Origin of the sequence: Cellulosimicrobium funkei, from assembly GCF_900155925.1 — a bacterium.
GTDB classification, from domain to species: Bacteria; Actinomycetota; Actinomycetes; order Actinomycetales; family Cellulomonadaceae; genus Cellulosimicrobium; species Cellulosimicrobium funkei.
Map to the genome: position 1 here is coordinate 516,935 of NZ_FTMI01000002.1, position 112,181 is coordinate 629,115.

Here is a 112,181-nt window from a genome sequence, read left to right on the forward strand (position 1 = left end):
GCCTTTCGGTTCCCGCCTGGTCTGCTGGCCGCTCGGATCGCCGGACTTCACCCGCGGCACTGTCGGATCCTGGCTCTCGAACTGGCGGACAGCGGTGAGTGCACCGCCTCCGCACCCTGTCCATGGCCGCGTCGAACGGTGCTCGCGCGGCTACGATCGGAGCCCCAGAGGAGGTGATGTTCGGTGTCCGTCTCGGTCCGCGTGCCGGTAGCGCCCGCGCTCCTGCGCTGGGCCGCCAGCCGCTCGGGCCGCGAGCCTGGAGACATCGAGAACCGCTTCTCCCGATGGGACCGGTGGGTCTCGGGTGCCGAGAAGCCGACCCTGCGGCAGCTGGAGAACGTCGCGAGGTACACGCACGTGCCGTTCGGGGTGTTCTTCCTCGACGAGCCGCCCGCCGTCGAGCTGCCCATCCCGGACTTCCGCCGTACCGGTGACCGCGACGAACGCACCCCGAGCCAGGACTTGCTCGCCGTGATCCAGGCGAGCCAGCGGCGTCAGGACTGGTTCCGCGACTACGCGCTCGCGCTCGGCCTGGACCCGAGCCCGGCCGTCGGTGCGGCGCGGGGGCTCGACGTCCCGCCGGCGGCGGCGCTCGCGACGGAGCTGCTCCGGTTCGACGTCGCCCAGCGCCCGAAGCGCAGGGAGGACGTGCGCCACCACCTGCGCCACGTCTTCGAAGAGCTTGGCGGGCTCGCCGTGTTCTCGTCGATGGTCGGCAACGACACCCATCGTCTGCTCGATCGCGACGAGTTCCGTGGGTTCACGCTCGCGGACCCGCTCGCACCGCTCGTGTTCGTCAATGCCCGCGACACGCTCTCCGGGCAGACGTTCACGTTCCTCCACGAGTTCGCGCACGTGCTGCGTGCCGAGTCGGGCGTGAGCGACGAGGACCCGGCGCGCCCGGCGCCGGGCGACGCCGAGCGGTGGTGCAACGCCGTCGCGGCCGAGGTGCTCGTGCCGCGGGCCGACCTCGCGCGGCAGGTCGAGGCGCACCCGCTCGACGGCTCGGAAGCGCTCGACGTCAGCCTCGACCGCCTGGCAGGTCGCTACCAGGCGAGCACGCTCGTCGTCCTCCTTCGGCTGCGCGAGGTGGGCGCGGTCCGTTCGGAGGGGTTCGCGGACTTGTTCGACATCGAGCGAGCCCGGGTCGAGCGGCTGGCCTCGGCGCGCCAGGACACCAGCGGAGGCGGGGACTTCTACAACAACCAGCCGTTCCGCGTGGGCGAGCGCCTCGCGCGCGCCGTGATCTCGGACACCTACGAGGGCCGCACGTCGTACACGGACGCCCTCGCGCTCCTCGGCTTCTCCTCGGTGAGCCAGATCGACACGTTCGCGACGCGGCTGGGGATGCGCTGATGCACCTGCTCGACGCGAACGTCCTCATCGAGGCCGCGCGGACGTACTACCCGCTCGACGTCGCGCCCGGGTACTGGGAGTGGGTCGAGGCGTCCCACGCCCGGGGAATGGTCGCCTCGGTGGCGGCGGTGCGTGAGGAGATCATTCACGGAGACGACGCGCTCGCCGAGTGGGCGCGCATCGTGCCGACGTCGTTCTGGATCCCCGAGTCCGACGCGACGGTCGCGGCGATCGGGGTGCTCGCCACCTGGGTGGAGCGACCCGAGAGCCCGTTCACCCGGGCGGCGCGGGACGAGTTCCTCGACTCCGCAGACCTGCTGCTCATCGCCGAGGGGATGGCGCACCGCCACGTCGTCGTGACGCGTGAGCTCTCGCACCCCGAGTCGAAGAAGAGGGTTCTCATCCCTGATGCGTGCCTGCCCCACGGGGTCCGATGGGAGAACCCGTTCGACGTGTACCGCGCGCTCGGGCTGCGACTCGAGCGCCCCGTGCCTTGAGGGTCAACTGAGCCGCGCCCGACGAGAGGGTCCGAAGACTGCCTCGAGCGCGGAGGCGGCGCACTCCTCGACAAGTGCCCAATGAGTTGGGCAGACCTCGGGAGCGCTGCTCGGCAGCGTGATTCCTTGTGTCTGAGCAGGGAACGAGCGCCGTCGAGATCGACTGGGCCACGTACGCGGAAGAGTTGGGGCGGCGCCTCGCCGCGGTCCGACGGGCGCAGGGGATCACGCAGATCGACCTCGCCCACGCGGACGGCGTGGATCGCAACCAGGTCCAGAACATCGAGAACTCCCGGACGTCTGCCAAGGGAAAGCCCGGGAACACGACGCTCCGAACCCTGTTCCTCCTTGCCGCCGCTCTCGGCGTCCCGCCCGCGCTGCTGATCCCGAGCCTGAACGCGGTGCCGGGGGCCCGGCGTCGCGAACGCTTCGATCTCTCCTGGCCGACGGCTGAGATCGAGCTGCTCGAAGCCGTGAAGGCGTTTCCCGTCCCCGAGGGAACGCGGCAGAGCAAGCGGGTCTCCTGACGTGCGTGCCTACGTCGGTCTGACCGACTGGACGTGGTACGAGACCCTCCGGGCGACGGGCGCCACCGAGGCGAACTTCTGGCGTCCGCGCGACCTGAGACGGTTCGGCGCGACCGTCCCGCAGGGAGCCCCGTTCCTCTTCAAGGCGCACAAGGACCGTGGGGATCGCATCCTCGGCGGAGGTTTCTTCGACGGCTGGGTCACGCTGACCATCGAACGAGCGTGGGAGTTCTTCGGGACGGGCAACGGTGCGCTGTCGGTGACCGAGCTCCTCGCCGCGATCTCGGCGATCCGTGGCGAGCAGGTGACCGCCCAGACGGAGATCGGCTGCATCCTGCTCAGCCAGATCCGTTTCTTCCCGTCGAGCGACCTGCCGTCGGCCCCGCCGAGCTGGTCGGGCAACCTCGTGCAGGGAAGGTCGTACGAGCTGGGAACGCCTGAGGGTTCCTACGTCGAGGAGGTCTTCGCGCAGCTCCTCGCGCGCGACCTCGGCGACGACGCGACCACGGGCGTCGTCGACGGACCCGTCTTCGGCCCGCACCGCCTGATGGCGCAGAGGCTCGGGCAGGCGCCGTTCAAGGCGCTGGTCCAGGAGGCCTACGGACGACGCTGCGCGATCACCGGCGAACGGATCGTTCCGGTGCTCGAGGCCGCGCACATCCGCCCCGTCGCGAGCTCAGGGGAGAACCGGGTCGACAACTGGCTGCTGCTGCGCTCGGACGTCCACACGCTCTTCGACCGCGGTTATCTCGGGGTGCATCCCGAGAGGCGGACGCTGCTCGTCAGCCCGCGTCTCCGCGGCGACTTCGGCAACGGTGAGGAGTTCTACACCATGCAGTCCAGCGGTCACATGATCGCGCCGCCGCGGCGGCGTGCGGACCGTCCGAACCGCGAGTTCCTCGAGTGGCACGCGGACGAGGTGTTCCTCTCGGCGTAGCTCTTCCTCAGAGTGGCCCCTGCCCGCAGGCCCACGTCTTCTTCCAGCTCATGACGAGCGCCGTCTGGGCGTAGGAGTCGAGCTCGGTCCGGGCGAACGGGTCGAGGACGTAGCGCACCTCGTCCGTCCCCGCCGGCTTCTCGTGGTCTACGCTCACGAGCGCCAGCCGATAGTGCGGGGCAGTGTTCTTCGCGTGCAGCACCTCGTTGAGCGTCACGATGAAGTCCTCGGCGCCCACGACCCGCCCCTTCACCTCGAGGAAGACCGTGGTCCCGTCGGGGCCGACGGACCGGATGTCGTAGCCCGGGTTGTTGTGCGGCATCTCCTCCGGGTCCCTTCCGAGCGCCCGCTCAGCCGCCAGCACGGCGTCCACCGCCCGACGCTCGGTCACTGTCGTGTCCGCGGCCAGCGCACCGTGCGTGAGGACGGGGGCATCGACCCGCGTGACGCCGGGAGCGGTCCGCGTGTCGTGACCGCGCGCGGCGTCGACGAGGCCCTGGGGGACGACCAGCGCGGCACTGGCGATCTGCGGTGGTCGGACCACGAACTGCTCCTCCAGGTCCAGCGCGGTCAGCCGTGCGTCGAGGCGGGACTCGAGCTCGCGTGCCCGTTCGTGAGCGGTCGACGGGGACAGGCGGACCCGACGGCCCGCGGTCTGCTCCTCCGCGAGCCGGGCCGACTCTGCGTCCCAGTAGTTGATCTGCGACCGAAGCCGCTGCCGGACGAGGGCTCGGGTGTGCTCGACGAGCGGGACCACGCGCGCTGCGACCTCGTGGCGGTGAGCGGGGAGCCCGTGGGTCACTGACCATCCTGTCGCGTGCTGCTCGACGTTCCGGCCCGACCATCGCTCGAGCGGCGCCTCCGCGACCGACGCGGGGACGTCGTCGGGCAGGGGGATGAGGTCGAGGTATGGAGCAGGGCCGGCGAGCTGTGCCTGTCCGTCCCGGTCGAGCACGACGAAGGAGAACCGCTTGCTCACCACGGTCCCTGCGCCGTCGGCGATCTCCTCCGTGAGAGCGACGACAAGTCGCTCGGGCGCCGTCGGATCGGTCGCGGTGGGGTCCACGAGTACCGCTCCCCGGGTGAGGAGCGGGCCGTCCGAGGCGAGCACGGCGTCGATCAGCGCATCCATGAGGGGATGCCCCGGCGCGACGAGCTCGGCCGAGGGACTCCCCGCGACGTGCGTGAGCGCGGGCTCGAACGTCACACGCGCGTAGCGGGGCGCCACCGCTCGTAGGGACCGACGTGGACCGCTCGCGCCGACGCTGCGATGTCGGTCCCGGACGGTGGCCGGGACGTGCGTGATCTCGTAGCGTCCTCGCTCACGGGCCGCAGCGCGGCCACCCAGCAGTCTCAGCGACTCCAGGGCAAAGAGCTGGACGTAGTGGGGCTGGAGTCGTCGAGCACGCGCCTCGTCCATCTGGCGGCGGAGCTCGGCAAGGTCGCGCAGTGTGATCTCGGGCGTGGCGAGCGCTCGCTCCTTGAGAAGCTGGTCGAGCCCGGTCGCGACGGACGAGTCGACGACTCGATCGAGATGCGCGCGCACGTCCTCGCGCTCGCCGTACCGGATCGCCTCGACGAGGAGTTCCCGAAGCGGGGTCTGCCCGAAGGCCGCGTCACCCAGGACGTCGAACGCCTTGCCGCCGTAGGCGCGGCGCTGCTCCTCGACCTTCTGCAGCAGCCGCTGGAACACCTGTCCCTCGCGGGTCTCCGAAGCCACGAGGTTCCACAACCGGCACACCTCGCGCTGCCCGATGCGATGGATGCGCCCGAATCGTTGCTCGATCCGGTTCGGGTTCCACGGGAGGTCGTAGTTGACCATGAGGTGAGCACACTGCAGGTTGAGGCCTTCGCCGGCGGCATCGGTTGCGACGAGAACCTGACAGCGAGGGTCGTTCGCGAACTGCTCACGTACCCGGTGGCGGTCCTGGCGCCGCGTCCCGCCATGGATCGTCACGACCGACTCGGGGTCGCCGGTGAACTGGACGATGCGCTCGCGCAGATACTCCAGGGTGTCGCGATGCTCGGTGAAGACGATGAGCTTGCGGGGGTTCGTGAGCGCCGAGCCACCGTCGCGTGCCTCCTGGATCAGCGCGCGCAGCTCGATCCACTTGCGGTCGACACCGCTGGCCCGCACCTGCGCCGCGAGACGCTCCAGGTCCGCCAGCACGGCGATCTCGACCTCGAGCTCTGCCGCCGTACGGGCGGCCGTTGCGGCGTCGATCACCTCTTCTTCGAGATCCTCCAGCTCACCCGCATCGAGCTCGTCCTCGTCGAAGGCCTCGTCCAGCTCTGTGTCCACCGCTGCGGGGGCGAGGTGCGTCGCGTGGCGACCGGCGTCGTCGTCCACGGCCTCCGCCCACCCCTGTGCGAGGCTCCGCTCCGCGGGAGAACCCAGCGCCACCATCTCGTCGCGGCGACGCTGCAGGCGGGCCGAGCGGCGCTGGAGACTGCGGTAGATCGCCTCGGGGCTCGAGGCCAGCCGCCGCTGGAGGACGGTGAGCGCGAACCCCACCGTTCGTGCGCGGCCGCTCCGGCCTTCGGCCTCGATCGTCTCCGCGCGGTTCATCTCCGTGCGGACGTACTCCGTGACCTGCTCGTACAGCGCCATCTCCAGGCCCGAGAGCGTGTACGACACCGTCTCGGCGACGCGCTCCGGAAAGAGCGGCTTGCCCTCGAAGGTCAGGAGGTCTTCCTTGATCATGCGACGCATGAGACCTGACGTGTCGGTCGAGTGGGCGCCGGCACGGTAGCGGCCCTCGAACCGATCCGGGTCCAGCAGCGCGAGGAACAGCTGGAAGTCCTCCTCCTTCCCGGCGTGCGGCGTCGCGGTCATGAGCAGGTAGTGCCGCGTGATCGTGCCGAGGAGCTGGCCGAGCTCGTAGCGGCGTGTGCGCGTGAGCTCGTTGCCGTAGAAGTGGGCGGACATCCGGTGAGCCTCGTCGACGATGGCGAGGTCCCACTGTGTCTCGGCGAGCAGCCCCATCCACTCCTCGTCGCGTGAGAGCTGGTCCATCCGCGCGATGAGGAACGGGCTGCTTGCGAACGGGTCGCCGTGGAGGTCTGCCTCGGCGAGGGACCGGGAGAGAATCTCGAACTCCAGCCCGAACTTGCTCGCCAGCTCGTCCTGCCACTGCTCCACGAGCCCACCGGGCGCGACGATGAGTGCCCTCGCGACATCGCCTCGCAGGATCAGTTCCTTGAGGTAGAGCCCGGCCATGATCGTCTTGCCGGCGCCGGGATCGTCCGCCAGGAGGAAGCGGAGCGGTCCTGGCTTAGGGAGCATCTCGCCATACACCGCGCGGATCTGATGGGGAAGGGGGTCGATCGCGCTCGACGTCACCGCGAGCATTGGGTCGAACAGACCCGCCATGCGCATCCGCGTCGCCTCGGCAGCAAGCTTGAACCGCGCGCCGTCCGCGTCGAACGACCACCGCAGCGACTCGTCAGCCGCGCGCAGCGATGCCTCGTCCGCACGGTAGACGATCTGCTCGGCAAGCACACCGCTGCTGGATCGATAGACGACGGACAGTGCATCGGTGCCGTGCCACTCGACCCCGACGACCAGAACCGGCAGCGCGTCGAGGCCGTCGATGCGGGTGCCAGGTGCGATGTCCTCCAGGCGCATGCGAGTCCTCTCGCCTCTCGTGATGGCACGGTGCGAGCACCGCTCTGCCGAAGCCGCAGGCGGAGCGCCCAACACGTTGTGCTGACGGTAGCGCGATGGGGCGATGACGGCAGTTCCCTGCGAAGTCAGCCCGGATGGGAGCTGTCCGCGTCAAGTTGCTCGAGTGCAGCCAACAAGACGTGCCGCCACATGTGCGGCGGTGCGGTCTCCTCCAGGAGCTCGAGGACGTTCACCGCATGGAACTGCGCCGTCTTCCGCTGAACGGAGGTGAGGCCGGCAAGCGCGCTGCTGTGAGGAGCACCGGCCGCCTCGGGCCTATCTGAAGGCCCCGGGGCACCGCCTGGTTCGAGTGCAGGCGTGCTGGTCGTCGGCGGAACGAGGACGGTCGGAGTCTCGGCGACCTCCTGCGTCGTCGGCGCGACATGCTCTCGCGGCGGGCTGGTCCGGTCCGGCTCGGGCGAGAGCGCCGGGGGGAGCGTGCCCACGGGGTACACGATGTCCAGGTACTTCGTCGTGCGGGTGAGCGCGATGTAGAGCATGCGCTCGCCGTGGGGCCCCGCGCCGACGATCTCGGCGGGGTCCACGACGACGACAGCATCGAACTCGAGGCCCTTCGCGGCGACCGGGCTGACGAGGTTGATCGACGCGCCGAGCGCGCCGTTGTCCGCGTCGTCCCAGTTGATGTCCTCGCCACGCAGTGCGGCGATGAGCTCTTCTCGTCGGGCATCCGGGCAGACGACACCGAGGAACCTTCCCTTGCCGGAGTGCTCCTGGATCACCTCGAGCACCGCGCGAGCAACCGACGCCGGCTCTTCCTCGCGGAGCTGGGGGTCGCGTGGTGCGTCGCGGACGACGAGAGGTGCTGTGACACCAGGTGCCGCCGTCGGCAGCAGCTTCGCGGCGAGATCCATGACCTGCCGCGGGACGCGGTACCCGTACTTCAGCTCGACGGACTCGTGCGGGAGCGGCGAGCGGAGAAGTGCGACGACATCGTCCCAGCTGTCGCGCGCCCAGAGGCCGGTCGACTGGGCGATGTCGCCGACGACGGTGAACGCGCCGTTCGCCGAGCGGCGTCGGATGGCCAACCACTGCATCGGGGAGAGGTCCTGGGCCTCGTCGACGACGATGTGCCGATAGGACTCGTTCTCGCCGCCCATCTCCGCTGCCGCGTGGTCCAGCAGGACGACATCCTCACGTGACCAGGACTGCTCCGACATCCGCTGGGCCGACGCGCGGCGCAGCAGCTGGAGCTCGCCGACGGTCAGTGACGTTCCCTGCGCTGCGGACACCAGCCGCTCCAGCGACCCGAAGAGGTCGCGCACGTACGACTGCGGTGACAGCTGAGGCCAGATGCGCTCCACGGCGTTGTCGATCTCGGTGGCGTCGAGAAGATCGCGAACGTCCCCCGAGAGTCGGTCGCCGTCGTCCTTGGCACGCCGACGAGCCTTGACCGCGATCTCGGAAGCGAGGCGCTCACGGAAGGTGCCTCGGCCGACGGAGTAGGGCTTGTCGCTCTCGTCGTCGATCAGGGTCGCCAGCTCGATCGGTTCGAGGCGCACGCGCCACGAGACGCCGCGCACGGTGAACGGCTGGTCCTCCGTCGGGAAGCGCAGCCGGTCGCGCAGGCCCTTCGCCAGGACGTCGACCATGCGGTCGTCGCCCTTGAGCCGTGCTGCTGCCGGATCTTCCTTGACGTTGACCGTGACCGGCTTTCCGAGCAGCCCGGTGACGTCGGTCTGGCGTACGTGCTCGTCGCCAAGCTCGGGGAGCACCTTGCTGATGTACCGGGTAAATGTCGGGTTCGGGCCGATGACCAGGACCTCGTCAGGTGCGACGTCACCCTCGTAGAGAAGCGAGGACACGCGGTGGAGCGCGACCGCGGTCTTCCCCGTGCCGGGCCCGCCCTGGACGACGAGCAGCTGCTCGGCGTCGGCGCTGATGAGTGCCGCCTGCGCCGCCTGGATCGTCTCGACGATCTGGCGCATCTCCGGCTTGCGCTCCTGCTCGAGCGCATCGACCAGCAACGAGTCCTCGCCCATCACGTAGGCGACGGGATCCTGTCGGGGGTCGAGGTCCTCCAACTCTGCGATGCGCCGGGCGAGCTCGGCGAAGACCGTGTCGCTCGTCTCCGTGATCGTGTTGACCGGCTGGACGTGGTAGCGCCGCTGACGGAGGACGTCGCCCGGGTTGTGTGCGGTCGCCGAAGCGAGCCCCTGGACGAAGCGGGCCTTCCACGAGTAGACGAGGACGTCACCGGCGTCGTCCCGCACCCCAGCGCGCCCGACGTAGAACGTCTCGTCCTCCGTGTCGATCCGGAGGTACGCGGCGGCGTCCGAAGGATCTCCCAACGTGTCGTCGGCCTCGGCGTTCGCCTTGAGCCTGCTCGCGGCCTTGTTGTCCCCCGCAGCCGAAGGCGCCGCGCTGCGCGCGGCGCGCTTCGCTTCCCGGACGTCGCGGGCATGGGTGAAGTAGGCCTGCTCGTCAGCGAGCGACGCGGCGACCGGCGGAGTGTTCACACGTCTCCTTCGATGTGGTTGCGCGAACCCTAACCCGTCCCGCCGACACGGTGGTGAAACCATCTCGCGGGTTCACCCGCGTCGTGAAGCGAGTGACCTTCGTGAGCGCGCTACAGGCGCCCAAAGCGCTCGAAGCGCCAGGCAAGAAGTTCTCGGTCGGGTCTGTCGGCACGACGGCGCGGAAGCGCGAGGCGGCGCCCGTGCATCTCCTGGAGGCCGTGCTTGAGCATGGGTCCGTCGACCTCTTGGAGGAGGTCGAGCGCGATCCGCACCTCGCCGTCAGGCGTCACGCCCAGCATGTTCTGGTCATAGGCGGCGTGATGGATCTTGCAGAGGGCGAGTCCGTTGTTCACGGTCGGCAGTCCATGTTTCTCGCTGTCCGGGACGATGTGCGCGGCGTCGAGCAGCGCTCCGTGCTTGAGCTCGCAGATCGCGCACCGGGTCTCGTAGGCGACGAGGACGCGAGTGCGGAACGCCGGCTGGTGCAGTCGCTGCTTGGCGAGCCGGAGCGCATACTCGCGCTGTGGCGCCGTGAGGTGAGCCGGGTCCGGGATGAACCGGAAGGCCTCGTCGAGGGCGATGAGGAACTGGCTGTTCTCCGGCTCGTCGTCCACGACGTACACGGGGGCGACCGGGGTGTAGACGTTCGGGACTTCCTTGCGGAACAGGATGAGCGGCATCCCGCTCGTCATCGCCTCGCGCAGCTTGCGGTTGTCGCCGCTCCACGGGTCGCCGGCGCGGTACGCGTAGTGGAGGAGGCCGTCCTCGGACTCGGTGTCGTCGTACGGTCCGCTCGCCGAGCTGACGATCGACAGCGTCGAGGAGAAGCTCTGCGGGTTGCGGATGCCGCGCGAGTAGTCGATGACCGGGAGCTTGCGGCCGTCGATGTGGAAGTCGAGCAGCTCGTCCCGGTAGAGGAACCCGCCGTTCGCCTCGGCCCGCTCGTGCACCCACTGGATGATGCGTGTGCGCAGCGCGGCTTCGACGGCAGAGTCCATGCCGGCAGCTCACCAGGCGCTCCGCGAACGGGCAAGTGTCCGTCGGGTGAAGTTCGCCGAGAGTGCCCGTTTCGTCTGACCGGTTCGAAAGTTCTCGCCAGCGGCTACGCGCTGTTCCCTGCGGACTGCGACACCAGCACGGCGAGCTGCACCCGGTTCGTGACCCCGAGCTTCGCGCTCGCCGCGGAGAGATGGGTCTTCACCGTCGCTTCGCTGACGTACAGCCGCTGCGCGATCTCGGGGTTGGACAGGCCCTGCGCGACGAGCCGCGCGACGTCGAGCTCGCGCTCGGTGAGGGTCGCGACCTGCTGGGCCGCCTCCCTGCGCCCCGCCGCACCGGGTGCGGCGATGACCTGCGCCATGACGACGCGTGCCGCGCGGGGCGACAGCGCGCCGTCGCCGGCTGCGACGGCGCGGACGGCGGAGACGATCTCGTCGGGGGACGCGTCCTTGGCGAGGAACCCGGACGCCCCGGCGTGGACGGCGTCGAGGATGCTGGACTCGGTGTCGAACGAGGTCATGGCGATGACGCCGGGCGGGTCGGGGAGCGCCCGCACGGCGCGTGTCGCCGTCACGCCGTCGACGCGGGGCATGCGCAGGTCCAGGAGCACGACGTCGGGGTGGTGCGCCTGGACGGCCGGCACGACCTCGTCGCCGTCGGCGGCCTCCGCGACGACCTCGATGTCGTCGGGCCGCAGGATGGTCCGCAGCAGCCGTCGCACCATCGGGTCGTCGTCGACCACGAGCACCTTGATCACGACCCGACCCTAGCGGCGCGCGCCCACGGCGCGACCGCCGTCAGGCCGGCGCACCGTCCTGGTGGCGCACCCACGTCTCGCGGACCTCGGTGAGGTGGTCGAGCATCGCGGCGCGGGCGCCGTCGGCGCGGTGCGCGTCGAGGTTGTCGACGATCGCGCGGTGCGCGCGCGTGACGACGTCGATGCGGCGCGGGTCGTAGGAGAACGTCGCGACGCGCGTCTCCATGAGCCCTTCGCCGAGCACGTCGTAGAGCATGACGAAGAAGTCGTTGCCGGTCGCGACGGCGAGCCCGCGGTGGAAGGCGTAGTCGTTCTTGGACGCGGCGACGATGTCGTCGGCGTGCCCGGGGAGCTGGTCGACGAGGTCGGCGAGGCCGGTGAGCGCGGCGTCGTCGATGCGTTCGGCGGCGATTCCCGCGACGGCGACCTCGAGCGTCGCGCGGACCTCGTGGAGCTGGAGGTAGGGCACGTTGGGGCCGTGGTGGAGGAACATCTGGAGCATCTGGCCGACGTCGTCGATGCTGGTGCGCCCGACGCTCAGGCCGGAGCCGGGCGTGGCGGTGACGATGCCCTTGGCGGTGAGGGCGCGGACGGCCTCGCGCACGACGGTGCGGGAGACGCCGTAGGACTCGCAGAGCTCGCGCTCGGAGGGCAGCCGGTCGCCGGGCTGGAGCTCGCGCGCGAGGATGTCGTCGCGGATCGCGTCGGCGACCTGGTCGGACAGTCGGCGCTGTCGCACGATGCCGCTCGTCGGCAGCGTCGCATCGGGCTCGGGCACCGTTCCTCCTCGGGGTGACGACCGCGCCATTCTGCCTCACGGGGGCCGCGACCTGCCCGGACGCGGTCCCTGCTCGCGGTCGTGAGACGGGGTTGGCTCAACTGGTATGACAGGATACAGTCACTCAACCTGCTGAGCCGAGCGTCCGACGTCGGGCACCCGTGCCGGCAGGTCTCCCCTCACCCGCACGCAGAGCAACGCGGCTTCCCAGTCGCGGGGAAAGAGCTGTTCCACGATGCGCGCCATCAGATTCGAGACGTCCGGGACCGCCCACGTGGTGGACATCCCGCGCCCGGTCCCCGGCCCCGGCGAGGTCCTCCTCGCCGTCACCTCCACGGGGGTCTGCGGCTCCGACCTGGCCGCCCTCCGCGGCACCCACCCGTTCCGCGTCCCGCCGCTGATCTCCGGCCACGAGGCCGGTGGCCGCGTCGCCGAGGTCGGCCCGGACGTCGCCGACGTGGCCGTCGGCGACCGCGTCGTCGTCGACCCGCAGCGCCCGTGCGGCACGTGCGACCTGTGCACGACGGGCGGCTACCACCTGTGCGCGAGCAAGCAGATGCTCGGCGTCGCCGAGTGGGACGGCTCGTTCGCCGAGCACGTCGTCGTGCCCGCGTACACGCTGGTCCCCGCGCCCGACGGCGTCGCGGACGAGCACCTCGCGCTCGCCGAGCCGGTCGCGGTCGCGGCCCACGCCGTCGCGCAGCTGGGGGAGCGGCGCCGCGAGCGCGCGCTCGTGCTCGGCGGCGGCACGATCGGCGCGCTCGTCGCGCGCGTCCTCGCCGACGGCGGCAGCACCGTGGTCGACGTCGTCGAGCCGCGCGAGCACGTCCACGAGGTGCTGCGCGCGGTCGGCGCGACGGGCGTCCACCGGCCCGACGCCGCGCTCGAGCCCGGCTCGTACGACGCCGTCTTCGTCGCCGCGGGCGTGCCCGCGCTCGTCGAGCGCGCGTTCGAGGCCGTCGCGCCCGGCGGCGCGATCGTCCAGGTGGCGGTGTTCAACCAGCCCGTGCCGGTCCCGGTGGGGCAGCTCCAGGTGCGCGAGATCGCCCTGCTCGGCACGGCCATGTACACGAAGGACGACTTCCGCACCGCGCTCGACGTCCTCGCGCGCCACCCCGGGCTCGCCGACGTGCTCGTGTCCCGCACGACCTCCCTGGAGGAGGGCGCTGCCATCACGACGACCATGGCCGCCGAGGGGCCGGGCGACATCGTCAAGCTGGTGATGGTCCCGTGAGCGCGGCCCGCGCCGTCCGCGGCGTCCTGTCCGGCGCCGAGCGCGCGCTGTTCGTGGTCTCGGGCGTCGCGATCACGCTCGTGAGCGCCGTCCTCGTGCTCCAGGTCTTCATGCGGTACGTGCTCAACAGCCCGACCGTGTGGTCCGAGGAGTTCGCGACGCTCGCGTTCGTCTGGTGCGTCATGACGGCGATCCCCGTCGCGGTGCGCCGCAGCGAGCACATCGCGGTGACGCTGCTCCTCGACCGCCTGCGCGGGAAGGTTCGCCGCGCGTTCGTCGCGCTCGGCTACGCGCTCTCCGCGGGCCTGTTCGGCCTCGTCGCGGTCTACGCCGCGATGATGCTCCCGACGGGCGCGCGCCAGCTCATGACCGGCCTGACCATCGCGACGGGCACGGACATCACGCTGCTCGCCATGTACGTCGTCGTGCCGATCGGCATGGGCTTCTCCTGCGTCTACGCGGTCGAGAAGCTCGTCGAGGCGCTCCGCGGCGACTTCGACACCCCCGACGACGCCGTGGAGGCGAACATCGCCGAGGCGGAGCAGCTCGTCGCGCCCACCTCCCAGGACAAGGACGTCTGACCCATGCCCCTCATCCTCGGAGGGCTCCTCCTCCTCATCCTCGTCATCGGCGCCCCGGTGGGCGTCGCCGTCGGCCTCGCCTCGTTCGCGAGCCTCGCCGCCGAGGGCGTGCCGCCCGAGGTCGGCGCCCAGCGGTTCGTCGCCGGGATGCGCTCCTTCCCGCTCCTCGCGATCCCGCTCTTCGTGCTCGCCGGGTCGCTCATGAACGCGGGCGGCGTGACCCAGCGCCTCATCGACTTCGCCTACGCGATCGTCGGCCGCATCCGCGGCGGGCTCTCGGCCGTCAACGTGCTCACCAACATCACGTTCGGCGGCATGTCCGGCTCGGCGGTCGCGGACGCGTCGTCGGTCGGCCGCCTCCTCATCCCGCAGATGCTGCGCCGCGGCTACGCGCCCGGCGACGCGGCGTCGGTCACCGCGACGGCGTCGATCGTCGCGCTCGTGCTCCCGCCGAGCATCACGATGATCATCTACGGCGTCGCCGCCGAGGTCTCGATCAGCGCGCTGTTCTTCCACGGCCTCTACATCGGCCTCGGGTTCGGCCTCGTCTACCTGGTCACGGGCTGGCTCGTCGCCCGCAAGAAGGGCTACCCGGCCGAGCGCGGCGTGGGCGCGCGCGAGCTCGTGCGCACCGCCGCCAAGGCGCTCCCGGCCCTGCTCATCCCGGTCGTCGTGCTGGGCGGCATCCGGCTCGGCGTCTTCACCGCGACGGAGGGCGGCGCGGTCGCGGTCCTCATCGCCGTGATCCTCGGCGTCGTCGTCTACCGCGAGCTGTCCTGGCAGCGCGTCGTCAAGGCGATGCGCGAGACGACGATGCTCGTCGCCGCGATCATGCTCATCATCGCGATGGCGCAGGCCTACTCGTGGGCGCTCGTGACCGGCGGCACGCCGCAGATCGTCGCCGACGCCGTGCTCGGGCTCACGGACAACGTGCTGCTCATCCTCTTCGTCGCCAACGTGATCCTGCTGCTCATCGGCACGGTCGTCGAGGGCAACGCGGCGATCATCATCTTCACGCCGATCCTCCTGCCGATCGTCACGGCCGCGGGCGTCGACCCGGTCCACTTCGGGCTGATCGTGGTCATCAACCTCGCGATCGGGCTCATCACGCCGCCCGTCGGGATCAACCTGCTCATCACGAGCCGGATCGCCGGGATCTCGGCGGAACGGGCGCTGCGCGACATGCTCCCGTGGCTCGGCGTCTCGGTCGCCCTGCTGTTCCTCGTCACGTACGTCCCCGTCCTCACCGGCATGTACTAGCCGGCGCGACGGTCGACACCCGCCACCGGCACCAGCACCCCGGCGGGCGAGGGCGTCCCGCGCCCTCGCCCGCCCCGCACACGAAGGAGCTTCCCGTGGGGAAGAGAACCACCGCGCCGCACCGTCGCGTCGCCGCCCTGGTCGTCGCGAGCGCGCTCGCCCTCGGCGGCTGCACGGCCACGACGACGGACACCGAGCCCGACCTGCTGCTCCGCCTCGGCCACTCGTACGGCGCCGGAAGCCTGCAGGACCGCGCCGCGAACCGGCTGTCCGAGCAGGTCGCCAACGCCTCCGACGGCCGCGTGACGATCGAGGTCTACCCCGCCTCCCAGCTCGGGAGCTGGGAGGACATGCAGGAGGGCCTGGAGTTCGGGGCGGTGGACATCGTCGTCGAGTCCGTCGGCTCGCTCGAGCGCTACACCGACCTCGCCGCGATCGAGGGCGTGCCGTTCCTCTACGAGGACGAGGACCAGTTCCTCGAGGTCTGGGACGGCCCGCTCGGCGACGAGATCATCGACGCCATCCGGGAGGACTCCGGGTTCCTGCTGCTCGGCCAGATGTACCGCGGCGGGCGCGTGCTCAACACGCAGCGTCCCGTCACCGAGCTCGCCGACGCGCGCGGCCTCAAGCTGCGCGTCCCGACCCAGCAGACCTACCTCGACACGTGGCACGCGCTCGGCGCGAGCCCCATGCCGCTCGCGCTCAGCGAGGTCTTCCCCGCGATCGAGCAGGGCGCGGTCGAGGGCCAGGAGAACCCGATCGACGTCGTGCGGTTCAACTCGTTCTACGAGGTCGCGCCGCACGTCACGCTCACCGAGCACGTGTTCGGCAACTTCCACTTCCAGGTCTGGGCCGACGCCTACGAGGGCTGGCCCGACGACCTCCGCGCGATCGTCGACGCCGAGATCGACGACGTCTCCTCCTGGTACCGCGAGACGTCGATCGCCGAGCGGCAGGAGAACGTCGACTTCCTGGTCGAGCGCGGCGTCGAGCTGCACGAGATCGACCGCGCCGAATGGGCGGAGGCGTCGTCCGAGGTGCTCGACCACATCGACCCCCAGGTCGTGGAGTGGGCCGAGCGCATCCGCTCGGGCGACGCGTGACGCCGTACCGCGGCCCCGAGCCGCGGCGGCGCGTCGACCGCGCCGCCCGCGACGCCCGACGACCCGACCGACGACCCGACCGACCAGAGGAGACACCGATGCGCGGCGCGATCGCCGACGACTTCACCGGGGCCACCGACCTCGCCGGCAACTGGAGAGCCCGTGGTCTGCGGACCGCCGTCGTGCTGGGCGTCCCGGGCCCGGACGACCTCGCGGACCTGGCCGACCACGACGCCGTCGTGGTCGCGCTGAAGATCCGCTCCGTGCCCGCCCCCCAGGCCGTGGAGCAGGCGCGCGCGGCCTACCGCGCGCTCGTCGCGCTCGGCGTCACGCAGGTCTACGACAAGTACTGCTCGACGTTCGACTCCACGCCCGAGGGCAACATCGGGCCCGTCGCGGACGCGCTGCTGGAGGAGACCGGCGCGCGCAGCGCCGTCGTCGTCCCGGGCTTCCCGGACGCGGGCCGCACCGTCTTCCGCGGCCACCTGTTCGTGGGGAACGAGCCGCTCGACCGCAGCCCCATGAAGGACCACCCGCTCAACCCCATGTGGGACTCGCGCGTCGCGAACCTCCTCGCCGCGCAGACGGCGCACCCGGTCGCCGAGGTGCCGGTCGGCGTCGTGCGGGCCGGCGAGCAGGCGCTGCGAGGCGCGATCGTCGCGGCCGAGGCGGGCGGCGCGCGGTACGTCGTCGTCGACAGCATCGACAACGACGACCTCGCCGTCGTCGCCCGCGCGACGTCCGACGCGCCGCTCGTCACGGGCGGCTCCGGGCTCGCGCTCGGCCTCGACCCGACGGGCGCGACGCTCGGCGACATCGCCGCCGTCCCGGGCCGACGCGCGGTGCTCGCCGGCAGCGCGTCGCGCGCCACCCAGGCGCAGGTCCGGGCGGCCCTGCCGCACCTGCCGCACCAGAAGGTCGACGTCGCGGCGGCGCTCGCGGACCCGGGCGCGGAGGTCGAGCGGCTCCTCGCGTGGGGGCGCGAGCGCTGGGCGGAGCAGCCCGACCGGCCGGTGCTCGTGTACTCCGTGGGTGAGCCGGACGACGTCGCGCGCGGCCGTGCGGTGACCGCCGACGCTCCTGCCGTGGTCGAGCGGCTGTTCTCCGCGCTCGCGCCGCGGCTCGCGGAGGCGGGAGCGACGCAGCTCGTCGTGGCGGGCGGCGAGACGTCGGGCAGCGTCGTCCAGGGGCTCGGGGTGCACGTGCTCGAGGTCGGGCAGCTCCTGAGCCCAGGCGTGTCCTGGCTGCGCGGTCGCCGCCGCGGGGCCGACGACGTCAACCTCGTCCTCAAGTCCGGCAACTTCGGCACCGAGGACCTCTTCGTCACCACGTGGGAGGAGCTCGCATGAGCGACCTGGTCGAGGAGCTGCTCGCCGCCGGGCGCGGTCTCGCCGCGAGCGGGATGTCGCCCGGGACGTCGGGCAACGTGTCCGTGCGCGTCGGCGACGAGGTGCACCTGAGCGCGAGCGGCACGTCCCTCGCGACCCTCACCGCCGAGCAGATGGCCCGCACGACGCTCGACGGTACCCCCGTCACCGAGGGCGACGGCCCGACGCCGCGGCCCACCAAGGAGTGGCCGCTGCACCTCGCGATGTACGCGCGCGACCCGGAGTACCGCTGCGTCGTGCACCTCCACTCGCCGAGCGCCGTCGCGGCGTCGTGCCTCGCTCCGTGGCGCGAGCACACGGCGTTCGCGCCGGTCACGCCGTACGTCGTCATGCGCGTGGGCAACGTGCCCCTCGTGCGGTATGCCGCGCCGGGCGACCCGGCGCAGGCCGAGCGCGTCCGGGGCAGCGCGCTGCGCTTCCACGGCGCCCTGCTCCAGAACCACGGGTCCATCGCTGCCGGGCGCACGGTCGCGGAGGCCGTCGACCGCGCGGTCGAGATCGAGGAGGCGGCGCGCGTCCGGCTGCTGCTCGGGGACCGGCTCGACGCGCGGCTCCTCACCGACGACGAGGTGCGCGAGCTCGTCGAGGCGTACGGGCAGCCCTGGGGCTGACGTCCGGCGAGGATGGTCCGGTGCCGACCGACCCGCCGTACGCGCGCCCGACCGCCGACGACCTCGCCGCCGCGCGCGGCCGTGAGATCGAGGACTGGCTGTGGCCTGACCTCGACGTGCTGTTCTGCGGGATCAACCCCGGGCTGTACTCGGCGGCGGTCGGGCTGCCCTTCGCGAACCCGGGCACGCGGTTCTGGAAGGCGATGCACGAGGCGGGCTTCACCGACCGCGTGCTGGGACCGTGGGAGCGCGACGCGTTCCTCGACGCCGGGCTGGGGATGACGAACGTCGTGCGCCGGGCGACCGCGCGGGCGGACGAGCTGACGCCGGAGGAGATCGTCGCGGGCGGACGCCGCCTCGTCGAGACGACGGAGACGTACCGGCCGCGGTGGGTCGCGGTGCTCGGCCTGGGCGCGTACCGCACGGCCTTCGCGGACCGTCGCGCCGCGACCGGCCCGCTGGAGCGGCGCGTCGGCCCCGCGCGGGCGTGGCTGCTCCCGAACCCGAGCGGCCTCAACGCGCACCACACGGTCGCGACGCTCGGCGCGGCGTACGCGGAGCTGCGCGTCGCCGCGGGGCTGCCGGACCGCCGTCGGGCGTGAGCGCCGCGCGGGGCGAGCCGGGCTGTCGCCGCCTGCGCGTGCCCTGGCCGCGACTTCTTGCTTGTTGACTCTTGCGAGAAGTTGTTGACTTGTGTGAATCGGCCCGGGAGACTCGAGATCCCGAGGTCGACGCCGTCCCGGGTTCTTGCCCCCTCACCGTCGAGGAGACACCCCATGAAGCTCTCCCTGTCCCGGGCGCGCACGCGTGCCACCGCTGTCACGGGTGCGCTCGTCGCGCTCGGGCTGGTGGTCTCGGGCGCCGCCGTCGCGACCGCCGTCCCGTCGGCGGCACCCGCTGCACCCGCTGCACCCGCCGCAGCCTCTGCCGCCGTCGCCCCGACGATCGCCCCGGTCGTCGACGCCAACTTCCCCGACCCGGACATCCTGCTCGTCGACGGCGTCTACCACGCCTACGCGACGAACGACCAGGGCCGGAACGTGCAGCACCGCACCTCGACGGACCTCGTCACGTGGAGCGCCCCGACCGACGTCGCGCCCGACCTCGGCGCGTGGGTCAGCGAGGCGTGCACGTTCTCGCCGGGCGGCGCGACGGACCGCTGCGTCTGGGCGCCCGAGGTCGCCGCGGTCGAGGGCGGGTACGCCCTCTACTACACGGCGCGCGACGCGACGTCGCCGCGCCAGTGCATCGGCCTCTCGCTCTCCGACTCGCCCGAGGGTCCGTTCGAGCCCGTCGGCGACGACCCGTTCGTCTGCCCCAACGGCGAGGACGGCACCGAGGACCTCGGAGGCGCGATCGACGCCGGGACGTTCGTGGACGGCGACCAGCTCTACCTGCTGTGGAAGGCCGACGGGAACTGCTGCACCGGCAAGACGGCGATCATCTTCGCCCAGCCGCTGTCGCCCGACGGCACCACGCTGACCGGTCCGGCCACCGAGCTGATCCGCGTCGACACGGCGTACGAGGGCCGCGTCGTCGAGGCGCCGACCGTCGTCGAGCGCGACGGCACCTACTACCTCTTCTACTCCGCGAACGACTTCTACGGCGGCGCCTACCGCACGTCGTACGCGACGGCGCCGAGCCTGGCCGGCCCGTGGACCAAGGCGACGACGGAGCTCATGACGAGCGACCGCTTCCAGGGTGACGTGCGCGGCCCGGGCGGGCAGGACGTCGTCACCGCACCCGACGGGTCGGACGCGATCGTCTTCCACGGCTGGAACGTGGCGTTCACGTACCGCGCCATGTACGTCGCGGACCTCGAGTGGTCGGCCGACGGCGTCCCGTCCGTCCCGCAGGCGTCCGACCGCTACCAGGCCGAGGACGGCGTCGTGACGAACGCGCGCGTCGTGGCCGACGGCGGAGCGTCGGGCGGGGCGAAGGTCGGCGGCCTGGACTTCGCGGACTCGTCCGTGACGGTCGAGGTGCACGCCGACGCGGCCGGGCCGGCGCTGCTCGGCATCCGGTTCGCGAACGGCTCGCAGGACGGCTCGACGCGCGTCCCGTCCACCGGGACGCTGGCCGTGAACGGCACGGTGACGGAGACCGTCGTCTTCCCGCACACCACGTGGGGCAACTGGCAGACGTCCGAGCACCTCGTCGACCTCGTCGCCGGGACCAACACGATCACGCTGACGCGCGCGACGTTCTACACCGAGCTCGACGCGTTCGACGTCTACCCCGCGACGCGCGACCCGCGCCCGTCGGCGCCGCCCGTCATCCCGTCGGACGCGACGCGGTACGAGTTCGAGGACGGCGTCATCACGCGCGGCTCCGTCGGGAGCGCCGCCGGGGCGTCGGGCGGGCAGAAGGTCGGCGGGCTCGACTTCCTCGACAGCTCCGTCGCCCTCCAGGTCCACGCCGACGAGGCCGGGCCGTACACGCTCGGCGTGCGGTTCGCGAACGGCTCCGAGCGCGGCGGGTACACGCTGCCGTCGTCGAGCGCCGTCACGGTGAACGGCGCCGACGCCGGGGTCGTCACCTTCCCGCACACCACGTGGGGCAACTGGCAGTCCGTCACGCACCAGGTCGAGCTCCAGCAGGGGTGGAACACCGTCACCCTGACCAAGCTCACCTGGTACACCGAGCTCGACGCGCTCGACGTCTTCCCGGCCGAGGTGCCGCCCGTCGACCCGCAGGTCACCGTCACTGCGCAGCCCCGCTGCCTCGGCGGCACGCCCTATCTCGCCGTCCGCGCGACGAACGACGGCGACGAGACCGTCGCCGTCGCCCTCACCACCCCGCACGGCGAGCGGGCGTTCGCCCAGGTGGACCCGGGCAAGAGCGCGTACCAGTCGTTCAAGGTGCGCGGCGGGGCGCTCGAGGCGGGCGAGGCGCTCGTCGCGGTCACCGACGTCGCCGGCACGACGACGGAGGTGACGGCCGCGTACGACGCGCTCACCTGCGCGTAGTCGCCTCCTGACCAGCAGACCGCGGTGCCGCCCGGCCGATGGGCGGCACCGCGGTCGTGCGTCCGGGCCGGAGCGACAGGTCCGTGCGCCCGGGCTGCGCCACAGGTCGAGGCGGGGGATCGTGCGGCGGTCAGGCGCGGGGACGGTCCCACGGCAGGTGGGCCCGGACGACGAACCGGCCGTCCTCGACTCCCGCCGAGAACGTCCCGGCGAGCGCCTCGCAGCGCTCGCGCATCCCGACGATCCCGGCGCCGCTGCCGGGGACGCCCAGGGCGTCCGCGGTGAGCGCGTTGCGGACCGTGAGGTCGACGCCGTCGCCGGGCCGGGCGCGCACGTCGACGTCCGCGCGGGCGCCCGGGGCGTGCTTCATCACGTTCGTCAGCGCTTCTTGCACCACCCGGTACACCGCGCGCGTGAGCGCCGGCGGCGCGGAGTCCGCGTCCGTGACGAACACCGTCGCGGCGAGGTCGACGCCCGACGAGCGCGCCTCGTCGAGCAGCGCGGCGAGGTCGCCGAGCGCCGGGGCGGAGCCCGTGTACTGCTCCGCGCCGTCGCGCAGCGACGTGATGAGCGCCCGCATCTCCTCGAGCGCGCGGTGGGCGGACGAGCGCATGGTCCGGGCGGCGTCGGCCACCTCCGGGTCCTCGGTCGTCACCTCGAGCGCCGACGCCTGCAACGACATGACCGACAGGTTGTGCGCGACGGTGTCGTGCATCTCGCGCGCGATGAGCTCGCGCTCGTCCTGCCGCGACAGCTCGGTGCGCAGGTGGTCGGTCTGGCTGCGCAGGTCCTCCGCGTGCGTGCGCAACGTCTCGGCGCGACGGGTCTCCACGGCGGCGGTCTGCTGGGCGACGTGCGCCTGCCCGGCGTAGCGTCGCACCAGCCCCGCGCCGAGCGACGCCGCCATCGCCAGGACGCCGATGACCACGTAGCCGACCGCCCCGAGGTATGACCTGCTGCCGTCCTCGAGCGACGTCGCAGCGAAGATCACGGCGTCGCCGTCGCGGGCAGCGTCCCGCCACAGCGACGCCGTGACGGCGAGGACGGTCGCGGCCACGCACCCGGCGACGACCCGACGCCGGTGCTCGCGGGCGAGCACGAACGGCAGCGCGAGCAGAGGCGCGAGAGCACCGACGGGCGTCAGGATCCCGGCCGCCGCCGTGGCGAGGCAGACGACGACCGGGTAGCGCGCACGCCAGACCACCGCTGCGCACACCCCGGAGAGCACGAACAGACAGAGGAAGTAGAAGGCGAGCTGTGCCCCGGTGATGGCGTCGCCGTGCCGCATCGAGGAGAAGGTGGCGCTGATCATCCCGACGCCGAAGGTCGCGGCGACCGCGCCCACGGTCCCGGCGACCGACCAGAACCGCCGGGCCCGCCCGGGGGCGGGGGCCGCCGTCGGGCGCGCGCCGCCGACGGGGTGCGGCGGAAGGTGGCCGATGTGGGCACCTGCGGCGGCCGGGCCGGTCGGCGCAGCCGGCCGGGTGGGCCCGGGATACCCGGGTGGCGGGGCGCCCGGGTGGCCGGGCGCCGGGTAGCCCGGTGGAGGCGCGGCGCCCGGCGGCACCGCGGGGCCGCCCGGCTGCTGCGGCGGGGGGTACATGCGGCGAGCATACGCACGGGCGCCGACGCCCGGCCTCCGCCGACCGGCTCGCGCGACCGGCCCGGATCTCCTCCGGTCGGACGGCCCGGACGAGCCGGTCGGGCGAACCGCCGGACGGTGCCGCGCGGCCACGATCGTCCTCGAACGCAGCGACCACGACGCACCGAGGAGACCACGATGTCCGCACCGCACGAGGGCCAGCGCCCCGACCAGCCGGGCGCGTACCCGGCCCAGCCCGGCCCGACGCCGCCCCCGGGCCAGCCTTACACCTCGCCCCTGGGGCCGGGCGCTCCCGGAGCAGCCGGCCCGACGCCGCACGCCGCCCACCCCGGTCAGGCGGGCTGGGCCGGTCAGCCGGGTCAGCCGGGTCAGGAGGGCTGGGCCGGTCAGCCGGGCATCCCGGGCCAGCCGGGCTTTCCGGGACAGCCGAGTCAGCCGGGTGCGGCCGCGTTCGCGGGGCAGGCGCCGGGTGTCCCGCCGCGCAAGAGCTGGTTCGCGCGGCACAAGATCCTCACGGGCCTCGGGGTGGTCGTGATCCTCGCCGTGATCGCGGCCGCGCTCGGCGGCGGGGGAGGGGACGAGCCCGATGCACCGGCACCGGTCGCGGGGTCGAGCGCTCCCCAGGATCCCGCCGAGCCCGCCCCCGAGGCGCCGGACGAGCCTGCCGAGGAGCCCGCTCCGGAACCCGCGGCGGCCGTGGTCGGCACGCCGGTGCGCGACGGCAAGTTCGAGTTCACCGTGACGTCCGTGGAGACGGGGGTCCCCACCGTCGGGGACGAGTTCCTCAACGCGCAGGCGCAGGGCCAGTTCGTGCTCGTGCACGTGACGGTGACGAACGTCGGCGACCAGGCGCAGATGTTCGACGGCAGCAGCCAGAAGCTCGTCGACACCGCCGGGCGCGAGCACTCCGCGGACACCAGCGCGGCGATCTACCTCGGCGACGCGAACTCGTTCCTCACCGACATCAACCCGGGCAACAGCGTCGAGGGCACCGTGGTGTTCGACGTCCCCGCCGACGCCGTCCCCGCGAGCGTCACGCTGCACGACTCCTTCTTCTCCGGTGGGGTCGAGGTGTCGCTCGGCTGATCGCCGGGGCGGGCCTTCCCGGGCCGTCTCGACGGCCCGGAGCCGCGGACGGACACGGTCCCGCGCTCGCTGCACCGCCGCGCACCCCGCACCCGGACGCCGGGGGCAGGGGCGCGCGGCGGTGCGCATCAACCGCCCGGGAGGTCGTCGGTGACCAGGCGTGACCTGGCCTCGTAGACCTGGAGCGGGTCGGCTGCGCTCGTCGTGGTCGCGGTGCCCGTGACGTCGGTCCAGCTCGGCGTGCCGGTGATCCGGAACTGCCCGGACCACGTCGTGGTCAGCGTGATCGTCACCCGGTCCGCCGGCTGCCCGTACGTGTGCGCGACGGTGTGGTGCGGGTACGCGGCGCCCGGGTCGGTCGTCGTCACCGGACCGCTCCCGTCGCCGTAGTCCCAGGTGAACGACAGGGGGGTCGCCCGGATCTGGACCGGGATGCCGAGCAGCGTCGTGTCGAGCACCTGCTCCTCGGGCTCCGTGTAGGTGATCGTCGGCACGTTGACCACGGTCCAGCCGTCCGGCGGCTGCACGACGACGGGCGATGGCGCGATGGTGAGCTGGCGGAAGGCCGCTTCCGCCTCCGCGGTGAGGTCCGCCGCGCCGACGCACGACCCGTCGTCGACGAACTCCCAGCCCGACACCGCGGTGCGTGACCCGTCCGGGGCGTTCGTCCACGTCTGGCGGAAGAGCGGGTCCATCGCGAACTCCTCCGGCGCGCACGCCTGGGTGTGGTCGACCGGGGTTTGTCCGCCCGGGCATGCCTGTACCAGCCCCGGAAACGTCGTCGCGGTGTCGCCGTCGAAGCAGCGGTAGGCCGGACCTCGCCGAAACGCCTCTGTAGACGGGCTGTCGTCAGCGGAGCCAGGGGCTCGCTCTCCACTGTCTAGCGTGACATCGCGGCGCCCGTCCACCAGCACGTTGTTCTTCTGCGCATTACCGCGGAGCGTTGTTTCGCTTTCTTCGACCGCGCTTGCCGCCGCCGTGGCCGCGAACTGAGCGACTCCGAGGACGGCCAAGGTGGCGAGGATGCGCCTAGACCCTCTCGCGCCCACCTTCAGTCCTCAACCGTCAGTGACAGGACCCGCCAACCTGCACCGTCATGCAGCATGTCGATTTGTAGTCGGCCGTCGCTCGGACCACTCTTCTCGACGATCGTTCCGGCACTATCGGTCCGGACGAGCGCGTCTTGCTTGAACTCGGCCGTGACCGGGTATCCGCCGATCAGTGTGTCGAGTTCGCCGACGTTGATGTTGCTGAGCGCGATTGCTGATCCTGCGTAGTCGTCTCCAGACGACGCGATCTCTGCTGCGTCAGCAGAGACGTTTGTGCAGAACTCGCATGTCTCGGTCCAGGACATCGAATCCCATTCGGTGGTGTCGCCAGTCGTCAAGACGTCGTCGTAGAGCTCGAGGAAGTACTCCGCCGCCGCAGCAGCGCCCTCGGCGTCGTCGCGCTCCATGGCCGCGGGTCGTTCGGGCTTCGGCGGCCCGGTCGTGGTCGGCTCGGGTCCGGGTGTCTCCGTCTCAGACGCCTCAGCCGACGTCTCGACCGGAGGTGACGGTGCGGGTTCACCCCCGCCGGTGCACCCGGCGACCAGGCACCCGGCCGTCACGACGACGCCCAGGCCGAGCGCTCGCCGTCGGGCGCTGCTCCTCGACCGGAGCGCTCGGGCGCTCTCCGTTCCTGCCGGTCGTTCCTCGACCGGCGCATGACGCGTACGACTCACCAGACCCCCTGCCCGCGAACCGGGCGGCGCGGCCCGGACCGGGCGGCACCGCGCGAACGCCACGAACCTAGCGAAACGCCGCGCGAGGCGGAACCGTCCGTCCCGCCCTGTGGACGACGCTTCACGAGGTGTCCACCACGTGACCGCTCCACAGGTGCGGGTGGCGCGGCGGGCACGGCTCGGTGAACGTTGCCCGACGCGCGTCCCCGCACCGCCCCAATCCCGGACAAAACCGGCGCCCGCGGTTCCTATGCTCCGAGTGGCCGCCCACCCGCAGGACGGGTGCCGCGCCGGCCGTGACCTGCACCCTCGGACGAGCGGACCTGTGCTGTGACCACCGTTCTCACCCCGGAGTCTCCGGGCTCCCCGGGCGCGCCCCGCGGCGCCGCGCCGGGCCCCGCCTCCCCGGCCACCGGCCCGGGCGCGACCCGCCCGGGCGCGACCCGTCCCGGCGCGCCGGGATCGCCTGCCGGCCCGACGTCGTCGGGCACCGACCGCGAGGTCCAGACGCTGCACCGCAGCCGCCTGGGCGCGCGCCGCCGTCGGCGGAACCTGCTGTGGGCGCTCCTGCTCGCGGGCCCGAACGTCCTGCTGCTGCTGGTGTTCGTCTACCGGCCGCTGCTCCAGAGCTTCTACCTCTCGACGCTCCAGTGGAACCTCGGGTCGCCGGTCGCGCGGCCGGTCGGGCTGGGCAACTACGTCGAGTGGATCACCGCCCCGACGACGGGCCGCATCGTCACGACGACGCTCGTCTTCACGCTCGCGACCGTCGGCGGCGCGATGGTCCTCGGCCTGGGCCTGGCGCTGCTGCTCAACCGCCGCCTCAGGGGCCGCGGCGTCGCCCGGACCGTCGCGTTCGCGCCCTACGTGCTGTCCGGCTTCGCGGTCGGGATCCTGTGGCTGTTCATGTTCGACCCGCGCTACGGGCTGGTCCAGGAGCTGCTCGGCTGGGTCGGCGTCGCGTCGCCGCAGTGGTACACGCAGCGCCCGTGGCCTCTCGTGATGATCGTCGTGGTCTACCTGTGGAAGAACCTCGGGTACGTCGCCCTCATCTACCTGGCGGGCCTCCAGTCGGTGCCGCAGGACCTCAAGGACGCTGCCGCGCTCGACGGCGCGTCGTCGGCCCGGACGCTGCGCTCGATCGTCCTGCCGCTCCTCACCCCGACGACGTTCTTCCTCGTCGTGACGATGCTCCTCGCGTCGCTCCAGTCCTTCGACATCATCAAGGCGATGACGCAGGGCGGCCCGCTCGGCTCGACGACGACCCTCATGTACTCGATCTACGAGGAGAGCTTCGTCAACGGGCGCGCCGGGTACGCGTCGGCGGTCGCCACGGTCCTGTTCCTCGTGCTGCTCGCGGTGACCGCGGTGCAGATGCGGTTCGTCCAGCGGAAGGTCCACTACGCATGAGCGCCGTCGCGCCCGCCCGTCCCGAGACGGCGCCCGCCACGCCGGCCGTCCTCGCGCCCCGCCCGTCGGGCGCACCCCGTGCCCGACGCCGGGCCCTCCAGCCGGGCGGGTACCTCGCCCTGGTCCTCGCGACCGTCGTGCTCGGCGCGCCGCTGGTGTGGATGGTGCTCGCGAGCATGAAGACGCCCGCCGAGCTGTACACCGTCCCGCTGCAGTGGCTCCCGGGCAGCGTGAACCTCGACAACTACGCGCAGGCCGCGGACTCGATCCCGCTCGGGCGCCTGCTGCTCAACAGCGTCGGGATCACGGTCGTGGGCGCGGGCCTCAAGGTCGCACTGGGCCTCACGTGCGCGTACGCGCTGGTGTTCCTCGACTTCCCGTTCAAGAAGGTCGTGTTCGGGCTCGTCATCGCGACGCTCATGATCCCGCCGCAGATCACGATCATCCCCAACTACACGCTCGTCGCGAGCCTCGGGTGGCTCAACACCTACCAGGGCATCCTCGTGCCGGGCCTGGCGAGCGCGTTCGGGACGTTCCTGTTCCGGCAGCACTTCCTCACGCTGCCGCGCTCGATCCTCGAGGCCGCCGAGCTCGACGGCGCGGGGCACTGGCGCAAGCTCTGGCGGTTCGTCGTGCCGATGAGCACGCCGACGCTCGCGGCCGTCGCGCTCGTGTCCGTCGTGACGGAGTGGAACGACTACCTGTGGCCGTTCCTCGTCATCGACCGCCCGGACAAGATGACCCTCCCCGTCGGCCTCACGCTGCTGCAGAACACCGACGGCATGACGAACTGGGGCGTGCTGCTCGCCGCGACCGTGGTCGTGACGCTGCCGATCCTCGTCGTCTTCCTCGTCCTGCAGCGTCGCCTCGTCGCGGGCCTCACCGCGGGCGCCGTCACCGGCTGACCCGCGCGCACCCGCCCGACACCAGACTCCCCGGCCCGCCCGCAGCGGTCCGGGTTCCCCGAAGCGCACCGACACCCGGTGCACGACCTGAAGGAGCACCTGTGTCTCACCGCACCGCACCCGGCCGGCCCGCGCGCCGCCGTCGGGCCCGCGCCGCCGCCACCGCCCTGACGGCGGCCACCGCCCTCGCGCTCACCGCGTGCGCCGGCCCGAGCGTGGCCGGGGCCGACGGCGCCGGTACCGCGGGCGACGACGCGGCGGCCGAGGCCGTCGACTGGTCGGCCGTCGAGCCCGCGTCCGAGATCACGTGGTGGAGCAACCACCCCGGCACGTCGCAGGAGATCGAGCAGGAGCTCATCGACCGGTTCGAGGAGGAGTCCGGCATCACGGTCAACCTCGTGACCGCGGGCGCCAACTACGACGAGGTGGCCCAGCGCTTCCAGGCCGCCTCGCAGACCGACGAGCTGCCGGACGTCGTCATCGCGTCCGACGTGTGGTGGTTCCGCTACCACCTCAACGACCAGATCCTGCCGCTCGACGACGTGCTCGAGTTCGTCGACGCCGACGCGGACGACTTCCAGCCCGCGCTCTACGCGGACTACGAGTACGACGACCAGCACTGGGCCGTGCCCTACGCGCGCTCGACGCCGCTCTTCTACTACAACAAGGACCTGTGGACGGCGGCCGGCCTGCCCGACCGCGGGCCGGAGACGTGGGCGGAGCTCGAGGAGTGGGACGCGTCGCTCAAGCCGCTCGTCCCGTCCGGCGGCTCGACGCTCGGCCTGTCCACCGGGCCGTCGTGGGGCGCGTGGTGGTTCGAGAACATGATCTGGGGCCAGGGCGGCGCGTACTCCGACGGGTTCGACCTCACGCTCGACTCGGAGGAGTCGGTCGCGGGCGGCCAGTTCCTGCACGACCTCTTCCACGAGAAGGGCGTCGCGACGCTCTCCGCGGACGACGCGATGGTCGACTTCTCGTCGGGTCTCATCGCCTCGACCATCGGCTCGACGGGCTCGCTCAAGGGCGCGCTCGACGCGGCGTCGTTCGAGGTCGGCACGGCCTACCTGCCCGACGGCCCCGACGGCGGCGGCACCCCGACCGGCGGCACCGGTCTCGCCATCCCGTCGTCGAAGTCGCCCGAGCAGCAGCTCGCCGCGGCGATGTTCCTCGCGTTCCTCACGGACACCGAGAACACCGCGTACTTCTCGCAGAACACGGGCTACATGCCGGTGCGCACGTCGGCCGTCGAGTCCGACACCATGCAGGCCATCTACGAGGCGACGCCGCAGTTCCGCACGGCCGTCGACCAGCTCGCCGACAAGGCGCGCCCGCAGGACGACGCGCGCGTCTTCATCCCGGGCGCCGACGCGCTGCTCAACGAGGCGATCGAGCAGATCGTCATCGAGGGCGCGGACCCGGCGGCCGCGTTCGAGTCCGTCGCGCCGCGCATCGAGACGGCGTACAGCGAGAACGTGGAGCCGTACCTGTGACGGCGACGGCCCTCGCGCCGACGGGCTCGGTGCCGGACCGGGCCGCGCGCCCGCGCGTGATCGCGCACCGCGGCAACAGCTCCGTCGCGCCGCAGAACACGCTCGCCGCGTTCGAGGCGGCGTGGCGGGCCGGCGCGCACAGCATCGAGATCGATGTGCAGCTCACGGCCGACGGCGAGCCCGTCGTCATCCACGACGACACCGTGGACGCGACGACGTCCGGCAGCGGCACGGTCGCGCGGCTCGACCGCGCGGCGATCCGGGCGCTCGACGCCGGGTCGTGGTTCTCCCCGGCGTTCGGCGGCCAGCGCGTGCCGACGTTCGCCGAGGTCGTCGACCTCCTCGTGCGGCGGCCGGGCACCGACCTGCTGCTCGAGCTCAAGGGGTCGTGGACGGTCGAGCAGGTGCGGCGCGTCACCGGGCCGATCCGCTTCGCGGGCATCGCCGACCGGGTCGTGGCGCAGAGCTTCTGGCCCGAGACGGTCGCGGCGCTGCGCGAGGCCGACCCGGGTCTGCGCCGTGGGCTGCTCGTCGTGGCGTTCGACGACGTGCTCGCGCGGTGCGCCGAGCTCGACGTCGTGACGTGCAACCCGATGGGCGCGCTCCTCCTCGAGGACCCGGGCCTGGTGCAGCGCCTGCACGACGCCGGTCTCGAGGTCGCGGTCTGGACGCTCAACGAGCCCGCGCACTGGGCCGCCGCGGTCGACCTCGGGGTGGATGCGATCATCACCGACCGTCCCGACCGGCTCGCAGGCTGGCTCGCGGCTCGCGGGGTCTGAGGCCCGGACCGGTCGCACCGGGGCCGCGCGCCGGACGCTCGTCGTCCGGCGCGCGGCCCCGGTCTCGCGTCCCGCCGCGGACGCCTCCCGGGGTCAGCGCACGACGATGGTCGTGACGACCTCGGTCACGCTCGGCCGGGGCGGGGTCGACCCGAAGCCGAACCGGACCGGCGGGACGACGTCGCGCAGGTCGCCCAACGACGTCCCGTCCCAGCACGTCTGCGCGGCGACGAGCGCGCGGACGTCGGTCGCGCCGTAGTGCTCGGTGCGCCCCGGCCCCGCGCTGCCCCGCGTCCGGACCCCGCGCAGCAGCACGCGCGCGACGGGGTCGGTGAGCACGGTCGCGTGCCGCGACGTCGCGACGCGGTGCGGCACCGCGCGCAGCACGTGACCCAGGGTCGTGCGCGGCCCGACGGCGAGCCGCGCCTCGAGCGGCCCGGCCACCACGTGCCAGCCCGGCAGACGGCCGCGGCCCGGTCGCGCACCCGCCGCGTGGTCGCGGGCAGCAGCGGGCGCGGCGGGAGCCGGCTCGTCGGTGACGGCGACCGGCACCAGGACGACCCGGTCGAAGCGGTAGGTCGACGCGACGAGCTCCGCGACGGGGCGCGACGGCGCGAGGAGGAGGCGCTCGCCGTCGGGCCGCTCGACCATGACGTCGGCGAACGCGCCGAACGGCGACGCGTCCCAGCGCCCGACGACGACCCGCGTCCCGGACGCCGTGCCCCAGCCCGCGATGCGGCCGCGGAACCGCAGGACGCTCGACATCCCGGCAGCGTAGGCCGCGCCCGGCGCGCCCGCCCCCGTTCGGCGCGCGAGCCGTCGCCGGGGGCGGGACGCTCGGGGGAGGCGGCGACCGCCGTCGGGCAGCAGGAGGTGACCCGTGCCGAAGACCACGCGCGACGGCGACGTGAAGCAGTCCGAGATCCCCAGCACGCTGCAGCGCTCGGACGAGAAGGCGCAGCGCACGTTCGCGAAGGCCTACGACGCCGCGAGGGAGCAGTACGGCTCCGAGGAGCGCGCGCGGCGCGTGGCGTTCGCCGCGCTCAAGCACACGCACGAGAAGATCGGCGACCACTGGGAGCCGAAGGACGAGCCCGGCCCGTCCGACGACCGCGCCGAGGAGGGCGGGCTCGACTCGACCACGGACACCGCCGGGGGCGTGGACGCGAACGCGACCAAGGAGCACCTGCTCGACGTCGCCCGCCGGCTCGACGTCGACGGCCGGTCGACCATGACTAAGGACGAGCTCGTCGAGGCGATCCAGCGCGCCAACGACCGCGCGACCCGCCGCGCCCGCGGCGACTGACCCGCAGACCCCGCGACCCCACTTCTACCTCGCGCGACCGGGCCTCTACCTCGCCGAGGTAGAGCCCCGGTTCCGCGAGGTAGAGGCCTGGTTCCGCGAGGTAGAGCCCTGGTTCCGCGAGGTAGAGGCCTGGGTCCGCGAGGTAGAGCCGTGGTGGCTCGTCGGGGTGGTCAGGCGGGCCGACGGCGGTGGGGGACCCGCACGCGGTCGAGGTCCTGCGCGACGGTGAGGTCGCCGTCGAACACCTCGCGGGCCTCGCGCCAGAACTCCGTCGGGTCGGGGTACCGCTGGGAGAAGTGCGTGAGGACGAGCGACCGGACGCCCGCCTCGGCCGCGACCGTCGCGGCCTGCCGGGCCGTGAGGTGGCCCCAGCGCTCGGCCTGCTCGCGATCGCGGTCGAGGAACGTCGACTCGATGACGAGCAGGTCGACGCCGTCCGCGAGCCGATGCACCGCGTCGCACAGGCGCGTGTCCATGACGAACGCGAACGACTGGCCGGGCCGGGGGCCGCTCACGTCGTCGAGGGTGACGGTCCGGCCGTCGGGCGTCGTGACGCGGCCCGCGCGCTGCAGCTCGCCCACGACCGGCCCCGCGAGCCCGTGACGGGCGAGGACCGCGGGGTCGAGCGACCGGCCGTCGGGCTCGTCGAGGCGGTAGCCCACGGCCTCGATCGTGTGGTCGAGACGCTCGGCGCGGAGCGTGAAGCCCGGCTCGGGGCGGCCGGGGACGGGCGGGACCACGCCGTCCGTCGTGACCGGCTGGAGCTCCAGGTGGCCGCGGCGGTAGTGGGCGCTCGCGTCGAGCAGGTGGTTCACCCACCGCTGGCCCGACGCCGGGTAGGTCACCCCGATCGTGTGCCGCACCCCGTCGCCGCTGATGCGCTGGGAGACGCCCGCGAGGCCGAGGCTGTGGTCGCCGTGCAGGTGCGTGATCGCGATGCGCGTGAGGTCGGTCGCCGACACGCCGGCGAACGTCATCTGCCGCTGGGTGCCTTCGCCGGGGTCGAAGAGGATCGCCTCGTCGTCCCAGAGCAGGACGTACCCGTTGTGGTTGCGCGTGCGGGTCGGGACCATGCTGGCCGTCCCCAGGACGACGAGCTCGCGGCGGGACATGCGCCCAGCGTGCCACGCTCGGGCGAAGCGGCGGCAGCTTCTCCGCGCTTAGGAGTGACGAATCGACTGGAGCGCCTGTCCGTTGTCAGACAGGGTCCAAAAGGTCCACCCGTTCCTGTTGGGATTGACCGCAGGGCGATAGTGCTGGACCACCGCGATAGCAGCGCCGCTCGGGCTCCGGTACGAACTTCCCTCGAGGGGCCCATCAAGGATCTCCACCTGTTGTGTGGCCGGGTTGTAGCTGGCGTTCGTCCGATGTCCCTCGTAGACCGCGTGGATGGCAATCCGATCCGCTACCTCGAGATCCGCTCCTGGCCCACTAGCGACATGTGTCCCTTCGACGAGGCGGCGGACGACGTCCCCGGGGCTGATGCCGGCGGTCTGCGCCGCCAGCCGAATGGCAATGGCGGTCGAGTCGTCGATCTCAATCGTTGGCACGGTTTCTCCTCTGTTAGCACTATTAGCGCTAACAGTACTGGAGAGAAGTGCCGCTAGGCAAGACTCGTAGGGTGGCAGGAGACCACCACGAGAAACCGGAGAACCATGCGTCTGCTGCTCGTCCGTCACGGACAGACCCCGTCCAACGTCGCCGGCCTGCTCGACACCGCCCTGCCCGGGCCGGGCCTCACCGCCCTCGGGGCGCGCCAGGCGGCAGCGATCCCGGACGCGCTCTCGGGCCGCGTGGTCGACGGCGTCGCGGTGTCCACGCTCGTGCGCACGCACCTCACGGCGGCGCCGCTCGTCGAGCGTCACGGTCTGGAGCCGCTCGAGCTGGACGGCCTGCGCGAGGTCGACGCGGGCGACCTGGAGATGTCCGCCGACCACGACGACCACGCCCTCTACCTGGAGACGGTGTTCGCGTGGGGGCGCGGCGAGCCCGGTCGTCGGGTGCCCGGCGGCCCCGACGGCACCGAGTTCCTCGACCGGTACGACGACGCCCTCGCCGCCGTCGCGCGGACCGGGTGGGAGACCGCCGTCGTCGTGTCGCACGGCGCGGCGATCCGCGCGTGGGCGTGCGCGCGCGCCGCGGGCGTCGACGTCGACCGGCTCGCGTGGACCCCGCTCGCGAACACCGGGCTCGTCGAGGTCGAGGGGGACCCGGCGTCGGGCTGGCGGTTCGTCGGGCTGAGCGACGGGCCGCTGGGCGGCGCGTTCCTCGACGACCTCGTCGCGGAGGACCCGACGGGCGAGTCCGTCGACGAGGAGGAGCGCCGCGCCGCGGCGGACGACTGACCCCTACCACCCGGTCGGAATGACGCAATGATCAGATCATTGCGACATCCCGACGCATCGCACGGATCTAGCGGTCGTCACGTTCGTGACATACGCTCGACGGATGGCCGACGCACCGCTGCCCGCGCCGAACGAGCGCGCGCTCGAGTCCGACATCGTCACGGACCTGCGCGAGCAGATGACGTACGGGTCGTACCTGCACCTCGACACGCTGCTCGCCGCGCAGGAGCCCGTGAGCGACCCGGAGCACCACGACGAGATGCTGTTCATCGTGCAGCACCAGACGACGGAGCTCTGGCTCAAGCTCGTGCTGCACGAGCTCCTGTCCGCGCGCGACCTGCTCGCCGCCGACGAGCTGGGCGCCGCGCTCAAGCGCGTCGCACGCGTCAAGCACGTGCAGCGCACGCTCACCGAGCAGTGGTCCGTGCTCGCGACCCTCACCCCGAGCGAGTACGCGCAGTTCCGCGGGTTCCTCGGGCACGCGTCCGGCTTCCAGTCGTGGCAGTACCGCGCGGTCGAGTTCCTGCTGGGGAACAAGAACGCGCGCATGCTCGACGTGTTCGACGCCGAGCCGGACGCGCGCGCGGAGCTCGCCCGCCTGCTCGCCGAGCCGAGCGTCTACGACGAGTTCCTGCGGCACCTCGCGCGGCACGGCCACGACGTCCCGCAGCGCGTCCTGGACCGCGACGTCACGGTCGCGCACACGCTCGACGACGACCTCGTCGAGGTCTTCCGGCGCATCTACGACGACCCGGAGACGTACTGGTCCGCGTACGAGACGTGCGAGGAGCTCGTCGACCTCGAGGACAACTTCCAGCTCTGGCGGTTCCGCCACATGAAGACGGTGCTGCGCATCATCGGCACCAAGCGCGGCACGGGCGGGTCGAGCGGCGTCGGCTTCCTCCAGCGCGCCCTCGACCTCACGTTCTTCCCCGAGCTGTTCGCCGTCCGCACCGAGATCGGGCGGTCGTGAGCCTCGGCCGGGCGGGCGACGGCGGCACCTGGCTGCCGCCGCTCGCGGACGCGCACGTGCACCTCGGTCTCGTCGACCCGGTCGCGGCGCGCCGCGGCGGGATCGCCGTCGTGCACGACCTCGGGTGGGTGCCCGACGTCGCGCGCACCTGGCCCGGGCGGCCCGGCTTCCCGGCGGTCGCGTTCGCGGGCGCGTTCCTCACCGCCCCCGGCGGCTACCCGTCGGACCGGTCGTGGGCGCCCGCCGGGTCGGTCGAGGAGGTCGGCTCGCCCGAGGCGGCCGTCGCCGCCGTCGACCGCCAGGTCGCCGCGGGGGCGTCGTTCGTCAAGGTCGCCCTGCACTCCGGCGCCGGCCCGGTGCCCGACGACGTCACCCTCGCCGCGCTCGTCGGCCACGCCCACGCGCGGGGCCGGGACGTCGTCGCGCACGTGGAGGGGCGCGGCATGGCGGCCCGCGCGTTCGACGCAGGCGTCGACCGGCTGGCGCACGCCCCGTTCAGCGAGCGCCTGCCCGAGAACCTCCTGGCGGCGATGGCCACGCCCCGCCCCGCCGAGCACGACCTTCCACGCGGTCGAGCACGGGGTGGCGGGCGAGATGAGCCGGACGGCGACGGTTACCCCGTGCTCGGCGGAGCGGGGGTGAGCCGGGTGAGCTGGGTGAGCACGCTCGACGTGCACGGGTGGGGGAGCCCGACGGCCGAGCAGGACGTCGCGATCGACAACGTGCGGCGGTTCGTCGCGCTCGGCGGGACGGTCGTCTACGGCACCGACCTCGGCAACGGCCCGCTCCCGCCCGGTGTGAACGCCCGTGAGCTGCGGGCGCTCGCGGAGGCCGGACTCGACGCGCACGCGCTCCTCGGTGCGATCGCGCACGACGGCGCCGTACCCGACACTGACGGCGCCGCGACCTGGGTCCCCGGCGACCCGCCCGACCTCGACGACCCCGACGACGTGGCCGCGTGGTTCGCGCGCGCCGTCGTCGTGGCGCGACCCGAGCCCCACGGTGCGCCGCGCGCACCCCGCACCCCGGAGGACCGGCGATGACCCACACGACCGACGCCACGACCACCGACCACGCCACGCGATCGGCCGCGCTCGACGCGGCGGACCCGCTCGCGCGGTTCCGCGACGCGTTCGTCGCGTCCGACGAGGTGACCGCCTACCTGGACGGGAACTCGCTCGGCCGGCCGACGCGCGCGTCGGCGGAACGGCTCGCGCGGTTCGCGACCGACGTCTGGGGAGCGCGGCTCATCCGCGGCTGGGACGAGGAGTGGTACGAGCTCCCCCTGACGCTGGGCGACCGGATCGGCGCGGTGACGCTCGGCGCGGCGGCGGGCCAGACGTTCGTCGGGGACTCGACGACGGTGATCCTCTACAAGCTCGTGCGCGCTGCGCTCTCGGCGCCGCAGGTCGCGGGTCGCGACGAGATCGTGCTCGACGCCGGGAACTTCCCGACGGACCGGTACGTGCTGGAGGGCGTCGCGCGCGAGCACGGCGCGACGCTGCGGTGGATCACGCCCGACCACGACGGCGGCGTGACCCCGGAGCAGGTGGCGGAGGTCCTCTCCGACCGCACCGCGCTCGTGCTGCTCAGCCACGTCGCGTACCGGTCGGGGCACGTGAGCGACGCCGCCGCGATCACGACCCTCGCGCACGACGCCGGGGCGCTCGTCCTGTGGGACCTGTGCCACTCCGCGGGCGCGGTCCCGGTCGAGCTCGACGCGTGGGGCGTCGACCTCGCGGCGGGCTGCACGTACAAGTACCTCAACGGGGGTCCCGGCGCGCCCGCGTTCGGCTACGTGCGCGCCGACCTCCAGGGTGCGCTCACCCAGCCGATCCAGGGCTGGATGGGGAGCGCGGCGCCGTTCGAGATGGGTCCGGCGTACGCGCCGCACGACGGCGTCCGGCGCTTCCTCTCGGGGACGCCCGCGATCGTCGGGATGCTCGCGATGCAGGACATGCTCGACCTCGTCGACGCCGCGGGGATGGCGGCGGTCCGCGCGAAGTCCGTCGCGCTCACCGAGCACGCGACCGCCCTCGTGGACGACCTGCTGCTCCCGCTCGGTGCCCGGTACGCGTCGCCGCGCGACCCCGATCGCCGGGGGAGCCACGTGACCGTCGACCACGACGCGTTCGAGGCGACGCTCCCGCTGCTCTGGGAGCGCGGCGTGATCCCCGACTTCCGCCGCCCGAACGGCCTGCGCCTCGGCCTGTCCCCGCTCTCGACGAGCTTCGACGAGGTGCGCGTCGGCGTCGAGGCGGTGCGCGACGCCCTGGCCGAGGTCCTCGGCGGCCGCACGACCGGCACGGCCGGGTCCGCGTGATCCTCGACGACCTCGACTCCCGGCCCGGGAGCACGACGTCGTTGCTGCGCACCGTCGTCGGGCTGTACGTCCGGGACCTGGGCGGTGCGGTCGCGGTGGCGGACCTGGTCGACCTGCTCGGCGCGCTCGGCGTGCCGCCCGCGGGGGCGCGCAGCGCGGTCTCGCGCGTCAAGGCCAAGGGTCTGCTCGTGCCCGAGACGCTCGACGACGGCCGCGCCGGGTACCGGCTCGCGCCCGACGCCGGGCCGATGCTCGCGCGCGGCGACCGGCGCATCTTCGGCTACCGGCAGCAGGGCGGCGGCGACCCGTGGTGCCTCGTGTCGTACTCGTTGCCGGAGGAACGGCGCGACGCGCGGCACCAGCTGCGCCGGCACCTCGCGTGGATCGGCGCCGGGAGCGTCGCGGACGGGCTGTGGATCACGCCCGGTCACCTCGTGGACGAGGTCGAGGAGATCCTCGTGGCGCTGGAGGTCCGCGACGCCGCGACGGTGTTCCTCGCGGGGGCGCCGCGCGTCGCGGGGTCGTTCGCGGACGCGGCGTCGCGCTGGTGGGACCTCGACCGGGTCGCGGCGCTGCACCGCACCTTCCTCGCCCGGCACGGTGCCTCGCGGACAGGCCTCGGCGCGGTGCCCGACGGCGGCCCGCCCGCCGCGGACGACGGCTCGCCGCGTGCCGCGTTCGCCCGGTGGGTCCGCGCCGTCGACGACTGGCGGCCGATCCCGTACGCCGACCCCGGGCTGCCGTCGGCCGCGCTGCCCGCGGACTGGCCCGGCACGTCGAGCGTCGCGCTGTTCGAGCGGATCCGCGAGACCCTCGCGGCTCCCTCGTCCGAGCACGTGCGGGACGTCGTCGGGCGCTGACCGGGGCACGACGCGCCCTGTTCGCCGGTCGGTCGCCGCGCGTTCACCGCGACGACGCGTGCGAGCCGTCCCCGCTCCCTACGGTGACAGCGCGTCTCACCACGGGTCCGACGCCGCCACGGTGGTCCGACGGTCGTCGCCGCGCGGACCCTGACCTGCGGCGGAACCCACGGACCCGGGGTCCCCGCCGACGTCGCCCTCCAGGGTCTCCTGCGGGGGGAGGCCACGCCCCCGGGCCTGGAGCGAGAGCGCGCTGCCGGCTCAGGCGGGGTCGTCGAGCGGCTGCACGACGACCCCGCCGAACCGGGCCTCCTGCGCGCGGAGCGCGACGCCGTCGATCCAGACCCTCCCCGCGAGCACCTCGGCCGACGCGGGCGAGCCGTCCGGGCGCTGCGCGGTGTACCCGCCCGTGAGGCTCGCGTTCGCCAGGACGACGGGACGGCCCGCCTCGTCGGTGACGTCCTGCGCGCACCACCCGCACACGTGGCGTGGGTAGCGGGGGTTCTCGCGGAGCAGCGTCCCGCACAGCGGGCAGTGCTGCACGGGGCGCGCGTCGCCGTCGGGCAGGACGAGCGCCTCGGAGCGCACGAGGCCGCCCTGGGCGGTGCGGCGCGCCAGCGCCGTGAGCACGCGGCGGCCGATCCCGGGCCAGCCGTGGACGGCCGCGGACCACTCGTCGGGCACCGCGCGGGCGCCGTAGCGCGCGCCGAGCAGGCTCCCGGCGATCGCGGCGACGGTGTCGGTGTCGCCGCCGACGGCGACCGCGGCCTGGAGCGCCGCCACCAGGTGGTCCCGACCCGCGAACCGCGAGCGCTCCGGCGGGGACGTCGTCGCGATCGCGCGCCACGCCGCCTGGAGCGCGGTCACCGTGAAGCCGTTCTGCCGGAGGTCGGCCTCGGGCCGGGCGGACTCCGCGTCCGCGACCCACGCCGACCAGCGCGCCGCGGCCTCCGGGCCGAGCAGGTCGAGGCCGGCCCGCACGTCGAGCCGCTGCTCGGTCACCGCGACGCGCACGGCCTCCGACCACAGCACGCACGACTCGGCGGCGAGCGGGTCGGTGTGCGTGGTCTCCGCGACGGCGCGCGCCGCGCGGGCGGTCGTGTCCCGGTCGTCCAGGGCCACGAGCCCGACGACGCCCGTCCGCATGAGCGCGCCGTTCCCCGCCGTGCGGCCGGTCGCCGCGTGCAGCGCCGCGGACGCCTCGCGCAGCCGTGTGGCGGCGGGTCCCCGGCGGGCCGCGGCGTCGCGCAGCACGGCGGCCGTCTGCGTCCCGACGTCGGACGCGCCCCCGGTGCGCCACGCCTCGAACGCGGCGGCGACGTCGTCGAGCGGCGTCGCCCCGAACGCGTCGGGCACGGGGGAGAGGACGTCGTGCGCGGCCGTCACGCGCGCGACGCACACCGACATCTGCGTGTCGTCGCTCCACTCGCCGGGCGCGTACGGGCCGAGCCCGCCCCCGCGCATGACCGCGACCTCGTCGCGGTGCCCTGGGCCGGGCGGCTGCGCGAACTCGTACGGCACGCCGAGCGCGTCGCCCGCCGCCTGCGCGAGCAGCACCCCCGACGCGCGGTCGAGCAGGCCGTGGTCGAGCGGGTCGAGGGGGGCCGGGCGGGGAACGGGCGTCGTCGTCACGTCGCGATCGTGCCACGATGACCGCATGACGACGCCCGACGACCTCGCCGCCCTCGTCGCCTCCGTCGAGGCGGACGAGCGCGACCTCGTGCTCCGCACCTTCACGCACGACGACGCGTGGCGGCTCGGCTGCCTCCTCGTCGAGCTCGCCGACGAGCGCGACCTGCCCGTGACGATCGACGTCCGCAAGGGGCCGCAGCAGGTGTTCCACGCCGCGCGCGCAGGCACGACGCCGGACAACGACACGTGGGTCGAGCGCAAGGTGCGGGTCGTCGAGCGGTTCGGGGCGTCGTCGTACCTCGTGGGCCTGCGGGCACGGGCGACGGGGACGTCGTTCAACGAGAAGCACGACCTCCCGCTCCAGGAGTACGCCGCGCACGGCGGCGCGTTCCCCGTCCGGGTCGAGGGCGTCGGGATCGTCGGCGTCGTCACCGTGTCCGGGCTCGCGCAGGGCGACGACCACGCGCTCGTCACCGAGGCGCTGCGGTCGTTCCTCGGCCGCGCGGGCGCGACCGAGGGCTGACGCACCCCCTCGTGGGCCACGCCGTCGTCGGCCGCACCCGCCGCTGAACGTCGAACGGGGCCGGCACCACGAGGGTGCCGGCCCCGCCGTCCGACCGCGCAGGGGCGTGCGCGGCCGGGTCGGAGGGCCGGCGCGACGTCGGGCGTCGCGCCGGCGGTGCGGCGTCAGGCCGCGCGCGTGACCTCGATGCGCTGGGGAGCGCGGCCGGCGAACACGCCGGCGACGGTCACGGTGAGCACGCCCGCGTCGTAGGACGCGCGGACGGCGTCGGCCTCCGCGGTCTTCGGCAGGGTGACGGTGCGGCGGAACTCGCCGAACCGGACCTCGCGGACGCGGCGCCCGGCCGGGGCGGCCTCGGCCGCCTCGTCGGTGCCCGCCGCGGGCTGCTCGCCCTCGGCCTGCTCGGCGTCGTCGGACGCCTCCTCGGCCGGAGCCTCGACGACGCGCTGGTCACGACGCTCGCCGCGGACGACGAGCCGGCGACCCTCGAGCTCGACGGTGACGTCGCGCTCCGGGTCGACGCCCGGCAGGTCGAAGCGGGCGACGAGGTCGTCGCCCTCGCGGTAGACGTCGGCGGCGGGCGCGAAACCCGTGGGGGCGACGCCCGCGCCGGACGGGCGCGTCCAGAGCTGGCGCACGAGCCGCTCGGTGGGGAGCGGACGGAACGGCGCCACGGTGTAGGTGCTGATCATGGTGGTCCTCCAGGTCGGTCGTGCCACGGGGGCCGTGGCGTCTGACCTGTGCAACCTTGAGCGTGCCCCGCTCAGTCCCGAGTTCGCGCACGACGAACGGCCTCAGCGGCGGCGCGCCGCCCGGCGGGCCTTGCGCGCGGCCGCGGCGCGCTCCTCGGCGGCGTCGAGCCGCTCGTCGACCGCGTCGAGCGCCTCCCGCGCGGCGGACTCCGCGTCCCGCGCGTCGCTCAGGCGGGCGCGCAGCGCCTCGCGCTCGTCGGCGAGCCGCGCGAGCTCGTCCTCGACGCGGGCGAGCTCGTCCTCCACCTGCCCGACGGCGTCCCCCGCCTCGCGCGCGCGGGTGTCGGCGTCGTCGCGCTCGGCCTCCAGCCGGTCGACCTCGGCCGCGCTCTCCTCGACCTCGCGCTCGGCCGCCTCCTGGGCGTCCTCCTCCTCGGCGTCGGCCGGGGGCTCCTCGTCGCCGTCGGTCGTCCCGCCGCCGTCCGTGACCGCGCCCGTGCGCGCGCGCAGCTCGACGACGTCGGCCGGCTCGCCGCCCTCGTCGACGATCCCGAACCCGACGTGCTGGAGCGCCTGCGACAACCGGCCCGCTCGGACGAGCGCGCCCGCGTCGGGGTCCATCACCGCTGCCGTGAGAGTCTCCGCGAGCCGGTCGACCGCCGTCCCGGACACCGCACGGCCCGCGATCTCGCCGGCGTCGCGCACCTCCCCGACGACGCGCTCCACCCGCTCGCGCCGCAGCCGGTCGAGCGTGCGCAGGCGGGTGCGGTCGCGGTCGGCCGTCGCGTCGCGCAGCTCGTCCCCGAGGCTCACGAGCGCGGCGACGTCGTCCGGCCGCTGGCGCGCCACCTGGTTCACGACCCACGCCGCCACCGTCGGCTTCGTGAGCCGGCCGACGCGCTCCGCACCGACCGCGTCGCCCGACGCCTTGACCCGCTTCGCGGCGGCCGTGCGCGCCACGACGAACTGCTCGAGCGGGAGCGCGAAGAGGTCGTCGACGAGCGCGTCGACGTCGAGCGCGTCGTCGGTCATGCCGTCTCCCGTGCCGCGCGTGGTCATGACTCCCAGCGTCGCACCCCGGGGGCCGCCGTGCTCTGGCCACGTTCGTGAGGGCCGAGCAGCAATTCACCCGCTCGGCCCTGTCCGCGGCCACGAAGGCTGGGGGACTCTGGAGGTCAGGCTGGCGAGGGGGAATGATGAAACGACGATTCTGGGGTCTTGTCGGGGTGGCGATGGTGTCGCTCACGGCGTGCACGGGAAGCCCTGCGGAACCCGCGACGGTGACGGTGACCGAGACGCAAGAAGCGGAGGCGCAGGGCACGGGACCAGAGCCCACAATGGCCGAGGAGAGCGCTCCGGAGCAGCCCACGACGGCTGACGCGGGCTCCGGTGCCACCGGCGCCACGGAGCAGAAGTTCACCATGCCGGCGGTGGTCGGCCAGAACCTCCAGGATGCCCAGGACCTGCTGCAGACCATGGACTCTTACGTGATGGATCAGCAGGACGCGACGGGTCTGGAGCGTCTCGCGATCGACGACTCGAACTGGACAGTCTGCGCGCAGGACCCGGCGCCGGGTGCGGTGGTACCGATCTCGACGGTGGTGACGTTGGCGGCGGTCAAGCTCGACGAGACGTGCCCGTGAGACTGTCCCGCACGGGACCGGTCGCAGTTCACGCTGCCCGTGCACCGGAAACGGCGAGCAGGCGCTCGAACGCCGCCTCGGTGACGACCGGGACGCCGTAGCGGCGCGCGGTGCGGGCCTTCGTCGAGAGGGAGTCGGGGTCGGCGGCGACGAGGAGCCGCGTGCGGCGCGTGACGTAGGGCCAGGGGGAGAGGCCCGCGGCGCGGACGTCGCGCTCCCAGGCCTCCCGCGTCCGCGACATCGAGCCGGTGAGCACGACCTCGTCGCCCGCGGCGAGCACGAACGCGGGTCGGGCCGGGACCGTGGCGCCCAGGGCGGCGGCCCCCGGTGCCGCGGTGCCCGGGGCCCCGACGTCCGCGACCGCGTCGACCAGGCGCGTCCCGAGCGCCGCCTCGACGGCTCCCGCGACGTCGTCGGCGTCGAGGCCGAGCTGCCCCGCGACCTCGTGCAGCGCCGGGTCGTCGCGCAGCGCCGCGCCGTCGTCGCGATCGCCCGTGGCGGTCGTCCCGTCGAGCGCGTCGAGCTCGGCCCGGGCCAGCGCAGCCAGGTAGTCGCGGTGCAGGGCCTCGACCGTCGCGCGGTCGAGTCCGGCGTGCCGGGCCTCCGCGAGCAGCGCGGCCCGCTCGGCGTGCGAGACGTAGCGGTCGAGGAGCGCCTCGTCGAGCAGGCGCAGGTACGTGCTCACGTCGCGCCGCGCGTCCGCTCCCGGGGCACCGGGCGGGGACGGGTCCGGAACGGCGGGAGGGTCGGCGAGCGCCGCGAGCCAGTGCCCGCGGGCGCGGCTGGCGCCGCGCAGCACCGGCTCGGCACCGGGCAGGACGGCGGGCAGCGACCAGCGGACGCCGTCCGCCGCGGCGCGCGCGACGGCCCAGCACTCGTCGTCGGACGCGACGTCGAGGTAGTACCCGAGCAGCCCCGCGGTGGCGCGCGCGTCGCCCAGGGCCGAGTGGACGCCGTCGTGCACGACGCCGACGGCCGCGCAGCACGCGGCCAGCGCCCGCGAGCCCGTGAGGTAGCGGCTCGCGAGCTGCTGCGTGCACAGGCACGCGACGGGGTCGATGGCCGCGGCGATCCCGGCGCGCCCGATCTCGGCGCGCAGGAAGCGCGTGTCGAACGCCGCGTTGTGGGCCACCAGCACGCGCCCGGCGAGCAGGCGCAGGAGCGCGGGCGCGACGCGGTCGAACGTCGGCGCGAGCGCGACGTCCGCCGCGGCGATGCCGTGCACGTGCTGCGGCCCGAGGTCGCGCTCGGGGTTGACCAGGGTGGACCACTCGTCCTCGACGCGACCGGCGTCGTCCACGAGGACGACCGCGACCTCGGCGACGCGGTCGCCGAGGCGGGGCGAGAACCCCGTGGTCTCGAGGTCGACGACGGCGAATCCGGGCACGGGCACAGTCTGCCCGACGTCGCCCACGACCTGCTCCGGCGCCGCGGCCGTTACGGTCGTGTGAACTCCTCACGCTCGTGCCGCCCGGGGGTTCCGCGCGCGGCCCGGGAGGCATACGCTCGCGAGCACACGAGCCTCCGCAGCGTCGCGTCTCGTGTGCGACTCGGCCGCACCCCGACACGACCGGGGGTGGTCCGCGGGGGCCACTGTCGAGGAGGATGCGTGAGACCACGAACGATCGTCCCGTCCGCAGCGGTAGCGGGCCTCGTGCTCGCGGCGCTGACCGCAGTTCCCGTCGGCGCCGAGCCTCTCGGCGCCGCGTCCGGCACGGCCGCCGGCAGCCTGCGGGCCGCCGCGGCACCGCCCCCGCTCGAGGACCTCGTCACCGGCGACGCGGTCATGCAGCGGCTCCAGGACTTCCAGGACATCGCGGACGCCAACGGCGGCAACCGCGCGCTGGAGACGCCCGGCTACGAGGCGAGCGCCGTCTACGTCGAGGACGCCCTGCGGGCCGCGGGCTACGAGCCCGAGCGCCAGTACTTCACGTTCGAGGACCTGGAGACCGACGAGCTGTCCCTCACGGCGGCCGGCGTCGAGGTGACGTCGGACGTCTACCCGGCCGAGTTCGCGCCCGACACCCCGGACGACGGCGTCACCGGCCCGATCGTGCAGCCCGCCGACGCGCTCGTCCAGGGCTGCACCCCGGACACGTGGGACGGGGTCGCCGTGAGCGGCGCGGTCGCGCTGATCAGCCGCGGCTCGTGCCCGTTCGCCGACAAGGCGCTGTACGCGGCGCAGGCCGGTGCGGCGGCCGTGATCCTCTACAACAACACCGACGGCGCGCTGAGCCCGACCCTCGGCGCCGAGAACGACGTGTGGGTCCCGACGGTGGGGATCACGCAGGCCGCGGGCCAGCAGATCCTCGCCGCGATCGCGGGCGGCGCGGAGCCGGTCGCGACCTACGACCTGCAGACGCACGTCGAGGAGTTCGAGACGTTCAACGTGCTCGCCCAGACGCCGGGCGGGCGCGACCACAACGTCGTCATGGTCGGTGCGCACCTCGACGGCGTCGAGGACGGCCCGGGCATCAACGACAACGGCTCCGGCTCCGCCGCGATCCTCGAGGTCGCGGTCCAGCTCGCGGCCGCGACCGACGGCGGCCAGGACGTCGAGAACGCGGTCCGGTTCGCGTGGTGGGGCGCCGAGGAGGTCGGCCTGCGCGGCTCGACCCACTACGTGAGCGACCTCGCCGCGAACGACCCGGCGGCGCTCGACGACATCGCGACGTACCTCAACTTCGACATGGTCGGCTCGCCGAACTACATCATCGGGGTGTACGACGCGAACGAGTCGACCTACCCGGCCCCGGTCGAGGTCCCGCCGGGCTCGGCCGAGACGGAGGCGGTGTTCACCGACTACTTCGACGGCATCGACCAGCCGTGGGTCGACACCGAGTTCTCGGGCCGCTCCGACTACCAGGCGTTCATCGAGAACGGGGTCCCGGCGTCGGGCCTGTTCACCGGCGCGGACGGCTCGAAGACGGCCGAGGAGGTCGCGATGTTCGGCGGCACCGAGGGCATCTTCTACGACCCGAACTACCACTCGCCGGCGGACACGATCGACAACGTCGACGCGACCGCGCTCGACATCATGTCGCGCGCCATCGGGCACGCCGTCGCCGCGCTGTCGGAGGACACGTTCGCGATCAACGGCGTGGGCAACCCGCGTATCGACGCCGTCGAGGCACAGGCGCGGTGCCTCAACGGCACGGCGTACGTCGCCGTGCGCGGCGCCAACGGTGAGGACGCCCCCGCGGACGTCCGGCTCATCACGCCGTTCGGCGAGAAGAAGTTCAGCGCCCTCGCGCCGGACAAGAACGCGTACCAGTCGTTCAGCACGCGTGCGTCGTCGGTCGCGGCGGGCACCGCGACGGTCGCGGCCTACCAGTGGCGAGGCGGCGACCCGGTGTACCAGCGGTACGACGTGGCGTACGACGCGATCGACTGCGGCTGACGCCTCCGCGTCGACCTGACGGGCGGGGCCGTCCTCCACGGGAGGGCGGCCCCGCCCGGTCTACGCTGGCTCGCGGTGCGCCGTCGGGAGGCGCGACGGACGGGGGGTACGTGGCGAAGGAACCGTTCCTGACGACGACGGACGACGAGCCGGGACAGGGCCCCGACCTGCCGGGCACGACGTCGGGCGACGGGCGCAGCACCCTCGCGCGGCTGCTCGGCGAGAGACGTCTCCTGCGCGTCCCTGCCCTGCGGGCGCTGCCGCGACCCACGCTCCCGCGGCCCTCGTTCTCGCTCCCCGGCGCGCTCCCCGGCCGTCGTGCGCGGCGCGACGACGGCGACCCGGCGCCCGAGGCGGTCCCCGGACCTGATCTCGACACCGCGCTGGAGGACGCGCTCGTCGAGGTGCTCGCGGACGACGCTGCCCTGACCGACGGCGCGGACGGTCGCCTGCCCGACGCCGCTGCGGCCGACGGCGGGTTCGACGACGTCGTCGCGGAGTGGGTGCGCCGCGTGATCGCCGCCTATCCCCGCCCGACGTACCCGCTCGAACGCGAGTGGGACGTGTCGGTCCAAGGGGTCGTGCGGCTCGTCCCGTACGTGCCGCGGTTCGCGACGGCACCGCTCGCGCTGCTCGACCGGTTCGGCGCCGTGACGATCGGCCCTCTTCGGGTGGGCCTCGACGGCAAGGACGTCGACTGGGACCGCGTGGTCGAGGTCCGCACGGCGCCCGCGTGGACGTGCCTGTCGGCCGAGGCGCTGGAGGTGAACCTCGCGCAGTACGTCGTGGCGCTGCCCCCGCTGCCCGGCCGCGCGTGGGTGCTGGGAAAGATCAGCGAGCTCCTGCTCTCGCTCTACCTCGCCGTGCTGCCGCCGGACGCGGACGGTGACGACGCCCTCGCCGACGCGCACGCGCTCCTCGGCGCGTCCGGCGACGCGGACGTGGCCGACGCGGACGCGCCGCCGGACCGGATGTTCGACCGCGTGGTCACCGAGGTCGTCTACCGGCGGCGGTTCGGGACGGGCGAGGCGCAGGCGAGCACGACGTCGGTCCTGCTCCAGCTCGCGCTGCGCGGGGCGACGGACACGATCGTCCGGACGGCCGCGGAGCGCGGGGTCGACGTCGTGCACGTGAAGGCCGAGGACACGAGCATCGGGACGGTCGTTGCGCGTGCGGCGACGTGGCGCCGCACGGCGCTCGACCTGCGCGAGCGGGTGGGCCGGCGCCTCGGGCGCTGACGGCTATCGGTCGAGCGCCTCGAGGACCGGGGTGTCGCCCGCGGTGAAGCGGATGAAGCGCCCGACGGTCGACGGCGTGCGCAGCGCCTGGGCGACCACCATCGCGACGTCCGCCCGCGAGACGCGGGAGGCCGCGCCGTCGGGCACGTCGTCCGCGCCGTCGAGGCCGTCCGGGCCGTCGCCGACGACGCGGATCGCCCCGGTCGGGTCGTCGTCGGTGAGCGTGCCCGGCCCGAGGACGGTCCAGTCGAGGTCGGTGCCGCGCAGGTGGTCGTCGGCGGCGAGCTTCGCGTCGGCGTAGGCGAAGAAGCTCGAGTCGGGGTCGACGCCGTGGTCGGGCACCGACCCGATCCACGACACCATGACGTAGCGCGGCACCCCGGCCGCGACGGCGGCGTCCATGGTGCGACTGGCGGCGTCGCGGTCGACGGCGTAGGTGCGCTCCGGGTTCCCGCCGCCCGCCCCGGCGGACCATACGACGGCGTCGAACCCGTCGAGCGCGGCGGTGATCTCCTCGGTCGAGGCGTGCTCGACGTCGAGCAGGAGCGGCTCGCCGCCCAGCCGGCGGACGAGCGGGAGCTGTTCCTCGGCGCGCACGATCCCTGTGACGGTCGCGTCGTGGTCGACGAGGATCGGGACGAGCAGCCGGCCCACCTTGCCGTGGGCACCGACGAGGGTGATCTTCATGCGGCGGACTCCTGTCTGTGGAGAGTGGGAGTCCACCGTCCTCCGTCGTCGTCCGCGCCGCCACCCGGGGCGGCCCGGGCCCGGGTGTGACGGGACCCGGTCAGGGGCGCGTCACGGGCACTGCTTCGCGTTCGGTGCGGCGTCGAGCGTCACGGTCTGCGAGGCGCGCACGAGGTCCCCGCCCTCCGGGTCCTGCGCGCACACCGTCCAGCCGTTGGCCGCGCCGGGCAGGGCGCCGGCCCGCGCGTCGCGCGCGTCCACGACGACGACCGTCACCGCCCCGCGCTGCTCCAGGTCGGCGCGCGCCTGCTTGAGCCGCGTCTCGACGAGGTTGGGCATGGAGAACGCCGGCTCGATCTCGACCGAGACCTCGACCCCGTCCGAGCTGCCCGGCTCACCGGGGCCGCCCGTCGGCTCTCCGGTCGGGTCCGGCGTCGGCTCGACGGTCGGCTCGGAGGTGGGGGTCGTCGTCGGCTGCGACGTGGGCGACGGCGACGGGCTCCCCGGGCCGCCCGGCAGCCCGTCCACGCGGCACCCGGCGAGCGCGGTCACGGCCACGACGGCGAGCACGACCGCCCGTGCGCGTCGCGGTGCTCCCACGACCCGCGGCCGCGCGGCGTCGCGCGTCCCGTCGTCGTGCTTCCTGGTGCTCGTCCGGTCCGTCATCGCCGACGGGTCCGTCATACGTCCTGCCACTGCACCGCCCCCGGTTGCCCCCTGAAACTGCTTGCGTGATCGAGGGTACGCGACGGGTGCCCGGTTGGCCCGCGCGCGGGCTGCCGTCGGGCGTCAGGGGCGGCCGGTGCCGGTGCGCTTCGGCGGCCGGACGGTCGGCACGTCGCCGACGATCGGGATGGGCCGACGGTGGAACGGGAAGCCGTAGCGCGTGACCAGACCGGCGAGCGTCGTGAGGCGGTTGCGCGGCCCGATGAGCCCCATGATGTGGACGAACAGCCACGCGAGCCACGCGACGCCGCGCGTGAGCCGCAGCCTCCCCACGACCTCGGCGATCGCCGCGCGCCGGCCGATGACCGCCATGGTGCCCTTGTCGAAGTACCGCAGGGACGTCGTCGGGCGCCCGGCCAGGAGCGCCTCGATGTTCCGCGCGACCTGCTCGCCCGACTGGATCGCGGGCTGCGCGAGCTGCGGCAGCCCGGCGGGCGAGATCGCGATGTCACCCGCCGCGAACACGCCCGGCAGGCCCTCGACCTGGAGGTCGTCGCCGACGACGACGCGCCCGCCCTCGCCGCGCGGCAGGCCCCAGTCGTCGACCTCCTCGTGGGGGTGGACCCCCGCCGACCACACCGTGAGGTCGGAGCGGATGCGCGTGCCGTCGGTGAGGACGACGGCGTCGGGCAGCACCTCCGCGACCCCGGCACCCAGGTGCAGGCCGACGCCGCGACGGCGCAGCTCCTCCGCGGCGTAACGGCGCAGCTTCGGGTGGAACGACTTGAGCACCTCGCCGCCGCGCTGGACGATCTTCACCTCGAACGCGTCGCCGTGGATCTCCGGGTAGGCGGGCCGCAGCCCCGCGGTGCGGAGCTCCGCGAGCGCCCCCGCGACCTCGACGCCCGTCGCGCCGCCGCCGACGACGACGACCCGCAGCCCCTCGTCCTTGCCGGGGTTCGCCGCGGCCTTCTCGAGGCGGATGAAGAGCGTGTCCCGGATCTTCATGGCCTGGGACCGCGAGTACATGGGGAACGAGTTCTCCTTGGCGCCCGGGGTGCCGAAGAAGTTGGCCGTGACGCCGTTCGCGACGACGAGGTAGTCGTAGTCGACCCACTCGTCGTTGAGAAGGCGGATGCGGCGCGCCTCGTGGTCGATGCCGACGAGGTGCTCGTGCACGACCCGCACGTTCTTCTGCTTGAGCCGCAGCCCGCGCAGGAAGTAGGTGACGTCGCCGGGGTTCAGGCCGCCCGTCGCGACCTGGTAGAGCAGCGGCTGGAACGTGTTGTAGACGCGGCGGTCCACGAGCGTCACGCGCACGGGCGCCTTGGCGAGCCCCTTGACGACGGCGAGCCCGGCGAACCCGGCGCCGACCACCACGACGTGCGGCAGGGGGGCGGCGGCTGCCGGTGCGGGGGCAGCGGTGACGGGCTCGGGCACGTGGCCTCCTCGGGGCGACGGGGTGGGAGAGCGCCGGTGCCCGCCCGACTGCGTCGCGGACGTCGCCGACGACGTGTGCCAGGTTACGGCGAACCCCGCCCCCACGCCGAACAGGCGCCCGGCCCCCGAGGGAGAGCCCCGGTCCCGCGAGGTAGACCCCTGGTCGCGCGAGGTAGAGGCGTGGTGGTGACCACGCCTCTACCTCGGCGGACCAGGGCTCTACCTCGCGCGTTCGGCGTGCGGGTGTGCGTCGCAGTCAGGAGCGGTGGTGCTCGACGTCGTCGCGGCCCAGCAGGTCCTCGCGGACGACACGGCGCAGCACCTTGCCGATCTGGGACCGCGGCAGCTCCGGCACGACGGCGAACGTGCGGGGCAGGGCGTACCGGGCGAGGCGCTTCTCGCCCCACTCGCGCACGGCGGCGAGGTCGACGCGCGGGGGCGAGGCGGCGTCGTCGAGCACGACGACGGCGGCGACGTGCTCGTCGGACCCGGAGCCCGGCACGCCCACGACGGCGACGTCCCGCACGCCGGGCATCCCGCGCAGGTGCTCCTCGACCTGCGACGGGTACACCTTGAACCCGCCGGTGACGATCATCTCCTTGATGCGGTCGACGAGCGTGACGAGGCCCGCGTCGGGGCCGTCGAGGGCCACGCGCACGACGTCGCCCGTGCGCAGCCACCCGTCGTCGAGCAGCTGGTGGGCGGTCTCCTCGGGACGGTTCCAGTAGCCGCGGAACACCTGCGGGCCGCGGACGAGCAGCTCGCCGCGCACGGTGCGGACGCCGTCGTCGGACGGCTCGGACGGCTCGGCGTCGCGCAGGTCGCCGGCGTCGAGCGCGTCGGCGTCGACGACGCGGATCTCGGTGCTGGGGAACGGGAGCCCGAGGGTGCCGGGGCGGCGGTCGTCGGAGCACGGGTTGCCGAGCGAGATCGGCGACGTCTCGGTCATGCCGTACCCCTCGATGAGCAGGCCGCCCGTCGCGTCCTCCCAGCGCTGCGCCGTCTCCGCGGTGATGGGCATCGCGCCGGCGAAGGCCAGGCGGATCGAGGTGAGGTCGGAGCCCGCGCCCGGGGCGTCGGCCGCGGCGGTGACGATGCGGTCGAACATGGGCGCGACGCCGGGCAGGAAGGTCGCGGGCCGCCGCGCCTGGGCGGCGACGAACGCCTGCGGGTCGAACTTGGGGAACGCGACGAGGGTCGCGCCGACGCGCGCCGGCAGGGTGAGGCAGAACGTCAGGCCGAACGCGTGGAAGAAGGGCAGCACGCCGTAGACGCTCTCGGCGCCCTCCTCGAACGACGCCCACGCCTGGCCCTGGACCACGTTGGCGACGAGGTTGCGGTGCGTGAGGACCGCGCCCTTCGGGGTGCCGGTCGTGCCGCCCGTGTACTGCAGGAGGGCGACGTCGTCGGCGGCGGGGTGGGGCAGCGCCGGGGGGAGGGCCCGTGCGCGCCGGACGAGGTCGTGCCAGTCGGGCACGCCGGCCGGGAGCGGCGTGCGCAGGGCCTCGCGCTGCGCCCGGGCCCGGGCGACGGGCAGGCGCAGCGCGAGGCGGCTGCCGCGCGGCAGGTCGCGCGCGATGTCGAGCCCGACGACGCGCCGCAGCCCGGGCACGTGGGCGCGCGCCTCGAGCACGGCCGGGACCGTCTTGGTCCACACGACCGCGACGCTCGCGCCGGAGTCGGCGAGCTGGTGGGCGAGCTCGTCGGCCGTGTACGTCGGGTTGTGCTCGACCACGACCCCGCCCAGCCGCTCGACGGCGTAGAACGCGACGACGTGCGACGTCGCGTTGGGCAGCACGAGCGCGACGCGGTCGCCGTGCCGGACGCCGAGGTCGTGCAGGGCGCTCGCGGCGCGCTCGACCTGCGCCACGAGCTGCGCGTACGTGGTGGTCGCGCCGAAGAAGTCGACCGCGACGCGGTCCGGCCAGCGCTCGGCCGCGCGGTAGAGGGCGGCCGTGACCGGCTCGTCGGGGACCTCGACGTCCGTCGGGACGCCGGGGGCGTAACGGTCGGTCCACGGCCTCGTCGCCAGAGTGTTCACTACGCCACCGTAACCTACGGTTGCGTAGGTTGTGTGCGGCAGCGGTGCCGAGCCGGGGAGGGCAGCGCGCGGCGAGACGTCAGCCCGCGAGGACGCGGTCCAGCGCTGTCCGTCCCGCGGGTCCCCAGTGGGCCTTGCCGCCGGGCAGACCCCGCTCGCCGTTCTGCCCCATGAGCAGGAGGAAGAGGGCTTTCAGCGCGGCCAGACCCCGGGCCCGCCGGACCGCCGCGTCGTCGGCCTCCGCATAGGCGTCGAAGAACCGCGCCGCGAGGCCGGCGGGCAGGAGCACCCAGGCGGCGGCGAGGTCCCACGCCGGGTCGCCCGCGAACAGGTCGCCGAAGTCGACGACGCCCGCGAGCGTCCCGTCCGCGACGACGACGTTCGCGGGGTGCAGGTCCCCGTGCACCCACACGGGCGGGCCCTCCCACGCGGGGGCGGCGACGGCGTCGGCCCAGACGGACCGGACGGCGGCGGAGTCGTCGGGGGCGACGGCGCGCAGGAACCCCTCGAAGCCGTCCGTGACGTCGCGGGGGTGGGCGCCCCGGTCCGTGGACGACGGCGCGTCGGCGGGTGCCGCGACGTGCAGCGCCCGAAGGAAGCCCGCCAGCCGTCGGCGGCGTGCTCGCCCCGGGTGATCGTCCCGTGGTCCAGCGGCTCGCCGGGGACCCAGGTCATGACCGTCCAGTGCCGCGGGAGACGCGCGCCCGGCTCGCCGTGCCGCACCGGCGTCGGCACGGGGAGCGGCAGGCGCGGCGCGAGCGCGGGCAGCCACCGCCGTTCCTTGAGCTGGAGCTCCGGCGTCGGGTCCATGCGCTGCACCCGCACGGCCAGGTCGTCGCCGAGCCGCCACATCTGGTTCCCCCAGCCGCCCGCGACCTCGCGGAGCGGTAGCCCGGCGAGGTCGGGGTGCTGCTCCGTCAGAGCCTCGCGGACGAGGTCGGCGGTGATCGCGGTCTCCGGGGCGCTCATGCGCGCCCACGGTACCGACACGCCGTCGGGCGCTGCTCAGGCGGGGTGCCAGCGCGCGCCCCAGCGGCGGGTCAGACGTCCGCCCGACGTCGCCGCGTGGGCCCGCACGCCCGCCTCCACGGCGTCCGCGACGCCGTGCGCGGACGCGTCCGTGTCGGCGAGGAAGCGCACGGTGACGCGCGCCTCGCCACGGACGACGCCGACGTCGTACGCCTCGACGGTCGTGAGGGCGCGCGCCGCGGCGGCGGCCGCGGGCAGCACGGCCTCGGGGTCCGCGCCCGGGTGCAGGAGGCCGACGGCGAGGGTCACGCGGTAGGACGGCACGGCTCAGGCCACGCCGGGCCGGGGCGCCGCGTCGCTGAGCACGGCGACGAGGAAGTCGGCGTCCGGGGTCCAGGGGCGCAGGTCCCACGTGGCGAGCGCGAGGTCGAGGTGCAGGCCGGCCTCCGTGGCGTCGGCGAGGAACTGCTCGGGCGGGTACCCGCGACCGGTGCCGAAGCCCACGACGGCGCGACCACCGGGCGCGAGGTGGGCGCGGAAGCGGCGCAGCACCTCCACCTCGGTACCCGGCGCGAGGAACGTCACGACGTTGCCCGCGCACACGATCAGGTCGAACGGCTCGGTGACGCCCTCCGCGGGCAGGTCGAGCTCCGCGAGGTCGCCCACGCGCCAGTCGGGTCCCGGGTGGTCGGTGCGCGCGGCGTCGATCAGGACGGGGTCCACGTCGACGCCCACCACGCTGTGCCCGCGCGCGAACAGCTCGGCGCCCACGCGCCCCGGCCCGCAGCCCGCGTCGAGGACCCGGGAGCCGCGCGGCAGCATGGCGTCGACCAGGCGGGCCTCGCCCGCGAGGTCGGCGCCCCGGGCGGCCATGGCCCGGAAGCGTTCGACGTACCAGGTGGAGTGCGAGGGGTCGGCGGCGGTCTTCTGCTCCCAGCGCGAGGGACGGGTGGCGCTCATGCCGCCGACGCTACCCGGGCGTGGGAGAGTCGGTCCCGTGACCTTGGTCCCCACCACCCTCGGCACCACCCTCGGCATCGACCTCGGGACGAGCGGGCTCAAGCTCGTCCTGCTCGGCCGGGACGGGGCGGTCCTCGCGGAGGCCGAGGCGGCGTACGACGTCGAGCACCCGCGCCCCGGCCGCTCCGAGTCGGCCCCGACGACCTGGACGACGGCGCTCGGCACCGCCCTCGACGACCTCGCCGCCCGCGCGGCCGGGCTCGGCGAGGTCGCGGTGCGCGCGGTCGGCGTCGCCGGCCAGATGCACGCCGCGGTGCTCGTGGACGCGGCGGGGGGCGCCGTCGTGCCTGCCGTCCTGTGGACGGACGCGCGCGCCGCAGACCGGCTCGACCGCTGGCGAGCGCTGCCCGACGCCGTGCGCGCCCCGCTCGCCAACCCCCTCGTGCCCGGGATGACCGGGCCCGTGCTCGACTGGTTCGCCGTGCACGACCCCGCGACGCTCGACCGCGCGGCGCACGTGCTGCTGCCCAAGGACGTCGTGCGCGCGTGGCTCGTCGACGACCTCGCGCTCCCCGTCGCCACGACCGACCGGTCCGACGCCGCGGGCACGCTCCTGTGGGACGTGCCCCGCGACGCCTGGGCGGCCGACGTCGTCGCGCACCTCGACCTGCCGGCCCGGCTCCTGCCGGGCGTCGCGCCGTCGGACGCCGTGGCCGGGACGACCGCCCGGCTCGCGCGGTGGTTCCCGGCGAGCGGGACCGCGGTGCCCGTCGTGGTGGGCGGCGGGGACACCCCGGCCGCGCGGCTCGCCGTCGGGGCGCCCGGGCTGCACGTCAACCTCGGCACGGGGGCGCAGGTCATGGCCGCGCTCGACCGCCCCGAGCCCGTGCTCGACCCCCTCGTGCACACCTTCGCGGACACCGGCGCCGGCCCCGCCGCGCGGTGGTACCGCCTCGCGGCGGTGCAGAACGCGGGCCTCGCGCTCGGCTGGGCGCTGCGGGTCCTCGGGCTGGGCTGGTCCGACGGCCTCGCGCTCGCGCGGACCGTGCCCGACGGCGCGGGCGGCGTGACGTTCCTGCCGTTCCTCACCGGGGAGCGTGGCGGGGTCGCCGGTCCCGGCGCACGCGGGGCGTGGACCGGGCTGCGCGAGGACACGGGGCGGCCCGAGCTCGTGCGCGCCGCCGTCGAGGGCATGGTGTTCGCGGTCGCGGCGGCGGTCGACCTGCTCGACCCGGCGCCCGCGACCTCGGCCGTGGCGCCCGTCGCGGGACCGCCCGTGAGCCGTCCGGAGGGCGAGCCGGGTGCGGTGGTCGTGACGGGCGGCGGGTCGCGCGACCCGCTCGTGCGCCGGCTCCTCGCCGACGCGCTCGGCCGGCCCGTCCACCGCGTCGGGCTCCGCAGCGCGACCGCGGTCGGCGCGGCGCTGCTCGCCGCGCGCGGCACGGGCGACCCGGTCGAGCCGGTCGTCGCCACGGACGAGCCGGAGCTCCCGGGCCCGGGCCGGGCGGACGTCGTCGGGCACCTCGCGCGCTGGCGGGAGGCCGCCGCGGCCCTCGCGTGACGCAGCCGGGGCCGACCCTGCGAGAATCGAGGGATGTCCACCGCAGCCGCCGTGACCACCGGGACCGCACCCGTCACGGACCTCGCCTCCAGCGCCCCCACGGGCGAGATCCTCGCGGTGTGCCGCGTGCACGCCCTCCTGCCGGACGCGGGGCCCGTCGGCGTCACGGCGATCGACAAGCGTCCCGTCACGGGACCGGTGAAGGTGCGCCGGCTCGGGCTCTACGCGGACCTGCAGGCCGACCGCGCGAACCACGGCGGCGAGGAGCAGGCGGTGTACGCGTACGGGCAGGACGACGCGGACTGGTGGGCCGGCGAGCTCGGTCGCGACGTCCCGCCGGGCCTGTTCGGCGAGAACCTGCGCGTGGAGGGCATCCCGGTCACGGAGGCCGTCGTCGGCGAGCGGTGGGCCGTGGGCACCGCGCTCCTCGAGGTCACCCAGCCGCGCACGCCCTGCTCGACGTTCGCGCGCCGCCTCGGCGAGGACCGGTGGGTCAAGCGCTTCACGGTCGCGAACCGCACCGGCGCGTACCTGCGCGTCGTGCAGCACGGCGAGCTGCGCGCGGGCGACGCGGTGACGGTCTGCTACCGGCCCGAGCACGGGGTGACGCTCGCCGACTGGTTCGGCGCCTGGAACGGTCGCGGCGCGGACCCCGAGCGCGCGGCCGGGCTCGCGCGCCGCCTCCTCGCCGCCCACCTCGAGGGCGACGTCACGCTCACGGACGAGCTGCGCGCCCGCGCCGAGATCGCGGCCGGACGCCGGATCGAGGACTGAGCGTCAGCGCTCCGCGCGCGGGATGCGGGGGCCGCGACGGCCGCGGGGCGGCTCGTTCGGCGGCCACTCGCCGTCGTCGGAGCCGTCGTCGGCGGTGAAGAGCAGGTCGTGCAGGCGCACCTGGACGTTCTCGACGTCCGGCACGTCGTGGAGGTTCAGGCCGGGCTTGTCGGTCGCGTCCGAGATGACGAGGGTGCCGCAGCCGAAGATCCGGTCGATCGGACCCTTCTCGTAGTTGACGTCGTTGATCCGGTAGAGCGGGATGTCGCGGCCGGTGCGCGTGATGATCCCCGAGCGCATGGCGATGCGCTTGTTCGTCACCGTGTACTCCGTGGTGCGCCAGCGCAGCCACGGCACGAACACCCAGACCACCGCCGCGACCAGCGCGAGACCCGCCACGACCCAGCGGACGACGTCGTTCGGGACGAGCAGGACCGTGACCACGACGGCGGCGACCAGCACGAGCAGCAGCACGAACGGCCAGAACAGCGCCTTGGCGTGCTCCTTGAGCTCCATGACGACGTGCTCGCCCTCGGTGAGGTGCTTCTCGCTCAGTCCCATGGGCAGCATCGTGCCACCCGCGCTACCCCTGCGCGGCCAGGTTCCAGCCCTCGACCGTGCGCAGCCCGTGCCCGTAGCCGAGGAGGCAGATCGCCGCGGTGCCGAGCTCGAACCGCGCGCCCAGGGCCGGGTCGAGCCCGAGCCAGACCGTCGCGAGGACGCGGAGCAGGTGGCCGTGCGCGAACAGCACCGCGTCGCCGCCGTCCTGGAGCGTCGGCTCGACGCGCCCGAGCACCCGGGCGGCCCGCGCCGCCACCTGGTCGAGCTCCTCGCCGCGGTGCCCGTCGGGCGCCGCGAGGACGTTCACGCCGTCGCGGAAGAGCAGCCACTCGCGCCCGAGCTGCTCGCCGACCGCGACCGACGTGCGCCCCTCGACGGGCCCGTAGTCCCACTCGGCCAGGTTGTCGTCGGTCGTGGCGGCGGGGAAGCCCGCGAGGTCGGCGGTCCGGCGCGCCCGCTCCCGGGGGCTCGTGAGCACGACGGCGGGGCGCCGCCCCCGGCGGTCGGCCCACCCCTGGAGCCACACGCCGGCCGCGACGGCCTGCTGCTCGCCGGCGACGGTGAGCGGGACGTCCGAGCGGCCCGTGTGGCGCCCGCTCGCGCTCCACTCCGTCTCGCCGTGGCGGACGAGGACGAGCTGCGGGTCGGGGGAGGGGGCGGTCGGGGTCACGGGGCGGCCTTCCTGCGCGGGGGTTCCTCAGCAGGATCACCCCGGCGCGCGGACGGCGCGCGGCGACGGCCCTGCCGGGCGGTGCCGGGGCCCCGGCCGGCGGGCGCGGTCGGGTCAGTCGGGGATGCCGTCGAGACCGTTCACCGCGAGGAAGACGACGAGCGCGCCGAGCAGGACGACGGCGAACCCGGTCGCGACGAGCAGGACGGTACGGGGGCGGACGCGCACGAGGACTCCGGGCCTGGGGGACGGGCGGGCCTCCCCATTCTCGCGCAGCGCCGCGGCGGTGCGGTCCGTGGGTGCGGCCCCCGTTGACACGTCTGGCGGGGCCCGGCAGGGTGGCCGGACGCGTGGTCGGGACGACCGCGCGGACGAGGACGTCGGCGACCGCGCCGCGGCGGGACGCCGACGCGCCGGTCCGGGGGAGGAACCGCGATGGTGCACGAGACGGCGGACGGGCAGACCGCGTACGGCAGCCCGGAGTTCGACTGGTCGATCCTCACGGTGCCGACGGCGCTCGCCGTCGTGCGGGGACAGCTCGGCTTCTCGTGGCTCGAGCTGAGCGACCGGCTCGCGACGCTGACGCAGGCGGAGCTCGAGTGGGAGCCGGGCCCGGACGCGCTGCGGGTCGTGCGGCGGGGGTCGGAGCGCACGCCGCGCACGCTCGGTGCGGGCGAGTGGGTGATGGAGTGGCCGGAGGGCCCGGACTCGCCGCAGCCGCGCACGGTGGCGTGGCTCGTCGCGCACCTCACCGAGGCGTTCTTCGAGCGCTGGGAGTGGACGTTCGGGCCGCACGAGCGGCACCGGGACGCGGTGACCTTCTCGGGGGAGGTCGGGCCCGCCGTCGACGGGCTGCGGCACGAGGTCGAGCGGTGGCGCGCGGGCGTCGACGGCCTGCCCGAGGACGGAGCGTTCACGGTCGGGCTCGGCCAGGCGACGGAGATCGACGCGCAGGCACCGTTCGCCCACCTCGTCGCGCACATGAACCGCGAGCTCGTGCACCACGGGGCCGAGATCATGGTGCTCCAGGACCTGTACCGCGCGACGCACGGCACGGACTGATCGCCCGCCGCGGGAATCGCGCGGCCGCCCAGATGGTTGAAGCGTCACATGACCACGAACAGCCCGGCGCCGACGGACGCCGCCGCCCCCACGGTGAAGATCGACATCTGGTCCGACGTCGCGTGCCCCTGGTGCTACGTCGGCAAGCGACGCCTCGAGACGGCGCTCGGCCGCCTCGCGGAGTCCGGTGACGGGCCGCAGGTCGACATCGAGTACCACTCGTTCGAGCTCGCGCCCGACACGCCCGTCGACTTCGACGGCACCGAGGTGGACTTCCTCGCCGGGCACAAGGGCATGCCGCGCGCCCAGGTCGAGCAGATGCTCGGGCAGATGACGCAGCTCGCCGCGGCCGAGGGGCTGCGCTACGACTTCGACGCGCTCCAGCACACCAAGACGCTCACGGCCCACGAGCTGCTCCACCACGCGAAGGCGCACGGCAAGCAGGTCGAGATGAAGGAGCGGCTGCTCAAGGCGTACTTCGAGGAGGGTCGTCACGTCGGCCGGGTCGAGGAGCTCGCGGACCTCGCGGCCGAGGTCGGGCTCGACCGCGCCGAGGTCGTCGCGGCCCTCGAGGACGGGCGCTGGGCCGACGACGTCCAGGCCGACATCGACCAGGCGCGCGCCTACGGGATCAACGGCGTGCCGTTCTTCGTGGTCGACGGACGGTACGGCGTCTCGGGTGCGCAGGACCCGGCGGTGTTCGTCCAGGTGCTGCAGCAGGCGGTCGCGGAGCGTGACGCGGCCTGAGCCGCGGCGTCTCGGACCACATCGGGATGCGGCGTGGAAGCGACGCATCTCACACCCGGTGCGGTGGAACTGCGACTCGGTATCACCCAGACTGGACGCAGCCCGCACCGACGCCGGCCCACACGTGCACCGGCGCCCGTGAATCCCACGAGGAGGCCTCAGATGACGGACACCACCACGAACCTCTACCACTCCATCGCGAACCCGCGCCGCACGACGCTCATGACCGTGAGCGCCGCGGACGCCGCCGCCCCGCACCGTGAGCCCGCACCCGGCCTCACGCTCGTGGGCGCCGACGACGCCGCGGTGTGCGTCGACGGGTCGTGCGCGCTCCCCGAGTAACCGTGAGTGCGTGAAAGAGTCGCCGGAACGGAACGTTCCGGCGACTTTTTCCTGCACCCAGCGTGGGGCGGGGGCCGGTCAGTTGCGGCGGTGGTCCTGGATCGAGAGGCGTGGGCCGCGCCGCGGGGCCTGCGCCCGGCCGGAGACCTCGAGGAGCCGCACCACGCGGTAGCGGTGCGGCGCGTACGGCGCGAGCAGCTCGAGCATGCGCTCGTCGTCGACGCGCTCGCCCACGAGCGCCCACCCCACCGCCTTCGCCAGGTGGTAGTCGCCCACGGACACGGCGTCCGCGTCGCCCAGCGCCCGCTGCGCGACCTCGGCCGCCGTCCACACGCCCACGCCGGGCACGACCTGCAGCCGCGCGTGCGCGGCCGGAGCGCCCTGGACGTCGCGCAGGCGGTCGCACTCCTCGAGGCGTCGGGCGACGCGCGCCGCCGCGACGACCGTCCGGGCTCGGCCCGGGTCGACGTTCGCGCGGTGCCAGTCCCAGGTGGGGACGCGCGTCCAGGTGGCCGCGTCGGGCACGACGAGCATCCCGGCGTCGCCCGCGGGCCCCGGGGCGCGCTCGCCGTGCCGACGCAGGAGCCAGCTCCACGAGCGCCACGCCGCGACGGACTGCACGCGCTGCTCGAGGATCGCCGGCACGAGGGCCTCCAGCACGCGCCCTGTGCGCGGGATCCGCAGGCCGGGGCTGCGGCGGTGGGCGTCGCGCAGCACGGCGGGCGGGGCGAAGCCCGTGTCGTCGTCGTCCTCGCCGAGCAGGCGGGGCAGGTCGTCGAGCACCTCCGCGGCGCCCGGCCCCCACGCGTGCCCGACGACGTCGCACGGTCCGGTCTGCACCAGCCGGTACGCCGCGGGCCCGCTCTCCGCGCGGGTCGTCCGCCACACGTCGCCGGACGGCGTGCGGCGGAACGTCGGGTCGTAGGGGCCGCGCGCGAGCCGGTCGAGCGTGAGGTGCAGGTCGAGCGGCCGCCCCGACCGGAAGCGCCGCGCGAGCGGCGCGCCGGGCTGCGTCGTCGCACCAGGTCGCGCCGGAGGGCCGGCCTGCGTCGTCGGGCCGGCCTGCGTCGTCGGGCGGGCCTGCGTCGTCGGGCGGGCCTGCGCCGTCGGCCCGGGCTGCGTGAGGTCGCCGATCGTGCGCTCGGCGGGCGCGCGGCCCGTGCTCGGCAGGACGGTCACCCGTCCATGGTCGCACCCGCCGCCGACGCCCGACCCCGCCGCCCTCGCCGCTCCCCAGCACCCCGCCGTCGAGCACGACGTTGCTGGCGGTATCAGCCCGTTCACGAGAGGAAGGTCGTGCTCGACCCGGTGCAGGGTCGTGCTCGGCGGGACGGGTCAGTCGAAGAGGGTGTCCATGTCCCACGCCGGCTCGGGCGCGGCCTGACGGGGCGCGGGTGCCCCCCGGTCGGCCGCAGCCGGTGCGGGCACGCGGCCCGGCGACCGGGTCGGGTCCCCGAGCTCGGGCACGAGCGTGCCGTCGAGGTCACCGCGGCCCGCGGCCCAGTCCTGGGCGGCGAGGCCCGCGAGCTGGTCCGCGCGCTCGTTGAACGGGTCGCCCACGTGGCCGCGCACCCAGCGGAAGCGGACGGGCCCCGCGCGCTCGGCGATGACCCGGTCGATCGCCTGGACGAGCTCGAGGTTCTTGACGGGCTGGCCGCCCGCCGTCCGCCACCCCTTGCGCTTCCAGGCGACCACCCACTCGGACGCGCACTTGATCGCGTACTGCGAGTCGGACTCGATGAGCAGCGGCTCCGCGCCCGGGTGGGCGCGCACCGCCTGGAGCAGCGCGGTGAGCTCGGCGACCTGGTTGGTCCCGCTCACGGCGCCGCCGGAGTCGAACGTGCCGTCGTGGTTGATCCACGCCCACCCGATGGCTCCGCCCGGGTTGCTCAGGCACGAGCCGTCGGTGCTGACAGTGATCACAGCGCTCCTCGATCACGGACGACCCCGCCCGCCGGCTGCGGCGCGGGGAGGCGAATGCGTCGGCGCCATTGTCCCCCGCCCGGGAGGGTCGTGGTGCACGTGTCCGACGCCGCCCCTCCAGGATGCGGGCTCGGGGTCGCCTCAGGGGAGAACCGGGGGGATACCCCATGGTGCGGCGGGGCGGCGCCGTCGAGGCTGGGACGCATGGTCGCGTGGGTCGTGGAGCTGTGGGGACAGGTCGAGTCGTGGCTGCTCGCGCTCGTGGACTCTGCGTGGGCGCTCCCCGTGCTCTTCGCGACGACCGCCGGCGACGGGTTCTTCCCGCCGATCCCGGGCGAGACGGTGATCGTCATGCTCGCCGTCGCGGCCCAGTCGGGCGGCGGGGTCGCGTGGGGGATCGTGCTCGCGGTCGCCGCGCTCGGCGCCTGGTGCGGCGACCAGCTCGCCTACGCCCTGGGGCGCGCGCTCGGCACCCGTGCCCTGCCCGCCCTGCGGGGCGCGCGCGGGCGGCGCGCGGTCGAGTGGGCCACGCGGTCGCTCGACCGGCGCGGCGCGTCCGTCGTGCTCGGGGCGCGGTTCGTCCCCGTCGGGCGCACGGCCGTCAACGTGACCGCCGGCGCGGTCGGGTTCTCGCGGCGCCGGTTCATGGCGCTGTCCGCCGTCGCCTCCGTGACGTGGGCGACGTACTCCGTGGTCATCGGGACGCTCGCCGCCGCCTGGGTCGGCGACAGCCCGCTGCTCGCGGTCGTGGTGGGCGTCGTCGGGGGCATCCTGCTGGGCGTCCTCGTCGACACCGTCGTCCGGCTCCGCGCGGCGCGGCGCGAGCGGGCCCTCGCCCCGGCGACCGGCCTGGTCCCGGTCCCGGTCCCGACGGCCGTCGCGGCGCTCGGCGTGCCGGGCGGCGCGCCCGAGGAGACGGACCCCGACCTCGTCCCGTGCCCCGGCGCCGCGAGCTAGGACTGCCGGCCCGCAACGCGACGGCTCGGCCAGGAACACAGGAGGGCCCCGGTCGACGACCGGGGCCCTCCGCTGCTCTCGGGACGCGCCGGTCAGGACACGCCGAGCAGGTCGATGACGAAGATCAGCGTCTTGCCGGACAGGCGGTGCCCGCCGCCCGCCGGGCCGTACGCGAGCTCCGGCGGCACCACGAGCTTGCGGCGCCCGCCGACCTTCATGCCCGGGATGCCCTGCTGCCAGCCCGCGATGAGGCTGCGCAGCGGGAAGTTGATCGACTCGCCGCGGTTCCACGACGCGTCGAACTCCTCGCCCGTCTCGTACTCGACGCCGAGGTAGTGCACGTTCACGGTCGCGCCGGGCGTGGCCTCGGGGCCGTCGCCCACGGTGATGTCCTCGACGACGAGCTCGGTGGGCGCGGGACCCTCCGGGGCGTCGACCTCGGGACGGGACAGTCCGTTCTCTCCAGTGGTCATGCTCCGATCCAACCACGGCGCCGGGCGCCCGGTCCGGCGTGCGGAGCCCGACGGCGCTCCGGCGCGGGTCGAGGTTGGGGTCGTCCGCAACCCCGGTCGGGGGCGCCCCGCACGGCCCGTTCGGCGACGCGCAACACCGCGAGCCCGAAAATCGCCATCATGGAGGCATGCCCACCACACCTGAGCCGCCCTCCGGCGTGCCCGCCGACCCCGCGCGCCCGGGCGCACCCGAGGTGCCGCCGACCCCGGTGCCGCCGACCGCCGTCGGGCACCGGCCCTCCCCGCAGGAGGTGCGGCGGTGGCGCCGCTTCCTCGCCGACGAGCGCGCCGAGGCCGCGGTGTACCGGGACCTCGCGAGCCGCCGGACGGGCGAGGAGCGGGACATCCTGCTGGCGCTCGCGGAGGCGGAGCGCCGCCACGAGCAGCACTGGCTCGACCTGCTCGGCGAGGACGCAGGACGGCCGCTGCGCGGCGACTGGCGCACCCGCACGCTCGGGTGGCTCGCGCGGCGCTTCGGCGGCGTGTTCGTGCTCGCGCTCGCCCAGCGGGCCGAGGCGCGCTCGACGTACGCGACCGATGCCGACGCGACACCCCGGATGGCCGCCGACGAGCGGATCCACGAGGAGGTCGTGCGCGGCCTCGCGACGCGCGGGCGCAACCGCATGTCCGGGACGTTCCGCGCGGCGGTGTTCGGCGCGAACGACGGCCTCGTGTCGAACCTCGCGCTGATCCTCGGCATCGGGGCGTCCGGCGCGTCGAACAGCACGGTCCTCCTCTCGGGCCTCGCGGGCCTGCTCGCGGGGGCCCTCTCGATGGGCGCGGGGGAGTACGTGTCCGTGCGCTCGCAGCGCGAGCTGCTCGACGCGTCGACGCCGAGCCCGCAGGCGTCGGCGGCGCTGCCCGACCTCGACGTGGACGCGAACGAGCTCGCGCTCGTCTACCGGGCGCGTGGCATGGCGCCCGCCGAGGCCGAGGAGCACGCGGCCGACGTCCTCGCCACGTACACCCAGCAGACCGTGATCGCGCCGCCGCCCGGCATCGACGAGCACGAGACGCACGGGACCGCGATGGGGGCGGCGGTCTCGTCGTTCCTCTTCTTCGCGTCGGGTGCGCTCATCCCGGTCGTGCCGTACCTCCTCGGGATGACGGGCTTCCTCGCGGTCGGGGTCGCGGCGTTCCTCGTCGGGATCGCGCTGCTCGCGACGGGCGCGACCGTGGGCCTCCTCTCGGGGACGTCCCCGCTCACGCGGGCCCTGCGCCAGATCGCCATCGGGTTCGGCGCGGCCGCGGCCACGTACGCGCTCGGCCTGGTGTTCGGGGCAACCGTCGGGTGAAATCCGGCGCGTCGAGTGGTGAGCGTCACACTCCCGTGCCTACCGTGACCTCGGACGGGCCCCACGGCCCGCCCCTTCGCTGCACCGACGACCCACGGGGCACACGATGGACGCGACTCACGACGCGCAGGGCAGGCGCGCACCGGCCGCCCGTCGCTGGCTCGTGCGCGCGCTCGTCGCCGGCGGCGGTCTCGGTGCCGGCCTCGCGTTCGCCGTCGCGACCGCAGGCAGCGCGTCCGCCGCGGACGACCCGCTCGGGCTCGGCAAGGCACTCTCGCCCGTCACGTCGACGGTGCAGACCGTCGTCGACCCGGTCGTCCAGGACGTGGTCCAGCCCGTCGTGCGCGACGTCGTCGCCCCCGTGGTCCAGCCCGTCGCCCCGGTCGTGGAGAAGGTCGTCACCCCTGCCGCCCCGGTGGTCGAGGAGGTCGCGCGGCCCGTCGCCCCGGTGGTCGAGCAGGTCGTCCAGCCGGTCGCTCCCGTGGTCGAGCAGGTCGTGGAGCCGGTGGCGCCCGTCGTGCAGCCGGTGACCGACGCCGTCGCGCCCGTGACGACGCCGGTGCTCGACGCCGTCGTGCCGGCCGCGACGCCCGTCGTCGAGGCGGTCGCCCCCGTGGTGAACCCTGTGCTCGAGACGGTCTCGCCCGCGCTCGACCCGGTGACCCCGGTCCTGGAGGCGCTGACGCCGGTCCTCGACGTCCTGGCCCCCGTGACCGACCCGGTGCTCGGGCCGATCACCGGCCCGCTCGCTCCGCTGGAGCCGCTGACGCCGCTGCTCCCCGGGACGCCCGGCACGGGCACCCCGGGCACGGACGACCCGTCGGTCGGCGTCCCGTCGACGCCGGGCGCGGTCGACCCGGGCGGCGTCGTGGCCGCGCCGTCGGTGACCGCCGTCCCCTCGCTCTTGCCCGCCGCACCGGCGGCCGCCGCACCCAGCGCCACCACGACGGGCCGCGACGGCCCCGAGGATGTCGCCGCGAGGGACGCGCGCGCCCGGACGGCGGCGGTCGACGTCGCACCGAACGGCGCACCGCCGGGCTCGGCGCTGCCCTCCGACGGGCCGACCGGCCCCGGGGGCGTCCCCTCCGACGGCGGCCCCGGCACCACTCCCTCGCCCTCCGGCAGCGCGCAGCGCGCCGGGTCGGGCGGCGAGCTCGCGGCGGTCGGCAGCGGTGCCGACGCCCCCGCGCTCTCCTCCTGGACCACCGTCGTGGACGACGCGCGGTCGAAGCACCCCTCGACCTTCTTCGAGGTCCCCGTCTCTCCTGCCTGACGTGGCTCGCGTCGCGCCCCGAGCGCGGCAGACGCGACCCGGCGCCGTCGTGCGCCAGCCACTTCTGAGCAGGAAAGAGAAACGATCATGCACACCTTCGTCCGGCGCGCGCTGCGCACAGCGCTCGTCACAGGCGGCCTCGTGGTCGTCGGGGCCGGAGCGGCCCACGCAGCCGAGGGCGACCTCCTCGGCGATCTCGGACTGGACGTGTCGGTCGAGGCTCCGCTGAGCCAGGTGACCGAGGTCCTGCCCGACGTCGCGGTCGACGTGCCCGTGCACGTCCCCGTGACCGTGTCCGACGTCGCGGTGGGCGCCCTGGGCGACGCCGCCGTCACGTCCGAGCCGGCACCGGCGCCGGCACCTGCGCCCGCGCCCGCACCGGAGCCCGCACCGGCGGCTCCTGCGGACGTGGACGTCGACGTGCCGGTGACCATCCCGGTGGACGTGTCGGGGGTCGCTGCCGGTGTCCTCGGTGACGCCGCGGTGACCCAGGCGCCGGCCGAGCCGGCGCCCGCGCCGGAGCCTGCTCCCGCCACGGGGGCGGACCCGGCGGACGTCGACCTCGACGTGCCGGTGACCATCCCGGTGAACGTGTCGGGTGTCGCTGCGGGCGTCCTGGGTGACGCGGCGGTGGCTCCGGCTCCGGCGGCGCAGCCGTCGGCCCCGGCGGCCGGTGGTGGCGCCGGGGACTCGGCCGGCGGGACGGCGTCCGGCGTGGACGTCGACGTGCCGGTGACGGTTCCGGTCAACGTGTCGGGTGTCGCTGCGGGCGTCCTGGGTGACGCGGCGGTGGCCCCGGCTCCGGCGCAGCCGTCGGCTCCCGCGGCCGGTGGTGGCGCCGACGGCTCGACCGGCGAGGAGGCGTCCGGCGTGGACCTCGACGTGCCGGTGACCGTCCCGGTGGACGTGTCGGGTGTCGCCGTCGGTGTGGGCGGTGACGCCACGGTCGGCGGCGGGACGGCCGGCGAGGGTTCGGGCGACGGGACCGGCTCGACCGGCACCGACGGCTCGGGCCTGCTCGACGGCGTCCTCGGCGAGGACGGCCTCGTCGACGACCTGCTGGGCGACGGCCTCCTCGGGGGCGGTCTGCTCGGTGAGGGCGACGGCCTGCTGGACGGCGTACTCGGCGAGGACGGCCTCGTGGACGACCTGCTCGGCGGCTCGTCGGGTGACGGTCTGCTCGACGGCGTGCTGGGCGAGGACGGGCTGCTGGGCGACGGCGGCGTGCTGGACGGCGTGCTCGGCGAGGACGGCGTCCTCGGGGCGCTGCCCGACCTGGACGTCGACCTGCCGGTGACCGTGCCCGTGACGGTCTGCGGCGTGGGTGTGGGCCTCCTGGGCGGCGCCTCCGCGGGGTGCCCGACGGCCGCCGTCGTGCCGACGGACCCGACCGACCCGACGGACCCGACCGACCCGACGGACCCGACCGACCCCACGGACCCGACCGACCCGACGGGCCCGACCGGTCCTGCGGACCCGGGGACGACCGGCGGCTCGGTGACCCGGGTGCTCAACCCGGTGAGCACGGGGACGGGCTCCACGAACGGCGCCGCGACCGGCACCGCGAACGCCGCGTCCGCCGTCACGGCGTCGGGCCCGACCGCCCTCGCCACGACGGGCGCGGGCGGTGACCTCGGTCTGCTCGTGATGGCCGGGCTGCTGACGCTGCTCGGTCTGTCGCTCCAGCGCTTCCGCCGGAAGTCCTGGGTCGCGGACCCGGACGCCTACACCCCGGTCTTCACCGACCGGAGCTGACGTCCAGAGACGCCAGGACCGCCCGGGCAGCTGCCCGGGCGGTCCTGGCCGCGCTCGTCGCGCGCTACGCGACGGCGAAGACGAGGGCCGCGATGGCGAAGCCCATGACGCCGATGGCCGTCTCCATGACCGTCCACGTGCGGAGGGTCGTCTTGACGTCCATGTCGAAGAACCGGCCCACGAGCCAGAACCCGGAGTCGTTCACATGACTGAGCACCACCGAGCCCGCTGCCACGGCGACGACGACCGCGGCGAGCTCGATCGCGTTGAACCCGCCGGCCTCCACGGCCGGGGCGATGAGCCCTGCCGCGGTGGTCAGCGCGACGGTCGCGGAACCCTGCGCCACGCGGAGGATCGCCGCGATGAGGAACCCGGCCACGATGACGGGCAGGCCGAGGTCGCCGAGCACGTCGGCGAGCGCGTCGCCGATCCCGGTCGCGCGCAGGACGCCACCGAACATGCCGCCCGCGCCGGTGATGAGGATGACCGAGCACACGGGGCCGAGCGCCGAGTCGAGGGTCTTCTCCAGCGCCGTCCCGGAGACGCCGCGACGGCGGCCCAGGACCCAGGCGGCGACGAGCACCGTGATGAGCAGCGCGATCGGCGTCGCGCCGATGGCGCGCAGCGTCTGCACGGCGGGGTTGTCCCCGTCGACGGTCCCGGCCGCGCGCAGCGCGTCGAGGCCCGTGTTGGCGAAGATGAGCACGAGCGGGAGCAGGAGGATCGCGACGACGGTGCCGAACTTCGGCGGGTTCTCGAGCTGGTCCTCGTCGGCCTCGCCGAGGATCGCGGGGATGGGTAGCTCGATGCGGCGTCCGGCGAAGCGGCCGAACAGGTAGCTCGTGACGTACCACGTCGGGATGGCGACGACGAGGCCGAGCAGGATGACGATGCCGATGTTCGCGCCGAGGAACTCGGTCGCGGCGACGGGGCCGGGGTGCGGCGGCACGTAGATGTGCATGACCGAGAACGCACCCGCCACGGGCAGGCCGTAGAGGAGGAGCGAGCCGCCCAGCCGACGCCCGACGGAGAAGACGATCGGCAGCATGACGACGAGACCGGCGTCGAAGAAGATGGGGAAGCCGAAGATCAAGGAGGCGAGGCCGAGGGCGAACGGCGCCCGCTTCTCCCCGAACTTCTCGATGAGGAAGTCGGCCATGACCTTGGCGCCGCCGCTCGTCTCGACGAGCCTGCCGAGCATGGCGCCGAGCCCGACGAGGAGCGCGACTGTCGCGAGCGTCGAGCCGAACCCGGCGGTGAGCACCTCGACGATCGACCCCGTCGGGATGCCGGCGACCACCGCGGTGAGCAGGCTGACGAGGATGAGCGCCACGAAGGCGTGCAGCTTGAGCTTGATGATGAGGAACAGCAGGATCGCGATCGCGCCGGCGGCGATGGCGAGCAGCGGTCCGGCGGTCAGGGTCTGTGTCCAGTCCTCGGGGGGCATGGTGTCTCCGTCGACGGTCGGGTGCGTGGTGCGTGGTGCGTGATGCAGGGGTGAGGGTCAGGGAGGGCGGCGCGGCTCAGCGCTCGCCCGAGGCGTCGTTCAGCGCTCGCCCGAGGCGTCGCTCAGTGCGTGCCCGAGGTGTCGCTCAGCCGGGTCCGGGCGAGGATCTCGTCCACGACCTGCTCGGGCGTGGCGGAGACGTCGAGCGTGAAGCCGAGCTCGTCGTCGGCCAGGGGCTCGAGCGTGGCGAGCTGCGACGGCAGGAGCGACGTGGGCATGAAGTGCCCGCTGCGGTGCTGCATGCGCTCGGCGAGGAGCTCGGGGGCGCCGTCGAGGTGGACGAAGCACACCTCGCCCCGGGCCGTGCGCAGCAGGTCGCGATAGGTGCGCTTGAGCGCGGAGCACGTGACGACGCCGGACCGGCCGGCCTCCGCCTCGCTGCTCAGCCAGTCGCGGATCGCCTCGAGCCAGGGCCAACGGTCGTCGTCGGTGAGCGGCGTCCCGGCGCTCATCTTGTCGATGTTGGCCTGCGGGTGGAAGCGGTCGGCCTCCGCGTACTCGGTGCCGAGGCGCTGCGCGAGCAGCGTCGCGACGGTGGTCTTGCCCGAGCCGGCCACGCCCATCACGACGAGGTGCTGGGGCAGGGGCTGGTTCCCGGCGTCGTCGGGCCGGTCGGTGGAGCTGACGTCCGTGTCCATGTGTCGACTTCCGTGTCGGGTGGGGGCGTCCGGTCGGGGCGGTGCCTGGGGCCCCGGCCGTCCCGGTGACGACCGTCGTGGTCGTCCTCGGCCTCCACTGTGGGGCATTGGTAGCACCTTTGGCAAGTGATTGATAGCACCATTGGCCGCCACTAGGCTGCGAGACATGGCGACGACGGTCCTGCACACCACCGTGCTCGACTCGCTCGGACGTCGCATCACCAGCGGCGACGTCCCCGCGGGCACGCCGCTGACCCTGGAGTCGATCGGCTCCGAGTTCGGGGTGTCGCGCACCGTCGCGCGCGAGGTCATGCGGCTCCTCGAAGGGCTCGGGCTCGTGCGGTCGAGGCGTCGCGTGGGGATCGTCGTGCTCGGCATCGAGGACTGGAACGTGCTCGACCCGCGCGTCATCCGCTGGCGGCTCGAGGGCCCCGGCCGCGACCCGCAGCTCCGCACGCTCACCGAGCTGCGGCACGCCGTCGAGCCGCTCGCCGCCGCCGGGGCCGCGCTCCACGCCACGCCCGCCGAGCGCGCCGAGCTCGTCGCCGCCGCCGGTCGCATGCGCCTGCTCGGGGAGGCGGGCGACCTCGAGGAGTTCCTCGCGCTCGACGTCCGGTTCCACGAGATCCTGCTCCGCGCGAGCGGAAACGAGATGTTCGGCGCGCTCGCGGGGGTCGTCGCGGCCGTGCTCAGCGGCCGGACGCACCTGGGCCTCATGCCCGCCTCGCCCGTCCCCGAGGCCCTCGACCAGCACGAGGCCGTCGCGCGCGCGGTCGCGGACGGCGACCCGGAGGCCGCCGAGGCCGCGATGGCCGCGATCGTCGGCGAGGTCCGCACCGCGCTCGGCGGGGTCGACCGGCCGGTCTGACCGGGCGGTCCCTGGCGGGGCACGCCCGGCTCCGTCCCGCCTGCCGGGCGACGGCGCCGGCCGGAGCGGGAGGGGCTACGCCGCGTCGGCGGGGGCCGGGAGCGCGTGGAGCGCGTCGACGAGCGACGCGAGCTCAGGCGTCTCCGTCGCGTCGCGCAATGCCGCCTCGAGGGTCGCGTCGTGGGTGGGCCGCGCGGCGAGCAGGAGGGCTTCGCCCGCGGGCGTGAGCTCGGTGTAGATCCCCCGCCGGTCGTCCTGGCACAGGATGCGCGTGAGCAGACCGCGGTCCTCGAGCCGGTTGACGAGCCGGGTGGTCGCGCTGGGGGAGAGCGCGGCGGCGCGCGCGAGCTGTTGCATCCGCATGTGCCAGCCGTCCTGCCGGGAGAGTGCGTCGAGCACGGTGTACTCGACGACCGAGAGGTCGTGCTCCGCCTGGAGGGCGCGCTCGAGCGCGGCGTCGATGAGCCCGTGCAGCGCGGCGAGCGTGCGCCAGCCCTGCGCGCGGATCTCGACGGCGTCGTCGGCGATGCCCATGGGGTCCTCCTCGGTGCGTGCGTGCCGTCACAACTATAGCGCTTGTGCAACTAATCGGCGTGTGCAACTATCGATAGTGCGCGTCTGCAACAAGTGCAGACGCCAGGTTAACGCGTACGCAACGCCAACCCCTTCCCGCTCGTCCTCCAGGAGTTCCCCGTGTCCTCGACCATCACGACCATGCCCCGCACGACCCTGCGCGGCGGCACATCGATCCCGCAGGTCGGCTTCGGCGTCTTCCAGGTGCCCGACGCCGAGACCACGCGCGCGGTGAGCCTCGCGCTCGAGGCGGGCTACCGCAGCGTCGACACCGCGGCGGTCTACGGCAACGAGGCGGGCGTGGGCCGCGCGCTCGCGGAGTCCGGCCTCGCGCGCGACGACGTCTTCGTCACGAGCAAGCTGTGGATCGACTCCCTCGCCCGCGATGCGGTCCGCCCCGCGCTCGAGCGGTCGCTCGAGCTGCTCGGGCTCGACCGGCTGGACCTCTACCTGATCCACTGGCCGTCGCCCGCGCGCGGCCGGTACGTCGAGGCGTGGGAGGGCCTCGTCGCGGCCCGCGACGCGGGCCTCGTCCGCGAGATCGGCGTCTCCAACTTCGAGCCCGCGCACCTGCGCGCGCTCGTCGACGCGACGGGGGAGACGCCCGCCGTCAACCAGGTCGAGCTGCACCCGGCGCTCCAGCAGCGCGCGCTCCGCGACGTCCACGCCGAGCTCGAGATCGTCACCGAGGCGTGGAGCCCGCTGGGTCAGGGCACCGTCCTCGACGACCCGACGGTCGTCCGCGTCGCGGCCGCCCACGGCGTCACGCCCGCCCAGGTCGTCCTCCGCTGGCACCTGGAGCAGGGGACGGTCGTCATCCCCAAGTCCGTGACCCCCGCGCGCATCGCGTCGAACCTCGACGTCCTCGGCTTCGCGCTCACCGCCGACGAGGTGGCCGCGATCGACGCCCTCGACGCCGCCGGTCGCATCGGGCCGCACCCCGACACCTTCGAGGGCTGACCCGACGGCGCGCGTCCGCACCGGCCGCGCCGCAGGTCGCCCCCGAGACCCGCACCTTCCCGGAACCAGGAGATCGTCATGCCAGTCGCCCTCTGGGCCCTCGCCATCGGGGGCTTCGGCATCGGGCTCACCGAGTTCGTCATCATGGGCCTGCTGCCCGAGGTGGCCGCCGACTTCGGCGTCACCGAGTCCGTCGCCGGCTACCTCATCTCGGGCTACGCGCTGTCCGTCGCCGTCGGCGCGATCGGCCTCACCGCGGCCCTGACGCGCGTCGACCGCAAGAAGGCCCTGCTCGGCCTCATGGTCCTGTTCATCGCGGGCAACCTGCTGTCCGCCGTCGCGCCGACGTACGAGGTCATGCTTCTCGGCCGCGTCGTCGCGGCGCTGTGCCACGGCGCGTTCTTCGGGATCGGCGCCGTCGTGGCGGCCGACCTCGTCGCGCCCGAGAAGCGCGCCGGGGCCATCTCGATCATGTTCGCCGGCCTGACCATCGCGAACGTGCTCGGCGTCCCGTTCGGCACGTTCCTCGGCCAGGCCGCGGGGTGGCGCGCGACGTTCTGGGCCATCACCGCCATCGGCGTCGTCGCGCTCGTCGGGATCTCGCTGCTCGTCCCGTCGCGGGTCGGGTCGCCCGACGGCGCCCCCGCAACCGGCCGCAGCTCCGCGCCCGGGACGGACCGCGCGTCGGGCAGCACCGGGCTGCGCGGCGAGCTCGCCGCGTTCCGCAGCGCGCAGGTGTGGTTCTCGATCGCGATCACCGTGCTCGGGTTCGGCGGCATGTTCGGCGCGTTCACGTACATCGCGTTCACGCTCACCGAGGTGGGCGGGTTCACGTCGGCGTCGGTCCCGTGGCTGCTCGTGCTGTTCGGCGGCGGGCTGTTCGTCGGCAACCTCGTCGGCGGGCGCGCAGCCGACCGCCGCCTCGGCACGTCGCTCGTGGTGCTGTTCGCGGCGCTCACCGTGGTGCTAGGCGTCTTCGCGCTCACCGCGACGAGCCAGGTGATGACCGTCGTGAGCCTCGTCCTCATGGGCGCCTTCGGGTTCGCGACCGTCCCCGGCCTCCAGATGCGCGTCATGTCCTTCGCGCAGGGCGCGCCTACCCTCGCGTCGGGCGCGAACATCGCCGCGTTCAACGTCGGCAACGCACTCGGCGCCTGGATCGGCGGCCTGACCATCGCCGCCGGGCTCGGCTTCGCGTCCCCCCTGTGGGCGGGTGCGGCGATGACGGCCGTCGGGCTCGTCGTCCTGCTCGTCGCGGTCCGAGCGCGCGGCGGCGAGTGGTCGCGCGACGCGCGGCCCACCCCGCGCGACGCGGCGCCCGCCCCCGCACCGGAGGCACCGGCCGCCGCCTGACACCACGATCCGCCGAGGTGGAACGCTGGTCGCGCGAAGTAGGACCAGGGTTCTCTCCCGGCAGGTGGGTCAGCGGGCGTGGACGCGGACCTCGGCGGCCTTGACGACGAACCAGACCCGCTCGCCGGGGGCCAGCCGGAGCTCGGCGACCGCGCGTGGGGTCAGGTCCGCGGCAAGGTGCGGGGTGTCGTCGTGCCCGACGGCGGCCCCGGCCCGCGCCGGCCGCTCGCCGGGGTCCTCGCTCGCCACGCGACCCCAGACGCGCAGCAGCGGGCCGTGCGGCTCGACGCCCGTCACGACGACCCGGTACGCGTTGCGGGGACTGCCCTCGGGCGTCGCGCGGTGGACGGAGACCGTGCGCGGCTCGAACACCGCCACGGCCCCGTCCCCGGCGGCGAGCGGCTCGCCCGCCGTCCCGCGCACGCGGACGTCCGTGCCGTCGACGGCGAGGGTCGCCTCGCGTGCGGCGGCGTCGTCGTCCGGTCCCGCGTCGGTCGGGACCCGAGCCGGGTCCGCCCCGCCGGAGCCGGGCCCGCCCGGCTCCGTCCCGAGACTCCGCACCGTGACGGGCTCCGGCACGGCGACGCGCACGACGCTCCCCGCCAGGAGATTCACGCCCGCGAGGCGGGCCGCGAACCGGGACCGGGGTCGGGTGAGCACCTGGTCCACCGGCCCGTCCTCGACGACGCGACCCGCGTCCAGCACGACGACGCGGTCTGCCAGCAGCAGCACGTCGAGCAGGTCGTGGGTCACGAGGAGCGTGGTGCGGGGTCGGTCGCGCTGGGCGTGGTGCAGCACCGACCGCACGCGCTGCGCGACGCCGACGTCGAGCGACGCGAGCGGCTCGTCGAGCAGGAGCACGCGCGGGTCGGTCACGAGCGCCCGGGCGATCGCCACGCGCTGCGCCTGCCCGCCCGAGAGGTCGGTCGAGCGGCGCCGCGCGAGGTCCGCCGCGCCGACGCGCGCGAGCGCGTCCCGGGCCTCCTCGCGGGCACGAGCGCGGGGCACGCCCCGGGACCGGAGGCCGAACGCGACGTCGTCCTCGACCGACAGGTGCTCGAACAGCAGCGGGCGCTGGCTCAGCCACGCGAGGTGGCGACGGCGCGGCGGGAGGCGCGAGACGTCGTCGTGCCCGACGGTGACGCGCGCGCCCGGGGCCTCGCCGGGCGTGAGCAGGCCCGCGACGACCTGCACGAGCGTGGACTTGCCCGCCCCGTTCTCGCCGAGCATCGCCACGACCTCGCCCGGTGCGACGGTGAGGTCCACGTCGAGCCCGCGCTCCGGCACGACCGCGCGCACGGTCAGCGCGGCGGGGGGCGTCGGGGCCGCAGGCCCGGCGGGTGCCGGGGCCCGGTCGGCCGGCGGGCCGGCCTGCGGGGCAGGGGAGACGACGGCGCGGGGGCGGGGGCCGCCGTCGGGCAGGGAGCCCTCGACGCCCCGCCGCGGGCGCGAGGCCCCGAGCACGCGCGGCCCGTGGGCGACCGCGGTGATGAGGACCGCCACCACGACGAGCACGAACGACAGCGCGACCGCGCTGTCCGGGTCCGCGCTGCGCTGGAGGTAGATCTCGAGCGGCAGGGTCTGCGTGACGCCCTGGAGCGCGCCCGCGAACGTCAGGGTCGCCCCGAACTCGCCGAGGGCGCGCGCGAACGCGAGCACGGCGCCGGACAGCAGGCCCGGCAGCACGCGGGGGAGCGTGACGCGGCGCAGGACGGTCGTCGGCCGGGCGCCGAGCGTCGCGGCGACGTCCTCCAGGCGGGTGTCCTGGGTGCGCAGGGCACCCTCCAGGCTGAGCACGAGGAACGGCAGCGCGACGAACGTCTGCGCCAGCACGACGGCCGTCGTCGTGAACGCGACCTCGATCCCCAGCACCTCGAGGTGCCGGCCGATCAGGCCCCGGCGCCCGAACGTGTGCAGCAGGGCGATGCCGCCGACGACGGGCGGCAGCACGAGCGGCAGGAGCACGAGGGCGCGCGCGACGCGCTGCCCGGGGAACGTGGTGCGCGCCAGGACGAGCGCCATGGGCGTGCCGAGCACCACGCAGCACGCCGTCGCGGCGAGCGCGGTGCGCAGCGAGAGGCCGAGCGCGTCGAGCGCCGCCGGCGAGGTCACGAGCGCCCAGAAGCCGCCGGTCCCGTCCGGGCCCGGCGCGAGCTCCACGCGCCCGACCATCGCCGCCACGGGCACGACGACGAACAGCGCGCCCAGCATCGCGGGGACGAGGACCCAGCGGGGCAGGCCGCGCATCAGGACCCGCCGGGGCGCGCGGGGGTCACGGTGCGTCGGGCGCGCCGAAGCCCGCGGCGGCGAGCGCGGCCTGCCCGGCGTCGCCGGTCATGAGGTCCACCCACGCCTGCGCGAGCGCGACCTGCTCCGGGCCGGCGTCCTCGGCCGCCGCGACGAGCGCGATCGGGTAGACGTTGAGCGCGGCGCTCGTCTCGGGCACGTCCACGACCTCGACGTCGTCGCCTGCGAGCGTCGCGTCGGTGACGTAGACGAGCCCCGCGTCGGCCTCGCCCGCCGTCACCTTGCCGAGCACGTCGGTGACGCTGGCCTCCTCGCTCACGCGGTGGACGGTCACGCCCGCGGCCTCGGCGACGGTGTCGGTCGCGCTGCCGCACGGCACCTGCGGCGCGCACACGACGACCCTGACGTCGTCGCGCGCGAGGTCGGCAAAGGTCTCGACGCCCGCGGGGTTCCCGGGCGGCGTGACGATCGTCAGCGTGTTCGTCGCGAACGCGACGGGGTCGGCGGCGTCCCCGGCGTCGACGACGCGCGCCATGGAGCGCTCGTCCGCGGACGCGAAGACGTCGGCCGGCGCGCCGGCGAGGATCTGGTCGCCCAGGTCGGACGACCCGGCGAACGACAGCGCGACGGTCACGCCGTCGTGCTCGTCCTCGAAGTCCGACGCGAGGTCGGTGAACACGTCGCGCAGCGACGCCGCGGCGAGCACGGTGAGGGTGCGGTCCTCGGCCGTCGTGCGCGCGGGGTCGGGGGCGGCGCCGTCACCGGTCCCCGCGCCCGTGGCGCACGCGGAGAGGCCGGCGACCAGGGCCGCCGCCGCGAGCGCCGCGAGAGGGCCCCGGGCGCGGCGGCGGGTCGTCGTGCGGGCGGACGCGCTCACGCGGCTCCTCCGGGGGTCTCGACGATGACGGTCGTCGCCTTGACCACCGCGACGGCGAGGCTGCCGGGCTCGAGCCGCAGCTCGCGCACGGCCTCCGTGCTCATGAGCGACACGACGCGCTGGCCGCCGCAGAGCATCTCGACCTGGGACATGACGGTGTCGCTCACGACGTCCGTCACGATCCCCACGAACCGGTTGCGCGCCGAGCGGGCGACGCCCGACGGGTCCGGCGTCGGGTGCGACTGCGCGACGGCGAACCGCGCGAGCTCCGCGCCGTCGACCACCTTGCGCCCGGCGTCGTCGGCGCTCGCGGCGAGGTCCCCGGCGTCGACCCAGCGGCGGACGGTGTCGTCGCTGACCCCGAGCAGGCTCGCGGCCTCGCGGATCCGAAAGTGCGGCATGATGGCCAGATTAGACCCGCATGTGCGGAGCGTCATCCTGGTATCGACCGGTGTGGCACCCTCGACGCGTGAGCGAGACGACCACCCGGGACGACGTGCGCGTCGTCGTGGAGGACCCGACGACCCCGGACGTGCTGGCGCTGCTGCAGGAGCACCTGGACGACATGTACGCGACGTCGCCGCCCGAGAGCGTGCACGCGCTCGACGTCGAGCGCCTGCGCGCGCCGGACATCACGTTCGTCACCGCGCGGTCCGCGGACGGCGGCCTCCTCGGGTGCGGCGCCCTCAAGCAGCACGACGCGACGCTGGGCGAGCTCAAGTCCATGCGCACGACGGCGGCCGCGCGGGGCCGGGGCGTCGCCGCCACGGTCCTCGCGCACCTGCTCGACGCCGCACGCGACCGCGGCCTCGACCGCGTGAGCCTGGAGACAGGCACCGAGGACTACTTCGCGGCGGCGCGACGGCTCTACGCGCGCCACGGGTTCGTGCCGTGCGAGCCGTTCGCCGACTACACCGACGACCCGAACAGCACGTACCTGACGCTCTCGCTCGCCTGACGGGGCCGCCCTGCACCGGGGTAGAACCTCCGGTCGCGAGGTAGAGCCCGCCGCGCTCTACGTCACGACCGGGGGCTCTACCTCGCGACCGTGCGGTGGCGGGGGGAGCGCCACGCGTCACGCGTCGAGGCGCAGGCGCGCGCCGAGCGCGACGGCGGCGACGACGGCCGCCCCGGCCACGAGGACGAGGTCCTTGAGCACGTACTGGCCCATCAGGGTCATGCCGTGGCCGAACAGCTCGTCGGCGAACAGCACGATCGGCGAGAGGATCCCAGCCAGCGCGACGGCGAGCGCGAGCAGGCCCGCGCGGAGCAGCCGGCCGGTGAGGAGCGTCAGACCGATGAACGTCTCCAGGACCGCGGTGAGGAGCACGGCCGCGGTCCCGCCGACGAGGCCGAGCGTGAGCGTCTCGACGGTCCGGGCGGCGATCGCTTCCGCCGGGCTCGCGCCGGGGAAGAACTTGAGGACGCCGAAGCCGAGGAACACGAGGCCGAGGGCGACGCGCAGGGCGGGCACGGACCAGCGGGTGAGGACGCGCGCGGTCGCGGCGACGGCGGCGTCCGCCCGGCCCGCGAGACGCGCGGGCACGAGGGCGGCGCGACGGCGGCGGGCGGGCGTGGCGTGTGCCGCCGACGGCGCGGACGGGCGGGTGGCGCGGGGACGACCGGCGGTCGTCGGGGCGGTGGTGGACATGCGGGAACCTCTTCCAGGGACGGTCGCGGTCGGGGTTGACCGCCCCGGGAGGGAGGGCGTCGCGGGGCGTCGTGTGGACGACGTCGGGCCGAATTCACCCGCCGGCGGGCGTCGACCCGGGCCACCCGGACCGGCCGGACCAGGCCTTCGGGGTCAGCGCGAGCGCGGGCGCTCCGAGGGGTCCCAGCCCGGGCGCGGGGCGCGCGCGGCGACCGACGCGTCGCGCGAGCGGTACACGACGTACGGGCGGAACAGGTACGGCACCGGGGCGGAGAACGCGTGCACGAGCCGCGTGAACGGCCACAGGATGAACAGCAGGTTCGCCGCGACGATGTGGAGCTGGAACGCCGCGGGCACGCCCGCCATGAGCTCCGGCTGCGGCTGGAGGTACCAGAGCGAGCGGAACCACGGCGAGATGGTCTGGCGGTAGTCGTACCCGAGCCCGTCGGCGAGGAGCTGCGTCTGCACCGTGGCCCACGACCCGAGCAGGATCGACGCCGCGAGGAACACGTACATCGTCTTGTCCATGCGCGTCGTCGCGCGGAAGACGGGCCCGGACGTGCGGCGGCGGTAGATGAGGATGAGCAGGCCCGCGACGAGCACGACGGCCGCGACCGACCCCATGTACGTCGCGACGAAGTGGTACGCGACCTCCTGGATCCCCACCGCCTCCGTCCACGACTCCGGGATCACGAGCCCCATAAGGTGCCCGAGGATCACGAACAGCAGGCCGAAGTGGAAGAGCGGCGAGCCGAGCCGCAGCAGCCGCTTCTCGTAGAGCTCGCTGGACCGCGTCGTCCACCCGAACTTGTCGTACCGGTACCGCCAGATCGAGCCCACGACGAACACCGCGAACGTCACGTACGGGAACACGACCCACAGCAGGACCTCTCCGGTGCTCACCCCGCTCATCGCACCGCACCTCCCGTCCGGTCGGGCGCGCCCGTGCCGTACGGCTCGAGCGCGAAGGGCTCCATGCCCACGAGCTCGGCGGGCGGCCCCGCCGTCACGAGCTCGACGTACCGCTGCTGCGTGCGCTCGTCGAGCGGCGGCAGCGTGAGGCACACGGCCTCGACGACCCCGGTCCAAGGGCTGCGCGCGCTCTCGAGCGCCGTGCGCAGCACCTCGATGCCGTCGCGGTGGGACGCGAGCAGACCGGCCGCGATCGTCGCGTCGTCGCCCGTGGTCCGGGCCGAGAACTCGAGCACCGTCGGCAGGTAGTCGGGGAGCTCCGAGCCCGTGACCTCCCACCCGGCCGCGCGGTACGCCTCGACGAACGCGACGAGCGCCGTCCCGCGCCGGCGGGTGTCGCCCGCCGCGTAGTACGAGAGGTACATCGAGCACTTCCGCTTGAGGTCGAACGTCGCCACGTACCGCGCCTGGAGCTCGCGCAGGCCCGGCCCGCCCGGCGTCGTGAGCACGTCGCAGAAGTCCTCCAGGCGCTCGCGGACGGGGCCGGGCAGGCCCGGGGCGGACGCGCGGACGGCGTCGACCGCGCCGAGCACGTCCTCGTCGGGATAGGCGAGCAGCAGCGACGCGGCCATGTGGGCGGTGCGGCGCTGGGCGGCCGACGTCGCGACGGGGGCCAGGTGGTCGGGCTGCGGTCCCCGAGGTCGTGCCCCGGGCCGCAACGCGGGGGTCGGGAGCAGGGAGCGCGCCCTCATCGGGTGCCCCCGTCGGGCTCGACGCCGGGACCGCTCCCGGGCGCGGGGCCGCCCGCCGGGCCACCCGCCGGACCGCCGGGCCCCGGTCCACCCGGCGGCGGGGGGCCGGGAATCGTGTCGTGCCGCGCGTCCTGGCGCCCGCCCGGCAGCGAGCCCGGGCCGCCCGGCGTGACGCCGCCGGGGGCGCCCGACACGTCGCCCGGCTCCGGCCCCTCGTCCGGCGGGAAGAGGCCGGGCGGTCGGCCGTTCCCGTCCCAGTTGAGGAGGTTTACGCGGCCGGGGGTCGAGGGCCCGTAGGGCGAGTCCGCCGTCTGCCGCGCCTGGAGCACGTGGAAGTTCTCGACCGCGACCGGCACCGGGCTCCCGGACGTCTCGCCGAACGGGCCGCCGCCCGTGAGGCCCATGCCGCCCATGCCGGGGCCGCCGTCGTAGTCGAGGGAGCACGACAGCTCGTCGAGCTCGCGCGCGATCTCGGTGTGCGCGGTCGGGATGACGTACCGGTCCTCGTACTTCGCGACGGCGAGCAGGCGGTACATCTCCTCGACCTGGGCACCGGTCATGCCGACCGCGGCCGCGGTCCGCTCGTCGGCCTCCCGGCCGAGGTTGATGTCGCGCATGTACGACCGCATGGCGGCCAGACGGCGCAGCACGCGCTCCACCGGGGCGGTGTCGCCCGCCGTGAACAGCCCCGCGAGGTACTCGAGCGGGATGCGCATCTTCGAGATCGCGGCGAACAGCGTGCGCCCGTCCTCGCCGTCGTTCCCGGAGGCGGCGACGACGTCGACGACGGGGGACAGCGGCGGGATGTACCAGACCATCGGCAGCGTGCGGTACTCGGGGTGCAGGGGCAGCGCGACCTCGTAGCGCGAGATCAGGTCCCAGATCGGCGAGCGCTGGGCGGCCGTGATCCAGTCGTCGGGGATGCCCTCGGCACGCGCGGCAGCCACGACCTCCGGGTCGTTCGGGTCGAGGAAGACGGCGCGCTGCGAGGCGAGGAGCTCGTGCTCGTCCTCGACGCTCGCGGCCTCGGTGACCTTGTCGGCGTCGTAGAGGACGAGGCCGAGGTAGCGCAGGCGTCCGACGCAGGTCTCGGAGCACACGGTCGGCAGGCCGACCTCGATGCGCGGGTAGCAGAGCGTGCACTTCTCGGCCTTGCCGGTCTTGTGGTTGAAGTAGACCTTCTTGTACGGGCACCCGGTGACGCACATGCGCCAGCCCCGGCACTGGTCCTGGTCGACCAGCACGATGCCGTCCTCGGCCCGCTTGTACATGGCGCCCGACGGGCACGACGCGACGCACGCCGGGTTGAGGCAGTGCTCGCAGATGCGCGGCAGGTAGAACATGAACGTCTTGTCCAGCTCCGTGGCCACGTGCTCCGACATGTGCTGGAGCACGGGGTCGTCCTGCATGGTCGCGGTCGAGCCGCCGAGGTCGTCGTCCCAGTTCGCGGACCAGGAGATGTTCATGTCACCGCCCGTGAGCAGCGATTTCGGCCGGGCGACGGGCGTGTGCTGCCCCTGCGGCGACGAGAGCAGCATGTCGTACTCGTAGGTCCACGGCTCGTAGTAGTCGTGGATCGAGGGGAGCTTCGGGTTGGAGAAGATCGTCGCGAGCTTCTTCAGACGGCCCCCGGCGCGGAGCTTGAGCCGGCCCTTCTTCGTCCTGACCCAGCCGCCCTGCCAGCGCTCCTGGTCCTGGTAGGTGCGCGGGTACCCGAGCCCGGGACGCGTCTCGACGTTGTTGAACCACACGTACTCCACGCCGGTGCGGTTCGTCCACGCCTGCTTGCACGTCACCGAGCACGTGTGGCACCCGATGCACTTGTCGAGGTTCATGACCATCGACATCTGCGCCATCACGCGCACGACCCCACCCCCTCCCGGCCGGCCGGCCCGAGGCCGCCTGCTGCGCCCGTCCGCGTCACGAGTACCGCACCTCCTGGCTCCGGCGCCGGACGACCGTCATCTCGTCCCGCTGGTTCCCCGTGGGCCCGAGGTAGTTGAACGCGTACGAGAGCTGGGCGTACCCGCCCGCGAGGTGCGTCGGCTTGAGCAGGATGCGCGTGAGCGAGTTGTGGATGCCGCCGCGCAGGCCCGACGTCTCGGCGAGCGGGACGTCGATCGTGCGGTCGGTCGCGTGGAACATGTAGACCGTGCCCTCGGGCATCCGGTGGCTGACGATCGCGCGCGCCACCACGACGCCGTTGCGGTTGTACGCCTCGATCCACTCGTTGTCCGCGACGCCGATCTTGGCCGCGTCGGCCGGGCTCATCCAGATGCCGGGGCCGCCGCGCGACAGCGACAGCATGAAGAGGTTGTCCTGGTACTCCGAGTGGATCGCCCACTTGTTGTGCGGGGTCAGGTACCGCACCGCGACCTCCGCGTGCCCGGCGGACCCCGGGTAGCCCGACGGCGAGGTGTCGCCCACGACGGGCGAGTCGCCGAACAGCCGGTGCATGTCGAGCGGCGGCCGGAAGACCGGCAGGTGCTCGCCGAGCTCGATCATCCAGTCGTGGTCGAGGTAGAAGTGCTGCCGGCCCGTGAGGGTGTGCCACGGCTTGAGCCGCTCCACGTTGACGACGAACGCCGAGTACCGGCGCCCGCCGTGCTCCGAGCCCGACCACTCGGGCGAGGTGATGACCGGGGTCGGGCGGGACTGGACGTCGGGGAACGTCACGCGCTTGCCCTGCTCGTCGCGGGCGAGGTCCGCCAGGGGCGTGCCCGTGCGGCGCTCGACGTGCTCGAACCCCTGCACGGCGAGGCGACCGTTCGTCGTCCCCGAGAGGGCGAGGATCATCTCGCACGCGTGCGTGTCGCGGTCGAGGCGCGGACGGCCGGCGGCGGGGCCGTCGGGCACGATCCCGTTGCGCCGGCCGAGGTCCGCGACCTCCGGCCCGGGCGAGAACTGCACGCCCTTGGTCGCCATGCCCGCCTTCTCGGTGAGGGGGCCGAGCGCGGCCATGCGCGCGGCGAACGCCGGGTAGTCGCGCTCGACGACGACGAGCTTCGGCATCGTCACGCCCGGCACAAGCTCGCGCTCCGTCACGGGCTGCCCCGAGTCGGTGAGCGCGCCGTGCGGGACGGCCATCTCGTCCGGGGTGTCGTGCGCGAGCGGGGCGGCGACGAGGTCCTCCCGTACCCCGAGGTGCGTCACCGCGAGCTCGGAGACCTTCGCCGCGACGGTGTGGAAGATGTCGAAGTCCGTGCGCGTCTGCCACGGCGGGTCGATCGCCGGGTTGAACGAGTGCACGAACGGGTGCATGTCCGTCGAGGACAGGTCGTGCTTCTCGTACCAGGTCGCGGCGGGGAGCACGACGTCCGAGAACAGCGTCGTCGACGTCATCCGGAAGTCGAGCGTGACGAGCAGGTCGAGCTTGCCTCGCGGCGCCTCCTCGCGCCACGTCATCGACCGCGGGCGCCGCTCGGGACCGGACTCCGCGGCGTTGACCGCGGCGTCCGTCCCCAGGAGGTGCTGGAGGAAGTACTCGTTGCCCTTGCCCGACGACCCGAGGATGTTCGCGCGCCACACCGTGACGACGCGCGGGAAGTTCGCGGGGTCGTCGGGGTCCTCGCACGCGAACCGCAGGTTCCCGGCCTTGAGCTCGTCGACGACGTGCTGCGCCGGCTCCTTGCCCGCCGCGCGGGCCTCGTCCACGAGGTCGAGCGGGTTGCGGTCGAACGTCGGGTAGCTCGGCATCCAGCCGCGCTGCGCGGACTCGACGAGCGTGTCCGCCGTCGTGCGCCCGGAGAACTGGCCCTGTGCGAGCGGCGACGCGAGCGCGTCCGCGGGCAGACCGTCGTAGCGCCACTGGTCGGTCGCGAGGTACCAGAACGCGGTGCCGATCATCTGGCGCGGCGGTCGCGACCAGTCCAGGCCGCCCGCGTACTGGGCCCACCCCGTGACGGGGCGGCACTTCTCCTGCCCCACGTAGTGCGCCCACCCGCCGCCGTTGACGCCCTGGCAGCCGGTGAGGGTGGTCAGCGCGAGCATCGCGCGGTAGATCGTGTCCGAGTGGAACCAGTGGTTCGTCCCCGCGCCCATGATGATCATCGAGCGCCCGCCCGAGTCGAGCGCGTTCTGCGCGAACTCGCGTCCGATGCGCGCGGCGGCCGCGGCCGGCACGCCCGTGAACCGCTCCTGCCACGCCGGGGTGGCGGGCGTCGCGTCGTCGTCGTAGCCGGCGGGCCACTCGCCCGGCAGGCCGAGCTCCGGCCGGTTCACGCCGTACTGCGCGAGCAGCAGGTCGAGCACCGTCGTGACGAGCCGCCCGCCGACCCGCCGCGCCGGCACGCCGCGCACGACGACGCCCGCACCGCCCAGGTGCGCGCCCGCGTCGTCGCCCGGGGCCGGGTCGAGGTCGAACCGCGGCAGCCCGACGGCGACCGTCTCGTACGAGAGCCCGGCCGGGGGAGAGCCCTGGTCCGCCGGGGTAGAGCCCTGGTCGGCAGGGGTAGAGCCCTGGTCGGGCGACAGCGGGCGCTCGGGGACGGTGTCGCGGCTGGGAGGCGTCTGGGGGGAGCCCCAGAAGACGCCGTGCGGGTCGGCGACCGAGAGCAGCGGGTCGATGTCGCCGAGGTCGAGGTTCCACCGCCCGGCGTCGGCCTCGCCGTAGCGGTGGCCGAGGCTCCCGTGCGGGACGCGCGGGGTGCCGTCCGCGTCGAGCACGACGGTCTTGAAGCGCGCGTTCGCCGAGCCGGCGCCGTCGTCGCCGGGGCGCCCGACGCCGTCGGGCAGGTCCGCCGCGGTGAGGAACTTCCCGGGCACGTACGTCGTGCCCGAGCCGTCGTCGTGCTCCTCGAGCACGACGAGGTGGGGGAGGTCCGTGAAGCGGGCCGCGTACTCCGCGAACTGCGGGGTGCGGCGCTGCGCGTAGTGCTCCGTGAGGATCACGTGGCCCATGGCCTGGGCGAGCGCGCCGTCCGTGCCCGGGTGCGGGGCGAGCCACTCGTCGGCGAACTTCGTGTTGTCCGCGTAGTCGGGCGACACGACGATCACCTTCTGGCCGCGGTAGCGCGCCTCGGTCATGAAGTGGGCGTCGGGCGTGCGGGTCACGGGGACGTTCGAGCCCCACATGATGCAGTACGTCGAGTTCCACCAGTCCGCGGACTCCGGGACGTCGGTCTGGTCGCCGAAGACCTGCGGGGACGCGACGGGCAGGTCGGCGTACCAGTCGTAGAACGACAGCATGGTGCCGCCGAGCATCTGGACGAACCGCGCGCCCACCCCGTGGGAGACCATCGACATGGCGGGGATCGGGGAGAACCCCGCGATGCGGTCGGGCCCGTACGCCGCGATCGTGTGCACGTGCGCCGCGGCGACGATCTCCGCCGCCTCGTCCCACGTGGCGCGCACGAGGCCGCCCTTGCCGCGCGCCGCCTTGTAGGCGCGGGCGGTGGCGGTGTCCGTCGTGACCTTGCGCCACGCGAGCACCGGGTCGCCCGTGGCGGCGCGGGCCGCACGGTAGGCGTCGAGCAGCGCGCCGCGCACGTAGGGGTAGCGCACGCGCGTGGGGGAGTAGGTGTACCAGGAGAACGCGGCGCCGCGGGGGCAGCCGCGCGGCTCGTACTCGGGCGAGTCCGGCCCCACGGAGGGGTAGTCGGTCTGCTGGGTCTCCCACGTGATGATGCCGTCCTTGACGTACACCTTCCACGAGCACGACCCGGTGCAGTTCACGCCGTGGGTCGAGCGCACGACCTTGTCGTGGGACCAGCGGTCGCGGTAGAACACGTCGCCCTGGCGGCCGCCCGTGAGGAACACCTGCCGCAGGTCGTCGGACACCGTCCCGCGTTTGAGGTGCTTGCCGAGCCGCAGCAGCGCGTCCTCGAGCGGGCCCTCCGACGTCGTCGTCATGCGGCGCTCCCGCCCCCCGGGGCGGCGGGGACCACCGGGCACCACCAGGGGTGGCGCGCCGGCGGCGACGACGGCACGGACAGGTACGACATACGAGCCTCCTGGGCGAGCAGGTGCGGCGGTCGGTCCACAGCCACTATGCCCAGGTCGCCTGGATCGTGCGCGGTGAGCGCACGCCGTGGTCCCGTCCCCGCCGGGCCGGGCCGGGCTCGCTACCGTGGCGCCATGACCGCACCCACCGGACGGCCCGCGGACGCGACCGTCGCCGTCGTCACCGTGTCCGACCGCTGCTCGCGCGGCGAGGCGGAGGACCGCTCGGGACCTCTCCTCGCGGGGCTGCTCGCGGCGTCGGGCTGGGCGGTCGTCACCGACCTCGTGCCCGACGGCGTCGCCCCCGTCCGCGACGCGGTCGCCCGGGCGGTCGCCGGGGGAGCGCGCGTCGTGCTCACGACCGGGGGGACGGGCGTCGGGCCGCGCGACCTCACGCCCGAGGGCACCCGCGAGGTGCTGGCGCAGGAGGTCCCGGGCATCGCCGAGGAGCTGCGTCGGCGCGGCGTGGACCACGTGCCCGCCGCGGTGCTGTCCCGCGGCGTCGCGGGGGTCGCGCCCGGCCCGCACGGGCGCGCGCTCGTGGTCAACCTCCCCGGCTCCACGGGCGGGGTGCGCGACGGCTGGGCCGTCCTGGAGCCGCTCCTGCCCCACGTCCTCGCCCAGCTCGACGGCGGCGACCACTGACGACCAGGCCGTCGGGGCAGGCCGACCAGGCGGTCGTGGCGGGTTTGGGGCCGTGACGAGCCAGGACCGCCTGCTCGGCACGGGGTGGGGTCGGCCGGGCGGGGTCAGTCAGCCGCCGGCGAAAGGGGGGAGGACGTCGACCGTCTCGTCCTCGGTGATCCGGGTGTCGTCGCTCGTCGCGCGGACGCCTCCCACGAGGAGCGAGCAGCGCGGGAGCACGTCGGCGAGCGCCGCGTGCCGGGCGACGACCGCGGCGTGCAGCTCGCCGACCGTCGTCGCGTCGACGGTCTCGGACTCGGTGCCGGCGGCGTCGCGCGCGCCGGCGAAGTAGCGGACGGTCGCCATCTCTCAGTCCTGCATCTCGGCCGGGGCCGCGGTGCCGGGCAGCTCGGGCTCGGGCGTCCACGCGAGCGCGAGCTCGGCGGCCCGGTCGAGCACGTCCTGCACGCTGCGGCCCGAACCGTCGTGCGCGGCGAGCCCGGCGACGTAGCCCGCGACGAACGTGGTGAGGGGCGCGGCGGGGCGCTCGATGCCGTGCGCGGCGTCGCGCGCGAGGTCGAGGACCGCGCCGATGTCGACGACCTCCGGGTCGACACCGAGGTCCTGCGCGAGCGCGTCGAACCAGCGTTCGAGGTTCGTCATCGTGGCCTCCTGCCGTCGTCGGGGGTGCCGGCGGGCGGGGCGCCGGGCACCGCGGGCGCGCCTGCGGCCAGGCGGCGCTCCTGCTCGCGGGCATCCTCCCACGTGTCCACGTCGTCGGTGGCGCCCGTGTCGTCGGGGACGCCGATCGCGGGCAGCCCGGCGAGCAGGCGCCGCACCGACGCGCCGTGCACGGTCGGCAGCGCGGCGAGCGCGGCGTCGAGCGCCGCGCGCTCGTACAGGCCGACGAGCCACTGCTCCCGTCCGTCGCGCACCGCGTGCACGGCGACCTCGCCGCTCCGGCGGCGTGCGGCGGCGAGCAGCGCGGGCACCGCCTCCGCGGCCCGCGGGACGTCGCACGCGAGCACGAGCACCCAGGGCGCGCGGCCGTCGTCGGGCAGGGCGGCGAGCCCGGCCGCGATCCCGGCGACGGGCCCCCCGAACGGCGGGTCCTCCCGCGTGCGGACGTAGCGCCCCGGGGCGGCGAGCTCGTCCGGCCCGACGACGACCGTCCGCGCCGCGCCCGCCGTCGCCGCAAGTGCGTGCTCCAGCAGCGGCCGACCCCCGACGACGAGCCCGGGCTTGGGCGTCCCGAGCCGCTCCGCCCGGCCCCCGGCCAGCACGACGGCGTCGAACGCGAGGGACGGTTCGGCACCCCGTGCGGGGATCGGCAGCTCGAGGTGCCGACCCGGCCCGTCGGGTGCCGACCCGTCGTCGGGCTGGGCCGTCACGGCTCGCGGTGCCAGTCGCCGGACTTGCCTCCGGTCTTGGCGACGAGACGGACGTCCGTGAGCTCGACGGACTTGTCGAGGCCCTTGACCATGTCGACGACCGCGAGCCCCGCGACGGCGACGGCCGTCAGGGCCTCCATCTCGACGCCCGTGCGGTCCGCGGTCCGGACGGTCGCGGTGACGTCGACGCCGTGGTCGCCCACGACGAGGTCGACGACGGCCCCGTGGACCCCGATGACGTGCGCGAGCGGCAGGAGCTCGGCCGTCCGCTTGGCGGCCGCGATCCCGGCGACGCGCGCGACGGCGAGCACGTCGCCCTTGGGGACGGTCCCGTCGCGCAGCGCGGCGACGACGTCGGGCGAGCACCGCACGGTCCCGGTCGCCGTCGCGGAGCGGACGGTCGGCTGCTTGGCGGTGACGTCGACCATCCGCGCGTGCCCGCGCTCGTCGAGGTGCGTGAAGCTCATGCCGCCACTCTCGCACGCGGCGCAGCGCGCGGCCCCACGCTCGAGGCCGGTCGCGGGCTCGGGTGCGCTCGCGGCCCGCGACCGCGAGGATCGACCCATGCGCAGCTCACTCCTCGACCACGCCGAGCGCTCCGTCGAGCCCGGCAGCTTCCAGCTCCAGAACGACCGCATGCTCAAGGTCGACCTCCGCGGCACGGGCGGGTTCTTCTTCGCGAAGCAGGGCTCGATGGTCGCCTACCAGGGCGACGTCGACTTCGCGTACGAGGGCAGCGGCGGTCTCGGCAAGATGTTCAAGAAGGCGTTCACGGGCGAGGGCATGTCGCTCATGAAGGTCTCGGGCAGCGGCGACGTGTTCCTCGCGCAGGACGCGGACCAGGTCTTCGTGCTCCACCTGGAGGACGAGGGCGTGACGGTCAACGGCGCGAACGTGCTCGCGTTCGAGAGCTCGCTCGCGTGGGACATCAACCGGGTCGAGGGCGCGTCGATGCTCAGCGGCGGCCTGTTCAACACGACGTTCACCGGGACCGGGGCGCTGGCCGTCACCGCGTTCGGCACGCCCGTCGTGCTCGACGTCGACGTCCCCACCTTCGTCGACATGCAGGCCGCGGTGCTGTGGTCGACGTCGCTGCAGTCCTCGATCCGCAAGACGGCGAAGCTCGGGGCCGCGATCGGGCGCGGCTCCGGCGAGGCGTACCAGCTCGCGCTCTCGGGGCGCGGGTTCGTCGTCGTGCAGGCGTCGGAGGGCCACCCGCCGCCCCCGGCGAAGTGACCGAGGCCAGCGCCGGGGTCAGAGCAGCAGCACCTGCACGGGGTCGCCCGGCGCCACGGCCGTGACGTCGGCCCCGACGACGGCGAGCGCGTCGGCGTGCGCGAGCGCGCTCAGGCGGTGCGAGCCGGAGCCGCGCGCCGTCGTGTCCTCCTCGGGGCGACGGCCCGCGGGGACGACGCGCGCGCCGTCGGGCTCGGTGTGGCGCACGAGGACGAGCTGCTCGCGCCCGGCCGGCGAGGACCACCCCGCGGCGGCGACGCGCCGGACGAGCGCGCGACCCGGCCCGGGTACGCCGCGCAGCCGGTCGACCACCGGCCGCACGAACAGCTCGAACGACACGTACGCGCTCACCGGGTTCCCCGGGAGCGCGAGCCACGGCACGCCTCGCCAGCGCGCGAGGCCCTGCGGGCGGCCGGGCTGCATGCCGACCGCGACGAGCCGGGTGTCGGTGACCGCGTCCTGCCACGGCGTGCCCGCGCGCGTCGCCGGGTCGAGCACCTCGCGCACGACGTCGAACGCGCCCGCGCTCACCCCGCCGGTGCTGACGAGCAGGTCGGGCGGGGCGCCGTCGAACGCGTCGAGGAGCCCGTCCAGCGTCGCGACGAGCGCCGCCGCGGAGTCGCCCACGGCCCCGCGCCGGACCACGCGCGCGCCCGCGGCCCGCGCTGACGCGGCGAGCAGGACGGAGTTGGAGTCGGGGATCCGCCCTGGTCCCGGCGTGGTGCCCGGGGCCACGAGCTCGCTGCCGGTGGAGAGCACCGCGACGCGCGGCGCGCGATGGACGGGCACGGCCGCGTGCCCCGCGGACACCGCGACCGAGACGTGCCGCGCGGTGAGCACGGTGCCCGCCGCGACGACGACGTCGCCGCGCCGCACGTCCTCCCCGCGGGGCCGCACGTGGGTGCGCGACGCGTCGTGGACGGCGACCGTCGTCGGCCCGCTCCCGGCCGCGCCCGGCGTGAAGCGGCCGGTCGACGTGCGCTCGACGGGCACGACGGCGTCCGCCCCGGGCGGCACGGGCGCGCCCGTCATGATCCGGACCGCCTGGCCCGGTCCCAGGCCGACGTCGAGCCCGGCCGGACCCGCGTCCCCGGCCGCGACGTCGCCCACGACGCGCAGCACCACGGGCGCCGACGGCGTCGCCCCCGCCACGTCCTGCGCGCGCACCGCGTACCCGTCCATCGCGGACGCGTCGAACGCGGGGGCGTCCAGGACGGAGACGACGTCGGCGGCCAGGACGGCGCCCACGGCGTCCTCGAGCGGGGTGTCCGCAGGCGGTGTCGGGCGGACGAGCGCGAGCGCGTCCGCGGCGTGCTGGACGATCGTCCGACTCGGCTCGCGCATCATGCCCGCACCGTAGCCGAGCCCGGGTGCCGACCTCGGGAGGGTGGGCTACGTTGGGCACCGGAGTCATGAAGCGGCCCGAAGCCCCCCGAACCTTGGGAGGACGACATGGCCTCGATCCCCGTGACCACCCTCAGCCCCGACCAGACGGCGCCCGTGCGCCCCGCCGCGCTCGCGGAGGTGCTCGCCGTGGGCACGCACCTCCTCGTGGGGCAGTACCGCGTCGAGCTCGGCACCGGGACGTGGTGGTGGTCGGACGAGGTGTACACCATGCACGGCTGGGCGCCGGGGGACGTCCAGCCCAGCCTCGACGCGCTGCGTTCGCGCAAGCACCCGGACGACCGCGCCCGCGTGGTGCGCGCCGCCACGGAGGCGATCCGTTCCGGTCGCCCGTTCTCGTGCGCCCACCGGATCGTCGACGGGCACGGCAAGGCCCGGTCCGTCGTCGTGACGGGACAGGGCCGACGGGACGCGCGCGGTCGCGTCGTCGAGATCGCGGGGTACGTCGTCGACGTCACCCCGACGCACAAGGAGGCGCTGGAGCGCGAGTCGCAGCGCGCCGTCACGCGCGCGTTCGTCGCGCAGGCCGCCGTCGAGCAGGTCAAGGGCGTGCTCATGGCCGTGCACGGCGTCGACGACGTCGCGGCGGGCCAGCTCCTCGCGGAGGCGGCCGGCGAGGCCGGCGTCCCCGTCCAGGAGACCGCCTCGCAGGTGATGCGTGCGCTGAGCAAGGCCGGCGGGGTCGGCCCGACGGCCGAGGCCACGGTCGCGGGCGCGTTCGCCGCCGTCCGTCCGGTCGCGCGGCCCCGCGCCCACGAGGCGCAGCTCGCGCGTCGTCGGGAGCCGGCCCGCTCCTGAGCCGGACGGCCCCGCGCACGACGAGAACCCCACACGAGAAGGAGGAACGACATGACCGACGAGACCACCTTCCCGGCCCAGCAGCAGGAACCCCCGGGCCTCACCGGACGCATGGATCCGGTGCCCGACCACGGCGAGCAGTCCTACCGCGGCACCGGGCGGCTCGAGGGCCGTCGGGCGCTGATCACGGGCGGTGACTCGGGCATCGGCCGCGCCGTCGCCATCGCGTTCGCGCGCGAGGGCGCCGACGTCGCCATCGGCTACCTGCCCCAGGAGCAGGAGGACGCCGAGGAGACGGCGCGCTGGGTCCGCGAGGCGGGCCGCACGTGCGCCCTCCTGCCCGGCGACGTCACCGACGAGGCGACGGCGCGGGCCCTGCCCGGACGCGCCGCGGCCGAGCTCGGCGGGCTCGACGTGCTCGTCAACAACGCCGGCTTCCAGATGGCGCGGCGCGAGTCGATCGAGGACGTCACGACGGACGAGATCGACCGGGTGCTCAAGACGAACCTCTACGCGCTGCTGTGGATCACGCAGTCGGCGCTCGAGCACCTGGGCGAGGGCGCGGCGATCGTCAACAACTCGTCGATCCAGGCGTTCCAGCCGTCGACGTCCCTGCTCGACTACGCGTCGACGAAGGCGGCGATCAACAACCTCACGGTGAACCTCGCGGCCGAGCTCGGCCCGCGCGGCATCCGCGTGAACGCCGTCGCGCCGGGACCGATCTGGACGCCGCTCCAGCCGGCCACCCAGCCCGAGGAGAAGATCGAGCAGTTCGGGAAGGACACCCCGCTGGGGCGCGCGGGCCAGCCCGCGGAGGTCGCCCCGGCGTTCGTCTTCCTCGCCTCCCCGACGGACGCGAGCTACGTGTCCGGCACCGTCCTCGGTGTCACGGGAGGCAAGCCCGTGTTCTGACGGGCACCTCCTCGCCGGGGGAGCCGCGGACGGTGAGACCGCGGCTCACCCGGGAGGGTCGGAGGGTGGGCGTCCGCGCCCGCCCGGGGGCGGGACCGCCGCGAGAGCGACGGCGCCCGTGAGAGGGTCACAGCCGCCACGCCTTGTGCGGGCGAGACGGCCGCCGCCCCCGCCCCGCCCCGGTGACGCCCGGGCGGGGCCTCCGACACCGTGCGTGCTCCGGCCCGCCGCGACGTAGGCTTGCGGCGGAGACAAGGAGACCATCCATGAGCACCGATCGCGGAACGAGCGGCGAACCGACCCCGGGAGGGTCCGGAGCACCGCTGACCGAGGTCCCCGTCGTCGACCTGATGGCGGAGGAGGCGACGGTGGCAGGCCTCGTGGCGGACGCCGCCCGCGCGCTCGCCGACGAGCCCACCCTCCAGCAGACCCTCGACCGCGTCGTCGAGCTCGCGGTGGCGATGGTCGACGGCTGCGACGAGGCCGGAATCTCGCTCGTGACCCGCCGCCGCATCGAGAGCGCGGCCGTGTCGGACCCGGTCGTGGCGCGCGGGGACGCGCTCCAGTACGAGCTCGACGAGGGCCCGTGCCTCGACGCGATCCGCGAGCACGCGCTCGTGGAGTCCGGGGACGTCGCGGCGGACCCGCGCTGGCCGCGCTGGGCGCCGCGCGCTGCGGGCGAGCTCGGCGTCGGCTCCATGCTGTGCGTCCAGCTCTACACGTCCGAGAACGCGCACGGCGCGCTCAACATGTACTCCGGCTCGCGCGACGCGTTCGGCCCGGACGCCCACCACCTCGCCTCGACGTTCGCGGCCGTCGCCGCCGCGGCCATCTCGGCCGCGCGGACCGAGGAGCAGCTCCAGTCCGCCGTCCAGACCCGCACGCTCATCGGGCAGGCGCAGGGCATCATCATGGAGCGGTACTCCCTGACGCCGGGCCGCGCGTTCGCCGTGATGAGCCGCGTGTCCCAGGACGCGAACATCAAGCTCGTCGACGTCGCCCGCGAGATCGTCGAGACGCGCCGCATCCCCGGCGTCGGCGCGCCCGCGGGGGACTGAGCCCCGGCGCTCAGCCGCCGGTGGCCGGCTCGTCGGCGCACGGCGCCTCGAGCAGCGCGTCGACCCGGCGTCGGACCGACTCGTCGAGCAGCGGCCCGGCCGTCTCGGCGCCGCCGACCACGCCCTCCACGAGGCGACGAGCGAGCTCGCGGACGGGGACGTTCACGTCGTTCGAGCGTCGGCGCAGCACCTCGAACGCGTCGTCGGGTCCCGTGCGCAGCGCCGCCATGAGCACGCCCTTCGCCTGCTCGATCACGGAGCGCGACGCGTCCGCGGCCCGGATCGACGCGGTCGCCTCGCGCCGCGCGGCCTCGGCGTGCGCCGTCGTCAGGTCGACGAAGTAGCCCACCACGTGCGCCCAGGGCAGCTCCGCGCCCGGGTTCTTCCCCTGCGCCGCGACGGCGAGCGTGCGAGTAGCGCCCGTCGCGTCCACGATGCGGTGCATGGACCCGAACGGCTCCCCGGTCCGCGCGGCCTGCGCGAGCTCGCTCGCGACGCGCTCGCGGTCCTCGGGGTGCTTGTGCGACAGGACGAGGGCGGTCGTCGGCACGACCTCGCCCGGCGCGAAACCGTGCATCTCGTACACCTCGTCGGACCACCACCACGAGTCGGTCGCGATGTCCACGCGGAAGCGGCCGACCGGCTGGGGGTCACCCGGGCCGAGGGCGGCGAGGAGGTCGGCGAGAGCGGGCGGGACGACGTCGTCGGGCTCGGTGGCGTCGGCGGGCAGGGCAGCGTCCATCGATGGGGGTCCCCGGAGATCGAGCAGGACGGAGCCGATTCCTGACCCCAGCAGACTGAAGATTATCCCAGCGTCGGCGCGAGGGAGGAAACCGTGACCACCCAGGTCAGCGACGGGCGGGACGAGTCGGCCGAGGAACGGTCCGACCGGAACTGGGCAGAGCTGCTCCAAGAGCTGCGCGTCATGCAGATGGGCGTGCAGATCCTCACGGGGTTCCTCCTCACGCTGCCGTTCCAGCAGCGCTTCGGGGACCTCGACACCTTCCAGACCGACGTCTACCTCGCGCTCGTCGCGCTGGCCGTGCTGTCGACCGGCCTGTTCGTGACGCCCGTGAGCCTGCACCGCACGCTCTTCCGCCGGCACCGCAAGACGACGCTCGTGACCCTGAGCGACCGGATCGCGCGGTTCGGCGTGCTCGTCCTCGCGTTCGTCGTCACGGGGACCGTGCTGCTCGTGGTCGACGTCGTCGTGAACCGCACCGCCGCCCTGTGGTCGAGCGGCTGCGCGCTCGTGCTGCTCGTCGGCCTCTGGTTCGTCCTCCCGCGCCTCGTCGCCCGCGGCTCCGCGGCGTCGGACTGACCTCGCGATCGAACCGCCGTCGCGCGAGGTGGAGCCGTGGTCACGCGAGGTAGAGCTGTGGTCACGCGAAGTAGAGCCGTGGTCAATGGCGAAGACCGTGGTGGAACCAGGCACCACCCCCCCGGCCGCGCCGGCTCGGAGGGGCGAGTGACACCCCTGTCCACCATAGGCCGCGGCCTCCGGCGAGCAGGTGATTGTGGCCCGTCAGCCGACCAGGACGAGCCCAGATCACCTGCTCGTCACCGAGTTCCGGCGCGACCGCGGTGACCCGGTGGGCCGTGCGGTGCGAGCGCACCTGACACCGCGGGTAGTTGCTCGGGCCGGGGAGACAGAGGTGAGACGACGCCGGGCGGGGTGGGTGGTGGTGCCGCGTCGTGGCGGGCCTGGCGGGAGCCGCGAGGAACGAGCGGCGGATGGTAGACGCGGCACCACCACCCACCCCGCCCACCCGGGGCGACCACGCGCCGTCGGGCGTGACCACGGCTCTACCTCGCGCGACCACGGCTCTACCTCGCGTGACCACGGCTCTACCTCGCGTGACCGCGGCTCTACCTCGCGTGACCGCGGCTCTACCTCGCGCGACCCCGGCTCTACCTCGCGCGACCCCGGCTCTACCTCGCGCGACCCCGGCTCTACCTCGCGTGACCACGGCTCTATCTCGCGAGTGCGGGGCTCCCCCGGGCGGGTCAGGACGACGAAGCGGCGGCGCGGGCCTGGACACCGCGGCGGACGGGGCCGAGGGTGAACAGCAGGGTCAGCAGGGCGGTCAGGGCGAGCAGCCCGAAGCCCAGGCCGTAGGTGCCCTCGAGCTGGTAGACGGCGCCCATGAGCAGCGGCGGGATGAACCCGCCGAGGCCGCCCGCCGCGCCGACGAGGCCCGTGACCGCGCCGACCTTCTCGACCGGTGCGACCTTCGAGACGAGGGCGAACGTGGCGCCCGACGACGCGCCGAGCGCGGCGGCGAGGCCGAGGAACGCGATCGTCCCGACCGGCACGAGCGACGGCTGGAACGCGACGACGGCGGCGAGCGCCGTGACGACGGCGAAGCACGCGACGGACACCGGCACGCCGCCGAACCGGTCGGACAGCGCGCCCCCGACGGGCCGCATGACGACGGCGAGCACGACGAACCCGGCGGTGCGGGCCGCGGCGTCGGACGCGGTGAGGTCGTACGCGTTGACGAGGAACGTCGGCAGGTAGACGGAGAACGCGACGAACCCGCCGAACCCGACGGCGTACAGCCAGGAGAGCTGCAGGGTGGCGGGGAGGCGGAACGTCGCCCAGGTGCGGGACCAGAACCCGCCGGCGGGGGCGGTCGCCCGGCCGGGCGGGACGCGCAGCAGCAGCCACGACACGACGGCGAACACCGCGAGGACGGCGGCGACGAGGAGGAACGGGGCGGCGTCGCCCCACGCGTCGCGGATGCGGACGGTGGTGAACGCGGAGATCGCGGTGCCGCCCATGCCCATGCCGAAGATCCCGACGGCGGTGCCGCGCCGCGCGGGCGGGTACCACGCGTTGACGAACGGCACCCCGACGGCGAACGCGGTGCCGCCGAGACCGAGGAAGAACCCGCCGACGATCAGCCAGACGAAGCTGTCCGCGACGAGCCCGACGAACAGCACGGGCAGGATCGTCAGCGCGCTGACCAGGGGGAACATGATGCGCGCGCCGTAGCGGTCCGTGAGCGCCCCCACGGGGATGCGGCCGAGCGACCCGACGACGACCGGGACAGCCACCAGCACGGACACCTGCACGTCGGTGAGGTCGTACTGCTGCCCGTACGCCGCGCCGAGCGGGCTGATGAGCGCCCAGGCCCAGAAGTTCACCGCGAACCCGACGGTCGCGAGGACGAGCATGAGGGTCGGGGAGGTGGACGTCGACGTCGTCGTCGCGGCGGGTCCGGCGGCCCTGCCCGCGTCCTGCTGCGCCATGGCGACTCCTGGGGGGAGGTGCCCGTCGTCGGGCACGGGGGAGATCGTTGCGTCGAGCACCTCCACGCTAACGACGCTCCCCGCGCCGCGCGCGGGGAACCCCCCGTACCGTGGGGTCGTGCTCGACTGGCTCTTCGGGGGCGTGGCCCTGCTCAACGTGTACGCGCTCGCCCTCGTGGTGCTGCGCGCGCCGCTGTACCGCACGCGCGTGTACCGGCCGATGCTCCTCAACATCGGGCTCTCGATCGCGCCGGTGATCGTGCTCGGGCTCGTCGTCCTCGTCGACGCCGTGCTCATCGCGGGCGGCGCCCCGTCGTGGGCGGTCGTGACGTGCGCCGTCGTCGGGTTCGGCGTCTGGCTGCTGCTCCTGCCGAACGCGGGCTACCTCGTCACCGAGCTGAACTACAGCCACCGGCAGGAGGGCGAGGAGGTCCCGCTCTGGTACGACATCGTGGCCGTGCTCACGCTCGCCCTGTCCGGCGTGATGAACACGCTCGTCAACGTGTTCCTCGCGCAGGCGCTGCTCGCGATCGTGCTCTACCCGGACGACGACGCCCCGTTCCGCCGTCCCGTGTCGTGGGTCGTGGTGCTCGTCGTGCTGGCGCTCGTCTCCGTCGGGATCTACCTCGGCCGGTACGTGCGGTTCAACAGCTGGGACCTCGCCCACCCGGTCCAGTTCGTGCGCAAGCTCGTGCGCCACTTCCGGGCGCGCGGCGCCGTGCTGGACGCGCTGCTCTTCGTGCTCCTGCACACGCTGTTCTTCGCGGTGATGTACGCGATCGTCATGGGGCCGGTCACGACGCTCCTCGTGCGCGGGGCCTGACGGCCCGTGAGGTTCCGCCGACGGCCCGTGACGGCCCCGTAGGATGCGCGCCGTGACGTCGACCGCGCCGAAGGCCGCCCGAGGCGTGCCGCTGCTCCGCGCCGTCGTGGGCACGTGGCCGCGCCGCGTGGCGCTCGCCGTCGTCCTGGGGGCCGTCGTCGGCACGACGGCGGCCGGCGGCCTCGCCCGGCACGACGCCGCCGACGCGGGGCCGGCCCGGGCCGCCGCGGGGGAGCCGGTCGCCACGGGTCCCTTCGACCTCACCGTGCGCTCGTGGTCCGTGACGGACGCCGTGCAGGTCTCGGCGCTCGAGGACTCCGGGGCGGACGCGTGGCTCGTCGTGGTCGTCGGCGCGCTGGACACGGACCGCGAGTCGCGCCGGCTCGACCGCACCGCGGTGACGCTCCCCGACGAGCTGCCCGGCGGCCTGGCGCTCGCGGGCGACGCGGAGCCGGACCGCCCGGACCCCACGCTCCTCGTGCGCGACGCGTCGTCGTACCCCGTGCTCTCGCCGGGACTCGCCGACGACGTCGCGCTCCTGTGGCCCGTGTCGGTGCCGGGGGAGAGCGGCGCGGTGAGCACGCCCGACGCGCCGCTGACCGTGACCGTCCCGACGTTCCGGTACCGCGACATGACGGTCGGCGGCGGCCGGCGGTGGGCCGAGACGGGCGCGGTCACGCTCGTGGACGTGCCGGCCGGGGCCGTCCCGCCCGAGATCGTGGACCCGCCCGAGACGGAGGACGGCTGGTGACCGAGGAAGCGACCGCCGTGGCACCGGACGGGCCCGAGGCGCCGGACGGGCCCGTGACGCCGGGCGGTCCCGGGGCGGTGGAGGGGCGCCCGCGGCGGACCGGCCGGGCCGTGACCGTCGTGCTGCTCGTCCTCGCCGTGGGGGCGGGGGCCGCGGTGTCGCGCGTCGACACGTGGTGGCCCACGCTCACGCCGACGACGTCGCGCGGCACCGTGGGCGAGGTCGTGACCGCCGGTCCGGTGCGCGTCCGGGTCGACGACGTCCGCAGCGGCACGACGCTCGACGACGGGTCCGGCCCGCTGACGACCGAGGGCGTCTGGGTCGTCGTGGACCTGGCGGTGTCCGGGACGACGGGCGAGGCGAGCGTCGAGGTGGTCGAGCTGCGCGACGCCGCCGGGCGAGACCACGAGGCGTCGCGCCGCGTGGGCAACCAGGTCCTCAGCACGTTCGCGGACCCGGACGTCCCGGAGGCAGGGACCGTCGCCGTCGAGGTGCCCGCGCGGGCGCTGGCGGGCGACCTCGTGCTGCGCGTGCTCACGGAGCACCAGGACGCGGACCTCGACCGTCCCCAGGCGATCGCCGAGGTCGACCTCGGCCGTGTCGCGCCGCCCGCCGCGGGGGACTCCGTGGAGACGGTGCGGCCCGCGCTCGTCCCGGGCGGGTGGGACGCGTGAGCGCCGGCTGGTGGCGTACCAACCGCTGGTGGCTGCCCGTGCTGGTCGTGGCGCTCGGCGCCCTCGGCTGGCTGACCTGGCGGTCGGACGACGTGCAGGCGTGGTGGTCGGGCGAGCCGCGCGTCGCGCACACGCCGGACGCCGACGGCTGGGCCCAGGTCGGCGACGTGCGGGCCCGGCTGGTGGGCGTCGAGGCGGTCGACGGGCTCGACGACGGGTACGGCGGCCGGATCGAGGCGCCCGACGGCTACACGCTCTGGGCGGCCGACGTGTCGCTGCGCTCCGACGCGCCGCCCGCCCCGGAGGGCGCGGAGGAGACCTTCTCGTCGTGCGCGGTGCTGCTCCGGGACACGGCCGGCCGGGAGTACGCGGCAGGCGCCTCGGCGCTCCCGGGCATGCCGTACCCCGAGGCGCCGGTCTGCACGGGCGCCGTCTCCAGCCGGAGCACGCAGCACTTCCTGACCCCGGACGACGCCGAGCCCGCCGAGGTGCGTCTCGTCGAGCCGAGCCTCCTTCCGGCGTACTGGGCGCTCCCCGTCGAAGACGTCGGCTGACCGCCGCCGTCGGCCCGACCGGTTGACAGTCCCTGGATTAATGAACATAGTTCATGATCAATAAACTTCGACGGAGGTGGTCGCCGTGGGTGTGGTGTCGTGGATGCTGGGGAACCCGTTGCCGTTGCCGGTCGCGCTCGGGGCGGACCTCGCGCTGCTCGCGCTGGTCGTCGCGGTGGGGATGGTGTGGTCCGACGGCCGTCGGGCGGTGGTCACCGGCTCGGCGGGGCGTCGTGCCGTGCGGCACGCCGCCCTCACGAGCGCCGGGGCGGGTCTGGTCGTCGCCGCGGGGCTCCTGCTGCCCCCGGCCTACCTCGTGCTGGGCGTCGCGACGCTCGGCGCGCGCGGGACGGCGGTGCTGCCCCTCGTCGCGCTCCTCGGCGCCCTGGCCGTCCACGCGGTGGGCGAGCTGACGTGGCCTCGTCCACGGCACCGGCAGCGCGAGGCGCGCCTCGCCGTCCGGTCGGTCGCGGACGTCGCTCCCACCGTCACGCGCCGCCTCGCCTGGGCGTGGACGGCGCTGCTCGTGGTCGCCTCGGTCGCGTTCGGGCTCGTGGCGTCGGGGCCGCGCGCGGTATCCCGCGTCGTCGGGCCGGCCGAGGCGCACACCGTCACCCCGTTCCCGGGGTGGCTGTGGACGGGGCCCGTGCTCGTCGTGGCCGCGGTGGCCCTGGTCGCCTCCGAAGCGGTGCTGCGCCTCGTCCGCTCGCGTCCCGCGGTGGAGGACGTCGGCGAGGAGTGGGACATGTGGCTGCGGCGGCGGGTCGCCCGCCGTGTCGAGCGTGCGACCCAGCTCGTGCTGGGGCTGACGCTGGGAGGGCTCGTCGCGTTCGCCGGCCTCTCGCTGCGCTGGCTCGGCCTGGGGAACGGGGACGGCGCCCTGCTCGGGCCCGGGCCGAGCGCAGGAGAGATCGTCGCCGGGAACGTCCTCCTCGCCCTCGCGGCAGGACTCGTCCTCGTCGTCCTCCTGGCGGCGGTGTGGCCCGCGCGCGACCCGGCACCCGCCGCGCAGGCGCCGATCGCTCCCGAGGCGGTCGCCGCGTGAGCCTCGCCGTCCGGATCGACCTCGACTCCACGACCCCGCACTACGAACAGCTCCGCGCGCAGCTCGCCGCGCTCGTCACGGCGGGCGACCTCGTCGACGGGCAGCGGCTCCCGACCGTCCGCGCGCTCGCCAACGACCTCGGCATCGCGCCGGGCACGGTCGCGCGCACCTACCGCGACCTCGAGGCCGCGGGCCTCGTCACCACCCGCCGCCGCGTCGGGACGCTCGTCACGGCGCCGCCCGCGACGCTCGACCGGGCCGCCGTCACGGAGGCGGCCGCGCGCTTCGTCCGGCTGGCGCGGGACCACGCGCTCACGGACGGGGAGATCCGCGACGTCGTCGCGGCAGCGCTGCTGGGGGACCGGCGCGAGGAGAAAGGGGGCGACGCCACCGCTCGGACCGAGGTCGAGCACCCCGCCACGTCAGGGAGCTGAGGCCGCGCCGACCGCGGTCGGCGTGCTCGGCGTCCCGGTGCCGGCGCCGGTGTCCGGCTCCCCGGCCCGCCGCGCCGCACGCCGCGTGCGCAGCGCGGACGGCAGGCCCAGGCTCGCGAGGAGCGCGTCGGCCGCGGCGGCGAGCAGGACGGTCGTGAGCACCTGCACGACGACGGTCGCGACCGTGTCCAGCGGGCCGACGAGCGCGCGCCACGCGACGATCCCCGGCTGGCCGACGACCCCCTGCGCGACGGTGAGCACGACCTGCTCGGCGAGCGTGAGGAGCGCGAACGCGACGCAGAAGAGCAGCACCGCGCCCCAGCGGCTGCGCCACAGCATCCCGAGGGCCCCGACGAGGCCGCCGAACCGTCGGCCCGGGTCGAGCATGAGCGCCCACGCCCGCTGGGCGCCGCTCTCGCCGAGCGTCCGGTTGAACCGGTCGACGGCGCGGGCCGTGCGGCCGGTCGCGTCGCCGTCGCCCGGCACCGCGTGCGCGGGGTCGACGACGTCGATCGCCTCGACGCCGTACACGATCGTCCCGAGCGTGAGCCACGCGAGCGGCACCACGAGCCCGGTGACGACGCCCGCGACGAGGAGGGACGTCGTCGGGCCCACGGCGTCGACGAGCGGCTTGAGCGCGTCCACGCGCGCGACCACGCCGTCCCACCAGGTCGTCACCTCGACGACGACGACGCGCGTCGACCACCACTCGCGGACGCGCCCGACGAGGGCCGTGACGGTGAACGCGCCGACGACGATCCAGACGACCTCGCAGTAGCCCGCGGCGATGCGCACCGCGGCGGAGCGGGCGCTGTGCCGGGCCGCGCCGTCGTGCGCGGGGACACCGCGGTCGAGGCGCCGCGCGAGCCGTTCCAGCAGGGTGCGGGCGAGCAGCGCGCCCGCGACGACGAGCACGACGGTGAGGCCGAAACCCTCGGGGACCGGGCTAGCGGTCTCGATCCCGGCGCCCGCGGCGAACGCGTGGTCGAGCGCGGCGGAGTCGATGTACGCCTGCCAGTCGGACGACAGGCCGCCGTAGAACTCGTAGATGACGAGGTAGGGCACGAGGACCGAGGCGATCGAGCCGAGCAGCGCCCGGACCTCGAGCCGGTCGCGCTCGGTGCGCGGCTCCCGGCGCAGGACGTGCAGCATGACGACGATCCCGACGACCGTCGCGAGCGGCGAGAAGCACAGCACGAGCAGGCCGAGCACCCCGGACGACGGCGCGACGGCGAGCGCGGCCCGCAGCGCGAGCTCGTGCAGTACCTGCGCGAGGACGGCGACCGCGACGAGCGCGGGCCAGTGCCGGGCCAGGAGCCGACCGGCGTCGGCGAGGACGCGCAGCCCGGCGCGCAGGATCGAGTCCTGAGGGGGCGTCGTCGGGCTCGCCGGCGGGGCGGTCACGCGCGCCAGGTTACCCGGCGGCCCGTCCTCTCTCGCGCGGACGGAGCGGGCCGAGCGTCAGGCGCGGGACGCGAGGCGGGCGACGACGCGCTTCGCCTCCTTGCCCGCGAAGCGGCGGGCGAGGACTCCGACGCCCGCGGCGACGGCGGCGAAGGTCACGGCCTGGACGACGCCGACCTCCTCGTCGTCGAGGTCCTTCGGGGCGTCGTGCCCGGTGACCTTGGCCCAGACGAACGTGACGAGCTTCTGCGCGGCCCAGCCCGCGGCGAAGGTCAGGGCGACGGTCCCGACCTTGAGGGCCAGGGTCTGCTCGTTCTCGTTCGTGTCGGCCACGAGGGGTTCCTCCGTCGGTCGGGGCGCCGGGCGGCGCCGGGCGTGCTCGCACGACCACCGTAGTGCGAAGTCGCCGCCCACGCGTCGCCCGGCGCGCGCACCCGGCTCAGTCGTGGCTCACCGCGTCCAGGACGGGCAGGCGCGCGGCGCGCACCGCAGGCCACACCGCGGCGACGACGCCCACGACGCCGGCGAGCACGAGCATGGCGCCGAGCTGGGCCCACGGCACGGCGAGGGTCGTGAAGCCCTGGTCCGCGAGCACCGACGGGAGCGCGGCGGCGAGGCCGGTCCCCACGGCGAGCCCGACGGCCGTGCCGAACACCGCGACGAGCACGGACTCGATGACGATCGTCGTCGCGAGCTGGGCCCGACCGAGCCCGACGGCCCGCAGCAGCCCGATCTCGCGCGTCCGCTCCGCGACGGACAGCGCGAGCGTGTTGACGATGCCCAGCACGGCGACGAGGACGGAGAGCCCCAGCAGGGCGTAGACGATCGCGAGGACCGACTCGACCTGGCCGGCGACGTCCGCGGCGAACTCGTCGGCGTCGAGCACGGACGCCACGACGTACGGCGCGACGGCGTCGGTCACGCCGGCGCGGACGGCCGCGAGGTCCGCGCCGGGCTCGGTGTCGAGGAACAGCATCTCCGTCGTCGTCGCGCCGACCGCGGCGGCCACGTCGGGCGGCAGGAGCAGGTCGACGGAGAACGCGTGCGAGTCGACCACCGCGCCGATGCGCACCTCCCGGGCCGGGAGGTCGGGCCGTGCCGGGTCGGCGAGCGTCAGGACGTCGCCCAGGGCCCAGCCGTGCTCGTCGAGCGCGTCCGCCATGACGGCGGCCTCGCCCCGCGCGTACGCGTCGAGGTCGCCCTCGGTCGCGGTCGTGCGCACGGAGCGGCCGAAGCCCTCGGCGGGGAACCCGACGACGAGCTGCGGCTCGCCGTCGACGACGACCTGCCCGTACGTCGTGACGTCGACCGCCGCGACGCCGGGCACGGCGCGGACGTCGTCCGGGACCCCGTCGGGGAGGTACGGCATCGCCGAGCGGACGACGAGGTCGGCCGCGGTCTCCTGGTCGACGATGTCCTGCACGGAGACGCGGGTGGACAGCGCGAGGACGGACGTCGTCGAGACGAGCGCCATCCCGACGACGAGCGCGCCCGCCGTGGCCGCGGTCCGCCGCGGCTGGCGCGTGACGTTGCCGCGCGCGAGACCGCCGAGCGGGCGGACCAGCGCGACGAACGGCGCGGCGAGGACGGTCAGCACCGGGCCGACCGCGAGCGGGGCGAGGAGGAGCACCCCCGCGACGACGCCGGCCGCGCCGAGGCCGAGGAGGGGCGCGCCCCCGCTGCCGACCACGGCCGCCGCGACGACGAGCCCTACGCCCGCGAGCAGCGCGACGGTCCCGGCGACGGCACGGGCCCGCCCGGCTCCGGTGGGCCGGACGACGTCGGCGCGCATCGCCTCCACCGGGCGCACGAGCGCGGCGTGCCGCGCGGGCAGGGCGGCGGCGAGCACCGACACGACGACGCCGACCACGAGCGGGACGGCGACCCCCGTGGCCGTGACGGGCAGCGAGCCGGAGAGCTCCATGCCGACGGCGCCGAGCCCGCTGCGGGCGAGCTCCGCGAGGCCGAACCCGGCCCCGACGCCGAGCAGCGCGCCCACGGCCCCGACGACCGCCGCCTGCCCCACCACCGAACCGAACACCTGCCCGGGCGACGCGCCCACCGCGCGCAGGAGCGCGAGCTCGCGCGTGCGGCGTCGGACGTGCATCGAGAACGTGGTGGTGATGATGAACGTGCCGACGAACAGCGCGAGCGCGGCGAACACCAGCAGGAACGTCGAGACGAACCCGAGCTGGTCGGTGATCGCCTCGCTCGTCTCGGCGCGCAGCTCCGCCCCCGTCAGCGCCTCGGCGCCCGCGGGGAGCGCGGTCGCGACGGCGTCCCGCAGCGCCTCGGGTGAGACGCCGTCGGCCGCGTACAGCGCGACCGACGGGACGAGGCCGTCGGGCGCGTACGTCGCGGCGGCGGTCCCGGCGTCGAGCAGGACGATCGTCGCGCCCGCCATCGGCGCGGACAGCGAGACCTCGCCGACCACGCGCACGGGCCGCACGGCGTCGCCCAGCACGACGTCGGTCGTGTCGCCCACCGCGAGGCCCGACGCCGCGAGCGTCGCCGACTCGAGCGCGACCTCGCCGCCGTCGCGGGGTGCGCGGCCGTCGACCACCTGGGGGCCGGGGTCGCGGGGGTCGTAGGCGACGCCGATGCTCGGCGCCTGGCTGCCGAGGACCGCGGTCCCGTCCGCGCCCACGAGCACCGCGGGACCGCTCATCTCGGGGAGCGCGAGCGCGACGTCGTCGCGCGCGCCGAGGTCGTGCGCCAGGTCCGCCGGGACGAGGCTGCGCGCCCCGCCGACCTGGGCCGACGCCGACATCAGCGCGTCCCCGGCCGACGACGCGCCGCGCACGTACGCGTCCGCCTGGACCGACGAGGCGACGATGCCGTCGAACGTGGTCGCGAGCATCGCACGCAGCGCGAACGTGCCGGTCACGAACGCGACGCCGATCGTCACGGCGAGCACCGAGAGGACGAGCTGCGCGCCGTGGGCGCGCACGCCGCGCAGCGCGATCCGGCCCATCATCGGGCGGCCGCCGTCGTCGGTGCCGGGGTGGCGTGCGCCGGGGACGGCCCGGCGGGCGTGAGGGAGCCCAGCGTGTCGAGGACCGCCTGCGGCGTGGGGTCGTGGAGCTCGGTCACGAGGCGGCCGTCCGCGAGGAAGAGCACCCGGTGGGCGTACGACGCGGCGGTCGGGTCGTGCGTGACCATCGCGACGGACTGGCCGAGGTCGTCCACGGACGCGCGCAGGAAGCCCAGGACCTCCGCGGCGGCGCGCGAGTCGAGGTTCCCCGTCGGCTCGTCCGCGAGCACGATCGCGGGTCGCGACACCAGCGCCCTCGCGCACGCGACCCGCTGCTGCTGCCCGCCCGAGAGCTCGGCGGGCCGGTGCCCCAGCCGGGGGCGCAGGCCCACGGCGTCGACCACGCGGTCGAACCACTCCCGGTCGACGGGCCGCCGGGCGATCGCGAGCGGCAGCACGATGTTCTCCTCCGCCGTGAGCGTCGGCACGAGGTTGAACGACTGGAAGACGAACCCCAGGCGCGTGCGCCGCAGGCGCGTCAGGCGCCGCTCGCTCATCGCGGAGACCGTCTCGCCGTCGACGACGACGGTCCCCGCCGTGGGGGAGTCGAGCCCCGCGAGGCAGTGCATGAGTGTCGACTTGCCCGAGCCGGACGGGCCCATGATCGCGGTCAGCCGGCCCTTCTCGACGTCCACGTCCACGCCGTCGAGCGCACGCACCGCGGCCTCGCCGCGACCGTAGGTCCTCACCAGTCCTCGGGCCGTGGCGATCGCGCCCGCCGTCGTGCCACGCTCCGTGCTGCCCGCCCTCTTGCCTCCGGTGGCGACTGCAGCGATCGGTGAGCTGCTCATGGTCCTTCCCCTCTTGCGTCGTGGTGACCGCGCCAGGGCAGCCCGGTCACCACCGACCCTCGCGCGGGCACCGGCGCGCGGGCATCGGGGAACCGCCCGGACCTCCCCCTGGTCCCGTGGGAGGCACTCTCAGGGATCTCTCAGGGTGGCGCTCAGGAAAGGCGGTAGAGGGATGAGCGCCGCCGGAGTGACGGGGTGGACTAGCGGAGCCCGTGCTCGTGACGATCCCGAGGAACGCGGGCTCGCCGTGCCTCGCGACGTCGACGTTCGACGCGCACCGCAGCAGCGACGCGGCGGCTGCGTTCGACAACGCGAGATTCTCGATCAGTCGCCGATGAACCAGAGATAGCGATGGACGCGACGGGCGTCCCGGCAGAGGTCGGCTACGGCCTCGAGCGACGCGCGCTCCGCGACGCCGAGCGGGCCCGAGAGGAGCCGGTCGACCTCGACGAGGAGCTGGTGCATCTGACGAGCGTTGAAGATGGTGTTGGCGTACGGGTCGACTCCGCTCAGGAGCGGATACTCGGCAGGATCTCGAGAAGCATCTGCGGGAAGGTACGTCTGCTCGGCACGCCGGATGTCCTCGCCGCGCTCCCTGCGCAGGACCAGTGATATGGGCATGTCGTGGCCTCCCCGGAACATCGTGACGAGCCCGCCGTCGTACCTGTCTCGAACGATGGTGCAGACGTTCGTCGAGTAACCGGCAGGGTTCCTGGCTGTGCGCCCTCTGACCACGGTCGAGGTGAGCAGCTCGAAGACGTACTCGATGTCCCGTGCTTCGCGAGCCTACAGCCGATGCTGGGGTGGTCCTTCTGCACCGACGGTAAGCACGGCGCGCTCCCTCCGAGAACCACTCGGAGCCGGTCGGTGTAGGCTCGCGGTGAACGACAGGGGAGCTCCTGGAGGAGCTGAGAGTGCGGACCACCGCAGACCCTCGAACCTGATCCGGTTAGCACCGGTGGAGGAAGTCGGGAATCTCGATCACCTGCTCGCGCGGTCCGTCGCGCCCACCCGGCGCGCGGCCCGTCGGGCCGGTGGACCCCTCCTGAACGTCCAGGGAGGACACATGCAGCACACGACCACCGTCGCCCGCCGCGGCCGGGCCCTCGCGACCGGCGTGGGCGCGACGCTCGCGCTCCTCGCCCTCGCGGCCTGCTCGGGGGGCGACGGCGCCGGGGGCGACGACGCGTCGTCGGGCAGCGGGGGCACGGTCACGCTGGTAACCCACGACTCCTTCGCGGTGAGCGACGACGTGCTCGCCGCGTTCGAGGAGGAGAGCGGGCTGACCGTCGAGCAGGTCGCGCCCGGCGACGGCGGCGCGCTGGTCAACCAGCTGATCCTCACGAAGGACTCGCCCCTCGGCGACGTCGTGTTCGGGATCGACAACACCTTCGCGTCGCGCGCGATCGACGAGGGCGTCCTCGAGCCGTACACGCCCGCGGACGTCTCGGAGTCCGCGGCGTCGTACGCGGTCGGCGACGGCGGCGAGCTCACCGCCGTCGACCTCGGTGACGTGTGCGTCAACGTGGACCACGCGTGGTTCGCCGACGCGGGGATCCCCGAGCCCGTGACGCTGGAGGACCTGGCGAAGCCCGAGTACCGGGACCTCCTCGTCGTGACCAACCCCGCGACGTCGTCGCCGGGCCTCGCGTTCCTCCTCGCGACCGTCGGGGCGTTCGGCGAGGACGGCTGGGAGGACTACTGGGCGGACCTGCGCGCCAACGGCGTGAAGGTCGTCGACGGCTGGTCCGACGCGTACTACGTCGACTTCTCCGGCTCGGAGGGCGCCGGCCCGCGCCCGCTCGTGCTGTCGTACTCGACGTCGCCCGCGTTCACGCTCACCGAGGACGGCTCCGCGTCGACCACGGGTGCGCTGCTCGACACGTGCTTCCGCCAGGTCGAGTACGCGGGCGTGCTCGCGAACGCGAAGAACCCCGAGGGCGCGCAGCAGCTCCTCGACTTCCTCGTGAGCGAGACGTTCCAGGCCGACGTCGCCGACCAGATGTACATGTACCCGGCCGACGACTCCGTCGCGCTGCCCGACGGCTGGGCCGAGTTCGCGCCGCTCGCCGACGAGCCCTTCGAGGTCGCGCCCGCCGACGTCGCGGCGCACCGCGACGAGTGGATCAAGGCATGGACGGCGACGGTCGTCGACTGACCCCCGGTCCCCCGGCGACCACGGCTCTACCTCGCGGGGTAGAGCCGTGGTCGCGCAGGGGAGAACCGTGGTTTCCCGAGGTAGAGCCGTGGTGAGGGGTCGGGCGGTCCGGCGGGGCGGCGTCGGGCGCGGGGCGCTGTGGGGTCTGGCGGCGGCGGTGCCGCTCGCGTTCCTCGGGGTGTTCTTCGCGTGGCCGGTCGTCACGCTCGTGGCGCGCGGGTTCGTCGGGGACGACGGCGGCCTCGACCTCTCGGGGTTCGCGGAGGTCTTCTCCGAGCCCCGCACGTGGCGGATCGTCGGCCTCACGCTCTGGCAGGCCGTGCTCGGCACGGCGCTGTCGCTGCTGCTCGGTGTGCCCGGCGCGTACGTGCTGTACCGGTGCCGGTTCCCCGGTCGGCGGGTCGTGCGCGCGCTCGTCACGGTGCCGTTCGTGCTGCCGACCGTCGTCGTCGGCGTCGCGTTCCGGTCGCTGCTCGTGCAGGGCGGCCCGCTCGGGTTCCTGCGGCTCGACGAGACGTTCGCCGCGATCGTCGTCGCGCTCGTGTTCTTCAACTACTCCGTGGTGGTGCGCACGGTCGGCGGGCTCTGGGAGCACCTCGACCCACGCGCCGAGCAGGCGGCGCGCGCCCTCGGCGCGACGCCGTGGCGCGCGTTCCGCACCGTGACGCTCCCGGCGCTCACGCCCGCGATCGCGAGCGCCGCGTCGATCGTCTTCCTGTTCTGCGCGACGGCGTTCGGCGTCGTGCTCGTGCTCGGCGGCATCCGCTACGGGACGATCGAGACGGAGATCTGGATCCAGACCACGCAGTTCCTCGACCTGCGCACCGCGGCGGTGCTGTCGGTCGTGCAGCTCGTGGTCGTCGCGGCGGCGCTCACGGTGGCGAACCGCACGCGGGCCCGGCGCGAGCGCGCCCTCAACCTGTCGTCGTCGGCGTCGTCCGCGCACCCGCTGCGGCTGTGGCGCGGCGGCCGCCCGACGGGCGACCTCGCGCCCGCGGCGCTCACCGCGGCCGTGGTCGTCGTGCTCGTCGGGCTGCCGCTCGGCACGCTCGTCGTGCGCTCGTTCCGCGTCCCGGGCGGCGGCTGGGGCCTCGACAACTACGCGAACCTCGGCACCACGGGCGGGCGCAACGCGCTGTCCGTCACCGTGTGGGAGGCGGCGGGCAACTCGCTGCGCACCGCCGCGCTCGCGACCGTGCTCGCCGTCGTGGTCGGGGGCCTCGTGGCGCTCGTCGTGTCCCGGCGCCCGCGCTCGCGCGGCGGGCGGCGCGCGATCTCGGTGCTCGACTCGGTGTTCATGCTCCCTCTCGGGGTCTCCGCGGTGACGGTCGGCTTCGGCTTCCTGATCACGCTCGACCGGCCGCTCGGCCTCGACGTCGACCTGCGCACGTCGGGGCTCCTCGTGCCGATCGCGCAGGCGGTCGTCGCGACGCCGCTCGTCGTGCGCACGGTCCTGCCGACGCTGCGCGCCATCGACCCGCGCCTGCGCGAGGCCGCCGCGACCCTCGGCGCCGCGCCCGGGCGCGTGTTCCGCACGGTCGACGGCCCGATCGCCGCGCGCTCGCTCGGCCTCGCCGTCGGGTTCGCGTTCGCCGTCTCGCTCGGGGAGTTCGGCGCGACGTCGTTCCTCGCCCGCCCGGACAGCGCGACCCTGCCGGTCGTGATCTTCCGGCTCATCGGGCGCCCGGGCGCCGAGAACTACGGCATGGCGCTCGCGGCGAGCGTCGTGCTCGCGCTGCTCAACGCGACCGTGATGCTGCTCGCCGAGCGGTTGCGCGGCGACCGACCCGGAGGAGAGTTCTGATGGTGCAGACCGACCCCGCCCCCGCGCGCGCGGGCGCGCCGGAGCCGTCGCGCCCCGGCCCCGGCACCGGGGAGGCCGCCGGGCTCGCGGTGCGCGACGTCGTCGTGCGGTACGGCGGGCGCGGCGACGGGGGAGCGCGCACGGCCCCCGGCACGACGGCGGTCGCGGGCGTCACGCTCGACGTCGCGCCTGGCGAGGTGCTCGCCCTGCTCGGGCCGAGCGGCTGCGGCAAGTCGAGCCTGCTGCGCGCCGTCGCGGGGCTCGAGCCGGTCGCCGCGGGCTCCGTGGCGTGGGACGGCCGCGACCTCACGGGCGTCCCCGTGCACCGCCGCGGGTTCGGGCTCATGTTCCAGGAGGGCCAGCTCTTCCCGCACCGCGACGTCGCGGGCAACGTCGCCTACGGGATCGCGGGGCTGCCGCGCGCCGAGCGCGACGCGCGCGTGGCCGAGCTGCTCGACGTCGTCGGGCTCGCCGGGTACGAGCGGCGCGCGGTCGCGACGCTCAGCGGGGGCGAGCGCCAGCGCGTCGCGCTCGCGCGGTCGCTCGCGCCGCGCCCCCGCCTGCTCCTGCTCGACGAGCCCCTCTCCGCGCTCGACCGGGGGCTGCGCGAGCGCCTCGCGCTCGACCTGCGCGAGGCCCTGCGCGCCACCGGCACGACGGCCGTCTTCGTCACCCACGACCACGACGAGGCGTTCACCGTCGCCGACCGCGTCGCCGTCATGGACGCGGGCCGGCTCCTCCAGGTCGCGCCGCCCGAGGACCTCTGGCGCGCGCCCGGGTCGCGCCGCGTCGCGGAGTTCCTCGGCTACCAGGCGTTCGTCCCGCACGGGCCGGGGAACCTGCTCGCGGTCGGTCCGCGCGGCCTGCGGCTCGCGGGCGAGGGCGTGCCGTCGTCGGACGACGCGTGGGACGCGACCGTCGTCGGGAGCGTGTTCCGCCGCGGCGCGGTCGAGGTGACCGTCGACGTCGACCTGCCCGGCGCCGACGGCGGTGCACCCGCCCGGCTCGTGGCGCTCGCGGGCGCCCCGTCGGTCGTCGAGCCGGGCGACCGGGTGCGGGTCGTCGTCGACCCGGCCGGGTGCGCCGTCGTGCCGGACTGACGTCCCGGCCTGGCGCCGCCCGGCGGGCCGCCCGGGCCGCCCGGGCCGTGCGACGAGCGAGAGCGCCGCAGCCGTCCTAGCGTCGGGGGATGGACGACGTGACGACCGGTGACCACCCCCCGGAGAAGAACGGCAGCAAGTCCGCGAAGATCCTGTACCGCCCCGTCGGCATCGTCAGCTCCGTCGTGGGCGGGCTCGTCGCCGGGCAGGTGTTCAAGCAGATCTACAAGCGGGTCTCGCCCGGCCACCGCAAGGACGCCCCGACACCCCTGCAGTCGGAGTACCCGCTCAAGGAGATCGTGCTCGCGGCACTCCTGCAGGGCGCGGTCTACGCGGTGGTGAAGGCGCTCATCGACCGTGGCGGGGCGCGCGCGTTCGAGCGCTGGACGGGGGAGTGGCCCGGCGACTGACGGTCAGTCGAGGCCCGCGGCGTGGACGAGCAGCGCGACCTGCGTGCGGTTCTCCAGCCCGAGCTTGAGCAGCACGCTCGACACGTGGGCCTTGACCGTCGGGACGCTGAGGAACAGGCGCGCGGCGATGTCCGCGTTCGTCGCGCCGCGGCCGAGCTCGACCGCGACGTCGCGCTCGCGCCCGGTGAGCGCGTCGAGCGCGGCCCGGGCTCGCTCGCGCTGGCCGCCCGCGTCGGCGACCGACGTCATGAGACGCCGCGCGATCTCCGGCGACAGCACGGGTTCGCCCGTCGCGGCCGCGCGCACGGCGGCGACGATCCGCTCGGGCGGCATGTCCTTGAGCAGGTAGCCGGACGCCCCGGCGTGCAGGGCGCCGACGACCTCCTCGTCCGTGTCGAACGTCGTGAGCACGACGACGGCCGGCGCGTCCGGCCGCGCCCGCACGCGCCGCGTGGCCTCGATCCCGTCGACGCGCGGCATGCGCAGGTCCATGAGCACGACGTCGGTCGGGTGGGCGTCGAGCACGGCCGCCACCTCCGCGCCGTCCGCGGCCTCGCCGACGACCTCGATCCCGTGCGCGCCGTCGAGCATGAGGCGCAGCCCGGCGCGGACGAGCGCGTCGTCGTCCACGATCACCAGGCGGGTGCGCGCGGTGTCCGGGGGGACCGGCCCGTCGTCGCGGTCGTCGCTCCCGCGCGGGGCGTCCCCGCGCCCACCCTGCTCCGTCACGCGTCCCACGGTAGCCGGACGTCGAGGACGAACCCTGTGTCCCGCGCCCCGGCGTCGAGGGTCCCGCCGAGCAGGTCGACGCGCTCCCGGAGCCCGACCAGCCCGGTGCCGGTGCCGCCGCCCGCGCGGTCGCCGACGCCTCCCGGGCCGATACCGCCGCCCCCGCCCGCGCCGACGGGGACGCGGGACGGACCGCCGTCGGACACCGTGACCCGGACCTCGCCCGCCCGGGCGACGACGCGGAGCG

Annotated in this window: 106 protein-coding genes, 1 pseudogene and 1 riboswitch (1 of these 108 cut by a window edge); of the genes and pseudogenes, 56 read left to right on the top strand and 51 right to left on the bottom strand. The window is 74.7% G+C overall.

Going from position 1 to position 112,181, the window contains the following annotated elements; translation table 11 throughout:
• Positions 1-183: 183 nt before the first annotated feature.
• From BXA05_RS06505 to BXA05_RS06520, 4 genes are all read left to right on the top strand, one after another.
• Positions 184-1,356, top strand: coding sequence for an ImmA/IrrE family metallo-endopeptidase (locus BXA05_RS06505; RefSeq protein WP_076404377.1), 1,173 nt, complete (start codon positions 184-186; stop codon positions 1,354-1,356).
• Positions 1,356-1,853: a DUF4411 family protein gene (locus tag BXA05_RS06510; RefSeq protein WP_076404378.1), complete on the top strand. Its 498-nt coding sequence runs from the start codon at positions 1,356-1,358 to the stop codon at positions 1,851-1,853. The genes BXA05_RS06505 and BXA05_RS06510 overlap by 1 nt, the downstream gene beginning before the upstream one ends.
• Positions 1,854-1,981: 128 nt before the next feature.
• Positions 1,982-2,380, top strand: coding sequence for a helix-turn-helix domain-containing protein (locus BXA05_RS06515; protein WP_076404379.1), 399 nt, complete (start codon positions 1,982-1,984; stop codon positions 2,378-2,380).
• A 1-nt stretch (position 2,381) separates the two neighbouring features.
• On the top strand, positions 2,382-3,317 hold the full coding sequence (locus BXA05_RS06520) for an HNH endonuclease (protein ID WP_076404380.1): 936 nt from the start codon (positions 2,382-2,384) through the stop codon (positions 3,315-3,317).
• A gap of 7 nt (positions 3,318-3,324) precedes the next feature.
• Here the strand turns inward: BXA05_RS06520 and BXA05_RS06525 are convergent, their stop codons facing one another.
• From BXA05_RS06525 to BXA05_RS06545, 5 genes are all read right to left on the bottom strand, one after another.
• Entirely contained in the window at positions 3,325-6,945 is a 3,621-nt protein-coding gene (locus BXA05_RS06525; protein ID WP_076404381.1) for a helicase-related protein, read from the bottom strand.
• Positions 6,946-7,070: 125 nt separating this feature from the next.
• Positions 7,071-9,461: a HelD family protein gene (locus BXA05_RS06530; RefSeq protein WP_076404382.1), complete on the bottom strand. Its 2,391-nt coding sequence runs from the start codon at positions 9,459-9,461 to the stop codon at positions 7,071-7,073.
• Between the two features lie 110 nt (positions 9,462-9,571).
• A complete protein-coding gene (locus BXA05_RS06535; RefSeq protein ID WP_076404383.1) occupies positions 9,572-10,459 on the bottom strand; it encodes an HNH endonuclease in 888 nt (295 codons plus the stop codon).
• A 104-nt stretch (positions 10,460-10,563) separates the two neighbouring features.
• Positions 10,564-11,217 (bottom strand): response regulator, encoded by a 654-nt coding sequence (locus BXA05_RS06540; RefSeq protein ID WP_211435832.1) that lies wholly within the window; start codon positions 11,215-11,217, stop codon positions 10,564-10,566.
• A 40-nt stretch (positions 11,218-11,257) separates the two neighbouring features.
• Positions 11,258-11,995: a FadR/GntR family transcriptional regulator gene (locus tag BXA05_RS06545; RefSeq protein WP_051027509.1), complete on the bottom strand. Its 738-nt coding sequence runs from the start codon at positions 11,993-11,995 to the stop codon at positions 11,258-11,260.
• A 235-nt stretch (positions 11,996-12,230) separates the two neighbouring features.
• Between BXA05_RS06545 and BXA05_RS06550 the strand changes: the two genes are divergently transcribed.
• The 8 genes from BXA05_RS06550 (at position 12,231) to BXA05_RS06585 (ending at position 21,141) form a co-directional block, all read left to right on the top strand.
• A complete protein-coding gene (locus BXA05_RS06550) occupies positions 12,231-13,229 on the top strand; it encodes a zinc-dependent alcohol dehydrogenase (protein WP_081896026.1) in 999 nt (332 codons plus the stop codon).
• A complete protein-coding gene (locus tag BXA05_RS06555) occupies positions 13,226-13,810 on the top strand; it encodes a TRAP transporter small permease (RefSeq protein ID WP_074803496.1) in 585 nt (194 codons plus the stop codon). Before BXA05_RS06550 ends, BXA05_RS06555 begins: the two co-directional genes overlap by 4 nt.
• Positions 13,811-13,813: 3 nt before the next feature.
• Entirely contained in the window at positions 13,814-15,070 is a 1,257-nt protein-coding gene (locus tag BXA05_RS06560; protein WP_021482371.1) for a TRAP transporter large permease, read from the top strand.
• Between the two features lie 95 nt (positions 15,071-15,165).
• Complete coding sequence (locus tag BXA05_RS06565; RefSeq protein ID WP_076404384.1) at positions 15,166-16,173, top strand: TRAP transporter substrate-binding protein; 1,008 nt, start codon at positions 15,166-15,168, stop codon at positions 16,171-16,173.
• Positions 16,174-16,271: 98 nt separating this feature from the next.
• On the top strand, positions 16,272-17,522 hold the full coding sequence (gene otnK, locus BXA05_RS06570) for a 3-oxo-tetronate kinase (protein ID WP_076404385.1): 1,251 nt from the start codon (positions 16,272-16,274) through the stop codon (positions 17,520-17,522).
• Positions 17,519-18,172: a class II aldolase/adducin family protein gene (locus BXA05_RS19650; RefSeq protein WP_076404386.1), complete on the top strand. Its 654-nt coding sequence runs from the start codon at positions 17,519-17,521 to the stop codon at positions 18,170-18,172. The genes otnK and BXA05_RS19650 overlap by 4 nt, the downstream gene beginning before the upstream one ends.
• Before the next feature lie 20 nt (positions 18,173-18,192).
• Positions 18,193-18,774, top strand: a complete 582-nt coding sequence (gene mug, locus BXA05_RS19655; protein WP_076404387.1) for a G/U mismatch-specific DNA glycosylase — start codon at positions 18,193-18,195, stop codon at positions 18,772-18,774.
• 174 nt (positions 18,775-18,948) lie between these two features.
• Positions 18,949-21,141, top strand: coding sequence for a family 43 glycosylhydrolase (locus tag BXA05_RS06585; protein ID WP_076404388.1), 2,193 nt, complete (start codon positions 18,949-18,951; stop codon positions 21,139-21,141).
• Positions 21,142-21,271: 130 nt separating this feature from the next.
• On the opposite strand, the gene BXA05_RS20665 is transcribed toward BXA05_RS06585, so the two are convergent.
• A complete protein-coding gene (locus BXA05_RS20665) occupies positions 21,272-22,744 on the bottom strand; it encodes a sensor histidine kinase (protein ID WP_143311072.1) in 1,473 nt (490 codons plus the stop codon).
• A 177-nt stretch (positions 22,745-22,921) separates the two neighbouring features.
• On the opposite strand from BXA05_RS20665, the gene BXA05_RS06595 reads away from it, so the two are divergent.
• A complete protein-coding gene (locus BXA05_RS06595) occupies positions 22,922-23,830 on the top strand; it encodes a DUF4352 domain-containing protein (RefSeq protein WP_083711577.1) in 909 nt (302 codons plus the stop codon).
• A 128-nt stretch (positions 23,831-23,958) separates the two neighbouring features.
• Here BXA05_RS06595 and BXA05_RS06600 read toward each other — a convergent pair whose 3' ends face one another.
• On the bottom strand, positions 23,959-24,525 hold the full coding sequence (locus tag BXA05_RS06600) for a hypothetical protein (RefSeq protein ID WP_076404390.1): 567 nt from the start codon (positions 24,523-24,525) through the stop codon (positions 23,959-23,961).
• A 356-nt stretch (positions 24,526-24,881) separates the two neighbouring features.
• The gene (locus BXA05_RS20745; RefSeq protein WP_342065179.1) at positions 24,882-26,069 is read right to left on the bottom strand and encodes a DUF6318 family protein; all 1,188 of its coding nucleotides are present in this window, start codon (positions 26,067-26,069) and stop codon (positions 24,882-24,884) included.
• Here BXA05_RS20745 and BXA05_RS06610 point away from each other — a divergent pair.
• The 4 genes from BXA05_RS06610 to BXA05_RS06625 all read left to right on the top strand — a co-directional run bounded on the left by BXA05_RS06610 (position 26,064) and on the right by BXA05_RS06625 (position 30,137).
• On the top strand, positions 26,064-26,963 hold the full coding sequence (locus tag BXA05_RS06610; RefSeq protein WP_076404627.1) for a carbohydrate ABC transporter permease: 900 nt from the start codon (positions 26,064-26,066) through the stop codon (positions 26,961-26,963). The two genes, BXA05_RS20745 and BXA05_RS06610, sit on opposite strands and share 6 nt — an antisense overlap.
• Complete coding sequence (locus BXA05_RS06615) at positions 26,960-27,868, top strand: carbohydrate ABC transporter permease (protein ID WP_076404392.1); 909 nt, start codon at positions 26,960-26,962, stop codon at positions 27,866-27,868. Before BXA05_RS06610 ends, BXA05_RS06615 begins: the two co-directional genes overlap by 4 nt.
• 101 nt (positions 27,869-27,969) lie before the next feature.
• Positions 27,970-29,358, top strand: coding sequence for an ABC transporter substrate-binding protein (locus tag BXA05_RS06620; RefSeq protein WP_083711581.1), 1,389 nt, complete (start codon positions 27,970-27,972; stop codon positions 29,356-29,358).
• Complete coding sequence (locus BXA05_RS06625; RefSeq protein ID WP_076404393.1) at positions 29,355-30,137, top strand: glycerophosphodiester phosphodiesterase; 783 nt, start codon at positions 29,355-29,357, stop codon at positions 30,135-30,137. Before BXA05_RS06620 ends, BXA05_RS06625 begins: the two co-directional genes overlap by 4 nt.
• Before the next feature lie 93 nt (positions 30,138-30,230).
• On the opposite strand, the gene BXA05_RS06630 is transcribed toward BXA05_RS06625, so the two are convergent.
• The gene (locus tag BXA05_RS06630) at positions 30,231-30,902 is read right to left on the bottom strand and encodes a hypothetical protein (RefSeq protein ID WP_076404394.1); all 672 of its coding nucleotides are present in this window, start codon (positions 30,900-30,902) and stop codon (positions 30,231-30,233) included.
• Positions 30,903-31,017: 115 nt separating this feature from the next.
• On the opposite strand from BXA05_RS06630, the gene BXA05_RS06635 reads away from it, so the two are divergent.
• Positions 31,018-31,443, top strand: a complete 426-nt coding sequence (locus BXA05_RS06635) for a ChaB family protein (protein WP_076404395.1) — start codon at positions 31,018-31,020, stop codon at positions 31,441-31,443.
• Between the two features lie 170 nt (positions 31,444-31,613).
• Here the strand turns inward: BXA05_RS06635 and BXA05_RS06640 are convergent, their stop codons facing one another.
• Positions 31,614-32,555 (bottom strand): ribonuclease Z, encoded by a 942-nt coding sequence (locus BXA05_RS06640; protein WP_076404396.1) that lies wholly within the window; start codon positions 32,553-32,555, stop codon positions 31,614-31,616.
• 543 nt (positions 32,556-33,098) lie between these two features.
• Here BXA05_RS06640 and BXA05_RS06650 point away from each other — a divergent pair.
• The 5 genes from BXA05_RS06650 (at position 33,099) to BXA05_RS06670 (ending at position 37,944) form a co-directional block, all read left to right on the top strand.
• Positions 33,099-33,788 carry a histidine phosphatase family protein gene (locus BXA05_RS06650; RefSeq protein ID WP_076404397.1) on the top strand — a complete coding sequence of 230 codons (690 nt, stop codon included), beginning with the start codon at positions 33,099-33,101 and terminating at the stop codon, positions 33,786-33,788.
• Positions 33,789-33,891: 103 nt separating this feature from the next.
• On the top strand, positions 33,892-34,761 hold the full coding sequence (locus tag BXA05_RS06655) for a tryptophan 2,3-dioxygenase (protein WP_076404398.1): 870 nt from the start codon (positions 33,892-33,894) through the stop codon (positions 34,759-34,761).
• Positions 34,758-35,804 carry an amidohydrolase family protein gene (locus tag BXA05_RS20260; protein WP_076404399.1) on the top strand — a complete coding sequence of 349 codons (1,047 nt, stop codon included), beginning with the start codon at positions 34,758-34,760 and terminating at the stop codon, positions 35,802-35,804. The genes BXA05_RS06655 and BXA05_RS20260 overlap by 4 nt, the downstream gene beginning before the upstream one ends.
• Positions 35,801-37,084 (top strand): kynureninase, encoded by a 1,284-nt coding sequence (gene kynU / locus BXA05_RS06665; RefSeq protein WP_076404400.1) that lies wholly within the window; start codon positions 35,801-35,803, stop codon positions 37,082-37,084. Before BXA05_RS20260 ends, kynU begins: the two co-directional genes overlap by 4 nt.
• Positions 37,081-37,944: a PaaX family transcriptional regulator gene (locus BXA05_RS06670; protein WP_076404401.1), complete on the top strand. Its 864-nt coding sequence runs from the start codon at positions 37,081-37,083 to the stop codon at positions 37,942-37,944. Before kynU ends, BXA05_RS06670 begins: the two co-directional genes overlap by 4 nt.
• Before the next feature lie 261 nt (positions 37,945-38,205).
• On the opposite strand, the gene BXA05_RS06675 is transcribed toward BXA05_RS06670, so the two are convergent.
• Entirely contained in the window at positions 38,206-39,576 is a 1,371-nt protein-coding gene (locus tag BXA05_RS06675; protein WP_076404402.1) for an ADP-ribosylglycohydrolase family protein, read from the bottom strand.
• Positions 39,577-39,601: 25 nt separating this feature from the next.
• Between BXA05_RS06675 and BXA05_RS06680 the strand changes: the two genes are divergently transcribed.
• Positions 39,602-40,099: a heme-degrading domain-containing protein gene (locus tag BXA05_RS06680; RefSeq protein ID WP_076404403.1), complete on the top strand. Its 498-nt coding sequence runs from the start codon at positions 39,602-39,604 to the stop codon at positions 40,097-40,099.
• 164 nt (positions 40,100-40,263) lie between these two features.
• Here the strand turns inward: BXA05_RS06680 and BXA05_RS06685 are convergent, their stop codons facing one another.
• Together BXA05_RS06685 and BXA05_RS20015 are read right to left on the bottom strand one after the other, a co-directional pair.
• Positions 40,264-40,791 (bottom strand): Hsp20/alpha crystallin family protein, encoded by a 528-nt coding sequence (locus BXA05_RS06685; protein WP_076404404.1) that lies wholly within the window; start codon positions 40,789-40,791, stop codon positions 40,264-40,266.
• 102 nt (positions 40,792-40,893) lie between these two features.
• Positions 40,894-41,850: a hypothetical protein gene (locus tag BXA05_RS20015; protein ID WP_170963144.1), complete on the bottom strand. Its 957-nt coding sequence runs from the start codon at positions 41,848-41,850 to the stop codon at positions 40,894-40,896.
• 137 nt (positions 41,851-41,987) lie between these two features.
• Between BXA05_RS20015 and BXA05_RS06695 the strand changes: the two genes are divergently transcribed.
• Positions 41,988-42,434: a PASTA domain-containing protein gene (locus BXA05_RS06695; RefSeq protein ID WP_170963145.1), complete on the top strand. Its 447-nt coding sequence runs from the start codon at positions 41,988-41,990 to the stop codon at positions 42,432-42,434.
• 28 nt (positions 42,435-42,462) lie between these two features.
• On the opposite strand, the gene BXA05_RS06700 is transcribed toward BXA05_RS06695, so the two are convergent.
• The gene (locus BXA05_RS06700) at positions 42,463-43,821 is read right to left on the bottom strand and encodes an exonuclease domain-containing protein (protein ID WP_076404631.1); all 1,359 of its coding nucleotides are present in this window, start codon (positions 43,819-43,821) and stop codon (positions 42,463-42,465) included.
• A 222-nt stretch (positions 43,822-44,043) separates the two neighbouring features.
• On the opposite strand from BXA05_RS06700, the gene BXA05_RS06705 reads away from it, so the two are divergent.
• Both BXA05_RS06705 and BXA05_RS06710 read left to right on the top strand, forming a co-directional pair.
• Positions 44,044-45,834, top strand: a complete 1,791-nt coding sequence (locus tag BXA05_RS06705) for a M28 family peptidase (protein WP_083711586.1) — start codon at positions 44,044-44,046, stop codon at positions 45,832-45,834.
• Between the two features lie 110 nt (positions 45,835-45,944).
• Positions 45,945-47,072 carry a hypothetical protein gene (locus BXA05_RS06710; RefSeq protein ID WP_076404407.1) on the top strand — a complete coding sequence of 376 codons (1,128 nt, stop codon included), beginning with the start codon at positions 45,945-45,947 and terminating at the stop codon, positions 47,070-47,072.
• A gap of 3 nt (positions 47,073-47,075) precedes the next feature.
• Here BXA05_RS06710 and BXA05_RS06715 read toward each other — a convergent pair whose 3' ends face one another.
• From BXA05_RS06715 to BXA05_RS06745, 7 genes and pseudogenes are all read right to left on the bottom strand, one after another.
• A complete protein-coding gene (locus tag BXA05_RS06715) occupies positions 47,076-47,759 on the bottom strand; it encodes an SDR family oxidoreductase (protein ID WP_076404408.1) in 684 nt (227 codons plus the stop codon).
• A 111-nt stretch (positions 47,760-47,870) separates the two neighbouring features.
• The gene (locus BXA05_RS06720; RefSeq protein ID WP_076404409.1) at positions 47,871-48,443 is read right to left on the bottom strand and encodes a PASTA domain-containing protein; all 573 of its coding nucleotides are present in this window, start codon (positions 48,441-48,443) and stop codon (positions 47,871-47,873) included.
• A gap of 105 nt (positions 48,444-48,548) precedes the next feature.
• On the bottom strand, positions 48,549-49,865 hold the full coding sequence (locus tag BXA05_RS06725) for an NAD(P)/FAD-dependent oxidoreductase (protein WP_228485103.1): 1,317 nt from the start codon (positions 49,863-49,865) through the stop codon (positions 48,549-48,551).
• A gap of 256 nt (positions 49,866-50,121) precedes the next feature.
• Complete coding sequence (locus BXA05_RS06730; protein ID WP_076404410.1) at positions 50,122-51,906, bottom strand: AMP-binding protein; 1,785 nt, start codon at positions 51,904-51,906, stop codon at positions 50,122-50,124.
• 79 nt (positions 51,907-51,985) lie between these two features.
• Positions 51,986-52,875 (bottom strand): annotated as a pseudogene (locus BXA05_RS06735) (aminoglycoside phosphotransferase family protein).
• A gap of 36 nt (positions 52,876-52,911) precedes the next feature.
• Positions 52,912-53,199 carry a hypothetical protein gene (locus tag BXA05_RS06740; protein ID WP_009863765.1) on the bottom strand — a complete coding sequence of 96 codons (288 nt, stop codon included), beginning with the start codon at positions 53,197-53,199 and terminating at the stop codon, positions 52,912-52,914.
• Between the two features lie 3 nt (positions 53,200-53,202).
• Positions 53,203-53,835, bottom strand: coding sequence for a class I SAM-dependent methyltransferase (locus tag BXA05_RS06745; protein ID WP_043655950.1), 633 nt, complete (start codon positions 53,833-53,835; stop codon positions 53,203-53,205).
• Between the two features lie 37 nt (positions 53,836-53,872).
• Here BXA05_RS06745 and BXA05_RS06750 point away from each other — a divergent pair, with 37 nt between their 5' ends.
• Together BXA05_RS06750 and BXA05_RS06755 are read left to right on the top strand one after the other, a co-directional pair.
• On the top strand, positions 53,873-55,396 hold the full coding sequence (locus BXA05_RS06750) for an FGGY family carbohydrate kinase (RefSeq protein ID WP_170963146.1): 1,524 nt from the start codon (positions 53,873-53,875) through the stop codon (positions 55,394-55,396).
• 33 nt (positions 55,397-55,429) lie between these two features.
• Positions 55,430-56,170, top strand: a complete 741-nt coding sequence (locus BXA05_RS06755) for an MOSC domain-containing protein (RefSeq protein ID WP_081600313.1) — start codon at positions 55,430-55,432, stop codon at positions 56,168-56,170.
• A 3-nt stretch (positions 56,171-56,173) separates the two neighbouring features.
• On the opposite strand, the gene BXA05_RS06760 is transcribed toward BXA05_RS06755, so the two are convergent.
• Complete coding sequence (locus BXA05_RS06760; protein ID WP_043659328.1) at positions 56,174-56,731, bottom strand: PH domain-containing protein; 558 nt, start codon at positions 56,729-56,731, stop codon at positions 56,174-56,176.
• A 22-nt stretch (positions 56,732-56,753) separates the two neighbouring features.
• The gene (locus tag BXA05_RS06765; protein WP_076404411.1) at positions 56,754-57,401 is read right to left on the bottom strand and encodes a histidine phosphatase family protein; all 648 of its coding nucleotides are present in this window, start codon (positions 57,399-57,401) and stop codon (positions 56,754-56,756) included.
• A gap of 435 nt (positions 57,402-57,836) precedes the next feature.
• On the opposite strand from BXA05_RS06765, the gene BXA05_RS06770 reads away from it, so the two are divergent.
• The 3 genes from BXA05_RS06770 (at position 57,837) to BXA05_RS06780 (ending at position 59,552) form a co-directional block, all read left to right on the top strand.
• Positions 57,837-58,463 carry a DinB family protein gene (locus BXA05_RS06770; RefSeq protein ID WP_076404412.1) on the top strand — a complete coding sequence of 209 codons (627 nt, stop codon included), beginning with the start codon at positions 57,837-57,839 and terminating at the stop codon, positions 58,461-58,463.
• A gap of 48 nt (positions 58,464-58,511) precedes the next feature.
• A complete protein-coding gene (locus BXA05_RS06775; RefSeq protein ID WP_021483014.1) occupies positions 58,512-59,210 on the top strand; it encodes a DsbA family oxidoreductase in 699 nt (232 codons plus the stop codon).
• 162 nt (positions 59,211-59,372) lie between these two features.
• Positions 59,373-59,552 carry a hypothetical protein gene (locus tag BXA05_RS06780; RefSeq protein ID WP_021483013.1) on the top strand — a complete coding sequence of 60 codons (180 nt, stop codon included), beginning with the start codon at positions 59,373-59,375 and terminating at the stop codon, positions 59,550-59,552.
• 78 nt (positions 59,553-59,630) lie between these two features.
• Here the strand turns inward: BXA05_RS06780 and BXA05_RS06785 are convergent, their stop codons facing one another.
• Both BXA05_RS06785 and BXA05_RS06790 read right to left on the bottom strand, forming a co-directional pair.
• Entirely contained in the window at positions 59,631-60,731 is a 1,101-nt protein-coding gene (locus BXA05_RS06785) for a DNA-3-methyladenine glycosylase family protein (RefSeq protein WP_244550397.1), read from the bottom strand.
• 156 nt (positions 60,732-60,887) lie between these two features.
• Entirely contained in the window at positions 60,888-61,475 is a 588-nt protein-coding gene (locus BXA05_RS06790) for a ribonuclease H family protein (RefSeq protein ID WP_076404413.1), read from the bottom strand.
• Positions 61,476-61,679: 204 nt separating this feature from the next.
• On the opposite strand from BXA05_RS06790, the gene BXA05_RS06795 reads away from it, so the two are divergent.
• Positions 61,680-62,432: a DedA family protein gene (locus BXA05_RS06795; RefSeq protein WP_076404414.1), complete on the top strand. Its 753-nt coding sequence runs from the start codon at positions 61,680-61,682 to the stop codon at positions 62,430-62,432.
• Positions 62,433-62,524: 92 nt separating this feature from the next.
• Here the strand turns inward: BXA05_RS06795 and BXA05_RS06800 are convergent, their stop codons facing one another.
• Positions 62,525-62,905, bottom strand: a complete 381-nt coding sequence (locus BXA05_RS06800) for an FKBP-type peptidyl-prolyl cis-trans isomerase (protein ID WP_043659735.1) — start codon at positions 62,903-62,905, stop codon at positions 62,525-62,527.
• Positions 62,906-63,072: 167 nt separating this feature from the next.
• Here BXA05_RS06800 and BXA05_RS06805 point away from each other — a divergent pair, with 167 nt between their 5' ends.
• The 3 genes from BXA05_RS06805 (at position 63,073) to BXA05_RS20675 (ending at position 67,267) form a co-directional block, all read left to right on the top strand.
• Positions 63,073-64,239, top strand: a complete 1,167-nt coding sequence (locus tag BXA05_RS06805; RefSeq protein WP_083711591.1) for a VIT1/CCC1 transporter family protein — start codon at positions 63,073-63,075, stop codon at positions 64,237-64,239.
• Between the two features lie 106 nt (positions 64,240-64,345).
• Positions 64,346-65,512, top strand: coding sequence for a hypothetical protein (locus BXA05_RS06810; protein WP_076404415.1), 1,167 nt, complete (start codon positions 64,346-64,348; stop codon positions 65,510-65,512).
• 87 nt (positions 65,513-65,599) lie between these two features.
• Positions 65,600-67,267, top strand: a complete 1,668-nt coding sequence (locus BXA05_RS20675) for a hypothetical protein (protein ID WP_076404416.1) — start codon at positions 65,600-65,602, stop codon at positions 67,265-67,267.
• Between the two features lie 64 nt (positions 67,268-67,331).
• On the opposite strand, the gene BXA05_RS06820 is transcribed toward BXA05_RS20675, so the two are convergent.
• Positions 67,332-68,714, bottom strand: coding sequence for a GntP family permease (locus tag BXA05_RS06820; RefSeq protein WP_061267828.1), 1,383 nt, complete (start codon positions 68,712-68,714; stop codon positions 67,332-67,334).
• Positions 68,715-68,836: 122 nt separating this feature from the next.
• Positions 68,837-69,412 carry a gluconokinase gene (locus tag BXA05_RS06825; protein ID WP_076404417.1) on the bottom strand — a complete coding sequence of 192 codons (576 nt, stop codon included), beginning with the start codon at positions 69,410-69,412 and terminating at the stop codon, positions 68,837-68,839.
• Positions 69,413-69,578: 166 nt separating this feature from the next.
• On the opposite strand from BXA05_RS06825, the gene BXA05_RS06830 reads away from it, so the two are divergent.
• A complete protein-coding gene (locus BXA05_RS06830) occupies positions 69,579-70,280 on the top strand; it encodes a FadR/GntR family transcriptional regulator (protein WP_076404418.1) in 702 nt (233 codons plus the stop codon).
• A gap of 75 nt (positions 70,281-70,355) precedes the next feature.
• On the opposite strand, the gene BXA05_RS06835 is transcribed toward BXA05_RS06830, so the two are convergent.
• Positions 70,356-70,814: a MarR family winged helix-turn-helix transcriptional regulator gene (locus tag BXA05_RS06835; RefSeq protein WP_076404419.1), complete on the bottom strand. Its 459-nt coding sequence runs from the start codon at positions 70,812-70,814 to the stop codon at positions 70,356-70,358.
• Between the two features lie 180 nt (positions 70,815-70,994).
• Between BXA05_RS06835 and BXA05_RS06840 the strand changes: the two genes are divergently transcribed.
• Both BXA05_RS06840 and BXA05_RS06845 read left to right on the top strand, forming a co-directional pair.
• Positions 70,995-71,813, top strand: coding sequence for an aldo/keto reductase (locus BXA05_RS06840; protein WP_076404636.1), 819 nt, complete (start codon positions 70,995-70,997; stop codon positions 71,811-71,813).
• Positions 71,814-71,891: 78 nt separating this feature from the next.
• The gene (locus tag BXA05_RS06845) at positions 71,892-73,166 is read left to right on the top strand and encodes an MFS transporter (protein WP_076404420.1); all 1,275 of its coding nucleotides are present in this window, start codon (positions 71,892-71,894) and stop codon (positions 73,164-73,166) included.
• 69 nt (positions 73,167-73,235) lie between these two features.
• Here the strand turns inward: BXA05_RS06845 and BXA05_RS20775 are convergent, their stop codons facing one another.
• From BXA05_RS20775 to BXA05_RS06860, 3 genes are read right to left on the bottom strand one after another with little or no spacing between them, the layout of a single operon-like run.
• Positions 73,236-75,413, bottom strand: coding sequence for an ABC transporter permease (locus BXA05_RS20775; RefSeq protein WP_076404421.1), 2,178 nt, complete (start codon positions 75,411-75,413; stop codon positions 73,236-73,238).
• A gap of 25 nt (positions 75,414-75,438) precedes the next feature.
• On the bottom strand, positions 75,439-76,290 hold the full coding sequence (modA, locus tag BXA05_RS06855; RefSeq protein ID WP_083711593.1) for a molybdate ABC transporter substrate-binding protein: 852 nt from the start codon (positions 76,288-76,290) through the stop codon (positions 75,439-75,441).
• On the bottom strand, positions 76,287-76,691 hold the full coding sequence (locus BXA05_RS06860; RefSeq protein WP_074803402.1) for a TOBE domain-containing protein: 405 nt from the start codon (positions 76,689-76,691) through the stop codon (positions 76,287-76,289). Before BXA05_RS06860 ends, modA begins: the two co-directional genes overlap by 4 nt.
• Positions 76,692-76,759: 68 nt before the next feature.
• Between BXA05_RS06860 and BXA05_RS06865 the strand changes: the two genes are divergently transcribed.
• Positions 76,760-77,248 carry a GNAT family N-acetyltransferase gene (locus tag BXA05_RS06865; RefSeq protein ID WP_244550398.1) on the top strand — a complete coding sequence of 163 codons (489 nt, stop codon included), beginning with the start codon at positions 76,760-76,762 and terminating at the stop codon, positions 77,246-77,248.
• 117 nt (positions 77,249-77,365) lie between these two features.
• Here BXA05_RS06865 and BXA05_RS06870 read toward each other — a convergent pair whose 3' ends face one another.
• The 5 genes from BXA05_RS06870 to BXA05_RS06890 all read right to left on the bottom strand — a co-directional run bounded on the left by BXA05_RS06870 (position 77,366) and on the right by BXA05_RS06890 (position 85,455).
• Positions 77,366-77,941 carry a DoxX family protein gene (locus BXA05_RS06870; RefSeq protein ID WP_211435833.1) on the bottom strand — a complete coding sequence of 192 codons (576 nt, stop codon included), beginning with the start codon at positions 77,939-77,941 and terminating at the stop codon, positions 77,366-77,368.
• 153 nt (positions 77,942-78,094) lie between these two features.
• Positions 78,095-78,853 carry a respiratory nitrate reductase subunit gamma gene (narI, locus tag BXA05_RS06875; RefSeq protein WP_143311074.1) on the bottom strand — a complete coding sequence of 253 codons (759 nt, stop codon included), beginning with the start codon at positions 78,851-78,853 and terminating at the stop codon, positions 78,095-78,097.
• Positions 78,850-79,605, bottom strand: a complete 756-nt coding sequence (gene narJ, locus BXA05_RS06880) for a nitrate reductase molybdenum cofactor assembly chaperone (protein WP_083711597.1) — start codon at positions 79,603-79,605, stop codon at positions 78,850-78,852. Before narJ ends, narI begins: the two co-directional genes overlap by 4 nt.
• A complete protein-coding gene (gene narH, locus BXA05_RS06885) occupies positions 79,602-81,470 on the bottom strand; it encodes a nitrate reductase subunit beta (protein ID WP_083711599.1) in 1,869 nt (622 codons plus the stop codon). The genes narJ and narH overlap by 4 nt, the downstream gene beginning before the upstream one ends.
• 55 nt (positions 81,471-81,525) lie before the next feature.
• Entirely contained in the window at positions 81,526-85,455 is a 3,930-nt protein-coding gene (locus BXA05_RS06890; protein ID WP_244550399.1) for a nitrate reductase subunit alpha, read from the bottom strand.
• Between the two features lie 225 nt (positions 85,456-85,680).
• On the opposite strand from BXA05_RS06890, the gene BXA05_RS06895 reads away from it, so the two are divergent.
• The gene (locus tag BXA05_RS06895) at positions 85,681-86,190 is read left to right on the top strand and encodes a MogA/MoaB family molybdenum cofactor biosynthesis protein (protein ID WP_076404422.1); all 510 of its coding nucleotides are present in this window, start codon (positions 85,681-85,683) and stop codon (positions 86,188-86,190) included.
• A 108-nt stretch (positions 86,191-86,298) separates the two neighbouring features.
• Here BXA05_RS06895 and BXA05_RS06900 read toward each other — a convergent pair whose 3' ends face one another.
• Genes BXA05_RS06900 through moaC form a run of 4 tightly spaced genes read right to left on the bottom strand, consistent with a single transcriptional unit; the run spans position 86,299 to position 88,027 of the window.
• Positions 86,299-86,535 carry a MoaD/ThiS family protein gene (locus BXA05_RS06900; RefSeq protein WP_076404423.1) on the bottom strand — a complete coding sequence of 79 codons (237 nt, stop codon included), beginning with the start codon at positions 86,533-86,535 and terminating at the stop codon, positions 86,299-86,301.
• A 3-nt stretch (positions 86,536-86,538) separates the two neighbouring features.
• Positions 86,539-86,832, bottom strand: a complete 294-nt coding sequence (locus BXA05_RS19305) for a DUF6457 domain-containing protein (protein WP_083711603.1) — start codon at positions 86,830-86,832, stop codon at positions 86,539-86,541.
• A complete protein-coding gene (gene mobA, locus BXA05_RS19310; protein ID WP_244550400.1) occupies positions 86,829-87,560 on the bottom strand; it encodes a molybdenum cofactor guanylyltransferase in 732 nt (243 codons plus the stop codon). Before mobA ends, BXA05_RS19305 begins: the two co-directional genes overlap by 4 nt.
• On the bottom strand, positions 87,557-88,027 hold the full coding sequence (gene moaC / locus BXA05_RS06910) for a cyclic pyranopterin monophosphate synthase MoaC (protein WP_076404643.1): 471 nt from the start codon (positions 88,025-88,027) through the stop codon (positions 87,557-87,559). Before moaC ends, mobA begins: the two co-directional genes overlap by 4 nt.
• A gap of 97 nt (positions 88,028-88,124) precedes the next feature.
• Here moaC and BXA05_RS06915 point away from each other — a divergent pair, with 97 nt between their 5' ends.
• Positions 88,125-88,796 (top strand): AIM24 family protein, encoded by a 672-nt coding sequence (locus tag BXA05_RS06915; RefSeq protein ID WP_021483456.1) that lies wholly within the window; start codon positions 88,125-88,127, stop codon positions 88,794-88,796.
• A gap of 18 nt (positions 88,797-88,814) precedes the next feature.
• Here the strand turns inward: BXA05_RS06915 and BXA05_RS06920 are convergent, their stop codons facing one another.
• Positions 88,815-90,143 (bottom strand): molybdopterin molybdotransferase MoeA, encoded by a 1,329-nt coding sequence (locus tag BXA05_RS06920; RefSeq protein WP_076404424.1) that lies wholly within the window; start codon positions 90,141-90,143, stop codon positions 88,815-88,817.
• Positions 90,144-90,248: 105 nt separating this feature from the next.
• Between BXA05_RS06920 and BXA05_RS06925 the strand changes: the two genes are divergently transcribed.
• The 3 genes from BXA05_RS06925 (at position 90,249) to BXA05_RS06935 (ending at position 92,968) form a co-directional block, all read left to right on the top strand.
• On the top strand, positions 90,249-90,998 hold the full coding sequence (locus tag BXA05_RS06925; RefSeq protein WP_034653310.1) for a PAS and ANTAR domain-containing protein: 750 nt from the start codon (positions 90,249-90,251) through the stop codon (positions 90,996-90,998).
• 51 nt (positions 90,999-91,049) lie between these two features.
• The gene (locus BXA05_RS06930) at positions 91,050-91,910 is read left to right on the top strand and encodes an SDR family oxidoreductase (protein WP_076404425.1); all 861 of its coding nucleotides are present in this window, start codon (positions 91,050-91,052) and stop codon (positions 91,908-91,910) included.
• A gap of 266 nt (positions 91,911-92,176) precedes the next feature.
• Positions 92,177-92,968, top strand: a complete 792-nt coding sequence (locus tag BXA05_RS06935) for a GAF and ANTAR domain-containing protein (protein ID WP_244550401.1) — start codon at positions 92,177-92,179, stop codon at positions 92,966-92,968.
• Positions 92,969-92,978: 10 nt separating this feature from the next.
• Here the strand turns inward: BXA05_RS06935 and BXA05_RS06940 are convergent, their stop codons facing one another.
• Positions 92,979-93,710 (bottom strand): PAS and ANTAR domain-containing protein, encoded by a 732-nt coding sequence (locus BXA05_RS06940; protein ID WP_076404426.1) that lies wholly within the window; start codon positions 93,708-93,710, stop codon positions 92,979-92,981.
• A 93-nt stretch (positions 93,711-93,803) separates the two neighbouring features.
• Here BXA05_RS06940 and BXA05_RS06945 point away from each other — a divergent pair, with 93 nt between their 5' ends.
• Positions 93,804-94,289, top strand: coding sequence for a DUF6328 family protein (locus BXA05_RS06945; protein ID WP_076404427.1), 486 nt, complete (start codon positions 93,804-93,806; stop codon positions 94,287-94,289).
• A 686-nt stretch (positions 94,290-94,975) separates the two neighbouring features.
• Here BXA05_RS06945 and BXA05_RS06950 read toward each other — a convergent pair.
• Entirely contained in the window at positions 94,976-96,223 is a 1,248-nt protein-coding gene (locus BXA05_RS06950) for an MFS transporter (RefSeq protein WP_076404428.1), read from the bottom strand.
• A 118-nt stretch (positions 96,224-96,341) separates the two neighbouring features.
• On the opposite strand from BXA05_RS06950, the gene BXA05_RS06955 reads away from it, so the two are divergent.
• The 6 genes from BXA05_RS06955 to BXA05_RS06980 all read left to right on the top strand — a co-directional run bounded on the left by BXA05_RS06955 (position 96,342) and on the right by BXA05_RS06980 (position 100,504).
• Positions 96,342-97,046 (top strand): DUF1361 domain-containing protein, encoded by a 705-nt coding sequence (locus BXA05_RS06955; protein ID WP_021482839.1) that lies wholly within the window; start codon positions 96,342-96,344, stop codon positions 97,044-97,046.
• 52 nt (positions 97,047-97,098) lie between these two features.
• On the top strand, positions 97,099-97,797 hold the full coding sequence (locus BXA05_RS06960) for a hypothetical protein (protein ID WP_143311075.1): 699 nt from the start codon (positions 97,099-97,101) through the stop codon (positions 97,795-97,797).
• Positions 97,794-98,471 carry a hypothetical protein gene (locus BXA05_RS06965; RefSeq protein ID WP_076404430.1) on the top strand — a complete coding sequence of 226 codons (678 nt, stop codon included), beginning with the start codon at positions 97,794-97,796 and terminating at the stop codon, positions 98,469-98,471. The genes BXA05_RS06960 and BXA05_RS06965 overlap by 4 nt, the downstream gene beginning before the upstream one ends.
• Complete coding sequence (locus BXA05_RS06970) at positions 98,468-99,025, top strand: hypothetical protein (protein WP_143311076.1); 558 nt, start codon at positions 98,468-98,470, stop codon at positions 99,023-99,025. Before BXA05_RS06965 ends, BXA05_RS06970 begins: the two co-directional genes overlap by 4 nt.
• 76 nt (positions 99,026-99,101) lie before the next feature.
• Positions 99,102-100,070 carry a hypothetical protein gene (locus BXA05_RS06975; protein WP_170963147.1) on the top strand — a complete coding sequence of 323 codons (969 nt, stop codon included), beginning with the start codon at positions 99,102-99,104 and terminating at the stop codon, positions 100,068-100,070.
• A complete protein-coding gene (locus BXA05_RS06980) occupies positions 100,067-100,504 on the top strand; it encodes a GntR family transcriptional regulator (protein WP_083711723.1) in 438 nt (145 codons plus the stop codon). The genes BXA05_RS06975 and BXA05_RS06980 overlap by 4 nt, the downstream gene beginning before the upstream one ends.
• On the opposite strand, the gene BXA05_RS06985 is transcribed toward BXA05_RS06980, so the two are convergent.
• The 5 genes from BXA05_RS06985 to BXA05_RS19680 form a co-directional block, all read right to left on the bottom strand.
• Positions 100,493-101,908 carry a hypothetical protein gene (locus tag BXA05_RS06985; RefSeq protein WP_076404434.1) on the bottom strand — a complete coding sequence of 472 codons (1,416 nt, stop codon included), beginning with the start codon at positions 101,906-101,908 and terminating at the stop codon, positions 100,493-100,495. The genes BXA05_RS06980 and BXA05_RS06985 overlap by 12 nt on opposite strands.
• Positions 101,909-101,965: 57 nt before the next feature.
• Entirely contained in the window at positions 101,966-102,241 is a 276-nt protein-coding gene (locus tag BXA05_RS06990; protein ID WP_009861813.1) for a DUF4235 domain-containing protein, read from the bottom strand.
• A 106-nt stretch (positions 102,242-102,347) separates the two neighbouring features.
• On the bottom strand, positions 102,348-104,885 hold the full coding sequence (locus BXA05_RS06995; RefSeq protein ID WP_342065180.1) for an ABC transporter permease: 2,538 nt from the start codon (positions 104,883-104,885) through the stop codon (positions 102,348-102,350).
• Complete coding sequence (locus tag BXA05_RS07000; RefSeq protein WP_083711607.1) at positions 104,882-105,733, bottom strand: ABC transporter ATP-binding protein; 852 nt, start codon at positions 105,731-105,733, stop codon at positions 104,882-104,884. Before BXA05_RS07000 ends, BXA05_RS06995 begins: the two co-directional genes overlap by 4 nt.
• A gap of 324 nt (positions 105,734-106,057) precedes the next feature.
• Positions 106,058-106,468 carry a hypothetical protein gene (locus tag BXA05_RS19680; RefSeq protein WP_128957720.1) on the bottom strand — a complete coding sequence of 137 codons (411 nt, stop codon included), beginning with the start codon at positions 106,466-106,468 and terminating at the stop codon, positions 106,058-106,060.
• A 144-nt stretch (positions 106,469-106,612) separates the two neighbouring features.
• Positions 106,613-106,717, top strand: a riboswitch (TPP riboswitch).
• Between the two features lie 82 nt (positions 106,718-106,799).
• Between BXA05_RS19680 and BXA05_RS07010 the strand changes: the two genes are divergently transcribed.
• The 4 genes from BXA05_RS07010 to BXA05_RS07025 all read left to right on the top strand — a co-directional run bounded on the left by BXA05_RS07010 (position 106,800) and on the right by BXA05_RS07025 (position 111,205).
• Positions 106,800-107,891 carry a thiamine ABC transporter substrate-binding protein gene (locus tag BXA05_RS07010; protein WP_076404436.1) on the top strand — a complete coding sequence of 364 codons (1,092 nt, stop codon included), beginning with the start codon at positions 106,800-106,802 and terminating at the stop codon, positions 107,889-107,891.
• Positions 107,892-107,979: 88 nt separating this feature from the next.
• Positions 107,980-109,695 (top strand): ABC transporter permease, encoded by a 1,716-nt coding sequence (locus BXA05_RS07015; RefSeq protein ID WP_244550402.1) that lies wholly within the window; start codon positions 107,980-107,982, stop codon positions 109,693-109,695.
• The gene (locus BXA05_RS07020) at positions 109,695-110,795 is read left to right on the top strand and encodes an ABC transporter ATP-binding protein (RefSeq protein ID WP_083711611.1); all 1,101 of its coding nucleotides are present in this window, start codon (positions 109,695-109,697) and stop codon (positions 110,793-110,795) included. Before BXA05_RS07015 ends, BXA05_RS07020 begins: the two co-directional genes overlap by 1 nt.
• A gap of 89 nt (positions 110,796-110,884) precedes the next feature.
• Positions 110,885-111,205: a DUF4235 domain-containing protein gene (locus tag BXA05_RS07025; RefSeq protein ID WP_061267789.1), complete on the top strand. Its 321-nt coding sequence runs from the start codon at positions 110,885-110,887 to the stop codon at positions 111,203-111,205.
• Positions 111,206-111,208: 3 nt separating this feature from the next.
• On the opposite strand, the gene BXA05_RS07030 is transcribed toward BXA05_RS07025, so the two are convergent.
• Both BXA05_RS07030 and BXA05_RS07035 read right to left on the bottom strand, forming a co-directional pair.
• Positions 111,209-111,841, bottom strand: coding sequence for a response regulator (locus BXA05_RS07030; RefSeq protein WP_211435841.1), 633 nt, complete (start codon positions 111,839-111,841; stop codon positions 111,209-111,211).
• 89 nt (positions 111,842-111,930) lie between these two features.
• Positions 111,931-112,181, bottom strand: the final stretch of a protein-coding gene (locus BXA05_RS07035) for a sensor histidine kinase (protein ID WP_143311078.1). It continues 1,012 nt past the right edge of the window; 251 of the gene's 1,263 nt are visible here — the last part of the coding sequence; its start codon lies off the right edge, out of view — the gene reads right to left on this strand; it ends in the stop codon at positions 111,931-111,933.

Coding starts and splice junctions, on each gene's coding strand:
- BXA05_RS06510 (WP_076404378.1), top strand. CDS start 1,356: ATGCACCTGCTCGACGCGAACGTCCTCATCGAGGCCGCGCGGACGTAC.
- BXA05_RS06525 (WP_076404381.1), bottom strand. CDS start 6,945: ATGCGCCTGGAGGACATCGCACCTGGCACCCGCATCGACGGCCTCGAC.
- BXA05_RS06535 (WP_076404383.1), bottom strand. CDS start 10,459: ATGGACTCTGCCGTCGAAGCCGCGCTGCGCACACGCATCATCCAGTGG.
- BXA05_RS06550 (WP_081896026.1), top strand. CDS start 12,231: ATGCGCGCCATCAGATTCGAGACGTCCGGGACCGCCCACGTGGTGGAC.
- BXA05_RS06560 (WP_021482371.1), top strand. CDS start 13,814: ATGCCCCTCATCCTCGGAGGGCTCCTCCTCCTCATCCTCGTCATCGGC.
- otnK (WP_076404385.1), top strand. CDS start 16,272: ATGCGCGGCGCGATCGCCGACGACTTCACCGGGGCCACCGACCTCGCC.
- BXA05_RS19650 (WP_076404386.1), top strand. CDS start 17,519: ATGAGCGACCTGGTCGAGGAGCTGCTCGCCGCCGGGCGCGGTCTCGCC.
- BXA05_RS06585 (WP_076404388.1), top strand. CDS start 18,949: ATGAAGCTCTCCCTGTCCCGGGCGCGCACGCGTGCCACCGCTGTCACG.
- BXA05_RS20665 (WP_143311072.1), bottom strand. CDS start 22,744: ATGTACCCCCCGCCGCAGCAGCCGGGCGGCCCCGCGGTGCCGCCGGGC.
- BXA05_RS06595 (WP_083711577.1), top strand. CDS start 22,922: ATGTCCGCACCGCACGAGGGCCAGCGCCCCGACCAGCCGGGCGCGTAC.
- BXA05_RS06600 (WP_076404390.1), bottom strand. CDS start 24,525: ATGGACCCGCTCTTCCGCCAGACGTGGACGAACGCCCCGGACGGGTCA.
- BXA05_RS06615 (WP_076404392.1), top strand. CDS start 26,960: ATGAGCGCCGTCGCGCCCGCCCGTCCCGAGACGGCGCCCGCCACGCCG.
- BXA05_RS06630 (WP_076404394.1), bottom strand. CDS start 30,902: ATGTCGAGCGTCCTGCGGTTCCGCGGCCGCATCGCGGGCTGGGGCACG.
- BXA05_RS06640 (WP_076404396.1), bottom strand. CDS start 32,555: ATGTCCCGCCGCGAGCTCGTCGTCCTGGGGACGGCCAGCATGGTCCCG.
- BXA05_RS06650 (WP_076404397.1), top strand. CDS start 33,099: ATGCGTCTGCTGCTCGTCCGTCACGGACAGACCCCGTCCAACGTCGCC.
- BXA05_RS06655 (WP_076404398.1), top strand. CDS start 33,892: ATGGCCGACGCACCGCTGCCCGCGCCGAACGAGCGCGCGCTCGAGTCC.
- kynU (WP_076404400.1), top strand. CDS start 35,801: ATGACCCACACGACCGACGCCACGACCACCGACCACGCCACGCGATCG.
- BXA05_RS06680 (WP_076404403.1), top strand. CDS start 39,602: ATGACGACGCCCGACGACCTCGCCGCCCTCGTCGCCTCCGTCGAGGCG.
- BXA05_RS06685 (WP_076404404.1), bottom strand. CDS start 40,791: ATGATCAGCACCTACACCGTGGCGCCGTTCCGTCCGCTCCCCACCGAG.
- BXA05_RS20015 (WP_170963144.1), bottom strand. CDS start 41,850: ATGACCACGCGCGGCACGGGAGACGGCATGACCGACGACGCGCTCGAC.
- BXA05_RS06695 (WP_170963145.1), top strand. CDS start 41,988: ATGAAACGACGATTCTGGGGTCTTGTCGGGGTGGCGATGGTGTCGCTC.
- BXA05_RS06715 (WP_076404408.1), bottom strand. CDS start 47,759: ATGAAGATCACCCTCGTCGGTGCCCACGGCAAGGTGGGCCGGCTGCTC.
- BXA05_RS06720 (WP_076404409.1), bottom strand. CDS start 48,443: ATGACGGACCCGTCGGCGATGACGGACCGGACGAGCACCAGGAAGCAC.
- BXA05_RS06745 (WP_043655950.1), bottom strand. CDS start 53,835: ATGAGCGCCACCCGTCCCTCGCGCTGGGAGCAGAAGACCGCCGCCGAC.
- BXA05_RS06755 (WP_081600313.1), top strand. CDS start 55,430: ATGTCCACCGCAGCCGCCGTGACCACCGGGACCGCACCCGTCACGGAC.
- BXA05_RS06760 (WP_043659328.1), bottom strand. CDS start 56,731: ATGGGACTGAGCGAGAAGCACCTCACCGAGGGCGAGCACGTCGTCATG.
- BXA05_RS06770 (WP_076404412.1), top strand. CDS start 57,837: ATGGTGCACGAGACGGCGGACGGGCAGACCGCGTACGGCAGCCCGGAG.
- BXA05_RS06775 (WP_021483014.1), top strand. CDS start 58,512: ATGACCACGAACAGCCCGGCGCCGACGGACGCCGCCGCCCCCACGGTG.
- BXA05_RS06780 (WP_021483013.1), top strand. CDS start 59,373: ATGACGGACACCACCACGAACCTCTACCACTCCATCGCGAACCCGCGC.
- BXA05_RS06795 (WP_076404414.1), top strand. CDS start 61,680: ATGGTCGCGTGGGTCGTGGAGCTGTGGGGACAGGTCGAGTCGTGGCTG.
- BXA05_RS06800 (WP_043659735.1), bottom strand. CDS start 62,905: ATGACCACTGGAGAGAACGGACTGTCCCGTCCCGAGGTCGACGCCCCG.
- BXA05_RS06805 (WP_083711591.1), top strand. CDS start 63,073: ATGCCCACCACACCTGAGCCGCCCTCCGGCGTGCCCGCCGACCCCGCG.
- BXA05_RS06810 (WP_076404415.1), top strand. CDS start 64,346: ATGGACGCGACTCACGACGCGCAGGGCAGGCGCGCACCGGCCGCCCGT.
- BXA05_RS20675 (WP_076404416.1), top strand. CDS start 65,600: ATGCACACCTTCGTCCGGCGCGCGCTGCGCACAGCGCTCGTCACAGGC.
- BXA05_RS06820 (WP_061267828.1), bottom strand. CDS start 68,714: ATGCCCCCCGAGGACTGGACACAGACCCTGACCGCCGGACCGCTGCTC.
- BXA05_RS06825 (WP_076404417.1), bottom strand. CDS start 69,412: ATGGACACGGACGTCAGCTCCACCGACCGGCCCGACGACGCCGGGAAC.
- BXA05_RS06830 (WP_076404418.1), top strand. CDS start 69,579: ATGGCGACGACGGTCCTGCACACCACCGTGCTCGACTCGCTCGGACGT.
- BXA05_RS06835 (WP_076404419.1), bottom strand. CDS start 70,814: ATGGGCATCGCCGACGACGCCGTCGAGATCCGCGCGCAGGGCTGGCGC.
- BXA05_RS06840 (WP_076404636.1), top strand. CDS start 70,995: ATGCCCCGCACGACCCTGCGCGGCGGCACATCGATCCCGCAGGTCGGC.
- BXA05_RS06845 (WP_076404420.1), top strand. CDS start 71,892: ATGCCAGTCGCCCTCTGGGCCCTCGCCATCGGGGGCTTCGGCATCGGG.
- BXA05_RS20775 (WP_076404421.1), bottom strand. CDS start 75,413: ATGCGCGGCCTGCCCCGCTGGGTCCTCGTCCCCGCGATGCTGGGCGCG.
- BXA05_RS06860 (WP_074803402.1), bottom strand. CDS start 76,691: ATGCCGCACTTTCGGATCCGCGAGGCCGCGAGCCTGCTCGGGGTCAGC.
- BXA05_RS06870 (WP_211435833.1), bottom strand. CDS start 77,941: ATGTCCACCACCGCCCCGACGACCGCCGGTCGTCCCCGCGCCACCCGC.
- narI (WP_143311074.1), bottom strand. CDS start 78,853: ATGAGCGGGGTGAGCACCGGAGAGGTCCTGCTGTGGGTCGTGTTCCCG.
- narJ (WP_083711597.1), bottom strand. CDS start 79,605: ATGAGGGCGCGCTCCCTGCTCCCGACCCCCGCGTTGCGGCCCGGGGCA.
- BXA05_RS06890 (WP_244550399.1), bottom strand. CDS start 85,455: ATGACGACGACGTCGGAGGGCCCGCTCGAGGACGCGCTGCTGCGGCTC.
- BXA05_RS06895 (WP_076404422.1), top strand. CDS start 85,681: ATGACCGCACCCACCGGACGGCCCGCGGACGCGACCGTCGCCGTCGTC.
- BXA05_RS06900 (WP_076404423.1), bottom strand. CDS start 86,535: ATGGCGACCGTCCGCTACTTCGCCGGCGCGCGCGACGCCGCCGGCACC.
- BXA05_RS19305 (WP_083711603.1), bottom strand. CDS start 86,832: ATGACGAACCTCGAACGCTGGTTCGACGCGCTCGCGCAGGACCTCGGT.
- moaC (WP_076404643.1), bottom strand. CDS start 88,027: ATGAGCTTCACGCACCTCGACGAGCGCGGGCACGCGCGGATGGTCGAC.
- BXA05_RS06915 (WP_021483456.1), top strand. CDS start 88,125: ATGCGCAGCTCACTCCTCGACCACGCCGAGCGCTCCGTCGAGCCCGGC.
- BXA05_RS06920 (WP_076404424.1), bottom strand. CDS start 90,143: ATGATGCGCGAGCCGAGTCGGACGATCGTCCAGCACGCCGCGGACGCG.
- BXA05_RS06925 (WP_034653310.1), top strand. CDS start 90,249: ATGGCCTCGATCCCCGTGACCACCCTCAGCCCCGACCAGACGGCGCCC.
- BXA05_RS06930 (WP_076404425.1), top strand. CDS start 91,050: ATGACCGACGAGACCACCTTCCCGGCCCAGCAGCAGGAACCCCCGGGC.
- BXA05_RS06935 (WP_244550401.1), top strand. CDS start 92,177: ATGAGCACCGATCGCGGAACGAGCGGCGAACCGACCCCGGGAGGGTCC.
- BXA05_RS06940 (WP_076404426.1), bottom strand. CDS start 93,710: ATGGACGCTGCCCTGCCCGCCGACGCCACCGAGCCCGACGACGTCGTC.
- BXA05_RS06950 (WP_076404428.1), bottom strand. CDS start 96,223: ATGGCGCAGCAGGACGCGGGCAGGGCCGCCGGACCCGCCGCGACGACG.
- BXA05_RS06995 (WP_342065180.1), bottom strand. CDS start 104,885: ATGATGGGCCGGATCGCGCTGCGCGGCGTGCGCGCCCACGGCGCGCAG.
- BXA05_RS07000 (WP_083711607.1), bottom strand. CDS start 105,733: ATGAGCAGCTCACCGATCGCTGCAGTCGCCACCGGAGGCAAGAGGGCG.
- BXA05_RS07010 (WP_076404436.1), top strand. CDS start 106,800: ATGCAGCACACGACCACCGTCGCCCGCCGCGGCCGGGCCCTCGCGACC.
- BXA05_RS07020 (WP_083711611.1), top strand. CDS start 109,695: ATGGTGCAGACCGACCCCGCCCCCGCGCGCGCGGGCGCGCCGGAGCCG.
- BXA05_RS07025 (WP_061267789.1), top strand. CDS start 110,885: ATGGACGACGTGACGACCGGTGACCACCCCCCGGAGAAGAACGGCAGC.